Here is a 115,343-nt window from a genome sequence, read left to right as displayed (position 1 = left end):
ATATCTGCTTGCTTTCGTAAGCTTCTGTATCAAAATCGATATTTGGTTTTTGATAAACTTCAGAAGTCCCGTTGTCTGGATCGTACTTATAGATAGTTCCAGGCGTTGTGTAATTAGTAAACGAGTAGTAAAGCTCTTCAGCATCTTCTTTTCCGCCGAAACCACCAACAGAACCAGCTCCTGGAAGTTCAACTTCCCTTACGAGTTTACCATCATAATCGTATTGCTTCACCAGGGAAACAGCATCTACCATATATTCTGCAAAGAAGTAACCCGCTCCCGTAGATGGAGAAAGTACATGTTCAGTTTCAGGTATAAAATCTTCCCAGTTTTCTGGTTGAGGAGAACTAGCATCCACAGTCACTATTTTCTTGTTAGGCGCATCTTTATCGGTGACGATAAAAAGCTTGCTCTCTTCATTATCTATGACATATACATCGCTATCGTAAGTGTCGATAACGCTTACAAAGTCAGAATTCGGCTTGGTTAAGTCCTTTATCATCAAGCGATTTCCAGAAGTTGATTTTGATGCCGAAACAATTAAATAGCGGTTATCCTCAGTTACACTTCCAGACACGTATCTGTGTTTTTGTTCTTCTGTACCACCATAAACTAATTTATCCTCGCCTTGTGGAGTTCCTAATTCATGATAATAAAGTTTGTGCTGATCTGTTTTTGCAGATAGCTCACTCCCTTCTGGTTTATCATAACTAGAGTAATAAAAGCCATCATTGGCCTTCCAAGAGATCCCGCTAAACTTCACATCTACGAGCGTATCTCCTTTTTGTTCTTTTGTTTCTGCATCCAAAACAATGATTTTTCTCCAGTCGCTTCCCCCTTCAGAAATAGAATAAGCCAACAATTCGCCATCTTCTGTAAAGCTCATTCCTGCCATAGAGGTCGTTCCATCTTCACTAAAAGTATTAGGGTCTAAAAAGACTTCTGCTTGTTCTATGCTATCTCCAGTTTTGTATCGGTAATAAACATATTGGTTTTGTAGGCCATCATTTTTAGAAAAATAGGTGTAGTCTCCTCTTTTGAAGGGTGCTCCAATTTTTTCATAATTCCACACTTCAGACAAGCGCTTCTTTAATTGATCTCTGTAAGGGATCTCTTCAAGATAACCAAAAGTTAAGTCATTTTGAGCTTTCACCCATTCTTCAGTTTCGTCGCTGCGATCATTTTCGAGCCAACGATAAGGGTCTTTCACTTCAGTGTCGAAATACGAATCTACGGTATCGACCTGTTTAGTTTCTGGATATGTCAATGTTGCTTGATTTTTTTCACCATCATTACAGGAAGCCAAAAGGCAAACAGCTGCAACAGGCATGAGTATATGTTTCATTGGTTTTGATTTTAGTCGTAAATATAAGGAATCATAGCTATCTAACATAGGCTTTGTTTTATACTGAATTCAATACTGCAATGTTATTAGTTTTACGATATAAGATTAAAAAATTAGTTTAAGATAAAAAAACGTCTTACTAAGTTGAAGAACCTCTCATTCTTTTTAATAGAGATAGATTTATCAGTTGCTGAAAAACTCCTTCGAAATATAATCGTTTATCAGATTGTATTCTACAAATGATTCAATTTAAAATAAGTACAAGAGTGAGACGATCACAGCAACAAAGATTGAGTTTTGAAAGTATTGAGGAGATTCCGCACCAGGCAGGAAATTAAAAAACCGCTCTTCAAAAGTTCTGAAGAGCGGTTGAGTATTGATTAAATTTTAAAGCTTAAACCTTAAAACGAGTTGTCAAAAGAAATTCAGCTATTTGTATTGCATTAGTCGCTGCTCCTTTTCTTAGGTTGTCTGAAACAATCCACACATTAAGTGCATTGTCTCTGGTGAAATCTCTTCGAATTCTTCCTATAAAAACATCATTTTTACCTTGAGCATATATTGGCATTGGGTAAGTATTGACTTCAGGATTATCTTGAAGTGTGATCCCATCGGTATCGCTAAGAATTTTCTTTACGTCAGAAACTTCAAATGCCTTTTTAAATTCAATATTAACCGATTCAGAATGACCACCAACGACAGGAATTCTTACAGCTGTAGCTGCAACTTTCACGCTTTCATCAGATAAAATCTTTTTGGTTTCATTGGTGAGTTTCATCTCTTCCTTGGTGTAATCGTTTTCCAAAAACACATCACAATGCGGAATTGCATTTTTATGAATAGGATAAGGATAAGCCATTTCACCAGTTTTACCAGCATATTCATTCTCCAATTGCTCAACAGCTTTCACTCCTGTTCCTGTAATAGACTGATAGGTCGAAATGACCACTCGGTCAATTTGGTAAGCTTTATGCAATGGCTGTAAAGCCATAACCAATTGTATTGTAGAACAGTTAGGGTTAGCGATAATCATATCTTCCTCTGTAATTTCAGAAGCATTGATTTCTGGAACCACCAATTTCTTTTCAGGATCCATTCTCCAGGCCGATGAATTATCAATTACTGTTGTGCCTGCTTCTGCAAATTTTGGAGCCCATTCTAGGGATGTATCACCACCTGCAGAAAACAAAGCAATTTCAGGTTTTCGTTTGACTGCGTCAGCTAAGCTTACCACCTTGTAAGATTTATCCTTGTACGTGATAGATTTTCCAACAGACTTCTCCGAAGCTACAGGGATTAACTCAGTTAAAGGAAAATTTCGCTCCTCAAGAATCTGGAGCATCACTTGGCCTACCATTCCGGTAGCGCCGACAACAGCTACTTTCATTTGAATTTACTTTTAAAAGTTATGAAGCGGCAAAAATATACTTTTAAGGGCAAGCCTGAACTGGTTTTAGAAATATTTATTGGCTGTTTGAAATCCTATAAGATTTAGGATTAGCTATTTCAAGCTTACTTAAGTACTTTTGCAAAAAATATAACATTGAATTATTTATCAGTTGAAGAAGTTTCAAAATCATTCGGCACACTCGAACTCTTTGAGAACTTATCATTTGGCATAAGCCAAGGTCAGAAAATTGCACTTATTGCCAAAAATGGCACAGGCAAAACCACTTTACTCGATATTATATCTGGTAAGGAAGCTCCAGATAGTGGTCAAGTCGTATACAGAAAAGGAGTGAAGGTTGGTTTTTTACCTCAAGAGCCTGACTTAGAACCTACATTGAGTGTTGAGGAAACTATCCTTTCTTCAGATAATGAAATTCTTAGTATCATCAATGCATACGAAAAAGCATTACAAAATACAGATGATGCCGAAGCTTATCAAAAAGCTTTTGATCAAATGGAAGCCAAGCAGGCCTGGGATTTTGAAACCACCTACCGTCAAATTCTCTCCAAACTGAAACTAGATGATTTGTCTAAAAAAGTTAATGATCTCTCTGGAGGTCAAAAGAAGAGGTTAGCGCTAGCAAATCTACTTCTAGGTAAACCAGACTTGTTGATTCTCGATGAACCAACTAACCATTTGGACCTTGAAATGATTGAGTGGCTTGAGGAATTCTTAAAAAGTGAAAATCTTACACTTTTCATGGTAACTCACGACAGGTATTTTCTGGATAGAGTTTGTAACCACATCATTGAGTTGGAAGACAAAACTTTGTACAATTACAAGGGAAACTATAGCTATTACGTTGAAAAGCGAGCAGAACGGATTGAAGTAGAACAAACCACAACTGCGAAAGCAAAACAACTTTATAAAAAAGAGCTGGACTGGATGAGACGTCAGCCTAAGGCGAGAACAACCAAGTCCAAATCCAGAATTGAAAGTTTCGGTGATATAAAAGACAGGGCCAGCAAACGTCGCAATGATCATAAAGTTGAGCTTGAAATCAATATGGAGCGATTAGGATCGAAAGTTTTGGAAATGCATCATGTCTCCAAAGGGTTTGAAGATAATTACCTTTTTCAGAATTTCGATTATATCTTCAAAAAGAACGAACGTATAGGCATCATTGGAAAAAACGGAACAGGGAAATCTACATTCTTGAACGTTTTGACTGGCGGATTAGAACCAGATCAAGGCAAAGTAGTACATGGAGAAACTTTAAAAATTGGTTATTATACTCAAGGTGGTATTCAAGCTAAAGAAGGTCAAAAGGTTATCGAAGTTATTAAAGATTATGGCGATTATATTCCCTTAGCTAAAGGAAGACAAATATCAGCTTCGCAATTGCTGGAAAAATTCTTGTTTGACCGAAAAAAGCAATACGACTTTGTAGAAAAGCTAAGTGGTGGTGAGAAAAAACGCCTTTACTTATGTACAGTTTTGATCCAAAATCCCAATTTTTTAATTCTCGATGAACCTACCAATGATCTCGACATTGTCACGTTGAATGTTCTTGAAAATTTCCTTTTAGACTTTCCTGGGTGTCTTATAGTAGTAAGTCACGACAGGTATTTTATGGATAAAATTGTAGATCATTTATTTGTGTTTGGTGAAGGAAAGATTACAGATTTTCCAGGTAATTATTCAGATTACAGAGATTTGAAAGCTTTGGAGCTGGAAGAGAAATACGAAGAAAGCAGCCAAACTTCGTCTGAGTCTACAAGTAAACCAAAACAAAATACAGATCCTAAAAGTAAACTCAGTTTCAACGAGCAAAAGACTTATAAAAAGCTGGAAAAGGAGATCAATACTTTGGAAAAGAAAAAAGAAAAACTTGAAGCAGAATTCCTGAAAGATTTAAGCCCTGAAGACATCAAGGAAAAAACTATCGCGCTTCAAAAAATTCAAACCGAATTAGAAGAAAAAACGGAAAAATGGTTTGAGTTATCTATGAAGTTGGAATCTTAAGCCTCGTCTTTACTTTCTCTTTCTTCTCTTTCCTTCCTTTCTTTTTTACTGGCGTTAGAAATGAAAATAAGTACAGAAGCAATTAAACCTATAATCACTAAACCAAAGATAGCTGTCATAATGAAAGCACCATTAGACCAATTGACGAAAAGTGTTTGTAGAAACATATCTTTATATTTTATGCAATTTTACTGCTTGACTGAGTCAAAAAGAATGATTTTTGTCAGTTAAGCTGAATTCGAATAAAAAATGTGGTTTAAAGTTAATGCATTTCTAAAATTTTTATGGCATTCCAAGAATCAGCACGGGATCCATTCGCCGTTCGTTTATAAGTTGATTACAGAATGCTTTTATAACAAGGAGCATTATGAAGCTTATGAGGTTTGGGACAAAGCAAAAAAGAAAGTTTTAGAATCTAATGAAGTTTTGGAAGTCGAAGATTTTGGCGCTGGCTCTAAGGTTTTTAGAAGCAATTTAAGGCCTGTTTCAAAAATTGCAAAGCACGTTTCTATTTCTCGAAAGCGAGCCAGATTGATGAGTAGACTTGTAGAATATCTATCTGTTAAAAACGCATTGGAACTTGGCACTTCTATTGGTTTGGGAAGCATCAGCATTGCTGGTCATGGTCCGACTCACTTGAAAACCATTGAAGCTTGTTCTGCAACTTTGGATTTTGCTCAAAGTCTGTTTGAAGAGTTTAAGCTTACTAATATTACAAGTATAAATTCATCGTTTACTGAAAGTCTGGCAGAGTTAAATTCCGAAGAAAAATTTGAACTTGTTTTTATTGACGGTCATCACGATGGTAAAGCTACTTTACAGTATTTTAATAGTCTTTTGAAGCATAAGCACAACGATACATTGTTTATTTTTGATGATATCCACTGGTCGCCTTCTATGGAAAAGGCTTGGGGAACCATTAAAGCTCATGAGGAAGTTCAGGTGACTATTGACACGTTTCAATGGGGACTTGTATTTTTCAGAAAAGAACAGGTCAAACAAGATTTTGTGATTCGAGTTTGATTATTGAAAAACCAAAAAACTCATTATGTTTATAAAAATTTAAGTTATGCTCGAGCAATTTTCTCCAGATATACAATTCATTATTGTTATTGCAATTATCGCTGTGCTTTTTCTTTTGGTGTTCTTCAACAACAAACGCAATAAACAAAAACGCTATGATCGAAAAAATAGAAATTTCAGAAGAAATTTCTACGAGAAAAAACAAAACAAAAAGGAAGATTAAAAAGTCTTAACATCCTCTAGTCACCCTTATAGATTTGAGTTTTTCTAGTATCTTTGCGCGCGATGACAAAAGCTGATATTACAGAGAACATCTCAAAAAACCCTGCTCTTAGCGAGCTCAAAGAAGCTCTGGCTTCGCAAAGCAATCAATCCATATTTTTAAAAGGCCTTGTTGGTTCTGCTGTGTCTTTTGTTCAGGCTGAAGCCTTCCTTTCTTCTGAAAATCCTTTCCTATTAATTTTCAACGATAAGGAGGAAGCTGCCTACCACCTCAACGACTTGGAGCAGCTGGTGGATGAGAAAAATGTATTGTTCTACCCAGGAAGCTACAGAAGACCTTACCAGATTGAAGAAACCGACAATGCCAATGTATTATTGAGATCTGAGGTTCTAAACCGAATCAACTCCAGAAAAAAACCTTCAATAATTGTTACTTACCCTGAAGCTCTTTTTGAAAAAGTGGTGACTAAAAAGGAACTGGATCGTACGATTTTAAAAATAAAATTGAAAGACGAACTCTCCCTTGATTTTGTTAACGAGGTCCTTTTTGAATACAGATTTAAGCGAGTAGATTTTGTGACCGAACCTGGTGAATTTTCGGTGAGAGGTGGGATTATAGATGTGTTTTCTTTCAGTAATGATGAGCCTTACAGAATTGAATTTTTTGGTGACGAAGTCGATAGTATTCGGGCGTTTGATGTAGAAACTCAATTATCTACAAAGCAAAAAAAGCGCATCGACATTATGCCGAATGTCGAAAAGAAACAACTCGATGAAGTAAGAGAGACTTTTCTAGATTACATCAGTAACTCCACAACCGTATTTGTCAAAAATATGGATGTGCTTTCAAACACTATTGACGATCTTTTTTCAAAAGCTGAAAAAGCCTTTTCTGAACTTTCCTCCGAAATCAAACACAGTAAACCCAACGAGCTTTTTTGTGATGGTAAGCTCTTGAAAAAACAACTACTCGACCTAAAAGTTGTTGAATTTGGAACTCAGGCTTTTTTAAATCCAAAGCAAACTATAGTTTACCCAACTAGCCCTCAACCTTCCTTCAATAAGAAATTTGATCTACTAATCGAAGATTTGAACTCCAAGCACGAAAAAGGCTACGAGAACTGTATTCTATGCACAAGTGATCAACAGGCCAAACGCTTTAAAGATATTTTTGAAGACCAAGATGAAGAAGTCCATTACCAAACCCTTGTACTTTCGATGCATGAAGGCTTTATTGATGAAGTCAATAAGTTAGTTTGCTATACCGATCATCAAATTTTTGATCGCTATCATAAGTTTCATTTGAAAAATGGCTATGCCAAAAAACAGGCTATTACTTTAAAGGAATTAACCAGCCTGGAAATAGGTGATTATGTCACTCACATCGACCACGGTATTGGAAAGTTTGGCGGACTTCAAAAGATTGATGTGGAAGGTAAAATGCAGGAAGCCGTAAAATTGATTTATGGTGACCGAGATATTCTGTACCTGAGTATTCATTCTTTGCATAAAATTTCAAAATTTAATGGCAAGGATGGAAAACCACCTCAAGTTTATAAACTAGGCAGTAAAGCCTGGAAAAGTCTTAAGAAAAAAACCAAAGCCAGAGTTAAAAAGGTGGCTTTTGATTTGATTAAACTTTACGCCAAACGAAAATTAGAAAAAGGCTTTCAATACGGTCAAGACTCCTATTTGCAACATGAGTTGGAAGCTTCTTTTATCTATGAAGACACGCCAGACCAAAGCACCGCCACACAGGATGTAAAAAGCGACATGGAAAAAGAACAACCCATGGACCGTTTGGTTTGTGGGGATGTGGGTTTTGGCAAAACAGAGGTAGCCATTCGTGCCGCTTTTAAAGCTGTAGATAATGGCAAGCAGGTTGCCGTTTTGGTACCGACAACCATACTCGCCTTTCAGCACCACAAGACGTTTTCTGAGCGTCTGGAAGAATTTCCAGTAACCGTGGATTACCTCAACAGATTCCGAACAGCCAAAGAGCGAAGAGGTGTTTTGGAAGGTTTAGAAAACGGAAGTGTGGACATCGTCATTGGCACTCACCAACTGGTGAATAAAGCGGTAAAATTTAAAGATCTTGGTCTTTTGATTATCGATGAAGAGCAAAAATTTGGTGTTGCAGTAAAAGATAAGCTGAAGACTATTAAAGCTAATGTAGATACATTAACACTAACTGCCACACCAATCCCTAGAACGCTTCAGTTTAGCCTGATGGCAGCAAGAGATTTATCGACCATCAAAACACCACCACCCAACCGTTATCCTATAGAAACACATGTCATTCGATTTTCTGAAGACCAGATTCGGGATGCGGTATCTTATGAAATCCAAAGAGGCGGACAGGTGTTCTTTATTAACAACAGAATTGAAAATATTCAGGAAGTTGCAGGTTTAATTCAACGTTTGGTGCCTGATGCAAAAATAGGCATTGGCCACGGCCAAATGGAAGGGAAAAAGCTGGAACAGTTGATGCTAAAATTCATGAACAATGAGTTTGATGTTTTAGTCTCAACAACCATCATAGAAAGCGGGCTTGATGTGACCAATGCCAACACGATTTTAATCAACGACGCCAATAATTTCGGCATGTCCGATCTTCACCAAATGCGTGGTCGAGTTGGGCGAAGCAATAAAAAAGCCTTTTGCTACTTGATTACTCCTCCTTTAACAATGATGACCGATGATGCCAGAAAGCGATTAACCGCTTTAGAACAATTTTCAGACTTGGGAAGTGGTATCAACATCGCCATGAAAGATCTTGAAATTCGTGGTGCTGGAGATTTACTTGGCGGTGAACAAAGTGGGTTCATTAGTGATATTGGATTTGATACCTATCAAAAAATTCTGAATGAAGCTATACAGGAATTAAAAGAAAACGAGTTCAAATCCGTGTACGAAGATGAAGTCAGCGAAGAAGATAAAGTCTTTGTAAAAGATGCTCAAATAGATACTGACTTTGAAATTTTGTTCCCAGATGACTACATCAATAGCATTAAAGAACGCTTGAGTCTATACACTAAACTAAATACGATTGACGACGAGGAAGGACTTCAAAACTTTGAAAAAGAGTTGAAAGACAGGTTTGGTGATTTGCCAAAAGAGGCTCAGGATTTGGTCAATAGTGTTCGTTTAAAATGGATTGCAGCTAGTGCAGGTTTGGAGAAATTGGTTTTGAAAAAAGATAAAATGATTGGTTATTTTCTATCCAATCAAGAATCTGGTTTTTACAATTCTAATCGATTTAAGGAAATTTTGCAGTATGTCCAAATGCATCCAAGGCAATGCCAGATAAAGGAAAAAGAAACCAGAAATGGATTGCGCTTGCTCTTGACGTTTGATAATGTGAAATCGGTGGATAAAGCTTTGCAACTATTGCAACCACTAGAGCAAAAAGAAACGATGGCCAACAACGAATAATGAATACCCAAATATCGAATATTGATTTGTAGTTTCCATAAGCTAATAAAGTCTGCGAACTCTGCTGTGAATAGAAATATCGAATATAGAACACCGGATTTTGAATATTCTTCACTCTCAGTTCAAAAACTCACAAACTAAATAACTACTCCACTTTCTTCAGCAAACCGACCAAACTTTCTCTCCAATGTGGAACTTTAATTTTGAAGGTGTTTTCGATTTTCGATTTATCTAAGACACTAAATTTTGGTCGTTTGGCTTTGGTAGGGTAGGAAAATGTAGCCTTCAGGTTAACTTGATATTCAAGTTGTTTTTCTTCCAAAATCAGTCTGGCGAAGTCATACCACGAGGCTTCCCCTTGGTTGCTATAATGGTATAAACCAAAAGCATCAGACTTAACGTTTATCAAATTCAGAATAAAAATGGCTAAGTCGTTTGCATTGGTAGGTGTACCGATTTGCTCGGTGGTGATATTGAGGTCTGCACGATCTTCAGCTTTTTTCAAGATGGTATTGAAGAAATTGTGACCAAATTCAGAATACAGCCAGCTTGTTCTAAAGATAAAAAATCGATCCATATGTTCAGAAATCATCGCTTCGCCTTGGAGCTTGGATGCCCCATAAATATTGATTGGATTTACTGCATCGGATTCTACATATGGACTGAACTTCAACCCATCAAACACATAATCCGTAGAGATGTGAATCAATTTGGTACCTAGAGTTTTACACTGCTCTGCAAGGGATTTCACCGCTTCAGAATTCACTTGAAAGGCAAGTCCTTTTTTACTTTCAGCTGCTTCCACATTGGTATAGGCAGCACAGTTCACGCAGAAATCAAATTGATATTGGTTGAAAAAATTAGCTAAAGCTTCTTCTGAAGTAATATTCAACGTCTGAGAAGTTTCAAATAAAAACTCAATTTCAGGAAAGTTTCCAGAATGCTTTTGAAGACATTTCCCTAGTTGACCATTCGCTCCAGTGACTAAAACTCTCATGAGTTCAGGTATGATTTAAGTGTTGGTAAATTTTGATCTTTTTCTGAAATGATCTGTTCATCCTTCGGAATTTGCCAATCGATATTTAGCGTTTCATCATTAAATAAGATACCACTTTCTGAAGCTTTATGGTAGTAATTATCACATTTATAAATGAAAATAACATCCTCTGATAGACAGGCAAAACCATGTGCAAATCCTCTAGGGACAAACAGTTGGTGGTTGTTTTCTCCTGTTAGAACATAGCCAAATTGCTTGAGGTAAGTTTCAGAATCTGGTCGCATGTCCACCACCACATCCAAAACTTTTCCTTTGGCAACTCTAATCAATTTGGCTTGTGCAGATTCTCCAGTTTGAAAGTGAAGACCACGAATAGTTCCGTACTTAGAAATAGACTGATTATCCTGAACAAATTCAATATCTAAACCCGTGTTTTCTTTAAAAGCATTGTGGTTAAAACTTTCAAAGAAGCTTCCTCGTTCATCTTTGAAAACATTGGGTTCTATAACAAAACAGTCCTTAAGTGGTGTTTGTTTTACTATCATTTACTTTGGATTTATATTTTTAGCATAGCCGCTTTTTAAAAAGGGTTCTGTAATTTTTTTGAGTTGCTCTTTTGAAATAAAGCCCATCTTAAAAGCCGTTTCTTCTATAGAGCCAATTTTGAGACCCTGACGTTCTTCAATGACCTCAACAAATTGTGAGGCTTGCATCAAAGAATTAAACGTCCCTGTATCCAGCCAGGCAGTGCCTTTATCAAGTATACTCACATTTAGTTTCCCTTTTTTGAGGTAGGCATTGTTCACATCGGTGATTTCAAGTTCGCCTCTATCGCTGGGTTTTATAGACTTGGCGATGCTTACCACCTCATTATCGTAGAAATAAATTCCAGGCACAGCGTAATTGGATTTGGGTTGTTCCGGCTTTTCTTCAATAGAAATCACCTGTCCGTTGTCATCAAAATCTACGACACCATAACGTTCCGGATCGTGTACATGATAGGCATAAATAATACCGCCATCTGGATTGGTATTGTCTTGAAGTAACTGATCTAATCCTGTTCCGTAGAAGATATTGTCGCCTAGAATCAAGGCTACCTTGTCGTCTCCTATGAAATCTTCTCCTATGACGAAAGCCTCGGCAAGTCCATTAGGTTCAGCCTGAACAGCATATTCAAAGTTGCACCCTAAATCTGAACCATTTCCTAAGAGCTTTTCAAAAAGTGGCAGGTCATTGGGAGTAGAAATAATTAAAATTTCTTTGATTCCTGCAGACATCAATGTAGACAATGGATAATAAATCATTGGCTTATCGTAAATAGGCATCAGTTGTTTACTTACAGCCAGGGTCAGTGGGTGAAGACGTGTTCCAGAGCCGCCTGCTAGAATAATTCCTTTCATACTTATGAATTTACGAGTTGGTTATACTTGTCAAGATACCATTTTATAGTTTTTTTTATCCCCGTTTCAAAAGTTTCATCAGCTTTCCAGCCCAGTTCACTTTCAATTTTAGAGGCATCAATCGCATAACGGAAATCATGTCCTGGTCTATCTGTCACATAGTCTATCAACTCTTTATGAGGAGCCTGTTCTGGTCTTAATTCATCTAAGATATCGCAGATTTTAGTAGCTATATAAATATTTTGTCTCTCGTTTTTACCTCCAATATTATAGGTTTCACCAAACTCCCCTTTGTGAATAGCTATGTTTATTCCTTTGCAATGGTCATCTACATAAAGCCAGTCTCGCACATTTTTGCCATCACCATAAATTGGAATAGCTTTTTTTTGAATTGCTTTTCGAATAATAGTAGGTATTAACTTTTCATCATGTTGATGAGGTCCATAGTTATTGGAACAATTGGTAGTAATCACAGGAAAACCATAAGTATGAAAATAACTTCTGGCGATCATGTCGGATGAAGCCTTTGAAGCACTATAAGGACTATTTGGTGCATAAGGAGTTTCCTCAGTAAATAGGCTTTCATCATCTTCCAACGTGCCGTAAACTTCATCTGTAGACACGTGTAAAAATCTCGTGTTTTCAAACCCTTTTCTAAATTTAAAAGGCGATTCCATCCAGAGTGAGTAAGCCTGATGAAGTAAATTGAATGTTCCGGTGATGTTTGTTTTTATAAAAGCATCTGGATTGGTAATCGAATTATCAACGTGAGATTCTGCCGCAAAATGTATTACTTTTTCAAATTTATATTTTGAGAATAGATCTTCTAAAAGCTTCACATCACAGATATCTCCTTCAATAAACGTGTAGTTATCATGATCTGATATTTCAAGATTATTTAAATCTCCAGCATAAGTCAATTTATCAAGATTGACAAAGTGGTATTCTTTTTTAGGAACAAAAAGATTCAAGAAGTTTGAACCAATGAATCCAGCTCCTCCTGTGACTAGTACAGTCTTCATAATTTAGGATTTAGTATGTTGAACAGCATCATTAAAGATCTGTTCTAAAATTTTTTCAGTAATCAAATAGGTTGGTTTTACTCCAGCGGTTCCCAATCCTCCCGAAGCCAATGTGCTTCCTGTTTCTAAAGGATTATCACTGGCGTAATAGGCATATCTCAATTTGACCTTTTCAGAAATATTCCCTCTTAGTTTAGCGGCTGCCTGTATGGCTTTCTGGTAATGTGCCCCTTCCATTTCAAGACCAATAACGTTCCAGGTTGAATCATGGAAAAACTTCAGCAGATCTCTATTTTGTAGAGAAGTTCCCAAAACCGTCACCATGGATCCATCATACACACGTAAGCCTTGATCTTCTAGATCTGATTTTTTCAACTCATTATGAAAGGGATAATTATCTGCTGTCCCTTCAAATAAATGAGCATCTGGAATCATCAAATCTCCTTTTCCTCCTTCCAAAATCCCTGCTTTACCCATAATAGATATGGACTCTACGTTCATAGCTTTTTGTTCTTCTCCATCTTTGAATGGTTTGAGAAGTTCATCCATAGTTTCATAGGCTTGTTCCCCAAATGCGTAGTCCATCACAATGATGACTGGCGCATCTTCATTACCGTAAAGTTTGTCACTCCCTTTATAATGACTCAACTTCGCAAGATCAAATATTTGAACATCTATATTTGTTCCGCTTTTATCATCTAGAGAAATCATGCCTTGCTCCTTAGCTTTTTTGGTAACCGTTTGCCTCAATTCTTCATTTTTAGCATTACTCAACTGCTCGTAAACCTGAAAGTTAGACTTTTCATTAAGTAGTTCCTCCAAAGCTATTGGAGAAAAAAGAGTGTTCATCACACTATGCATATTTGCACTTATAATATGTAATTTTCTATCTAGCAAACCATGCTCGTTTAAAGTTTTCTTGATGGTGTTTGCCCAAACTTCTCCATGAATATGATGTCCGAGTCTTTCACGTACAATCGGACTAAAAGTGATGACACGCTTATCTCCGTGGATAACTTCACGGATTGCAAGTTTACCTAAGCTGTGGATAAGGTGTAAAAATTTATGAGGGTTTTCTGGTGTTGCAAATCGATCATATACTTGATTGATTTCAGCAAATGTTCTTCCTAGAATATTCGCAGTATGCGTGATGGCAATCTCTTTTTCTTTTTGACTTAAATCACCTTCTTTCAAAACGGCTACTTTCAGTTTTTCCCAGTCTCTAGAAGTATGACCAGCTTCATTTATCACAACATTCTGCATGATTTTATGAGACTCAATAAACATGAAGGTCAGGTGAGTCAAAATATCGTAAATCTCTGATCGGCCACGAGTGATCTCAATGTTCATTTGTTCATCATCAATCCTATAGCAGTTTCTTCTTCGCTTTGGAGGAATAATAGGTTTGAAATGAGAATTGGAGTAACCTTCATCGCTTGTGAGGTTTATGAAACTACACTCTTCAATACCTTCTGGAAGTCTTTCAATAATATACTGAAGCCCGCTAAGTTCAACCTTAGATTCTCCAATAGTACCATAAATTTCTGGTCGAAGCGTGAGTAATGCTTCTCGTAAGGTTTCACCGGAAACTCCCATAGGTTTATAAAACCCCCTTATAAAAAGGTGTCTCATGGTGATGTACATGCGCTCTATGGCATTTGTACTTTCCTGCGCTCTATTTCTTCCAATATTTAAAGGTTCTGTCATATGTTTTCTAATTGTCTTATTAATCTAAATTTGTTTCTCTAATTCCTGTGCTATTTTTCTATCATTGGATAGTCTTGGTACTTTATTTTGACCTCCAAGCTTTCCAACAGATTTCATATACTCCTGAAATCCATCTTTGGGAACTTTTGTTATCACTAAAGTCCTCAGCATATTTCCTTTTATTAAATCTTTATAGTAAGAGTTTTGCTCCTGAAGTAATATATCTATCTTTTTCGCAAATGCTTCAAAGTCACCCGGTTCTTTCTCAAATTCAATAAACCACTCATGATAAGGCAGACCTTCTCCCGGAGTAATCTGTGGAGCAACAGTAAACTCATTGATCTGCACATCAAACTCTTCTGAAGCTTTTATTATAGATTTTTCTACTTCTTGTGCAATCACATGTTCTCCAAAAGCTGAAGTGAAATGCTTTATCCTTCCCGATACTTTTAAACGATATGGTTTTATGTCTGTAAACATAACTGTATCCCCTACGTTGTATCTCCATAAACCAGCATTGGTAGAAATCACCATCACATAATTTACACCAACCTCAACATCTCCTATGGTGAGAATTTCAGGGTTTTCATCAAAAAACTCATCTGCTTTTATAAACTCGTAAAACATTCCGGAGTCAAGTTGCAAAAGCATTCCGTCCTCTTTCTGAGAATCTTGAAATGCAAAAAAACCTTCAGAAGCTGGATAAAGCTCTATACTGTCTACAGATCTACCGATTAAATTTTCAAATTTGGATCGGTATGGCTCATAATTTACTCCTCCATAAATGAAAAGCTGTAAGTTAGGAAACAACTCACCTATAGTCTTACCTGTTTTCTGGTGAAGCTTCTCAAAATAAGTTTGTACCCAAGAAGGAATCCCACTTATGATGGTCATGTCTTGATCGTAAGTTTCCTCAACTATAGCGTCAATTTTTTCATTCCAATCGTCTATAGAATTAGCTTTCCAACTAGGAAGGCGATTTTTCTGCAGGTAATTAGGGACAAAATGAGCTACAATACCAGAAAGCCGCCCAAAGTGTATTCCGTTTTTTTCTTCCAGTTCTGGACTGCCTTGTAAAAAAATCATTTTACCATCTACGAAACTGGAATTTCCTGTCTCTGCTATATAACTTAGTATAGCGTTTCTGGCAGCATTGGTATGATTGGGTATTGATTCTTTGGTGAGTGGAATATATTTTGCTCCGCTGGTTGTTCCAGATGTTTTTGCAAAATATAATGGCTTTCCAGGCCATAGAACATCTTCTTCTCCATTTACTACCCTATCTACATAAGGTTTCAACTCCTCATAATCTTGAATGGGAACATTATCAAAAAGGTCTTGGAAAGTTTCAATCTTTTCAAAGTGATGATCCTGACCAAACTTAGTTTTTCGTCCTTCTTGAATAAGGGTTTTGAACACCTTTAACTGAGTTTCCTCTGGTCGTGAGGACCAGTTTTTAATTTGAGATGAAATGTATTTGGCAAATAACTTTGCTCCAAAGGACTTTATCGACATATATAAATTCTATTCAAAATTGATGTAATCTGAAGGATTTACGGGATATCCATCTACCCAAAGTTCAAAATGCAAATGAGGACCGTAGGAATATTCTCCAGTATCGCCAACAACTGCAATGGCTTCACCTGCCGTAACAAGGTCTCCCTGACTTTTTAATATAGAGTCATTATGTTTATAGACGGAAATCAAACCGAAGCTATGCTCAATAATAATAACATAACCTGTTTCCACAGTCCATTCAGCAAAAATAACAGTTCCATCTAGTGTCGCTTTCACCGGTTCATTCTTTTCTGTAACAATGTCAACTGCATAATGTTTTTCTTCAGCATTATAAACCTCAGAAACACTACCAGTAACTGGTGGAAATAAGGTGAAGTTTGTATTAAAAGTTGCCTTTTCTAATAAACTATACTTGTCTTCTTGCTCTACTTTCTCTCGCAGAATAGAATCTTGCTGGGAAGCAGATAAACTTACAGTTCCTGGATCTATAGACTTTGTATCTTCAACTGAATAAACCTGACCCATATCAAGTGAATCCACTTTCCCTATAAGCATATTACGGATGGACCTAAAGTAAGTTGAGTTTTTATTGACTACCGTCGTCAGAGAATCCACAGTAAATGTAAGACGGGTTGCTTTATTCTTTAAGGCTGTAGAAGAATAGCCTGGAATATATTCCCTAATCGGAGTAAACGCAATTAAAAGCGCAGTTCCCGAAACTAATAGTAATGCTGAGATCGCCGATAATATAATAACGTTAAGTTTTGATAACTGAAATGACAATCTTTCCTCGAATGTATCTTCATTCAGAATCACCAAACGGTACTTATGAAGCAGTTTTTGCTTAATTTTTCGCTTATCTTTTTTTGATGACTCCATAGAATTAAAACTCTTACAAAGATAGAATAAAGTTAATTTATGTAGGTTTTAGATTCATAAACCTTTGATTTAGATTTTTATCACTAATTTTGTAGCAAATTTTAAAGTTATGAACGCACTAAATGTAATAATGGGAATGGTAGGTCCATGGCAATGGGTTATCATTGGTGTTGCAATTCTTCTATTATTCGGTGGAAAGAAAATACCAGAATTGATGAGAGGTTTGGGTAGTGGTATCAAAGAATTTAAAGATGCCTCCAAAGAAGATGAAACTGGCGAGACTAAAAACGAATCGAAGTCTATAAAATAGGCTTTGACATATTTTGATAATTGGAAACCTGTTTACTTCGTAATCAGGTTTTTTTATTGAGTTTTTTTAAATAGAACTTGTCACCGTCAAACATTCCATAAGTATAATGTGCAATCCAATCTCCTAGATTTATGTATTTGGATTGTTCCCCTACTTGGATTTCCATTGGCAAATGCCTGTGGCCAAAAACAAAATAATCATAATGCTCGGTCTCCAGTTTTCGCCTGGCATATTGAGCAAGCCATTCGTTTTCTTCCCCTAAAAACTTTGCATCTTCATCTCCAGAAATAAGTTTGTTTTTTACTGAAAGGTACCTGGCTAATCTAACGCCTAGGTCTGGATGCAACCATTTAAACAACCATTTGGAAACCGGATGAACAAAAACTTTTTTCATACGTTTATAGCCTTTGTCTCCAGGACCTAGTCCGTCGCCGTGACCTAAAAAAAACTTTTTTGAATTAAACTCAAAGACTTGTGGTTTATGAAATACAGGAATATTGAGTTCTTCTTCAAAATACCCTTTCATCCATAAATCATGATTCCCTACAAAGTAGAAAATATCAATTCCAGAATCTCTTAGTTCTGCTAGTTTTCCAAGAGTTCTTACAAAGCCTTTTGGCACAACTTCTCGATACTCAAACCAAAAATCAAACAAATCTCCAAGTAGGAAAATAGAATGCGCATCTGCTTTGATATCATCTAGCCAAGAAATAAATATTTTTTCACGCTCTAAACTTTCAGAATGCGTTGGAGCTCCCAAATGATTATCACTAGAGAAATAAATTTTTTTGCCTTCAGGAAGTTTCATGCCATATAAATCTGGTCCAAATATACTGAAACCATAAAAATACCTGTTATCAAGTTTTGGGTAAAATTTAATGTAGCTTCAAAAGATATTCCTGTATTTTTGAGATTAACGAAAAACAAAAAAAATGAAATTCAAAATCAATATTATAACCTGCTTATTTTTAATAGCATCCACTTCTGTCTTTGCTCAAGTAAAATCTGTTATGCCTGGTAAAGATTATACTAGTATAAGAGTCTCCACGGGACTTTTTGTAGAGATCGTAACAAATTCAGAAGAAGAAAAAATTGAAGTCAAAGGTCCTCAACGTGACAAAGTTAATATTGAAGTAGATAAAGGTGAACTCCAAATCAGTTTGCCAGTTGGTCAAATCTTTTCTGAAGCGGAAATTCTTGTCACAGTTTACATTAAAGAAGTTGAAGAACTTAAAGCAAGGAGTGGATCTGAAGTTGAATTTATTTCAACAGTAAATCAAAATGAAATAAGTTTAATTGCTTCCGAAGGCAGTTATATAGGAGGTGAATTAAATGTAGAAAGTTTAGCTGTAAAGTCTGTAACTGGAGCTAGTGTGAGTCTTATTGGTACTGCAAATACTTCTAGTATTGAAGTGAAAACCGGAGGTTCTTTTGATGGTGAGGAATTAAAAACTGAAACTACAAGCGTTAATTTAAGTTATGGTGGTGAAGCTACAGTTTACGCTACTGAAACTTGTGATGCAAGTGTAACTGCTGGTGGAAATATTGTGGTTTATGGTAATCCTGAAACTATTAACCAAAGTGTAAAATTGGGTGGTAAAATAAATTTTGTAGAATAAAAGAGATCTCGACACTTATGAAGGAACCTTTATTAGCGTTCAATCAAAATGGAATTTATTGCGCTGCTGCAGATGTCTATCTGGACCCCTGGCGAAAGGTGGACAAAGCGATTATCTCTCACGGTCACGCCGATCACTCGCGCTGGGGAAACAAAAAATACATCACACATCATAACAATATTCCCATTATGAAGCACAGGTTGGGAGAGATTGATGTGGAAGGCAAAGCTTACGGCGAATCGTTTACAATAAATAATGTAAAATTCAGTTTACATCCTGCCGGACATGTAATAGGAAGCTCGCAAATACGGGTGGAACACAAAGGTGAGGTTTGGGTATTTACAGGGGACTACAAAGATGAGGATGATGGAGTTTCAACTCCTTTTGAACCTGTAAAATGCGATACCTTTATTACAGAATGTACCTTTGGCTTACCTGCCTTCAAGTGGAAACCTCAAGCGGAAGTGATGAGCGACATCAATCAATGGTGGGCAGAGAATCAAAGAGAAGGACGAACTTCTGTTTTATTTGGTTATTCGCTTGGTAAAGCTCAGCGTCTGCTGAAGCACCTCAACCCGGACATTGGAAAAATCTACACTCACGGTGCTATCGAAAATATGACTGATGTCCTTAGAGAGATGGTTAATTTTCCTGAAACCATCCGAGTCACAAGGGATACCACCAAAAAAGAATTAAGTGGAAATTTAGTTCTGGCCCCGCCCAGTGCTCATGGCGGAACCTGGATTCGGAAAATGGTCCCTTATGTCACAGCTTCGGCCAGTGGCTGGATGACTTTCCGTGGAGCGCGACGCCGAAGAGCCATAGACAAAGGCTTTGTAATGAGCGATCACTGCGACTGGGACGGTTTGCTCAATAGCATAAAAGCAACAGGCTGTGAAAAAGTCATCTGCACACACGGCTATACCGATATCTTTTCAAAATACTTGCGCGAAATAGGCTACGATGCCAGAACCGAAGGTACACAATACGAAGGTGAAGCCGACGATTCTGACTTATAGTGTTTTTCAGTTTTTCGTTAGAATTTAAAATAGTTTTGTAACATTTAGTCTAAATTATGACCAATAGGTATAATTTTCTTAAACCAAAATCTATTCTGATGAATAAACTTCGATTGCTCAATGTTTCCAAAACTTATAAGAATGGTGTAAAGGCTCTGGATGATGTTTCGATAGAAATTAACTCTGGTATGTTCGGACTACTTGGACCTAACGGTGCTGGAAAGTCTTCACTAATGCGTACTATTTCTACCTTACAACAACCAGATAGTGGGGAAATCTACCTGGATGATATAGATGTGCTCAATCAAAAAATGGAATTGAGAAAGGTTTTGGGTTATCTCCCTCAGTCCTTTGGTGTTTATCCAAAACTTTCAGCAGAAAAACTCCTTCATTATTTCGCTGAATTGAAAGGGCTCTCCAGCAAAGAGGAGCGAAAAAAGATTGTAGATTATGCTCTTGAAGTCACCAACCTTTATGATGTGAGAACCAAGCATGTTGCTGGTTACTCTGGTGGTATGAAGCAAAGGTTTGGGATTGCACAATTACTACTTAACAATCCAAAACTTATCATCGTTGATGAGCCGACAGCTGGACTTGATCCTGCCGAACGTCACCGTTTCCTTAATGTTTTGAGAGAAATTGGCACCAATCATATTGTGATTCTTTCTACTCACATTGTGGATGACGTCAAAGAATTATGTACAGATATGGCTATCCTTAATGGCGGAAAATTACTTTGCCATAAAAAACCTTTAGATGCAGTTCTGGATCTGGAAGATAAAATCTGGGGACTCACCATAGATCGGGAAGATTTAGAAAAATATGAAACTGGTTTCAACCTTATCTCCACCAATTACAATCAGGATAACTCCCTGAATATCCGCGTATATGGCGATACTCAGCCCGGTGAAGAATTTATGAAAGTACAGCCTGACTTGAGCGATGTGTATTTTGTTCACTTAAAAGCAGACGAAACTGAAGCCATTAACTCTCAATCTTAATTCGCATGTTTTCAAGTATCTTCAGGTTTGAGTTAAAATCTTGGTTAAGAACTCCTATTACTTACATCTACACCGTTATCATGTTCTTTTTTGCCATGATAATGATGGCAAGTGCTGGTGGACTTTTTGATAATTTTACAGTCACTACTACCTCACCGACTTATCAAAATACGGCATTGGCTCTCAACAGCTTGATTAACACCTTGTCCGTATTTTTATACTTTTTGCTACCGTCTATTATTGGTGCGTCAATAAGTAAAGATTTTAAATACGAGATGCATCAGGTCCTGTATTCATATCCTATTTCAAAATTTGGTTATTTATTTGCCAAATTTCTGAGCGCTTTGAGTATCGTTCTTATCATAATTCTGTTCATCTGTTTCGGTATTTATCTGGGAAGTATTTTCCCTGGAACCAATCCTGATCTTTTTACAGATTTTGATATTTGGAATTATGTACAGCCACTCTTACTTTTCGTCATACCAAATATCATTTTCTTTGGAGCAGTAGTTTTTGCTGTTGTGACCTTTTCAAGAAATATTTTTATAGGTTTTATAAGCATATTGGCATTGATTATCATTCAGGGTTTTGCTCAAAGTTTAACTGCAGATATCGATAATAAAACTCTGGCTGCACTTATAGACCCACTCGGGGCTCAGGCTTTAGCTTTTGAAACTGAATACTGGACTGTTTTTGACAGAAACAATAATTATTTACCCTTTCAGGGTTACATTATCTATAACAGGATTTTATGGGCTGCAATAAGTATATTGATTTTTGCCTTTGTATTTTTCAAATTCAAATTCAATCAGCAGGCTATCCAGTTCAGGTTATTTAAACGCAAAGCAGAACGCGTTATTAAAAGGAATTTTGGAAGTCTTATTCGTATCAAATTACCTGAAGCCAGTAAAGCTTACAATTTCAAACACTGGCTGATGATGGCTTTAAAGCACAGCCGTTTTGAAGCTCAGTATATTTTCAAAAACTGGGTCTTTATTTCTTTCGCACTTGTGACTTTACTGATTACGCTTTCTACACTATCTATTCGGAATCCAGTATATGGTACATCCACCTATCCTGTTACTCGCGAAATGATGCAAACAGCTTCTGGTGTCGTGAGTGGTTTTATGATCATCATCACCTTTTTGATTGTAGGTATGCTTGTCAATAGAGCTAAAAATGCCAACATGAATCAATTAGTAGATGTTACTCCTTTTCCTAACTGGTCGTTTCTGCTAGCTAAGTTCATCGCTATTTTCAAAATGCAGGCATCGTTTTATATTTTGGCGTTAATTTTAGCTGTTGGAGTTCAGATTTATAATGATTATTACAAGTTTGAACTCGATTTATACCTGTTTCAGTTTTTTGCTATTGATTACTTAAGGGTTCTCGCCTGGACAGTCATGGCATTTTTATTTCATACGCTCATAAAGAATCATATTGTAGGATTCATATCCTTACTTGCTTTTCTTATTTTACTGTCTTTTTTTCCACAATTTGGTATCGAGCAAAGTGTATTTAGATTCAACTCTGGAGGAGGCGCCACCTATTCTGATATGGCAGGATATGGTCCCGGGCTAAAAGTGTTTTATGTCTATAGACTCTATTGGTTCGCTCTGGCAATTATTTTATACATCTTAGCTATTTTATTTTACCGAAGAGGTGTATCCTATTCTGCGAAGCAAAGAATAGAACTCGCCCAAGAAAAAATGAATCCAATGTACAAATCAGTTATAGCGGTTTGTTTAGTGGTTTTTATAGGTATAGGTTCATGGGTATACTACAATGATAATGTAATTAACGAACGATTTTCTGGTAACGAGCGAGAACAGCTTCAGGTTGATTATGAAAAACAATTTGCTCATCTTGATGAGCTAGATCAGCCAAGAATTACAGGAGTGACTATTGATTTAGATCTATTTCCTGAAACGCGCGACATGAAAGCTAAAGGGATTTTTGTTCTGAAAAATAAGACTTCAAACCCTATTGATTCTGTTTTGATTTCATTGAATGATTATAGAAGTTATAAACAAACTTATGCTTTTGGTAAAAAAGGAGAAACTGTTTTGAAAGACAGTCTTTATGATTTTGACATATTCAAATTTGATGAAAGCCTACTTCCCGGTGAAGAAGTGAAATTCACTTTTGAGATGCAAAATGAACCGAATACTCTTCTGAATCAAAAGTCCATGGTGCGAACCAATGGAACATTCATCAACAATCGAATTTTTCCAAGTTTTGGTTACAGAAGCAACTATGAAATTCAAAATAACAAGACCCGAAAAAAATACGGCTTAGTACCAAAAGAACGGATGAAATCTCCACTAGACTCTACTGCTTTGGGTAATACTTACATTTCTGATGATGCCGACTGGATAGATTTTGAAACCACCATTTCGACATCAAAAGACCAAATTGCCATTGCTCCAGGTTATCTGCAGAAAGAATGGGTAGAAGAAGATAGAGCATATTTCCATTATAAAATGGATAAGAAAATACTGAACTTTTACGCATTCAATTCTGCAGAATATGAAGTCTATGAAGACAAGTGGAATGATGTCAACATTCAGGTTTTTTATCATAAGCCACACGATTACAATATTGAACGGATGGTTAGTGCAGCGAAGAAATCCTTGGCCTATTATTCTGAAAATTTCAGTCCTTACCAGTTTAGTCAGCTTCGAATTTTGGAATTTCCATTAACATCAGGAACTTTTGCTCAGTCTTTTGCCAACACAGTTCCTTATTCTGAAGCAATTGGTTTTATTGCTAAAGTCGATGAAGAAGATAAAGAAAGTGTGGATTATCCCTTCAGCGTCACCGCTCACGAAGTGGCTCACCAGTGGTGGGCGCATCAAGTGATTGGAGCAAATGTGCGAGGAGCAACTTTGCTTTCTGAAAGCATGTCAGAATACAGTTCACTTAAAGTATTAGAAAAAGAATATGGTGCAGAACAAATGCGTGTGTTTTTAAAAGATGCATTAGATAAATATTTAAGAAGCCGCCGTTTTGAAAGTCAGAAAGAACTACCACTGATGCTTAATGAAAATCAGCAATACATTCATTATAACAAAGGATCGCTGGTACTTTATGCGATGAGTGATTACTTAGGCGAAGAAAAAATGAATTCTATTTTGAAATCTTTTATTGATAAAGTCGCTTTCCAGGAACCACCTTACACCACTTCTGTCGAATTTGTCAACCTTTTAAAGGAGAACACACCAGATTCACTTCAGTATTTGGTAAAGGATATGTTCGAGACCATTACTTTGTATGATAACAAAGTTACTGACGCTAGTTATAAAGTACTTGAAAATGGTAAATATGAAGTGACTATAAATGCTAATGTTCTGAAATACAGATCGTCTGAAAAAGGAGAGAAAGAGTTTACAAACAGTTCTGGCGAAAGTTTGAGTGTGGAAACTGAAGAAGAAAAGGAATTAAAATCTCTACCTCTTAAAGATTACATTGAAGTTGGAGTTTTTGGAGAAACCGATGAAACGATTGATGGCATCAAAAAAGAAAACGTTCTTTATCTCAAAAAGCATTTGATTTCTGAAATTCAAAATGAATTTACAATTATTGTCAATGAATTGCCCGTTGAGGCAGGAATCGATCCGTATAATAAATTGATTGACACCAATTCTGGGGATAACAGACTGGAGGTGAAAACAAACTAAAGAGTCATAAATCAACAAAAAAGGCTTGAGATGAAATTTCATCTCAAGCCTTTTTAAATTTTTAAATAGTTTGAAAAGTATGTTTTACTCTTCGTACTTCTGTTTTAGCTTTCTGGATAATTGAAGGATAAAAAGCAAAACGATGATACACAGGCAGACCAATATTCCTAGAACTCCTGTGAAACTCTTTTTATCTCCTACCAAATCATCAGGATTCACAAGAGTCCCGCTGAAAATCATAAGTCCAACTGCAGAAAGCATTAGGAAATAAATAAAATACTTCATAAAATTTTAATTGAATAAACTCTGAATGTTTGCAACAAATAATTTGACTGCAATGGCTAACAAAACTACACCAAATATCTTCCTTATTACAGAAATTCCCTGTTTTCCGAAAAGTTTTTCAATCTTTTTAGAAGATTTTAAGACAGCATAAACCACAGCAACATTCAAAATTATAGCAACAATAATGTTGGGAGTATCAAATTCTGATTTGAGAGATAGTATGGAAGTCATTGTTCCTGCGCCGGCAATCAGTGGAAAAGCAAGAGGAACAATCGCAGCTGTTTCTGGTGCATCATCTTTGTAGAGCTGTACGCCAAGAATCATTTCTATAGCCAGAAAGAAGATGATAAAAGCCCCGGCCACTGCAAAGGAATTCACATCTATACCAATAAGATTAAGGATAGTTTCCCCGACAAAGAGAAACGCAATCATTAAAACGCATGCCACAATAGAAGCTTTTTCACTTTGAATGTGGCCGACTTTTTTTCTTAAGTCAACAATTATTGGAATGCTTCCAATAATATCAATCACCGCAAAGAGAATCATTCCTGCGGTAAAAATTTGTTTAAAATCAAACATAATTTAAATCTAAAAATTTTTGCAAAAGTAATTCTGCTCTATCGATTTACAATCGAAAAAAATCCATGCCATATGAAATTTGTGTTAAATTAATCCCACGAAGTTTAGGAGATTGAATTGTCCCTCATTTTCATAATCTCAATTAATATTTCGCTAGCTTTGCTGCCATGATTAAAATTGATAAAACCCTTATTTCTGAATCGATTATAGACACTGAATTTGCCTGTAATCTTTCGGCCTGCAAAGGGGAATGTTGTGTGGCTGGCGATGCCGGAGCTCCCCTGGATGACCACGAACTAGAGGTCTTGAAAACAATTTACCCTAAAGTAAAGCCCTATCTAAGAGCTGAAGGAATAAAGGCTATCGAAGAACAGGGTACGCATATCCTCTCAGATTTTGATGAACCAGAAACGCCTCTTGTAGAAGGTAAAGAATGTGCTTACGTCAATTTTACTGAAAATGGCACCGCTCTATGCGGTATTGAATCTGCCTATCGTGCTGGCGATATCGATTTTAAAAAACCCGTATCCTGCGAACTTTATCCTGTACGTGTTCAAAAACTTTCAGAATTACAGGCTGTGAATTACGATCGCTGGGATATTTGCAGCGATGCTTGTGATCTTGGGAAAACTCTAAAAATGCCTGTTTATAAATTTACCAAAAATGCTCTTATCAGAAAATTTGGTGAGGATTGGTATTCAGAATTGGAGCAAAGAGTTGAAGAAATAAATCTTTAAGAAAACGAATTTAGTTTTACATTAAGCTCATACAACTCAACAATTCATAAAATTTAAAATTTCCAAATCTCTAAAGGCTTAACTGGTCGGCTTTAAGAGCAATTGTGGAAAACTATGTGGATAACTTTCAGCCGAATCAAGGTTTTAATATGTGATTTATTTTCATATTTGTTAGTCACAATTAGTATTAGTAATCCTCTCAAAATCATAACCCTATGGCGCAGAAAGAACCTATCTTAGAAGAAAACGAAAACAGATTTGTACTCTTCCCTATCAAACATCACGACATATGGGAATGGTATAAAAAATGTGAGGCGAGTTTCTGGACCGCAGAAGAAATTGATTTACACCAAGATCTTTCCGATTGGAAAAATAAACTAAATGAAGATGAGCAGTATTTCATCAAACACATCCTTGCATTTTTTGCAGCATCCGATGGAATCGTCAACGAAAATCTTGCCGAAAACTTCGTGAACGAAGTTCAATATACAGAAGCTAAATTTTTCTACGGCTTCCAAATCATGATGGAAAATATTCATTCTGAAACTTATTCGTTATTAATCGATACTTATGTCGATGATGATAAAGAAAAGGACTTGCTTTTTAAAGCTATTGAGAATTTCCCAGCCATCAAGAAAAAAGCAGACTGGGCCTTGAAATGGATAGAATCTGATTCCTTTGCCGAAAGATTAATCGCATTTGCTGCAGTGGAAGGAATTTTCTTTTCTGGAGCATTTTGTTCTATTTTCTGGTTGAAAAAACGTGGTTTAATGCCAGGCCTTACCTTCTCAAACGAACTCATTTCCAGAGACGAAGGTGTTCATTGCGACTTTGCAGTTCACTTACATAATGAACATTTGGTCAACCAGGTTCCGAAAAAACGTATTAGAGAAATCCTTGTGGATGCACTTGATATTGAAAGAGAATTCGTGACTGAATCTCTTCCTGTAAGTCTGATTGGCATGAATTCCAACTTGATGACTCAATATTTAGAATTTGTCACAGACAGACTACTTTTCGAATTGGGCTGTGAAAAAGAATATGGCACTGCCAATCCTTTTGACTTTATGGATATGATTTCACTTCAAGGGAAAACCAACTTCTTCGAGAAGCGTGTTGGAGAATACCAAAAAGCAGGAGTGATGAACAAGAATAAAGAAGAAGACAGCAAAATTAGCTTCGACGCCGATTTCTAGTTTTCTGCGACTCTAGCCTTTTAAAATTACGATTATTAATTACCAAGAGTCCTTACGGGCTCTATACATTAAACACTATCTACTATGCACGTCATTAAAAGAAATGGACAAAAAGAGCCTGTAATGTTCGACAAAATTACAGCACGAATCAGAAAACTTTGCTATGGACTTAATCCTCTTGTGGAACCTCCAAAAGTAGCAATGCGTGTGATAGAAGGTCTTTATGATGGTGTAACCACAAGTGAACTTGATAATTTGGCGGCAGAGATCGCAGCGACCATGACCGTAAGTCATCCGGACTATGCTCACTTGGCTGCAAGAATTTCGGTATCCAATCTTCATAAAAACACTAAGAAAACCTTTAGTGAGGTCATGACTGACCTCTATGAATACGTTAATCCACGTAATAATAAAAAGTCACCACTTATTGACGATGGTGTTTATAAAATCATCAACGATAACAAAGATGAGATTGATTCAAGAATTATATATAGCAGAGATTTCAATTATGATTATTTCGGTTTTAAGACACTAGAGCGTTCTTATCTGTTAAAACTTAATGGTATGATAGCAGAACGCCCTCAACATATGCTGATGAGGGTTTCTATTGGTATTCACGGCGAAGATTTAGAATCGGCCCTGGAGACTTATGAGTTGATGTCCAAAAAATACTTTACTCATGCCACGCCAACGTTATTTAATGCTGGCACACCAAAACCACAAATGTCTTCCTGCTTCTTACTCACGATGAAAGACGACAGTATTGATGGGATATACGACACTCTTAAGCAGACGGCAAAAATTTCTCAATCTGCTGGCGGTATAGGTCTATCAATTCATAACATAAGGGCTACAGGCTCGTACATCGCTGGAACTAATGGAACTTCCAACGGGATTGTTCCGATGCTGAAAGTCTTCAATGACACTGCAAGATACGTTGATCAAGGCGGTGGAAAACGAAAAGGGTCTTTTGCCATGTATGTTGAACCATGGCATGCTGATATTTTTAGCTTCCTGGATTTGAAGAAAAATCATGGCGCTGAAGAAATGAGAGCCCGTGATCTGTTCTACGCCATGTGGATTCCAGATCTATTTATGAAACGTGTTGAAGAAAATTCTACGTGGACACTAATGTGTCCAAACGAATGTCCAAATCTTTATAATGTTCATGGAGATGAGTTTGAAGAATTATACCTAAAATACGAAAGCGAAAACAAAGGCCGTAAAACCATCAAAGCAAGAGAACTTTGGGAGAAAATCCTGGAATCTCAAATTGAAACGGGAACGCCTTATATGTTGTATAAAGATTCAGCTAACCGCAAATCGAATCAGAAGAACCTGGGAACTATCCGCTCTTCCAACTTGTGTACTGAAATCATGGAATACACTAGTCCAGATGAAGTGGCGGTTTGTAACTTAGCGTCTATTGCTCTACCTATGTTCATTAAAAACGGTGAATTTGATCACAAGGAGCTTTATAAAATCACCAAACAGGTCATCAGAAACCTCAACAAGGTCATCGATAGAAATTACTATCCTGTGAGAGAAGCAGAAAATTCCAACATGCGTCACAGACCAGTTGGTCTTGGTATCCAAGGCTTGGCAGATGCTTTTATCATGTTGAGACTGCCGTTTACTTCTGATAAAGCTAAAAAGTTGAATCAGGATATATTTGAAACTTTATATTTTGCCGCTGTAGAATCCTCTATGGAAATGGCAAAAATCGAAGGTCCGTATTCTTCTTACGAAGGTTCGCCAATAAGCAAAGGAGAATTCCAATACAACCTCTGGGGATTAAAAGACAAGGACTTAAGTGGTCGCTGGGACTGGAGCAAACTGAGAGAAAAAGTTATGGAGCACGGTGTGCGTAACTCTTTATTAATGGCGCCAATGCCAACTGCTTCTACTTCTCAAATTCTTGGTAACAATGAAGCTTTTGAGCCTTACACGTCTAACATCTACACCAGACGTGTACTTTCTGGAGAGTTCATTGTCGTGAACAAGCACTTATTGAAAGATCTTGTAGCTCTTGGTTTATGGAACGATGATGTTAAGGATGCCATCATGAGAGCCAACGGGTCTGTTCAAGGCATCGACATCATTCCAGATGATATTAAAGAATTGTACAAAACTGTTTGGGAATTATCTATGAAAGACATTATCGACATGTCTAGACATAGAGGTTACTTTATCGACCAATCTCAGTCACTCAACTTGTTTATGGAGGGTGCAACCTTTGCTAAGTTGACCTCTATGCACTTCTATGCCTGGAAAAGCGGACTTAAGACAGGCATGTACTACTTAAGAACCAAATCTGCTGTCGATGCAATTAAGTTTACATTGAAAAACGAAAAGAAAGAAAAACAAGTACCAAGTCAGGTAGCAGAAAAAGCTGCACAAACTTATCAGGAAGCCCAAAACCAGCAGGTAAAAGTCTCTGATGATTCATCACTAAGTCCTGAAGAATTAAAGGCTTTGATTAAGCAATCCAAAGAATCTGAAGGCGACGATTGCCTCATGTGCGGATCTTAAACTAGAACTACAATTATTTAAAACCCCCAGCAAATTTATTTTACTGGGGGTTTTTAAATTAAATTATGATTGTTCACAATAAGCCTGCAAAAAAGGAAGCCTATGTCTTCAGGAATTAGAGTTATTGCGATTTTATCACTAAAATGAAATCCCAGGCTCAAAAGGCAAGTATTGAGTTAATCATAGAGTAATGATCTAAACGTAGAGTGCTTGTACACCCATAGGTTGAGGCTGAAAACTAACACTCACTAAATGCATCAAAGCATATACAACTCGTGGATTCTCTAACTTTAAATGGAAAGGCCTAATTTACAGAGTAGTCTTATTCATTTAGTTAGTAGTTTATGCTGTACGAAGCATAGAAATCCGTCTCTCAAATGATTAGACGGATTAGCTTGTGATTTAATTTTAACAAGCTTTACATTTTATACTTTTCATCGTAAAGCTTCATTATTATCGCTAAAATGTACGGTTTAACCGTAATTCTGTTACGGTTAAACCGTACATTTTGCCTTTTGATTACACATTTAACATTTATATGCTTTGAAGTTATGTTTTTAATTCTATGTTCGATGACGTAATTAAATCATCCTTCCAATTTTTATGATTTAGTTACCAGGTGTTGCAACTCTAGCAGTACTGTTTTTATTTGACAGCTTATAAAATAAATTGGATTTATGAGTTGTCAAATTGATTTAAAACAAATGTTTAATCGAACCCTGTTATAAGAGTTCACAAAATTTAAAATTATGAAATTATTAAAAAATTCCTTTTTGGGAACAGTGTTTTTTTTTGCTATAGGTTCAGCATCAATTGCAGGTACCTCTAGTAAAATTGAATCTGAAGCATATACACGTTGTGGCACTGTTCATACTATATGTCATTATGCTAACCCAGATGATCACGGGGATTTCGATAATTGCATGACTAGAAATGGATGTGGCGGTGGATCACAAGAAATACAAAATCTATCACAATAATTAGTTAGTTTAACAAGCTGTCATGTATTCATGACAGCTTTAAATTTTAAAACCATGAAATTTTTAATAATTTTTATTATAACATTCTCATTAACAACTCAAGCTCAAATAGGAAATAGTATTATCAAATACACGGCTCAGATGAATATCAAGCACAAGAAAGAGTTCATAGAAGACATTAAGGAAAAAGATATTGACATGAATACCAAACAGAGTGTTATTCAAATGTATGAAAACGCAGAACCCGATTATTATGAATTACATTTTACAGAAGATAACTCTTATTATTTTAAGGATAAGTCTCTAGAAAATGAGCAGTATAATATAGGAAGTAAAGCAGGCTTATCGCCATATTACTACAATTTAACTGCTAAACAACTTATTGAAGATAGCAGAAGTTTTGGATTTGTTGCTCACAAACCGCTAGATTGGGAGATTGCTAACGAAACCAAGATGATTGGTGATGTGAAATGCTATAAAGCAACTGCTATTGAAACACTTTATAGCAGACAAGGGCATTATTACGACAGAAATATCATAGCTTGGTTTACACCAGATATCCCAGTGAAGTATGGTCCAAAAAATTATGTTGGTTTACCAGGCTTGGTGCTAGAAGTTGAACGAAAAGAATTCACGATTACAGCGAACAAAATAAATCTTAACGTCGATAAAAATAAATTGAAAATCAAACGGGTTGGAGAGGATGAAAATGTAATCTCACAAAAAGAAATGGACGAAAGGATTGCAGAGATGATGGAGGATTATAATAAGAGATAGATTTTTAATGAAAATATGTTTCAATTTACTTGTCTGTTTTGCCCTTTTTTCATTTAACAATTCTTATACCCAAAACTCATTAAAAGGTACAGTTAAAGACAGCGTCAATCAACCACTTGCCAATGTCAATATCCTCGCCGAGCCCAAAGATTCGTTACAGCAAATTAAATTTGCGATTACCGATGACAAAGGGCGGTATCGTCTAAGCCTAAAAAGCATACCTTATACCGTTACCGCTAATTATCTAGGCTATGCTAAGCAAAATTTTGAGATAAATCTTAAAGAGGATCAGGTCAAAGATATTGTCTTAAAGCAAAGTACAGAAGATCTGGAGGAAGTGGTTTTAGACATGCCTATGGTGGTCAAAAAAGACACCATTACTTACAATGTCAATCAATTGACCAGCGGAGAAGAACGTAAGCTGAAAGATATTCTTAAAAAACTACCAGGGGTAGAAGTAGATAGAAATGGAGGCATCACCGTCAATGGTAAAAAGGTGACGCACATGCTTGTAGAAAACAAAAAGTTTTTTGGCGGTGGTACTAAGCTAGCGGTAGATAATATTCCTGCAGATGCTGTAAAACAGGTAGAAGTGCTCGATAATTACAATGAAATAGCTATGCTTAAAGATTTCCAGGAAAGCGAAGACATGGCTATGAACATCAAACTGGAAGAGGATAAAAAAGATTTTGTCTTCGGCGATATAGAAGCTGGATTAGGGAACGATGAGTTTTACAATGCTCAAAGTAATTTGTTTTATTATAGCCCTAAAACCACCTTTAATGTCATCGGCAACCTCAATAATGTAAGAAACCGTGTGTTTACTTACGACCAGTTTTTTAGTTTCCAGGAAGGTATGAATTCTATTTTTGATAAGGGAAGTACCTCCTTTGGAGATTCCTATGAGGATTTTTCAGATTTTTTAGAAAAAGAAGATGTCGTCGAGAGTGATCGTAAATTTGGAGCGGTGAACTTTACTCAGGAAGTCAACAACAAATTAAACATTTCAGGCTATGGTATTTTTTCTAAAACCAAAGAAAGCACTTTGGTAGAATCTACCAATGAATACAACACCTTTTCAGAAGACAGATCTATAGCCACAGCTACCAATAATCAACTGACCATGGGGAGTTTCAATGCTATTTTTACGCCCAATTATAAAGACCAGTGGCATTTTAAGTCTCAGTTCAAAAGTGCAGATGACCAGTACAGCAATACCATCTCTTCTGAAGTAGATACCGTTTCAAATCTATTTTTGAACGATCGATTTGGAGAGCAAACTTTTTTCAATCAAACGGTAGAGTGGCATAGAAAAGAGTCCAGAACACATTCCTTTTCGGGAGTAGTCGATTATACCTACGATAAATTAACGCCCAGAACGCTTTGGCAAACCAATGATGATATTTTGGCTGGGCTTATTCCAATTGTGGATGAGCCGAGCATAAGCATTAACCAATTCAAGCAAACCGAGAAAAATCAAGTCAAATCTATTTTGAAGCATTACTGGGTGCTTGATCGAAATAATCACATCTATTCTACCATAGGAAATGTCAATTTGAATCAGACCTTTTTTACCGAAGATACACAAGAACTCAACGATGGTAGTATCAATAATTTCGGGGAAGCAGGATTCAATAATGATTTCCATTTCAGGTTGAACGATGCTTTTGCGGGTATGTTCTATAAATTTAGAACAGGAATTTTTACTTTCGATCAGGGGGTATTTGTTCATTATTACCGCTGGAATCCAGACCAGGAAGCCACATCCGTTAGAGACAAATTTGTGGTTTTACCCAACCTGACAGCCAAAGCAGAAATCACTAGAAGCAAAACTTTACAACTTAATTATGAACTGAAATCATCTTTTTCAGATGCTTCACAATTTGCCAATCGGTTTTATTTGCAGAGTTATAACAATATCTTTAGTGGCAATACTGGCTTAGAAAATACGCTAAAGCATGATTTGAATTTGCGTTTTACTAAATCTAAAGGCTATCGAGGTTTTGGGATTTATGCCACGGCCAATTATTCTAAGCAAGTCGATGGAATAGTCGATAATGTCAATTATGAAGGGATCAATCAGGTGGTGACTCCTCTTTTTATAGATAATGCTTCAGAAACCTGGGGAGTAGGTGGTCGTGTGAGTAAAAAGGTAAGTCAAATTAATCTGCAAACTGGATTGCGTTACACCAATACCACCTATTTGCAGTTTGTCAACGCTATTGAAGTAGAAAATCAAAACAGCAATACCTCCTATAATTTCTCAGCCAAGACGCTCTACAACGACTTTCCAATTTTGGAAGTGGGATGGAGGCAAAATTTTGGAAATTTCACATTAGGTAATAACACGACCAATTTTGTAACCACCCAGCCCTTTGTCAATTTGGATTACGATTTCTTAAGCGGATTTATCCTTTCCGCAGACTTCACCTCCTATACTTATCAAAACAAAACACTAGACCAGCGAAACAGTTATGAAATTGCCAATGCTTCTTTACTTTACCAAAAAGAAAGTAGTGCCTGGAGTTTTAAAATCGAAGCTCAGAATGTATTTGATGTCCAATTCAAAAACCAGAATTCCTTTAGTTCTTTCATCATATCAGATTCCAGAACTTTTATTTTACCACGAATAGTATTATTTAGTATAGGATACAACTTATGAATACATACTTCATTTAAAGATTCCCAGTTCATCTGTGATGATTGGGGGTTTTTAAATGGTTGAAGTTTTCAATTTACTCTTTACTCTTTGGTAGTAATTTCCACAAGCCCTTTGACTTTCTCGGTATCGTAGCCTTTTTCTTTAATCAGTGCTACTGATTTTTTGACGTTCATCGAGGCTATCTGTTCTGGTTTAATCGTGTTCAGTTGGTCTTTATCGATTTCCTTACCATCGACCAAATAAACGGTGTTTTCGTCATCTAATTTTGTGTTGTTGTTATCAGATTGAGAGGCAGTTTCTGCACCATCTTCGTATTGATGATCATTTATTTTCACAGCAGAAATCTTATCATCAGATGTCAGTTGGAAATAGGTAAAACCTTTTAAAAAATTATCATCATCCCGTTTTTTAAGTTCCTCTGGAAATTTTGATAAATCGGAATAGTAAAGTTCAGGAAATTCAGTTGGTGTCGAAATAGAAAGCGTCTTTGACTGCTCGTCGTATTGAAAGTCGCCTACTAAAATATAATTCTCGACAAGTTCATTTTTAGCTACCTTCTTCCCATTAATGATAATGCTTTCAGCATCATTAATGCCTTCGAGTTCTTTTTCAAAATTGGAAGCTTCAGTAGTTGTATTAGATTCCCTTACTTGTGCTTTGGTCTCCACTTGGGAAAGTAGAAAACTCACAATCAATAAAGGAAAAAAGATAAAAGTTTTACAAAAAGATTGGAGGTGTTTGTTTGTGTTAATCATAGCAATCTGGTTTTAAATTAAGTTGAGTTAGTCCGATTAGTTAGTTTTGATTTTGTTGGTTTGTTCAGAATCTTTGCTTTTAGTCGTGACTTTAATTATCCCATCAACCTTATTTGGGTCATAACCCGCCTCTTTAAGATCGTAAGGTGATTTGACGACTTCCATCGATTGAATTTGCTCAGGGTTTAAATCAGAAAACTTTTTATAATCAACTTCTTCTCCGTCAACTTTATAAATTATAGTATTGTTATTTCGGCTCAGAGCTGACTTATATTGCTCATTTGAGTTAGAGTACTGAGAAGCGTTAATATCGTTGTCTTTTTTTGTTGTGATTTTTATCAGCCTATCCACCTTTTTTGGATCGTAGCCCGCATTTTTAATTTCTTTAGCTGATTTTACAACATCTACAGACTTAATATCTTTAGGCATTACCTTATTTATTTTTTTTATGTCTATTACTTTCCCGTCTAGCATATAAATGGCTGATTCAGAATTTTTTAGAGCGAGTTTATTGACTTCTATAGAACCTTTATTTTTGGATGCGTTTGAGGCGTTACCTTTTTTGGTGGTGATTTTAATAACCCCTTTAACAAAATTTGAGTTATAGCCTTCGGCTTTAAGCTCTTCTGGGGATTTGAGGATTTCTACAGATTCTATCTGGTCTGTATCAATATTGGCGGTTTTACCTTTTTCAACCTTAACCCCATCCACAAACATCACCATATCCTGATTTTGGTATTTGCTGTTGAAATCTAAGAATTTCCTTTCTGTTTTTCCCGCTCCATTCGAAAGGGAAATGTTATTATTAATTAAAGCATCATTCGGTGTTTTAGAAGTTTCAACATCAGTGACTTGCATTGTAACCAGTTTATAGTCTGAAGTCAATTTAAAGTAGGTTAATCCTTTTAAAAAGTTATCAGCATCATTGCCTTTAATGTCTTTCATCAAATCCAAAAATTGTGGATAATAAGGCTCTGAAAATGCTGATGAATTTTTGATTGATAAGGTTTTAGAGCTTTCATCGTAGCTATAATCTTCTACAGGAATAAAGTATTCAACAAGCTTTTCTTTGTCTATACTTTTGCCATTTATGATAAAGTTTTCAGCATTCTTATAATCTCTTTTTGAATCTTCAGGTTTTTCTTTTGCCTCATCATCTTCAAAAGGAATTTCTTTATTTTTTGAAATTTTAAACTTATCTAGTGTTATTAAAATAGGTTCATAATCTGATGATACATTAATAAAAGTCATCTTCTCTGTGATGTTTTTTCCAAACTTATCAACAAGCTCTTCAGTAATAGCAGAAATTTTGGAAAAATAAGGCTTTGAAAATTCTGGTCTAGTAGTTACAGATAAAGTTTTAGTCTTTTTATCATAACTGAAAATTTCCACAGGGATATAAGTTTTTGCAAGCTCTTCTTTATCGATCTGGTTCCCGTTGATGATGAAGTTTTCAGCATCTTTGATGGTATTATAATCAGATTTAGAATCTACTTCAAGTTTGTCTTTTGCCTGTTTGACTTCAACAGGTGTTTCTTTACTTTCTGAAATTTCAAAATTATCAATCGTCATTACAAAAACTTCATCATCTTCTACTTTAAAATAAATAACGCCTTCAGGTTCGCCGTTTTTAAATAATTTATTAAGCTCTTCCTTAGCTTCAAACATTCCAGAATAGTAAGGCTTAGAAAATTCAGACCGTGTGGTGATATATAAAGTCTTGGAGCTTTTCATATGTGTAAAGCGTTTCACTGGAATATATTTGTTGAGCAACTCCGCTTTATCCATTTTCTTTTCGTTTATAATAAAGGTCTCAACGTCTTTCATCGCTTCATAATCTGGTGTAGGATTAATTTCAGGTTCAGTCCTAATTCCCACTCCAAATGGTGATTCCACTCCTTCCGTATAATCTCTGTAAAAATAAACAGGCATTGAAGCCACATCGGGAGAAGCTACTGATCCTTTAAAACCATCATTAGAATCGACTTCCAGAGCAAGACTTTTGAGTTTGTTGTTTTTATCAAATTTTAAGTTTGAATACTTCATATCAATATTGAAGTCCTCTTTTAGAAAATCCACACTAGATTCTAAGTCTTTTTTAGTCGTGTTTTCATCAAAGGTCATTTCAATTCTATTGATTTTACTTTCCGTAGTTGTAATTGAATTTTTGATTTGCGCTTTAGTCTCCACTTGAAACAGCAGAAAGAAGACCACTAATAATGGAGAAACTATAAACAGTTTCCAAAAAGATCGATTGTGTTTGTTTTTGTTAAGCATAGCGATTCGTTTTTTGATAGGAGATTGGTGAAATGAATGTTGCAACTGCGATTTAAATTGTTGTTGAGTGATGCTGTATAAGGTGAGCTGGTAGTCTCTTTTGGTGGTTTTTGCGACCACTTTAGCATCGGCTTCGTACTCAAGGTTGAGGACTAAACTTTTTTGGTACAACCAGGCAAATGGATTGAACCAAAACGCACACTTATAAAGGTGAGCAAAGAGAATGTCCAAACTGTGTTTGTGAGCTACATGGGCTTTTTCGTGAGCCAGAATGATTTTCAATTCGGCTTTAGAATACAATTGGGGATCGTAAATGATGTAATTCAAAAATGAAAAAGCACCTTCAGAAATGGGTCGTTCTATGTGAAAAATTCCTTCGGTTTTAAAGGCTTTAGAACCTTTCAGAAATTTGAGTAACCTAAAGAATTTCACCATTAAATGAAAAAGGAACAGCAATGAAATACTGATGTATATAAGTTCAATCACAGCATATTCAGTGATAAATGACCAAACTAGTTCAAAAGTGGTTGGTGTAATTTCAGTAGGAACAAATTCCGAAGAACTTGGCGCTAGATAAGAAGCTGGACTGAACGTGATTTCTTCAATTTTGGTATACGTAAAGAGTGGCAACATCAAACTTAACAGGTAGCCCACATGAAGATAGATTCTTTTAAACCTATGGTAAGTTTCTGCTTCCAGAAGTACTTTATAAACTGACCAAAAAGTAGCTAGAAGTAGAGAAGCTTTTCCGAGATAGATCAGTAATTCCATCAGCTTTTGTTTTTAATGAGTTCCAGAATTTCTTCCAGTTCCTGTTCTGAAATTTTATCCTGCTGAGCAAAAAAGGATACCATATTCTTATATGATCCGTCAAAAAATCTGGTAGAGGTTTGTTCCATAACTTTTTCGCTATAGGCTTTTTTATCCACCACAGGAAAGTACTGATGGCTTTTACCAAAAGCTTGATGGGCAACAAAGCCTTTATCTTCAAGTAACCTCACCAAGGTGGAAACTGTGTTGTAGTGCTGCTCTCCTTCCAGTTCTTGTTGAATTTCTTTGACGAAAGCTTTTTTAAGCTTCCACAATACAGCCATAACTTCTTCTTCTTTGGCCGTTAATTTTTCTGAATGTTTCATGTGAATTTCTGAATATAAAGCTAATGTAAACTAAAATTACAGTTATATAACTACAAATCCAGTTTTTAACAGTTTATCTTTTTTTGAATTTAATAAACCATTTCAAACAAAATTCTTAATTTACAGGGCATATTATAAGATTCTTTCAAAAAAGTCTGGTCATGAAAAAAATTGCTGTCGTAGGTCCAATTCCTAGAGATACGATCATCACCCATCATAAAGAACGTATTCAAAAATACGGTTGCATCACGCATCCCTGTATTGCATTGGCAAAATTGAAGCAGGACTCTGGAAGTGTTTTCCCGATTGCCCACGTGCATAAAAAGGACGTGACCCCAATTGCTGAGCTTTTTTCTAAATTTCCAGCTATCGATATGCGAGGTGTCGATGATTCTAAAGATATGGGCACAGTCATCGCTTTAGAATTCCTGGATCAAAATAATCGCGTGGAAAAGCAAACCGCCTTTATGAATCCTATTTTACCTAAAGATGTGGAAGCTTTTTTGGAGGTGGACGCCTTTGTGATGGTGCCAATTACAGATTTTGAAATTTCACTAGAGACCTTGAAATACATCAAAGCCAATTCAAAAGCTAAAATCATTTTTGATGCGCATGGCGCTACGACTTGTCTCACTATAAATGGCGATCGCTTGCGTCGATTCTGAGCCGAACGCGACGAATGGCTGCCTTATATCGATGTGCTTAAAATGAATCTTGAAGAGTCGCAATGCTGCTGGTTTCAAAATGAATACAGACTGGAAGACATAACTTCTTATGACGATTCCAAAACCGACCACCTCGATGAGTTTGCAGAACATGTGCTCAACCAGGGAACGCAGTCTTTATTTGTCACTTTGGATGCACATGGCTGTGTAGGCTACCACAGAGAACATGGAACAACGCATAAGCACTTTACCAAATCTATAGATGTACAGGAAGTAATCGACACTACTGGCTGTGGCGATTCTTTTGCTGGCGGACTGGCTTATGGCCTGGTGTACCACAACAGCCTGAAAAAAGCAGCTGAATTTGCCAACATTCTCGGTGGATTACGAACTCAGGGTAAAACCTATGAGGTGTTTAAAAATCAGAAAGAAACGGAAGGAATTCGAGAAAAGTTTTATTCTGAATAGGGTACAACTCAAGTTTCTAAGTAAAATATTTAATCTTTAATATTTCAATTCTAATCATCCAAAGGTGTTGTAGCATTGGTAGTTTCCAAGAAAAAGAGACTGTCAAACATTTTTAAAATAGGCAACTTGTAATAGTCTTTTTTAGTTTCCTTATTAAATGTGATTAATTTTAATTTGGTATATACATCACCTGATTTAATCTTTTTCACATTGAAATAATATGAATTTTCATCTGCTTCATTGAATAAAGTCTCCCAGGATTCTGAAGGTTGAAAACGAATTTTCGATTGTATAAGTTCATCATCAAAATCATGATCTCCATTAACAAACCTATTTTCAAAAAAGGAATAACTACCTTTTGATGAACTCATTCCAATAGAAAGGTAATTATTACCGAATTCATTTTTTAATTTTTCTCCCATTATTCCTATTTCATCATTAATAATTACTATGTTAGAAATATGAGCATTGTGAGCCCAGACAATCAATTTTGAATCTGGATCTTTAGCTAAATAAGCAATTCGTTCGGCCATAATTTCATCACGGCTTTGGGTAGGCTTTTTATTCTTCAGATTAAAGTAGTTGATATACGTGTTTTTAATGTTAAATAAATACTCTTCAAGCTGTTTGGTTAATAAGCCTTTAGACTCTAAAGTGTCATTTAAATCGATTGCTATCTGATAGGTGAAAGCGCCTAATTCGTTTTCATCTCTAGCCTTTTTGCCTGACTTTTTATATTTTCTGTTGTATTTTCTCACGGATAAAGTAGCTGCATCTTTGAGTCTCTCAATAAGTTGCGTAATCTCATTATCTTGAATTTCAGAAAGTTTATCTTTTAATAATTCATGCGAAACCCAGAAAGAATCATCCATTCCTTTGAATGCTACATTAGAACGGATGCTGTCGATTTTATACCAGTCTAAAAATGATTTCATTTCTTCCGTTTGGTAAATGGAAAAGAGGTGTTTCTTCATCAATTTAGAGATTTCTTCTTCCTTGATATGATTATTCAATACTTCTATGTCATCATATGGGTTTTCTAAAACAACAATATTAAATCCTTTTTCTGTAATCAATCGCTTTGTAATTGCTTCTCTTAGTTTGTAATACTCTGAAGTTCCATGAGTATCCTCTCCAATCGCCACGATTTTTTTATTACCGATAGATTCAATTAAAGGGGTTAAAGTTGCTTCTAATTTTTCTTCACTGGAGATATCCAAGCTATTTTTTTGTTGTTGTATCTGTTTTATAAGTGATTGTTTAATTTCAGCTGTTAATTCTACTTTTTTCTTTACATTCTTTAGTTCTTTTCCGTCAATAGTTACTTTAAGGTCATCTATCCATATTTTACCTTTACCAGCAAGAAGAACTCCAATTTCAATAGATTCAGCTTCAACATCTTTATAATCAAGTTCGATTTCGTACTCATTCCATTCGTTGGTTCCTTTAATTTCTTTATCCATCATATTGTAAAAACCAAGATTAGGATTGATTTTCATCCATAATCCAGCCGCATAAGATACGTTCTCAGTTTTCATATAGCCAGTCAATTTTATCTTATCGCCAATAAAACCTGCAGGGATGTAATAAGATAAAGCCCCAAAGGTTTTTGCATCCTTTTTGGATTCTATGTATCCCGAATTCTTTCCACTAAAGGCTATAAGTGTGTCTAAACCTTTTTCATAACCTGGATTTTCGAAATCAGACCAACCTTTAGCGCTATTGCCTTTCATGATTTCAAAGTCCAAATTAAGTTTATCCAAATCAGTAGTTTGGGAAAGCGTAGTGAAAGAAATTAGGGAGAAAAAAATAAGATGAACTATGGTCAATTTTGTATTCATAAGTAATTGGAGTTAGTTAGTGAGTAAACTTAATTTATTTGAAGTCGTGTGTAAAATAAATCAAATAAGTTTAAGAAAATACAAACAGTTTCGAAAGCCATAGAATTCCTTACATTTGACGCAAAACTAAAGGCATGCCAACATGGGAATCTCTTTTATCACTGAAACGCCAGGGCGATAAAAACAAACGCATTCGAAAGGAACAAGACGACACCCGACTAGGGTTTGAAGTGGATTACGATCGCGTGATTTTCTCTTCAGAATTTAGAAGTTTGCAGGACAAAACTCAGGTTATTCCTCTCTCCAAGACCGATTTTGTGCACACGCGCTTAACTCATAGTTTGGAAGTTTCAGTCGTTGGAAGATCTTTAGGACGATTGGTCGGCAAAAAAGTCTTGGAAAAACATCCGCAATTGAAAGGAACTCATGGACATCATTTCAATGATTTTGGTGCTATTGTAGCTGCAGCGGCTTTGGCTCATGATATAGGTAATCCTCCATTTGGGCACAGTGGAGAACGTGCTATTGGCGATTATTTTAAATTTGGGAACGGAAAACGCTTTGAGCCTGAGCTTCCAAAAGTCGTTTATCAAGACCTTTCTATGTTTGAAGGGAATGCCAATGGCTTCAAACTCCTCACCAACGATAATTACGGTTCCCCAGGCGGTTTAAGATTGTCTTATGCTACTTTGGGTGCTTTCACTAAATATCCAAAAGCCTCACTTCCACACAAACCGACCAAGCAGGTCGCTGATAAAAAATTTGGATTCTTCTATCAGCAGCAGGAAAAGTTTCAAGATGTGGCCGAGGAACTTGGTCTCGAAAGGAATTCTGATGGAAATGAGGTTCGTTACAAAAGACATCCGCTTGCATTTCTTGTCGAAGCTGCCGATGATATTTGTTACACCATCATCGATTTTGAAGATGGCATTAATCTGGGCTTAATCCAGGAAGAATACGCTTTGGAATATTTGTCCAAAATCGTTTCCAAAAGCATCAATACTGAAAAATATTCCAAGTTATCTACCACCAAAAACCGAATAAGTTATCTGAGGTCATTAGCGATTGGCGCCTTGATTGAAGATGCAGTTTCCCTGTTTATGGAGAATGAAGACGCCATTTTGAATGGTGATTATCATCAGGCTTTACTCGATAAATCGTCGTATAAAGTTCAGATTGAAGATATCATCAAAATTAGTATTAAAAATATTTATCAAAGTCAGGAAGTGCTTGACAAAGAAATCGCTGGTTATAAAATTTTGACAAAAATTCTAGATGATTTCACCACAGCTGTAGAACATCAGCATGCCGGGAACGCTTCCAATTTTGATAAACTCATTTTGAAAAACTTCCTTAAAGATTTTGATTTTTCTGAAAGTAAACTTGAAGACTGGCTTATAGATGTATGTTCGTTTGTTGCTTCACTCACTGATAGTAATGCCTTGAGAACGTACAGAAAATTAACGGGGAGCGATCTTTGAAAGGATAATGAATATCGTATGTCGAATACTGAATAAAGAAATTCAGATTTCAAATTGTTATTTCACGTTATGTGTCACTAAATATCAAAATTTTGAGGAGCTTCATCAGTTACTAAACAATTCTCTGCGAACTCTGCGGTTTGTATAAATATTGATAGAAGACCAAATGTTGAGTATTTACACAACCTACTTCCTTCGACCTTATCCCTAAGAACTAACTCAAAAACTCCTGAACAGTCTTAAAAAGCAACTCAGGATGCTCAATATAAGACATGTGACCGCCAGGTAAAATTTCCAATTCAATACCAGCTTCTTGTGCTATGATTTTAGTCTTTTCGAAGTTGATAACTTTATCTTGATCTCCCAAAATCATAAGACTTCTATCACTAAAGTTTTTTAAAACTTCGGTTCTATCTTTTCGATCTCGCATACCCTTCAGCGTATTGATAATTCCTTGTTGAGAACATTTGTTTGCTTCAAGAATAGCAGTATTAATTTCAGCAGACAAACGTTTTTGATCTTTGGGTAGGAATAAATGCTTCACCGCCATGCGTATAAAAGCATCGGGGTACTTCTGAATCATGGTGATGGCTCGATTTCTTTCTTTTTGTTTGACTTCAGAATCTGCTAAAGAGCTTGAATTTAAAAGAATGAGCTTTTTAATTTTTTCTGATTTTAATTCAGCTAAAGCTAAGGCCACATAGCCTCCCATAGAATGTCCTAACAAACTAAAGTTTTTCAGCTTTTGATGTTCTGCAAAGGCCAAAACTAGAGCTGCATAATCTTCCATTGTATGGATGTACCCAATGGCTTCTGTTTTGCCATGACCAGGTAAATCTAAAACGTAAACGTTATAAGTTTTAGAAAGCTCTTTTTGAAGTGTTTCCCACATTAAAGAGTTTTCCAAAAATCCATGCAAAAGAATAATAGGTTCACCTTCGCCTGAAAATGTATAGTGAACTTTGGCCTGCTTGTATCTAAAGGTCATGTGTCTAAATAAAACTAGCCAACTGTTAGTTTAGTAAACAGTTGACTAGAGAAAAATCTTTTTAGGTTAGTAATAACTTAAAAAAGTTAGCTATTCATTAAGTCTTCAATCTCTTCGATTTCGATAGGAATATTGGCCATTAGGTTTTTTGGCGCTCCCTGTTCCTGGATAACCACATCATCCTCGAGTCGAATGCCCATATTTTCATCGGGCAGATAAATGCCTGGTTCTACTGTAAATACCTGATTGGCTTTCATAGGTTCGTGCAACAAACCGTAATCGTGTGTGTCCAGGCCGATATTATGAGATGTGCCATGCATAAAATACTTTTTGTAAGCTGGCCATTCTGGATTTTCATTTTGAACATCCGCTTTATCCAGAATTTTCAAATCCAATAATTCTGAAGTCATCAATTTACCAACCTCAACATGATAATCTTTCCAAATAGTTCCAGGAACTAGCATATCCGTTGCTAAGTTTTTGACTTTATTTACTGCAGTATATATTTGCTTTTGTCTATCTGTATATTTTCCAGAGACAGGAATCGTACGAGACATATCACTTGTATAATTGGCGTATTCAGCACCTACGTCAATTAAAATCAAGTCTCCGTCTTTCAATTGATTTTTATTTTCGATGTAGTGAAGCACAGTTGCATTTTTCCCTCCTGCTATAATTGGAGTATATGAAAATCCACGAGATTTATTGATTAGGAATTCGTGCATAAACTCTGCTTCCAGCTCATATTCCCATTTACCAGGTTTTGTGAATTCTAAAATTCTTCTGAAACCTTTTTCAGTTATGTTGCAAGCTTTTTGCATCACGTCCAATTCAAGCGGATGCTTAACAGATCTTAATCTTTGTAAAATAGGATTGCTTTTTGAAACCTGGTGAGCAGGATAATTTTCTTTTAACCACTTATTAAAACGATCTTCACGAGTTTGAGTAGCATGTGCAGCTCTGTAGTGCTCGTTGGTATTCATATAAACCATCCCTGTTTGGGCCATTAGTTCATTAAAAACTTTTTGAAAATCTTGAATCCAATACACAGTTTCGATTCCTGAAGTTTTTAACGCTCTTTCTTTGTTGAGTTTTTCACCTTCCCAAACAGCTATATGAGGATTGGTTTCAGTCAAAAATAAAATTTCACGATGCTTTGGATCTGGGGCATCAGGAAATAAAACCAAAATGCTTTCCTCTTGATCTACTCCACTTAAGTAATAGATATTTCGGTCTTGTTGAAAAGGAATCGTACTATCCGCTCCTATTGGATAAGTATCATTTGAGTTGAACACTGCCAAACTTCCTGGCAACATCTGACTCATAAAGTTTTTTCTATTCTGAATAAATAATTCGCTGGAAATAGGCTCGTATCTCATTTTTTTTCAATTTTCATCAAAGGTATAAAATGGACTTTAAAAAATCTGTAAAGGAATAATTAAGAGGTAAAATAAATTTTAGTTGCTCTAATTTTACGACAAGGTTTTCGTGAATTTGATTCAATAGGCTTTAAAATTATTCTAAATTAAGCGTAAATACTTGACTTCATTTGTTTCAGAGCGCTATGTAGCGTATTTTTGCACAAAATCAAATACAGAATAATGGCTGGAATAAGCAAAACATCAATAGCAAGGAAAGTTGCTATGGCTCTTTCAGGACTTTTTTTAGTCCTTTTTTTACTTCAACATTTTACGATTAATTTTACCTCGGTCGTCAGTCCTTCTACCTTCAACGAGATTTCTCATTTTATGGGAACTAATTTTGTGGTACAGGCCTTACTTCAACCCGTATTAATTGCCGGCGTCGTTTTTCACTTTATCATGGGGTTTGTACTTGAAATTCGAAACAGAAATGCGCGAAGTGTTAAATACGCTAAATTTAATGGCGGAGCTAATTCAACATGGATGTCCAGGAATATGATTATATCCGGAATTGTGGTTTTGGCTTTTCTAGGACTTCACTTTTACGATTTTTGGATACCTGAGCTCGTTCATAAATATGTAGAAAGCCATCCCGACGATCCTTACAGATACTACGATGAAACCATTGCTAAATTTGCAGGAGACCCAATTAGAACTGGTCTTTACGTATTGTCTTTTGTGTTCCTGATGTTACACTTACTTCACGGTTTCGCGTCTTCCTTTCAATCTCTGGGAGCAAAGAACAAATATCAGGAAGGTTTATCCGGATATAAAAGTGGCACATCCAAGTTCATTCGTAAATTCACTACAGCCTTTGCGATTGTAATTCCAATGGGCTTTGTATTTATAGCACTATATCATTATTTTAATAATTTATAAGCGAAAGGATTATGTCAGTTTTAGAATCAAAAATACCTGAAGGTCCCATTGAGAAAAAATGGACTAAACATAAAAACGAAATTAACCTCGTCAACCCGGCGAACAAAAGAAACATCGACATTATTGTCGTTGGGACTGGACTCGCAGGTGGAAGTGCTGCAGCAACTTTTGCAGAACTTGGCTACAATGTCAAAACATTTTGCTATCAAGATTCTCCTCGTCGTGCGCACTCAATTGCAGCGCAAGGAGGAATTAATGCTTCGAAGAATTACCAAGGTGATGGGGACTCCGACTACAGATTGTTTTACGACACTGTAAAAGGGGGCGACTACAGATCCAGAGAAGCTAATGTTTACAGACTTGCGGAAGTTTCTGGAAATATTATCGATCAATGTGTCGCTCAGGGTGTTCCTTTTGCCAGAGAATACGGTGGTCTTTTGGATAACAGATCTTTTGGTGGTGTATTGGTGTCAAGAACATTCTATGCTAAAGGACAAACAGGTCAACAATTGCTACTAGGAGCCTATTCAGCAATGAACAGACAAATCAACAGAGGAAAAATCCAAGCTTTCAACAGACATGAAATGATGGATTTGGTACTTGTAGATGGAAAAGCCAGAGGAATTATCGCTCGTGATCTTGTCTCTGGAAATATTGAAAGACATTCTGCTCATGCGGTTGTCTTAGCTTCTGGCGGTTACGGAAATGTTTTTTACCTATCAACTAATGCGATGGGTAGTAATGTGATGGCAGCCTGGAGAGCTCATAAAAAAGGCGCTTTCTTTGCGAACCCTTGTTTTACACAAATTCACCCAACATGTATCCCTGTTTCTGGAGACTTACAATCCAAATTGACTTTAATGTCGGAATCATTGAGAAACGACGGTCGTATTTGGGTACCAAAGCATGAAAAAGATGCGAAAGCTATTCGTGAAGGAAATTTAAAACCTACGGAACTAGCTGAAGAAGATAGAGATTATTATTTAGAACGTAGATATCCTGCTTTTGGTAATTTGGTTCCACGTGATGTGGCTTCCAGAGCTGCTAAAGAGCGTTGTGATGCTGGTTATGGTGTAAATAAAACAGGACAAGCAGTATATCTTGACTTTAAAGCAGCTATAGAGCGTTATGGAAAAGAAAAGGCATTTACCTCTGGACATAAAAACCCAAGTAAAGAAGAAATTATAAAATTAGGCGAAGAAGTTGTTGAGTCTAAGTATGGTAACTTATTTGAAATGTATGAGAAAATTACAGATCAAAATCCATACAAAACCCCAATGATGATTTTCCCGGCCGTTCATTATACAATGGGAGGTCTTTGGGTAGATTACAACTTGATGACAACAGTCCCAGGCTGTTTTGCAGCTGGTGAAGCTAACTTCTCTGATCACGGGGCCAACAGACTTGGAGCTTCTGCTTTGATGCAAGGTCTTGCAGATGGATATTTCGTACTTCCTTACACGATTGGAGATTATCTAGCTGATGATATTAGAACTGGACCAATTTCAACAGAAACTGAAGAGTTTGAAACTGCTGAAAGTGATGTAAAAGACAGAATTCAAAAGCTATTTAATGCAAATGGCAAAAACCCTGTTGATTATTACCATAAGAAATTAGGTAAAATCATGTGGAATAAATGTGGGATGTCTCGTAACGAGAAAGAGCTAAAAGAAGCCATGGAAGAAATCAAAGAATTGAGAGAAGATTTCTGGGCTAATGTGAAACTGACTGGTAAGGCAGAAGCTAAAAATCAGGAACTTGAAAAAGCAGGAAGAGTAGCAGATTTTCTTGAACTTGGTGAACTTTTTGCTAAAGATGCTTTAGAAAGAAATGAATCCTGTGGTGGCCACTTTAGAGAAGAGTACCAAACTGAAGATGGAGAAGCCTTAAGAGACGACGAGAATTTTAAATTTGTATCTGCTTGGGAATATGTTGGTAATCCTAGAGATGCAAAGCTTCACAAAGAGCAGCTAGAATTTGAAAATATTGAATTAAAAACAAGAAGCTATAAATAATTGACTTATGAAGCTTAAACTTAAAATATGGCGTCAGGAAGACGCTGAAGCTAAAGGAGGATTTCAAAACTACGAAGTAGATGGTATTGATGGAGATATGTCATTTTTGGAAATGCTCGACGTTTTAAATAATAATCTGGTCAATGATGGTAAAGAGCCTGTTGAATTTGATCATGACTGTAGAGAAGGCATTTGCGGATCCTGTTCCTTACAAATTAATGGAGAGCCTCACGGTCCAGACAGACTGATAACTACCTGTCAACTCCACATGAGAAAGTTCAATGATGGAGATGAAATTGTTATTGAACCTTTTAGAGCTACCGCTTTCCCCGTTGTAAAAGACTTGGTTATCGATAGATCTGCTTTTGACAGAATCCAACATGCAGGGGGTTATATTTCTGTAAACACCTCAGGAAATACACAGGATGCCAACTCAATTCCGATTGAAAAGCAAAATGCAGATGACGCGTTTTATGCTGCAACTTGTATTGGTTGTGGTGCTTGCGTTGCCGCTTGTAAAAATGCAAGTGCTATGCTATTTACCTCAGCAAAAGTCTCTCAGTTTGCTTTGTTGCCTCAAGGTGAAATTGAAGCCCACGAACGTGTCTTAAATATGGTGCATCAAATGGATAAAGAAGGCTTTGGTAACTGTACAAACACAGGAGCCTGCGAAATAGAATGTCCAAAAGGCATTTCTTTAGAAAACATTGCTAGAATGAATAGAGAATACATGAGCGCCAGCGTAGCTGGATAAGCTTTAGACAGATAGATATTAATTAAAAGGCGTTTTAGGGTTCATCTAAAGCGCTTTTTTTATTTATAAATTTGCTTAAATTTATAAGTGCTTTAATATTAAGCAATTTTTTTGGTAGTGATAATTAGCGCGTTAACATTAAAAAAATGCTTTGAGAAAAACTACGCAAAGAAAGTATGTTAGGACCAATATTAATTCTAAGAACATGATAACTAAGAGGTTTAAGGTGTTAGTTGCTATCCCGTCAGTTATTCTTATATCTGTGATTGTAGCTGTATTTGTAGATGAAGAGGCTAGTTTTCAGAATTTTTACAAAAAACCTAGTTATATTTTTACAATAATCCAAGTTATAGCTTTTGCACTAGTAGCACAGCAACAATATGTCAATGACAAAAAAAAGCAGAATAAAAAGCTATAAACACGATCTAAAATTTAATTTGATGATTAATAAAAAAACTATCGTCACAGTTATAGATTTTATAATCGGGGTTGTAATTGGATTTAATGTGATTTATTTTATTATAGATCAAAAAGCCTTATTTGAGGGGTCTAACAAAGGCGTACTGATCGTTTTTATAGCATCTTTAGCGACTTTGCTATTATGTAGATTTTCGCTGTTAAGATCGATTTCAAAAGAAAAAAAACTACTATGAGTACTGAAAAGCTTTTAAGAATAATAGCATTTACATTAGCTTTTATTGGTTTAGCAGGTTTAATTTTAGTGCTTGAGGGTATATTAAACATAAGGTACAGGATTCTATTTTATGGAATTGGGATTTTACTTATATTTTATCATATTTCTCGTAAATACAATTCATTTAGATAAAATGAAGTTGAAAAAATGACTAAAATAGCAGACTTAAGCACAATAATTTCTCTTTTGTTAATCAATATATTTTTAATTCTAGATTTTATTGACCTAGTGCCTTTATCTAAATATTTCAGGTCCGTTCTTTTTCTAATGTATAGCTTGACCTTTATCAGGCTTTATTTTATAAGTAAGAAAAAAACTAAACAATGAAAACACACAGTATGCTATTGTTGCTCTCCTCATTAATGATAATAGTTTTGGGACTAAATCAAATCTATGTGTTCTATGTAACTAATACATGGTTGAATCTGAGTTTGATCGTAATAATTCTTTCGATTTTGACCTATTTAATCTTTAGATTGAAAATGTAATGACAAACAATCAAAAAACATTGTCAGGAGTGTTAGGTGTTATTTCTATGCTTTTTTTCTATTTCCTTTTGAGAATAGACTTTTCAAAGATGCAATCTTGGTTATGATTGAATGAGATCTGCATACTTTATTCTCTTCACTTTATATTTTACATAACTTATAAAAGGCTTAAGACGAAAATGAAGAGTTTTAATTATTAAATATATTTCTATATACAAAAGGTGTTTCTCCTTCATGAGTTAATCGGCACTCTAAGAGTGTTTTCTCATACATTGATTTTAATTTTAGCGGTTTTAAAATCTTGACATTATACATCCATAAAAATATCCAGCCAATAAGCTCTCTGTTAATTCCACATCGCAATTTGAGCACATAGTTTCCTTTAGATTTTAAAATCTTCTGAGAGTGATGCCAGTGATGATCTTCTATAAAACGGCCAGTAACAGACGTGAATTCAATCTCAATATCATAAACCTGTTCATCAATATTTTTGGTAACTCCAAAACGCATACTCATCTCCTTATCAAGTAAGGATTTGTACTTTTTATAACCTGTAAAGCCTTTACTTAACTCAATCTGTTCGAGTTGTCTTATGCCAAAAATCTCGATAATTTTTTTCTTCAAATTATAACACGCTAAAAAATAAGATGCTCTGTGATGAATTAATTCAATAGGACAAACAACAAATTGAAAAGAATCCAAATCCAAATTCTCTCCTGTTTCGTCATCTTTCACTAGTTGAATCTGTAATGTTTTCTTTTCGTGAATAGCCCTTTCTATGATTTCTAACGCCTTCAATTTTTCTACAGATAGATTTTGATAATAGAATCTTGTATTCGATGTATAGATGGATTTAAAGCGTTCTGGATTATGGTTTGGTTTAACTAGGGCCTTTATATAAAAGTATTTTTTTCCTTCATAGAAATAATTATTCAAACTCTCGTTTTGGTCTATAATGTATTTCAAGGATTTAAGATCCCTTTGGATTTGGCGTTGAGAAACAATAAAACTTTCTTTATTAAGCAAATCAAGTAATTGACGGGAGGTGTAAGCATTATCTCTTAACAAAGTGGATAAGTAAGATAATCGTTTTAAAAAATCACTCATGTATGGACGTTTTATGTCGTTTCACGGTATAAATGTATAATAAAACAACAATTAAATTAAATTTAATTTTGAACAAAAAAAGAGACATTTACTGGAGCTTCATCCTGAACTCTGTAAATAAAGACACCTGCTAATAAGCAGGTGTCTTTGTAATATAAAAAAACGAAATTGATAAATTGATTTTAGAAAAGAGGTGTTAATTAACTTTTTTCAAAGACTTCACGCCTTCTAGCATTTCTTTTACAATCATTTTGAGATCAAAATCGTGTTTCCACCCCCAGTCTGATCTGGCTTCAGAATCATCAATACTATCAGGCCAAGAATCGGCAATATCTTGTCTAAAGTCTGACTCATAACTCATATTGAAATCCGGAATATGGTTTTTGATTTCAGAGTAAAGTTCTTCTGGAGTAAAACTCACACTTGAAAGATTATAGGATGATCTTATTTTAACAGATTCAGCAGGTGCATCCATAATAGATATAGTAGCATTTATAGCATCATCCATATACATCATTGGCAAAACAGTGTCTTTTGATAAGAAGGAAGTGTAGTTTGAAGATTTTAAAGCTTCATGAAATATTTCTATAGCATAATCTGTAGTACCACCTCCTGGAGGTGTTTTATAACTGATTAAACCAGGGTAACGAATGCTTCTTACATCTACGCCATAACGTTTGTTATAATAAGCACACCAGCGTTCTCCAGCTTGCTTACTAATCCCGTAAACGGTCGTCGGCTCCATGATAGTTTGCTGTGGAGTGTCTATTTTAGGCGTTGTAGGGCCAAAAACAGCAATGCTGGATGGCCAAAAGATCTTACTAACTAATTTTTCCTTACCGAGATTCAAAACATTGAATAAAGAAGTCATATTGAGATCCCACCCTTTTTCTGGAAATTTTTCTGCAGTTCCACTTAACATTGCGGCCATCATATAAACAGTGTCAATATTGTGATTGGAAACAATGGTTTTAAAATTTTCAAAGTCGGTAGCATCTAGTATCTCGAAAAGTCCATCAATTAGATCTGGAGAAGTCGGTGATTTAATATCACTTGCTACCACAGCATCATCACCATGAATATCTCTTAGTGCAAGGGTGAGTTCTGAACCAATCTGACCACAAGCTCCAACTATTAATATTTTTGAAGGCATAATTTTAAATTTTGTTCAAATTTAAACTTTGATATACATATAAGAATAAAAATTTCGTAATTATGAAAAACTTAATCATCAAGCATATAAATTTGAACTCATAAAAATTCAGTATGAAAATTAAACCCATAATTCCAATAGTATCAGTTTTAATCTTTTTGGCTTTAGCTACGTCTTGCTCAGACCAAAAAAAAGAAGATAAAGCAGGTAACTTAAAAGGTGAAATTACCAATAAACTTCAGGAGAAGATCAATCTGGACACTATAAAAACTGTAGAATTGTCCGAAAAATCAAAAAAGGTTACAGAAGAATGGATCAAGTACATTGCCTTAAATTCAGAAATGGAGCGACTTGAAAATTATATAGTTTTAGACGTTATCAATAATGCGAGTACAATAGAAAATGTTATAGATTCATTACCAATAGTAATTCCTAAGGTTTTTGATACCAAAGCAATAAAAGCTAGAATTATCACTTTGAAAACACACTCAAAATTGCTTGAAGAAAACTCTGAAAGAGTTGAACCTAATCCTTCTGAAATTAAAGAGTTGAGCGCAAAACTAAAGCTGGACTTCAATAACCTCAACATACAATTGAATGAAGTTTTTATCATAGAAGACAATACTTTTCAGACTAATTAAAATACTAAATGAGACATTTCAAAAATTCACTATTCATTATATTTTTTTCAGTTTATAGTTATGCTCAGACAGAGCAAATAAGCTCAACTATGAATAGTTGGCATAAAGCTGCTGAGGAGGCTGATTTTGATACTTACTTTGGCTTAATGACTTCAGATGCTGTTTTTGTAGGCTCAGATGCTACTGAAGTATGGAGTTTTTCTGAATTCAAAGCTTTTTCAAAACCTTATTTTGATGCTGGTAAAGCATGGACTTTTAAACCAGTGAACCGAAATATTTATATTAGTAAAGATCAAAAAATAGCTTGGTTTGATGAAGTTCTAAGTTCTGATCACATGGGGTTGTGTAGAGGTTCCGGAGTGCTTATTCAGAAAGAAGGAGAGTGGAAAATCAAACATTTCGTGCTTTCACTTACCGTTCCAAACTCTTTGGTTGATCATCTCGTTAAGCAAAAATCAAAATTAGACAACGAATATCTAGAATCTCAGCCTTAAATTCTATTTCAGCAAAAAAGCCGTATTTTTAACCCAAATTAAAATAATACATTATGAATAAAGTTAAATTGATCTTTATAGCCATAGGTGCTTCATCATTACTTTTTTCGTGTCAAGATTCCGATAAGGGAACTGCAGACGAAAGTAAAGGCATTGCCTTACAATACATGGATACCACAGTAAATCCACAAGACGATTTTTACACCTATGTAAATGGTGGCTGGATGAAAGAAAGTGAGATTCCAGACGACAGAACCTCTTGGGGAGGGTTTCAAATTTTGAGAAAATCTACAGACAATGATGTTTTAGAAATCTTAAAAACCGCTGAAGAGTCTGGTAAATACTCATCAACTTCAGATCAAGGAAAAGCAATTTCAGTATTTAATTCTATTATGGACACTACGTCTAGGGATGTAGCTGGTGTAGATCCTATCATGGACAAGCTGGACCTTATTGAAGAAGTTAAAACCAAAAAAGAAATTCAAAAGCTCTTGGCAGAACACCCAACAGCAATTTCTTCTCCGTTTTTTGGTGTTTCTGCATATTCAGACCCAAATGATAGTAATACGAATGTAGCTTACGTAGGAACAGGAAGTCTTGGACTGCCAGATAGAGATTACTATCTAGATCAAGACGATAAGTCCAAAGAGATTAGAGAGCAATACAAAGACCATATCGTAAAAATGATGGCTTATTTTGGAGGCGCTAAAGACGATGCTAAATTTAAAGCAGAGACTATTCTAAAACTTGAAACTCAACTTGCTGAACCAAGGTTGGACAAAGTAGCTAGACGAGATTTTAGAAATTTCAATAACCGGTATGCTGTTGAAGATCTTAGTGGTGTTACGAAAAATATAGATCTGAAAGCTTACATGACAGATTTAGGAATTGAAAAATTACCTGATACAGTTTTGGTTATGGAGCCAAAGTATATGAAAGCTCTTGATGAAATGATTGCCGAAACACCATTAGAAGAGCTTAAAATCTTAATGACTTGGTCAACAATCAATGACGCAGCGAATCAACTTTCTACTGAGATTGCTACTACCAACTGGGAGTTTTATAGCAAAACTTTAAGTGGAGCGAAAGCTCAAAGACCTCTAGACGAAAGAGCTCTTGCTGTAGTCAATGGAAGTATCGGTGAAGCTGTTGGTAAGCTTTACGTAGATCAAAAATTCCCACCTGAGGCTAAAGAAAAAGCTGAAGATATGGTTGGTAATGTAATTACTGCTTTCAAAAATAGAATTGAAAATCTAGAATGGATGCAGGATTCAACCAAAACTAAAGCCATAGAAAAACTGAATAAATTCACCGTGAAAATTGGATACCCTGATGAGTTTGAAGATTATAGTGATCTTGAGGTCACTCCAGAAAAAACATTTTACGAAAACATGCAGGCGGTTTCTATGTGGAATTATAAAGACAACCTGAGTAAAATAGGTGAGCCTGTTGATAAAACTGAATGGGGAATGTCTCCACAAACGGTTAATGCTTACTTTAATCCATTATTCAATGAAATAGTTTTCCCAGCGGCAATTTTACAACCTCCTTTTTACGATTACAAAGCAGATGCTGCTGTGAATTATGGTGGTATTGGTGCTGTGATTGGTCATGAAATTTCACATGCTTTTGACGATAGTGGAGCAAGATTTGATGCCAACGGAAACTTAAAAAACTGGTGGACAGATGAAGATTTAGAGCAGTTTACAAAACGTGGAAACGATTTGGCTGAGCTTTACAGTAGTATCGAAGTTTTAGATAGTGTTTACATCAATGGTAAATTTACCCTAGGTGAAAATATAGGTGATCTTGGTGGTGTTTTAGGTGCTTACGACGGATTGATGTTGCATTATGAAAATGAAGAAAAGCCAGGGAAAATTGATGGATTCACTCCAGAACAACGTTTCTTTATGTCCTGGGCAACCGTTTGGAGAACCAAAGTGAGAGACGAAGCCTTGAGAACACAAGTCAAAACAGATCCACACTCTCCTGGACAATACAGAGCTTATGTGCCTTTACAAAACGTGGATGCTTTCTATGAAGCCTTCGACGTAAAAGAAGGAGATGACCTTTATATCGCTCCGGAGGAAAGAGTCAGAATTTGGTAAATCAAGGTTATATAACCTGATATCATAACTAAAAAAGCGGTTACAAATTAAATTTGTAACCGCTTTTTTATTGATCGTTTTCAAAAAAATACATCAAACACTTCTGAAATATTAGATACAAAACACTAGTTAAAAATTATTTATATTAGAAGATTGACTATTCATTTTCAAACTTAAAATTTAAAAAATGAGCGACAATTCTTCTAATTCTGAGGCTACCAAGCGCATTGCCGCCATAGATCTGGGTACCAATTCTTTTCATGCCGTTCTGGTAGACATTTATCCCGATGGTAGTTTCCGTACAGTAAATAAGCTTAAAGAAATGGTTATCCTCGCTGAAAAAGGACTGGAAGACAGGTTGAGCCGAGACGCTATGGATCGTGGATTAGAAGCGCTGAAAAGAATAAAGTTTTTGTGCGACAGCCATCATGTCGAAACCATTCTGGCTTATGCCACGAGTGCTATTCGGGAAGCTGAAAATGGAGGGGATTTTATTAAAGAGGCTGAAGAAGAAACAGGGATCAGGATTCGGGCTATTTCTGGAAAGATGGAGGCCGAATTGATTGGTATAGCCATTAGATACAGTATTGATTTAAAAGACGAAATGGTACTTATGGCCGATATCGGCGGTGGAAGTGTTGAATTTATCATTGGCAATCATAAGAAGTTTATCTATCATAATAGTTTAAAACTTGGAGTCGCTCGTATGGCTGCTGCCTTTGTAAATTCAGACCCAATTGAAGACAAGGATATTGATCACTTACAAAAGCACTATAGAGAGGAACTTGCCGAAGTCCTAAAGCTGGCCAAAGAACATCATGTAAAAACCATCATTGGCTCTTCTGGAACTATGGAAAATATAGCCGAAATGGTTGCCCATAAAAACTCCCTCCCAACCAAGATGAGTCTAAATGAACTTGAATTTAGCAGCGTTGATTTTAAGGACTTATACACCAACTTTATCAAACTGGATAAAAAGCAACGACTTGATCAAAAAGGCTTAGAAGAGAAAAGAGTTGATATCATTAATCCTGGGATGGTTTTAGTGAATTTTCTTGTGGATGAGCTGAAACTTGAAGCAATTAAAATATCAGAAGCGGCCCTCAGGGAAGGGATGATCATGAATTTTATCACTAACAAAAAAGAACAACTTAACCTGGACCTCGTAGCCAATTTCAAAGACCCGCGCCGACGAAGTGTTTTTGAATTACTTCGTAAATGCAACTGGGCGGAAGCACATTCCCAGCATGTTGCTCGTTTTGCGCTTCAACTTTTTGATGAATTTAAGCAAGAATTAAAATTAGAGGAATCAGACAGGGAGTTGTTGGAATTTGCGGCTTTACTGCATGATATCGGTTATTATATCTCTTACCGAAAGCACCATAAGCATGCGCTTTATCTCATACGATATTCAGATTTGCTTGGGTTTAAAGAGGATGAAATCAATATAATGGCCAATGTAGCCCGGTATCATAGAAAATCTGCACCGCATAAACGCCATAAGCGGTATAGAAAATTAAACAAAGCCAACCGAAAACGAGTTAAAAAATTGTCAGCAATCCTAAGGATTGCCGATGGTTTGGATAGAAGTCATTATCAAAATGTGCAAAAACTAGAAATCGAGCATAAAGATGAAACCGTCCACCTGCGTATCACGACCCAGGCAGACCCTGAACTTGAGATCTGGGGAACTCTCCGCAAAGCCGATCTCCTTGAAAAACTGATCGGAAAAACAATAAAAGTTTTTCAGGTGAAAGAAAAACCAACACCATAGGCTGAGACCAATGTCATCCTAGCTTAGCATTCACTTAAAATATGTTTTAATGTCCAGAATTTTACTTAAACGCCTCCAACCAAGACAGTTTTTCTTTTTCTAAAGTCAACTCCAAGCCTAATTTTAAATCTTGCTTGGTATTAACTTAATATTTATGTTTATGAAAAATTTAGAATTAACTCAGATGGAAAATGTAAATGGAGGGCTTGATGGTGGTGACATTATGTGTGGTTTCGCAATTGCTAGTTTTGGCGTATCAGCAGCTGCCTTATTCAGTACTGGAGTTGGAGCGCCTGTTGCTTATGCAGCTATAGGTTATGCACTTGCTACTCCTGCTTTAACTGGCTGTTTTCTATAATTAAAATTTTAAATATGAGAAAAGTGCTTTTATTTTTATCATTAACAATTTTAGGATCTGTTATTGGAGTTTATCTATTTTTTGAGTTGAATAAAACAGAAACATTAATGGCTATTTTAATAGGTACTTCAATGATAATGACTCCAATTGGTTTAATATTAGAATTAAATAAAAGATCTGATAGAGCCTAATTTTAAAATTTATTATTTAAACCGCCTCCCAAAAGGCGGTTTTTCTTTTTCTAAAGTCAACGCCAATCCCTAGATGTATAAAAGTGATTTGGATAGAAAAATTGATTTTGCATTTTTTAAAAACATACTCCTCAGTCCTCCCTCAAGGGAGGAAGCTAAATTACCGATATATTAGTCTGGGTTTTCCCTTGAGGGAAATGCCGATAGGCAAAGGGTGTTATACGTTGTGTAATTCCTAACCAATGTAACGCCAAGCCCAATTTTAAAACTCTAAGACTTGTACTAAAAACATAGAAACTGTCCCGCTAGGAACTATCTTATAGGTAAAAACTTAAAGCATCAACTGAGCCAGCGTGCCGTTAGGTACGCCATATGCTTTCAGGAGTGCCTTTTAGATTATACATATTTAGTACCTAACGCCACAAGGTTTCAAAAGCCGCTTTAAAGTTACCGATATAAAGTCTCTAACGAGACAATTCCAACGTAAGGTTTTGTATAAAGGTTCGTTTGTAAAGTCTTGAAGCTATAAAGCTAAGCCTAACTCTAAAACTTGGACTAAAAACATAGAGCCTGTCCCGCTAGAGACTATCCTATAGGTAAAACCTAAAACGTCAACTAAGCCGGCGTGCCTTTAAGTACGCTATATGGTTTGTGAGGTTTGTGTTGTCCTGTTTCCTGTTTCTTGTTTCCTCTTTTACGTCTATTGTCTAAAATCTTATGTCCTAAATCTTACTTCTTATCTCTATCTCCCAATCGTCTCTTCAAAAAGCTTCAAAATTCGTCTATACTCATCTGTCCAGCTACTAGGCTGGGTAAAGCCATGACCTTCGATGGGATAGACAGCTAGTTCCCAATTCTCTTTTTCCAGCTCAATAAGGCGTTGTGAGAGTCTAACGACATCCTGAAAATGCACATTGGTATCAATAATGCCGTGAGCTATCAATAAATAGCCCTCTAATCCCTCAGCAAAGTAAATCGGTGAAGATTGTCTGTAAGCAATAGGATCCAGGTGGGGCTCGTTTAAAATATTAGACGTGTAACCATGGTTATAATGCGCCCAGTCGGTCACAGACCTTAAGGCAGCACCAGCGGCAAAGGTGTCCGGTTCATTAAACATTCCCATCAAGGTGATAAACCCACCATAACTCCCACCATAGATGCCAATTTTATCTGGATTGACACCGTGATTTTCAACAAGGTAGTTGGCACCGTCGACCTGATCTGATAAATCTTTACCTCCCATATGGCGGTAGATGCCAGTTCGCCAGTCTCTGCCATAGCCAGCACTTCCTCTATAATCGATATCCAAAACGGTATAACCCAAATCGGTTAACAAATTATGGAACATATATTCTCTAAAGTAACTCGACCACCATTTGTGGGCATTTTGCAAATAACCCGCACCGTGCACAAAGATGACAGCAGCACCTTTATCTACACTTTCTTCGGGTTTGTAAAGCCTGGCGTAAGGTTGAGCGCCATCTTCAGCTTCAAATTGAATCAGCTCTGGCGTTCTCCAGTTGTAGGCTTCGAAAGCTTCAGACTGACCGTCTGTGAGTTGCTTGGCCTCCGCATTGGCTTTGGTTTTCTTTAGATATAATTCTTCTGGTGAATTGGAATTGGAATACACAATCGCCATTTGCTTTTCATCTGGAGATAAGATCACGCTGTTTTTACCTTCCATAGACGTCAACTGCGTAGCTTTTCCTCCCATAACCGGCATTTTATAAAAATGACGTTCACCAGGGTGCACTTCAGAAGAGGTGAAATACCAGGATTTTTTATCATTGGACAGTTGCGGACTAAAAACTTCATAATCGCCTTTAGTCAGTTGCTTTTGAGTATTGTTTTCTACATTATGAAGATATAGATGCGAATAACCTGTAGCTTCCGACTGGTAGTACACATGCTGATCGTCGGCCAGCCAGCCTAAAGTTCCGCCACCGTAATAACTGCCTATGCCTGGTCCTGCAATCCAAGCCTCATCATGTTGTCGGTCTAAAACTTCTAAACTTCCATCGTTCAAATTCAGAAGAGCAATCCAGCGATCTTTGTTATCCTGAGCTCTAATGGATACGACGGCGTGCTGGTCGTTAGATGAAAATTCAACATCAGAAAAGCTCACTGCTCTCTGTTTTTCTTCCCATTCTCTGTCGGGGTAATCTTCAGTATATCCTGGCAAATCGGTGATGCCCGGAAGGGAAGACACATCAATTTTAAATACGGTATCCTTCTGAATATGATACAGGTATAAATCTCTTTGAGCAGTTTGATCGCCGACTTTACTTCTTGTATTCAATGGCTCGGTATAACCTGAAGCATCGACATAGTTGGGAACGATTGTATTTTCTGGTGAATCGGGTGTATAAGTTTGGAAAGTCAAAAAATTTCCAGTTTCACTGATGTTGAAGTTGAAAGCGTGTTGTTTATCAAGGTAAAACGTGTACTCATCATCGGTCAATAATTCTCGATTTTTGTCTCTTAATTCACTGGTCTCTTTTTGAGTTCTGACTTCTTCAAGTAAACTCAAGTTTTCATCCTCTATCCATTGGTTTTTTTCAGATTTTTTGGATTCCTTATCATTGGAGCTTCCAGATTCTATGTTGGTTTTCTTATGAATTTGTCCTAGATCAACATTATAAACATAGAGATCATTATTACTGATAAATGCATATTCAAAATCGGAAATGAACTTAGGACTTTGAATGTTTTCACCCAAATCTAAAACAAGTTCCGTTTTATTCTTTTTGACATCATGAAGATACAAATCACCGGATTTTGTAAGCAGCTTCTGGGTTCGCTTATCGTTATAATCCCCGTACGGAGAAACCATCGCTTTTTTCTCCAAACTTACTTTTTTGATGGCTGAAGTATTGTTCAATCTGACTTTGTAAAGTGAATCTGATACGTTTTTTTCTGGATTGTAATCAAAATAAATCACATTGGATTGTTCACTCCATTCAACAGCAGAAGGAAAAGTACCCATCCAGTTGGGGTCCCGCATGATTTTTTGAACAGATAAATCGGATTGTGCAAATCCTGTAAGACTTGCTAAAAGCGTAAGAATAAGAAATCGTAATGATAGAGCCATGAAATATTTAATTTTGAGAATTATTCAAATATAGCAGGTTTTCAGTTAAAGGTAAGAGTTCAAATCTTACTAACTTTAAACCTTAATAATGATGCTATGACCAGAAATTTCAAAAAAAGTTTAATGCTTTTAATAGTATTCAGTTTTGCAAGTGGTTTTTCTCAAGACAAAAAAGCCTTTGCTCTTTTTAGTCAGAAAGGTGAATCAATGAGTTATCAAAGGATTTTGGATAGCATTTCTAAAACGGATATTGTACTTTTTGGAGAATTTCATAACAATCCGATTTCGCACTGGCTTCAGTTTGAACTGATTTCAGATTTAAAAAACAACAACATCAACCTTGTTATCGGTGCCGAAATGTTTGAAACCGACACGCAGAATTCAATAAACCTTTATCTCAGTGATAGTTTAGCAGAAAATGAATTCAGAAAAAAGGCGAGAGTGTGGAGAAATTATTCAACAGACTATAAACCAGTTGTGGAGTTTGCAAAATCAACCTCAACGCCGTTTATAGCTACTAATATTCCAAGACCTTATGCCACTAAAGTTTATAAAAACGGAGGCTTTTCAGCTTTAGATTCGCTTTCTCAGGGTGAATATGATTTTATGGCTCCATTACCCATTCCTTTTAGTATTAAATTGAGTTCTTACCAGAATATGCTGGACATGATGGGTGGTCACGGCGGCGAGGACCTTGTAAAAGCTCAGGCCATCAAAGATGCAACCATGGCACATTTTATTCTGAAAAACTTACAGCCCAATCAAGTATTTTTTCACCTCAACGGCAGCTACCATTCCAATGATTTTGAAGGCATTTACTGGTATCTTAAAACCTACAGAGAAAACCTCAATATTCTAACATTTTCAACTGTTGAACAGACGGAATTAAATGTTCTTGAAAAAGAACATCTCAACAAAGCAAATTTTATTATTGTTGTTGACGAAAACATGACAAAAACCTATTGAATTATGAGCGAATCACTTAAAGTCACGTACATACAAACCGAACTCACCTGGGAAAACCCAAAGGCTAATAAAGCTCATTTTGAACAAAAGCTTACTGAGTGTCCTCAGGATACAGATTTAATCATTCTTCCAGAAATGTTTACCACCGGATTTTCCATGAATGCTGAAGCCAACGCTGAAGAAGTAGAGGAGATTCTGGGATGGATGAAAGCTCAATCCAAAAAGTTTCAAGTTGCCATCACTGGAAGTGCTATGATAAAAGAAAACGGAAACTATTTCAACAGAATGTTTTTTGTAGAACCGGACGGAGAGGTTTCTAAATATGATAAAAAACACTTGTTTACCCTGGCTAAAGAACATGAAACCTATACGCCTGGCAAAGAAAGATGTGTCGTAGATTATAAAGGATGGAAAATATGTTTACAGGTTTGTTATGATCTTCGTTTTCCAGTTTGGGCAAGAAATAAAGATGATTATGATGCTTTGATTTATGTGGCCAACTGGCCAGAAAAACGTGTTTCTGCCTGGGATATTCTATTGCAGGCCAGAGCTGTTGAGAACATGAGTTATTGCATTGGGCTAAACATTATTGGCACCGACGGAAATGATTTTCCATACGTGGGCCATTCTTCAGCCTATGATGCATTAGGAAATTGCTTAAGTGAACATGACCCAGAAGAGGAAGCTATACAAACAGTGACTCTGGAAAAATCCCATCTGTACAGACTAAGAGATAAATTAGGATTCTTAAGAGATAAAGACAGTTTTAGTATAAAGTAATAGTCAAAATTTCATCAAAATACGCCCTTATTTTTACTGGTTGATTCTCATAAAGCACCGGTTCTGGTTTTAACCCTTCAAGAAAATCGCCAGTATCCCATCTACCATTGGCATTGAGGTCATAAATCAATCTTATATAATAAGAACCAGGTTCTATCAACCTAAAATCAACTGTATTTTTTTCTGTTTCATAAACGGAAGATATTACTTTTCCTTTATCATCGACGAGTTCTACAATGATAGGAAATTCTTCTACATTTGTAATTGTCAGTTGTAAATTTCCAAAATCTTCAATAGCTCTCGTATTATAAGAATAGTTCAAGCTATCATTTGTAGTTTCAAAAAAGTCTGTAACAGCTCCTGGAAAAAGATCGATTTTATAAGAGGTTTTTTCTTGCTTTTCAAACTTAAATATCAAATGATTATACAACGTATCTATCATCAGGTCAAATTCTACTGGAATAGAATCTTGTGTCATCATCCGGATTGAATCTTTTTCAAAAGTTGAGAAAGGCGTGTTGGCTTTTAATTTAAAATCGGCCAAAAGTTTATTTTTATTAATTTTTACTTCTGAAATTTTTAAAGAATCCTCTTCGATTTGTTTCGGTCTTATTTCTAAAGTATCTGTTCTTCCTTGATTTCTAAATGTGAAAAGTAAACTATCTTTTTCTAAATAAGGTTTGTACCAATAATGAATCGTATCAGTTTCCTCATCCTTAAAATATTTGGCTTGAAATGGCTCGGAAGTTTCAGAAAGCAGATCGATTTGATAATCTTCTAACCTCCCTTGAAAACCAAATTCAAAATGTTGTTTTGAGATTTGCTTTGGACGAAATCCTTCAAAATCTAATTCTTCTTTAAAAACCAAAATATCATAAAGTTGATTGGTTGGAATCTTAACAGTGTCTTCAACAAACCCGATTTTGTCTTGCGCCGGATTAAATTTGTAGTTATTGTTTTTATCTGCAATAGCTACCATTTTATAATTGCCTGGTTTCAAATTATCAAGACTGAAAAGTGAGGTTGAATCTCTCACAAAAGAAATGTATCGAGGTATTTTATTATACACAACCGAATCTGAATAGGTAGAATCCAAAGGGTATAGCATTACAGAAATATTTTCATCAGAAACTCTGCTATAAGCATCAAAAACATTTCCTTCTACCTGAAGAGAATCCACAATATCTCCTGTTGAGAACACATATTTAAAATAAGAGAGTTTGTTTCCCTCATTATTATCTTCAATGCTGTTTCCAAAATTTACAGTATAAGTAGTATTGTCATCAAGTGAATCTCTTGGAATTTCAAGTCTTACATACCTGCTGGCTGGACCTAGTGGATAAATATTAGGTCTAGGTTCTATAGGTGGAGAAAAGATAATTTGTTGACGTGGATCTTCAAGTTTCACATATTCATTAAAGTTGATAACTACTTCTTTTTTATTATAATTGGTTGAATAATTTTCAGGATTAGAATTCACAACCTTTGGAGGGTCTTCATCTATAGGACCTCCATCTGGCCTGCCTCGTTGTGCGCAAGATGAAATGGTAATTACTAAAACAACAACAGAAAGGAATTTGAAAAAATGAATTTTCATATTTAGAATTAAGTTTATGCAAATAAACAACAAAATATAGATTTAATTATTTGCTTACCGCTATAGTTGCAATGTTTAGATTGTTAACTCCAGCATCTTTTAAGGCCAGATAACAAGCCTCTAATGTAGCGCCAGTAGTGACTAAATCATCTACCAATAATACAGACTTATCAGATAAAACTGCTTGTTTTTCAACATAAAAATGATTTTGAACGACTTCTGTTCTAGCCAATCTATTTTTGAATACTTGTGTTTTGGAATTAGACCTTCTTTTTAGCAAAGTATCATTATAAACAGCAGAGAGTTTTTTAGCTATTTCTTTTCCAAAACCTTCCACTTGGTTGTAGCCTCTTTGCCTAAAACGTTGATTATGTAATGGAACAGGCAAGACAACGTCTATTTTATTTTTCCATCCACTATCTACTAATAATTCCCCAAGCCATTCGCCAAGATGATAGCTCAATTCTTCATTTCCTTTGTATTTTAAATCGTGGATTAGGTTTTGAATAATTCCTTTTTTTTCAAAATAAAATAAACTCACAGCCTGATCCAGTAGAACTCGACCGTAAAGAATTTTATGCAAATCGTGATCACCGTCAAAAAAATTGGAATAGAGCGGAAGTTCATTCCTGCAAAATGTACAAATTGAGGTTTCATCCTTCAATAATGCAGTTTCACAACAAGCACAGAGTTTTGGAAACAAAAAGTTTTTGAAATCCTGAAGCATCTGATAATAAATTGGTTGCTTTAAAGTTAGCAAAAAATCAGACTAGTTGAATTAAAATATAAATTGAGCACTTAAAGCTGATATTGGAGCAATAATTTATCGACTAACTCTTAAAATAAAGCCTTGTTTTTTTACTTTTGTCTCATGGCAAAAGAACAAGACAAATTCAAACACGTAATATCCCACGCCAAAGAGTATGGGTATATTTTTTCTTCCAGCGAAATCTATGACGGCTTAAGTGCGGTTTACGATTACGGACAAAACGGTGTAGAACTGAAAAACAACATCAAAGCGTATTGGTGGAAAAGCATGGTGCAACTCCATGAGGAGATTGTAGGCTTAGATGCAGCTATCCTTATGCACCCCAACACCTGGAAAGCTTCTGGTCATGTGGATGCATTCAATGATCCTATGATAGATAATAAGGATTCCAAGAAAAGATACCGTGCAGATGTTTTGGTAGAAGATTACGTAGAAAAAATAGAACAAAAAGCTCAAAAAGAAATTGCTAAAGCTAGGAAACGCTTTGGAGATAAGTTTGATGAACAAGAATTCGTCAGTACGCATCCACGAGTGGTCAAATACAGAGCGCAGTCAAAAGAAATTCTTTCGCGTTTGGCAAAATCCCTTACCGATGAAGATCTTGCAGATGTAAAAGCGCTTATCGAAGAACTCGAAATTGCCTGTCCTGTTAGCGGTTCTAGAGATTGGACCAACGTCAAACAATTCAACTTGATGTTTGGAACCAAACTTGGTGCTTCAGCAGAATCTGCTTCAGATTTATACTTGAGACCAGAAACAGCTCAGGGTATTTTTGTAAATTTTTCGAACGTCCAGAAAACCGGCCGTATGAAGATTCCTTTTGGCATTGCCCAAATAGGAAAAGCCTTTAGAAATGAAATTGTAGCCAGGCAGTTTATTTTCCGTCAGCGTGAGTTCGAACAAATGGAAATGCAATATTTTGTACGCCCTGGAGATGAGCTTAAATGGTTTGAGCATTGGAAGGAAGTTAGAACAAAATGGCATCAATCTTTAGGCCTTGGCGAAGAAAATTACAGGTTCCACGATCACGAGAAAATGGCTCATTATGCCAATGCGGCAACTGATATTGAATTCAATTTTCCTTTTGGTTTTAAAGAATTGGAAGGCATTCATTCCAGAACAGACTTCGATCTGAAAGCTCACGAAAACCTCTCTGGTAAGAAATTACAATTTTATGATCCAGAGCTAGGTAAAAACTATGTGCCTTACGTTATTGAGACTTCTATAGGATTGGACAGAATGTTCTTGGCTGTGTTTTCCAGCGCTTTGAAAGAGGAAACTTTAGAAGATGGAAGCTCTAGGACTGTATTGAAAATACCATCTGTTCTTGCGCCAGTAAAAGCTGCAATTTTCCCACTTATCAAAAAAGATGGGTTACCTGAAATTGCACAGGAGATCCTGAAAGATTTGCAATGGGATTTCAATGTTGTTTACGATGAAAAAGATGCTGTAGGAAGACGTTACAGAAGACAAGATGCAGCAGGCACGCCATTTTGTATTACTGTAGACCATGATACTAAAGAAGATAATTGTGTAACTATACGACACAGAGATACAATGGTGCAAAAACGTGTTCCTATCTCTGAAGTTAAATCGATTATCAAAAAAGATATTGATTTTAAAACCTGGTTAAATATTTAAAAAATTAAATTATTTTCAAATAAATACATTGTCAACTAAGTATTAACCGAGCTTTAACAGCAAAACCGATGATTTAATCTTAGATTTGTGTTAAACAAAAAAAATAATTAAAATGGCAAATAACACAGGAAATACAATCTTAGCATTGTTAACAGGAACAGCAGTTGGCGTAGGATTGGGATTATTATACGCTCCTCAAAGTGGTGAAAAGACCAGAAAACAACTTAGAGATGAGTCAGATCATCTACAAGATAGTTTGAATAAAAAATATAAGGAAACTTCATCTCATCTCAGTGATTATGCCGCTGAAGCTAAAAAAAATATTGAAGAAAAATTAGAGAAAACATTTTCTTCAGTAAATAACAAGGCTGATAGCATGTTATCAAAACTTGAAGGTGAACTTGATGAGCTTAAGAAGAAAAATGCTGAGCTTCAGAAAGAATTGAAAAAGAAATAATTCACTTTAAATCTCTTCATGAAGAATTCTATTGGAAATCATTTTGAAAATTTAACTCAAGATACCAAAGAAGCTATAAATCATACCGTTGATTATTACAAATTAGATCTCTTTAAGAAAACTGCTTTAAGCTTAATATCTGGAGGCCAGTTTGTAATAAAAATCGGTATACTGATCTTGATCTTATTTTTTATTTCTTTGGGTTTATCTTTCCTTATTGGAAATCATTTGGGTTCAGTTTCCTATGGTTTTTTTATAGTTGGAGGAGCTTATATTGTTCTTCTCATTATTATTAGCCTTTTTGGAAAAAAACTTTTAGAAAAACCAATTTTAAAATTTTTAAATAAGATTTTAAATTCAGGTGATAAATTAGAAGAGGAAATTAAAAAAGAGCTAAGTCAAACTGAATCCTCAGATTTATGAAAAAATATAAGTCAATAAAAGAAATAGATTTAGATTTAAAAGTCTTAAAATTTGAAGCTGAAATTAGTAAGCAAAAAGCTAATATAGATTTGATTTATATTAAAAGATCGCTCTCATTTTCGAATGTTGTAGCTGAGCTAATTTCATTTTTTGGACAAAAAGCAATCTATGCTAGGATTGGAACTCAAATCTTACGAAAATTTGGATTGTAATTCACCATGCTAATTGAATTTAAAAAGGGCTGTAATAAATATTACAGCCCTTTTTAATTGTAATAATTTTTTGATCTTACTCCTTATTTTCTTTTCTCAGTTTTACCTTCTTCAGCGGCTTTGCGTTCTTTTCGCTCGTTTTGTTTTTTCATCTCTTCACCAATTTGACTAGAAGCGGTAAATGAAGCTATCATATCATTCAGCATATTACTACCTGCTTCTGGAGCATTGGGTAGTAAAATTAAGTTGGAGTTGGTTTGGCTACCAACGGATTGAAGTGTATCATAATGTTGTGTCACAACAATTAAAGCGGAAGCTTCCTGAGAATTTATACCTACGTTATTTAGTACCTCAACACTTTCTTCAAGACCTCTAGCAATTTCTCTACGCTGGTCGGCAATACCTTGCCCTTGTAATCTTTTACTTTCGGCTTCTGCTCTGGCAACAGCTACTATTTTAATACGCTCAGCTTCTCCTTCGAACTCAGCAGCTACTTTTTCCCGCTCTGAGGCATTAATTCGGTTCATGGAATCTTTTACCTTATCATCTGGGTCTATATCGGTAACAAGCGTTCTAATGATGTCATAACCGTAATCTAGCATTGCATCATTTAGTTCTGTTTTTACGGCATTAGCAATATCATCTTTACGCTCAAACACATCATCCAATTTCATTTTAGGGACTTCAGCTCTTACTACGTCAAACACATAAGAGGTGATCTGAGCACTAGGACTTTCTAGTTTATAAAAGGCATCATAAATCTTAGCTCTTGTCACTTGATATTGGACTGAAACTTTAAGATGAACAAATACATCATCTTTAGTTTTTGTTTCAACATTCACATCTAACTGTTGAATTTTCAAATTTATACGACCGGCAATCTTATCTATAAGTGGTATTTTGAAATGTAAACCAGAGTTTCTGATGCTTAGAAATTTACCAAATCGTTCCACAATCGCCGCTGTTTGCTGCTTAACTGTAAAAATTCCACTTATAATGATAAAAAAAGCAATTACCACTATAAAAATACTCACGAATGAACCCATAATTTTTTGTTTGATTAGTTACTAAAAGTAGAACTTTTGACTTAGTATTTCAGGTAATTATTTTAAAAAATTATGACAATTCTTCAATAGCAAAATTAAGCCTTGAAATAGTTTGATCTTTACCTATAGACGCAGCAATATGAAATACATCCGGACCTCGCATTGCACCAACAAGTGATAGTCGAAGCGGTTGCATAATCTTTCCGAAACCAAGTTCTTGAGTGTTGATCCAGTCTTTCACTTCAGCTTGTACATTAGTTTGAGAAAAATCTTCCAACCCCTTAAGTTTAGCAATCAAAGCTCGCATCCATACTTGAGAATCTTTTTTCCAGGCTTTTTTGGCTGATTTTTCATCAAATTCTTTTGGAGCTTCAAAATAGAAAAAAGACAAATCCCAAAATTCTGATACAAAGGTCGCTCGCTCTCTTATCGTTTTCACAACCTCTTCAACATAGTCTTTTTCAGGATAGATTTCTTTTTGAGCAAGAATAGGCAAAAACTGGTTAACCAGTTCTTCAACTGGTCTTTCTTGTAGATAATGATGTTGAAACCATTCTGTTTTCTCAGGGTCAAATTTAGCTCCAGATTTATGAACCCGTGTCAATTCGAATTTTTGAGTCATTTCTTCAATAGAGAAAAATTCTTGGTCTGTTCCATCATTCCAGCCAAGAAGAGCTAGCATGTTTGTCAAAGTTTCTGGAAGATAACCTTCTTCTCTATAACCCGCTGAAACATTGCCAGTTTCTGGATCTTTCCATTCAATTGGGAAGACTGGGAATCCAAGCTGATCACCATCACGCTTACTCAATTTTCCTTTTCCGCTTGGTTTAAGAATTAAAGGTAAATGCGCAAATTTTGGTACATCCCAACCGAAAGCTTCGTATAAGGATACATGAAGCGGAAGAGAAGGCAACCATTCTTCACCACGTATCACGTGGGTAATTCGCATCAAATGGTCATCTACAATATTAGCCAGATGATAGGTGGGCATGCCATCGCTTTTGAAAAGTATTTTGTCATCAAGAACTTCAGTATCTACTTCAATATAGCCTCTTATCTCATCATGAAGTTCCAAAGTTTTATGCGCTTCGGTTTTGAAACGAATTACATAATCTTCTTTCTTTTCTAATTTTTCTTTTAGCTCTTCAGAAGAAAGGTGAAGAGAATTATTCAAGGAGTCTCTATTTTTTGGACCATAGCTAAATTTTGTTCCCTCTTTTTCTGCTTCTTTTCGCTTTGCGTCTAGTTCATCTTCAGTATCAAAAGCGTAATAGGCACGGCCATTATCAATGAGTTTATCAACGTATTCTTCATAAATAGCTTTACGCTCACTTTGCCTATATGGACCGCAGTCACCAGGTTTTTCTGGACCTTCGTCGTAAGAAATCCCACACCAGTCCAGACTTTCTTTGATGTACTGCTCGGCACCCTCTACAAATCTGTTTTGATCTGTATCTTCAATTCTCAAAAGAAAATCGCCGCCGTGTTTTTTGGCGAATAAATAATTATATAAAGCAGTTCTTACACCACCAATATGTAAAGGTCCAGTTGGACTTGGGGCAAATCTTACTCTTACGTTCGTATCCATTTGTCTGTTTTTTCACAAATATAAAATATATTGATGTTCACAAAACCAAATTCAACTTTTAAGAAAGATAAACAGCATTTTAAAAACTTTTTCTGTTGAATTTTTTTACGTCAACTTAATACCTTTCGATTCATTTCTTAAAGCTTTATCTAAATCTAAACTTCCTAAGCGATAGAGATCATACTAAAGCTGATTTAAGGATGGGATAAGTAACTTGAAGAGTTTGTGAGATTTTTTTAAAAAAAACTACTCGGATAGAAACAAAATGTTTGTAGCAGAAATGGTTTTCTATTCCATAGTGTTCTGTTAAGTGCTACATATAAATCTTCGAGCTAAATATAAATCCTTAAAATTCATTGATGAATATGATCTTCCTTGGTTTTCTTATTTTCTCTATATTCAACGATAATAAGAATAAGGTTGACTATGATGAGATAGCCAAAGGCTAGCTTGTCAATTATAAAAAACAACACAAGACTTGAAGAAAGTAAAAGCAGCCTTCTTTTGGTTTTAAAAGTCATAGGATAGTACTTGAAGCCAAGGTTTTAACTTGATGTCTGCTAATTTAAGAATTGAAATTATCTTTTTAAGTTTAATGATGGAAAAATTTACACGTTTCAATCCTCTCACACAAAGCTTTCCAGACCGTTAAAAATTCACAAGTCTTTAGAAATAAGCAGGTTAATTAATACCTTAGCGAGTTATATTAAAGTCATTGGAAAAGAGTATGCAGAATTATAAAATCATAGAAAACAAACTAGAGCGTTTTATCCAAAAGTTCTATACCAATCTTTTGATCAAAGGGGCGTTGTTGTTTTTGGGGTTCAGCCTGTTGCTTTTTATTTTTGGGGCGGCTCTGGAATATTTCCTCTGGTTCGATTCTGGGGTGAGGACGCTTTTGTTCTGGACGATAATAACGGCGGAAGCTGTCTTGTTTTTCAAGTTGATTTTAATGCCGATAGGTCAGTTGTTCAAGCTCTCCAAAGGCATTGATTTTAATGAAGCTTCGTCTCAAATTGGCAATCATTTTCCTGAAGTCAGCGATAAACTAAAAAACATTCTGCAACTGAAGTCTCAGGGGGCGGACGACGAACTGGTCCTTGCCAGCATTGAGCAAAAGGCCAAAGCCCTTAAAGGTATTCCGTTTCAGTTGGCGATTGATTTTAAACAGAATGTCAAGTATCTGCGGTTTTTGGTGATTCTCGTTTTGGTTCTGCTGGCCATTTGGGTGTCTGGCTTTGGCGATTCCTTTTCTTACAGTTACAAGCGTATTGTAAATTACAATACGGCTTATGAGGCGCCAGCGCCTTTTCAATTTTCTATTCTGAATAAAAATCTCGATGCTAAAAAAGGACAATCCTTTCAACTGAATGTACAAACACTGGGCGAGGTAAAACCAGAAGATGTTTTTATTTCGGTGGATGGGGAAGAAGTCAGGCTTCAAGAGTCCAACGGCATTTACAGCTACACTTTCAAAAATGTGTCTGAGGCTAAACCGTTTCAGTTGAAAGCCAACAAGGTGACTTCCCCAACCTATGAACTCCATGCTTTGGATATTCCTGTAGTGAAGGACATGAAAATGAACCTGAATTATCCTGACTACATCAACCAAAGCAACAAATCAATATCGGGAACGGGTAACGTTTCAGTCCCGGAAGGAACACAAATTGAATGGATCATCTCTACGGAAACGACAGACCAGGTCGATTTTTTGAGTGACGCAGATACGCTCAGATTTGCTGTGGAAAACTCTGAATTTACCTTGAGACAAATTCAGAAGAGAAGCAAAAACTACTCCATAGCTACCTCCAACTCTAACTTCAAAAACTACGATGTCCTCAACTATTCCATAGAAGTCGTTAAGGATGAATTTCCTAAGCTGAAACTGCAGCAAAAGAAAGATACCTTGCTTACGGAACAGTCTTATTTCTTCGGAAAATTGACAGATGATTACGGATTAACCAAGCTACAAATTGTTTATTACACTATTGATAATCAGGAAGATAAAACCAAAAAGCCGCTTGACTTATCAAAAGCAAATTACTCTGAATTTTCTTATGCCTTTCCTAATGAGGGTCTGGAACTAAAGCCTGGAACAGAATACCAATACTACTTTGAAGTCTTTGATAACGACGCGGTGAACGGTAGAAAATCCAGCAAATCTGAAGTATTTTCTTACCGTAAAAAAACAGATTTTGAAGAGTCTTCTGAAAATTTGAAAAGACAAAATACCTCGGTTGAAAAACTCTCTGAAGAATTGCAGCAGCGCAAGGAAAATTCTAAGGAAATAAAAGACCTTCAAAATAAGCAAAAGAAAGAAAGAAATCTGGATTACACCGAAAAGCAAAAGCTCGATAATTTCATTCAACGGCAAAAGCAGCAGATGGAAATGATGAAAAATTACAGCGAGCGCCTGAAGGAAGATTTCAAAAAACTGGATGCGGAAGAGCAGAATCAGGAGAAAGAAAATCTGGAAAATAGACTGGAAAAAAACCAGGAGCAAATTGAAAAAAATCAAAAAATGCTCGAGGAACTGGAGAAGCTAAAAGATGAAATCAATCAGGAAGATTTGAATGAAAAGTTGGAGGCTTACGATCGAGAATCTGAAAAGCAGGAGAAAAACTTGGAGCAGCTTTTAGAATTGACCAAGCGGTTTTATGTTGAAAAAAAGGCGGAGAAGCTAGCCGAGGAAATAGAAAATCTGGCCAGAGAGCAAGATGACTTATCGGAGTCTGAGGAAAATTCTTCTGAAGCTCAGGAAGACATCAATAAGAAATTTGATGAGATCAAAGAAGAATTGCAGAAGCTCGATGAGAAAAATGAAGGCTTAAAGGCGCCTATGGAACTTGGTAGCGATGAAGAATTGAGCGAAGAAATTGACCAGGACCAGGAGGAGGCTAAGGAAAAACTAGAATCTTCAGAATCTGAAAATGGAGATGCTGAGGAAAAAGAATCCAACAAAAATGACGGGAAGCAAAAGCAAAAAGACGCTTCCGAAAAGATGAAATCGCTTTCTCAAAAAATGAAAGATTCTATGTCATCCTCCAGCATGGAACAGGCTTCTGAAGATGCCGAAATGCTAAGGCAGATTTTGGATAATCTTATTATATTTTCTGTTGAGCAAGAAGGTTTAATGGAAGAATTCAAAGGTATCTCTAATTCTAATCCTGCTTATGCATCGAAACTAAAAAGGCAATCTGAATTGAGAGAGAACTTCAAGCATGTCGATGATAGTTTGTATGCACTCGCCATGAGAACACCAATGATTCAAGAAAGTATTAATGATAAAATTTCTGATATCAATTTCAATATAGAAAAATCGTTGGAGCGTCTTGCAGAAAATGAAGTGCGACTGGGAACTAGTAGTCAACAATACACGATGATGTATGCCAATGAATTATCAAACATGCTGGACGATGCTTTAGACCAGATGCAAAATCAAATGAGTGGAGTTGGTCAACCAAAGCCAGGTAGTGGAAAACCTGGGGAACAACTATCGGACATCATCAAGTCTCATGAGGAGCTAAAAGAACAAATGCAGAAAGGAGACGGTGAAGATGGTAAACAACCTGAACAAGGAGAATCTGGTGAAGAGGGAGAAGGTAAAGAAGGAGAACAAGGTCAGCAAGGAGAAGATGGTAGCAATGGAAGTGATGGAGAAAAAGAAGGGGGAAAACAAGAAGGAAGTAGAGGACAGCAAGAACAAATGAGTGGCGAGATTTATCAAATCTACAAACAACAGCAAAAGTTGAGAAACCAATTGGAAGATAGAATTAGAGAGCTCGGCTTGGAAGATAATGCCAACGAACTCAATAAAAGTTTGGATAAGCTGGAACAGGAATTGTTGATGAAAGGCTTTAGTAGTGATTTATTGAAGCAAATGGAAAATGTAAATCATCAATTGCTTAAACTAGATAAAGCGGCAAATCAGCAAGGTCAGGATGAAGAACGCGAAGCAGAAACTCGAAAAAAAGACTTAAAATCCAAATCTACGAACTGGAATGAAAAGGCTAAAGAATATTTTAACACAACTGAGATTTTAAACCGACAACAATTACCTTTGCAGCCTGAATATAAAAAGCTGATTAATATTTACTTCGATGGAAAATCCGATTAATTTTTACAGTAAAACTGATTTTGAATTAACTCAAAAGAAGAAGCATTCAAGATGGTTGGAATCTGTGATCAAAAGCGAAGGCCAAAAAGCAGGAGAAGTCAACTATATTTTTTGCAGTGATGAGGATTTATTATTCATGAATCAAAGGTATTTAGATCACGATACCTTTACAGATATTATCACTTTTGATTATTCTGAAGAGGATTTAATTTCAGCTGAAATTTATATCAGCATAGATCGTGTGAAGGAAAACGCTAAAGACTTTAAAGTAAAATTTAAAGATGAATTGAGAAGAGTTTTAGTTCATGGCGTTTTACATTGTTGCGGCTATGGTGATTCCTCAAAAGAATTAAAAGCTGAAATGAGAGCTTTAGAAACTAAAAAAATGGAATTGTTCCACGTGGAACAAAAATAGAAGTTATGTTTAAAGATAGGTATGATGTTATTGTAGTAGGAGCTGGTCACGCAGGAAGCGAGGCAGCAGCGGCAGCAGCAAATATGGGAAGCAGCACTCTGCTTGTGACCATGAATTTGCAGAACATCGCGCAAATGTCATGTAATCCGGCTATGGGCGGCATTGCAAAAGGACAAATTTTAAGAGAGATAGATGCACTAGGAGGATATAGCGGTTTGGTATCTGATACGAGCGCTATACAGTTTAAGATGCTTAACAAGTCAAAAGGACCTGCGATGTGGAGTCCAAGAGTGCAAAGTGACAGAATGCTGTTTTCTCAGCATTGGAGAGAGCGGCTTGAGCAAACCGAGAACTTAGATTTTTATCAGGAAATGGTTTCGGGTCTAATCGTAGAAAATAATGAAATCAAAGGAGTAAAAACTTCTTTGGGTTTAGAGATAAAAGCGAAGACTGTTATTCTTACCAACGGAACATTTCTAAACGGCTTAATACATATTGGAGATAAAAATTTTGGGGGTGGTAGAGCAGGAGAAAGAGCTTCATTTGGAATAACGAAAGAGCTTGAAGACATCGGTTTTGAAGCTGGACGTATGAAAACTGGAACGCCGCCAAGAGTTGACGGAAGATCTCTTGACTTTTCTAAAATGGAGGAACAACCGGGAGATGAAGAACCTTGGAAATTTTCATATTCAAACGAAACCGAACCACTTAAAAAACAAAGAAGCTGTTGGATGAGTTATACTTCTCCAGAAGTGCATAATATTCTAAAAGAAGGATTTGATCGATCTCCAATGTTTAACGGCGCTATTCAAAGTACAGGACCAAGATACTGCCCAAGTATTGAAGATAAGATACACCGGTTTGCAGATAAGGACAGGCATCAAATGTTTGTTGAGCCTGAAGGCTGGAATACCGTAGAATATTACGTCAACGGATTTTCAACTTCTTTACCAGAAGACATTCAATATAAAGCATTGAGGCAGTGTGCTGGATTTGAAAATGTCAAATTCTTTAGACCAGGTTACGCCATTGAATACGATTATTTTCCACCAACACAACTAAGACATACACTTGAAACCAAACTGGTAGACGGTTTATATTTTGCAGGACAAATCAATGGAACCACAGGTTATGAGGAAGCCGCTTCTCAAGGTTTAATGGCAGGAATTAATGCCGCACTGAAAGTTAAGGAAAAAGAGGAATTTACCCTTTCCAGAAGCGAAGCCTATATCGGCGTTTTAATAGATGATCTCATTACAAAAGGAACCGAGGAACCTTACAGAATGTTTACCTCCAGAGCAGAATACCGAACTTTATTAAGACAAGACAACGCTGATTTCAGACTAACCGCTAAATCATTTGATATTGGTTTAGCGAGTCCTCAACGCATGAAGTTGATGGAAGACAAACAGAAAAAATCTGATGCTTTTGTGGAGTTTTTCAAAAATCAGAGTGTCACTACCGATGAAATTAATCCCATCCTGGAAGAAAAAAATTCTTCTAAAGTCGATCAACAGGGAAAGCTATTTAAAATATTTGCCAGACCAAATATCACGATGCAAGACATGCGAAAATTAGAGAGTGTTGAATCGTTTGTAAAAGAACACGATCTTGACAATGAAGTTTTGGAGCAGGTAGAAGTTCAGGTCAAATATGCCGGTTATATAGAGAAAGAAAAACTGAATGCAGATAAACTCAACAGATTGGAAAACATCAAAATACCCGAGCATTTTGATTATTCTCTTTTAAAATCGATGTCGTTTGAAGCCAGAGAAAAACTCACTAAAATAAAACCACGAACTGTTTCTCAAGCTTCACGAGTCAGTGGGGTAAATCCTAGTGATGTATCTGTGCTTTTAGTACATATGGGAAGATAATGTTCCACGTGGAACAATGCGTATGGATTATTCAAAATTGATTATTAAAGACGAAGCTTTTTCAAAAAAAGAGTTTAGTTTAACTACTGATAAAAATGAGGTTCTACAAACAATTCCTAGACCTGAGAATCTATCTGACTATTATAATTTTGGAGGGTATATTTCTCATCAATCAAATAAAAAAACTGTAGTCCACGGCATTTATAACTTGGTAAGAAAGCAAATGTTTAACACCAAATATAAGCTGCTCAGAAGAGGAAGTCAAAATCTAAATTCAGCATTAGACTTTGGTTGCGGTACAGGCGAGTTTGTGGAGTTTCTAAAAGATAAAAATATTGAAGCAGAAGGAGTAGAACCAACATCCAATGCATATCAAAAAACTAAAGAAAAAAATATTGAGGTTTATAAAAACCTAAATAATGTGACGAAATCATATGATGCAATAACTCTGTTCCATGTATTGGAACATGTTGGTAATTATGATCAAACTATGAAACAACTGGTTTCAAAATTAAATTCAAAAGGATTGCTACTCATCGCCGTACCTAATTATAAATCTCATGATGCCAATTATTATAAAGAGAAATGGGCCGCTTGGGATGTACCTAGACACCTCTGGCACTTCGATAGAAAAAATATAAAAGATTTAGCTAATCGGCATAATTTAGAATTAATCAAAATAAGTCCAATGCCATTCGATGCCCTTTATATTTCAATGATTTCAGAATCTTATAGAGGAAATTCTAAAGTCTTTGGTCTTTGGCAAGGAATGATTTCAAATTTGAAAGCTCTGAAAACCAAAGAATACTCTTCGAACCTGTTTTTAATGCAAAAGAAGCTTTAAAATAGATTATTTATCCTTCTAACATACATTTGCATAAGTGAAAAGAAATCTACTCTTAGGATTAAAATAAAAAGCTGAAATTGAATAGCTAAAACTTATTAAAATAAAATAGTCAATCGGTTTTTATGATGTAAATAAAAACTTTGTGCTTAGGCATCTTTTTTTACATTTGTCAAAATTAAATATATCATGAAAAGAATAATTTTAAGCTTAGCTGTAGTTGTAACATTAATGTCTTGTAATCAGGAAAAAACTGCATATGTGGATAACACAGTTTTAATTCAAGACTATTATAAAATGAAATCTACAGAAGCTAGATTTGAGAAAAAAAGTCAGGCATTATCTGATGAATTAGATTCGGTTGCTGGGGAGTTTCAAAAAGAGGTTCAAGAATTTCAGCAAGGAATGGATAGAATGTCTACAGCTAATAGAGAAAAAAGACAAAATGAGCTGATGCAAAAGCAACAAATGCTTCAACAACGCCAGCAACAAAAAAGTCAAATGCTAAGACAAGAAAGTGATCAAGCGATTGATTCTTTAATTAGTGAAGTAAAAGATTTGGTAGCTAAATATGGAGAAGAAAGAGGTTATGCGTATATTTTTGGATCTAATGAATCCGCAAACATCATGTATGCTAAAGAAGGTTTAGACATTACTGAAGATGTTCTAGAGGAGTTGAACAAGACTCAGGACAAAAAAAATGAAACGGAAGAAACTACTGAAAAATAAATTAGTTAATTCCTATAGTTTGTAAATAAAAGCCAACTTAAGAGTTGGCTTTTATTTTTTATGTAAAAACCGAGTTAGTTGGAAGGAGAGATCAGAAAAAATCATTTTAGCATTTCCATTTCTTTCTATATGGAAAATGGCTTCCTCGAGCACATCAAATATCTCAGTTATATTAGAGCCTGAAATAAATTCAGAAAACTTTTCAAACTTAAAGTTGCTATCGTAAGGTGACAAATAAACAAGTTGTTTGGTGCTGTAATTATTTAAAAGAGCCTGGCGAAAAAATAAAATACAGTAATTGAGAAATCGCTTCTGTGTTTCTCTAGTTTCCTTAGCCAAATCTTCTGACCAATCTAAAAGATCGATGACTACATGTTTATTTCCTTTGGCCCGGAAAGCACTTCTAACCCAGGTAATAAACCATTTTTCAAACATCTCATCGTCGGGATTGTGTTCTGCAAGATGCATAGCTTTAGAAAAACTACCATCAGACTGTTGTGATATTTTAAGCGCCTCTTTCTCTGAAATATCAAATTTGGATAATAAACCATCAACCAAATCGGCTTCACCAAGAGGAGGAAAATCAAGTCTCTGACATCTAGATTTTATAGTTTGCAATATATCTTCAGGAGATTCTGTAATTAAAATAAGATAGGTATTGTTTGGTGGTTCTTCAATCAACTTTAACAGCTTATTGGATGCAGCAGTATTCATCTTATCAGCACACCAGAGAATCATAATTTTAGGTCCACCTTCATAAGATTTTAAAGACAATGATTTAACAATATCAGCAGCCTCATCAACATTTATCGAACCTTGTTTTTTTTCAATTCCTATACTTGTATACCAATCATAAAGGGTTTGGTAGGGATTTTCAAGTAAAAAAGTCCTCCAATCGGATATAAAATCCTTTGAAACGGGTTTTTTGGAAGAATTAGTTGTTTTATTGATGGGATAGACAAAATGCAGATCGGGATGAGTGAGTTGATCCATAAGATTATTTATAGAACTTGATCTGCCTTTTGTAGTATGATAAAGCAATAACTCTCTAGCAAAAGCAACGGCCATTGGTAAAGTTCCGGAACCGGTAGATCCCACAAAAAGTTGAGCGTGAGGTACTCTATTATTATGAATACTATTTCGTAAGTGATTTTTAAGGTGACTTAGACCTAAGATGCTATCAAATATCATTTGGCTAAAATAACAAAGCTTAAAGCCTTTTAAAAAATTAATTCATTAATTTTGGAGTTAATTCAGAAAAAAAAGTGATGAAAACAATAAATGATTTCAACTTCAAAAATAAAAAAGCACTAATACGAGTAGACTTTAATGTCCCAATCAATAAAGAATTTGAGGTAGCCGATAAAAGTAGAATTGAAGGAGCAAAACCAACAATTATTAAAATTCTAGAAGACGGTGGAAGCGCCATATTGATGTCTCACTTAGGAAGACCAGAAGGCGAAGAAGAAAAGTATTCCTTAAAACATGTGCAGTCTGCAGTATCTGACGTGCTAGGAGTTAAAGTAAAATTTGTTGAGGATTGCATAGGCAAGAAGGCAGAGGAGGCAGCTGAAGCTTTGAAACCAGGTGAAATTTTATTACTTGAAAACCTAAGATTTTATTCTGAGGAGAAGAAAGGGAATAGTGAATTTGCAGAAAAGCTTTCAAAACTTGGAGATATCTATGTAAACGATGCTTTTGGAACAGCTCACAGAGCTCACGCTTCTACAACAGTAGTTGCTAAGTTTTTTGAAGACAAAGCTATGGGATATTTGCTTCAGAAAGAAATAGAAAGTTTGGACAAAGTATTAAATTCAAGTGAGAAGCCAGTTACTGCAGTACTTGGTGGAGCAAAAGTATCTTCCAAAATAACTGTGATAGAAAACATTTTACCTAAAGTAGATCATCTTATTATTGGTGGTGGAATGGCATTTACCTTTATAAAAGCACAAGGAGGTGAAATAGGAGAGTCTCTTGTAGAAGATGATTTGCAAGAAATGGCACTAGACATTTTAAAAAAAGCAAAAGATCAAAATGTTCAAATACATCTACCAGTTGATAGTGTTGTGACCCAAGAATTTGACAACGATTCTGAAACCAAAATAGAAGATATCAAAAACATTTCTGAGGGTTGGATGGGACTAGATGCTGGCCCACAGTCCAGAGAAAATTTTGCCAAAGTTATCCAAGATTCAAAAATCATTCTATGGAATGGACCATTAGGAGTTTTTGAAATGGACACGTTTTCTAAAGGAACCATTGCACTTGCAGAAGCTATTGCAAAAGCAACGGAAAAAGGAGCTTTTTCGCTAGTTGGAGGTGGTGACAGTGTTTCAGCTGCAAAGAAATTCGGTTTCGATACTAAAGTAAGTTATGTCTCTACTGGAGGTGGGGCAATGCTAGAGATGCTAGAAGGAAAAAGCCTTCCAGGTATTGAGGCTTTAAAATAAAAACACAAGTTTTTTAATTTCAAAAGCAATACCTTTAAGAAGAGGTATTGCTTTTTATTTTTTACAAATGAATTTAAAGTCGTTTACTTATCCCAAGAAAAATAAACTAAAATCTAGAAAACTGATTAAAAAGGTTTTCGAAGAAGGGATTACAATAAAATCCTACCCTGTCTTGATTCGTTATATAGAAATTGATGATGAAAGTAACAAGGTGGGTGTAAGTGTTTCTAAACGAAATTTTAAAAAGGCGGTAGATCGAATACGCATCAAAAGACAGTTGCGTGAAGCTTATCGGTTGAATAAAGGTGAATTAACAAATTCTGGAAGCAAATTTGCAGTCATGATTCTTTTTATAGGTAAGAAGGAAATATCTACTGAAAAACTTCTTGATACTATAAAAAAGCTTTTAAAAGAGATAAAATGAAAAAAGTGAAACTATTAGTGCTAACAATCATTGTGGCTTTAACTAGCTTTGGATTTACAACCTATAAAAATGATTTTTTTGAAATCGCTAAGCAGATTGAAATCTTCACCAACTTATATAAAGAAATCAACATGAATTATGTGGATGAAGTGAATCCAGCAGAACTCATGAATACGGCAATTGAAGCCATGATAAATGATTTAGATCCTTACACCGTCTATTGGGATGAGCAGCAAATTCAAAATGCGAGAATCAGAAATTCTGGTAGTTACACAGGTATAGGTGCTCAGATAACATCTAATCCAGAGTCTATTGTGATCAAAAATTTGATCAAAAATTCACCTGCAGATAAAGCAGGGCTAAAAATTGGAGATAAAATCATACAAATCGGTGATATTCAAGTAAAAGATTATAATGAAGATGCGGGAGAATTGCTAAAGGGAGCTCCAGATACTGAAGTTAATCTAAAACTGAGAAGAAATAATTCAGAAGAAAATATAACTTTAAAGAGAGGTGTTATAAAGGAGAAAGCTGTTCCATATTCAAAGATTATGGAAGGGAATATTGGCTATATCGTATTATCTCAGTTTACAAGAACAGCATCTTCAGAAGTGATTGAAACTTTTCAGAAGCTGAAGAAAGAGGGTGCGACTCAAATCATTTTAGACTTAAGAAATAATCCAGGTGGTTTGCTTTCTGAAGCGGTTAATGTAAGTAATATTTTTATTGAGAAAGGGACTTTAATCACGTTTACAAAATCAGCAATAGAAAAGTACAATCGATCATATACAACTCAAAATAAAGCAATTGATACAGAGATTCCAGTTGCAGTTTTGATCAATGAAAATTCCGCTTCGGCAAGTGAAATTGTATCAGGAAGTATACAAGATTTGGATAGAGGTATTGTAATTGGGAGCAGAAGTTACGGAAAAGGATTGGTGCAACGTCCAAAAAAACTCAACTACGGCACACAGGCTAAAATCACCATTTCCAGATATTTCACACCAAGTGGAAGATGCATACAGGCACTAGATTATCTGGATGGAGAAAGCATCAGAAAAGAGGAAAGTGAATATACAGAGTTCAAGACAAAAAACGGAAGAAGTGTTTATGATGGAGGTGGTATAAAACCAGATCTTGAAGTGGATGTCGAAAAGGAAAGTAAATTGATAAAAGCCTTGATTGAAGAGAATTTAATCTTTGATTTTTCTGTGAATTATGTCAATCAACATAAAGAACTAAGCACTGAAAATTTCAAATTAAACCAAACACTGATTGATGATTTTAAAAAGTTTATCACTAAAAAGGGATTCAAATTTAAATCTGAAACCGATAAAAAAATTAAAGAATTAAAAGCTATTGCTTCTTCTGAAGATTATCTGAGTTCCATTCAAACTTCACTGAATGATCTTCAGAAACAATTAGATAAAGAGAAAGAAAAAGCTTTTGAAAACGAAACGGAGACTTTACAAAAATTGATTACTGAACATGTATTGAGAAAACTTGGTTATGATGCTGCTGTCTATAATTATTACACCGAAGAAGGCGAGGTGATTAAACAAGCTATTGCTATACTAAATAATGAAAGTGATTACAGAGATATTTTAGGATATGAATAAAGTAGAACTAAAAGGTCATATTGCCAAAGAAATTGAAAGACTAAAAAAGAATGCCTCAATATATAGAGAACTTACTTGGCCTATTTTGCTTTAAAATGTTATTAGAAAAGTAGACAGAATGTATGCCGTAAACACTAAAAGTGTACTGGGAAATGCCTTGAGAAAAGCATAAAAAGATATAAACTCATGGAAATGACCGATAAAAATTGATGATAAAACTTCGGAATATGCAGAAAATAGCATTCTCTACAACTTATTGTTTATAAGACCAGAAAGTGGACTTGATGTAAATTTTGCGAGTTAATGTCTTTCTAACCTCATTCCAATATGAGGAATACCGTCTTCTAGATAACCTTCACCAGAAATCACGAATCCATGGCTTTCGTAAAACTTAATTAAATACTGCTGAGCAGAAATTTTAATCATCGATTTAGGGTAAGTTTTTAAAGAAAATGAAATGCTAGCTTTCATTAATTCATGACCCAATTTCTGACTTCTATACGTTTCTTTAACAATCACTCTACCTATGCTTAGTTCATCAAAATAAGCGCCTGGAGGTAAAATTCTGGAATAAGCAACTAAGATGTCTTTATCATAAAACAGAACATGAAAAGCTTTATCATCATGACCATCGATATCTTGATACACACAATCTTGTTCTACAACAAAGACTTCAGATCTTAATTGAAGTATATCGTACATCTGTTGAGTAGAAAGTTCAGAAAAAGGTAAAATTTGTGGAGCCATTAGTCTTGTACTATAATGTTTTTATTATCAGATTTATTGAATTCTGGTTGAATAGTGATATGGTTGATTCCGTAATCTTTAAGTAAAATGCCTTCAATTTCAACAAGAAGTTTATCAAACTTTGATAAAGTAATATCTTCTTCAAAATCGATTTCTGCTTCAAGATGAAGTTCAAATTCATTCAATTGCCAAATATGTACATGATGCATGTTTTTAACAAGCGGTAAGGAGTTTATTTTAGTAACGATAGACTCTATATCAATATCACTTGGAGTATAAAGCATTAATACTTGAAAGGAATTTTTAAAAAGCTTGATACCAACAAAAATAAGATACACAGCAATTGCAAAAGTTAAAACACTATCTATCCAATAAACGCTGTAAAACTTCATCAGTAAACCGCCAGCAAGTACAGCAACGGAAGCCATCATATCTGTCAGCAAATGAAAATAAGCAGAAGCTAAATTCATATTACTTTTTCTGTCTTTTAAAAGAAGTAAAACACTTAAACCATTACCTACGATAGCAAGAGCCGAAAGCCAAATGACTAAGTCAGAATTTATGGTTCTCGGGTTCAGAAAATGAACAATAGATTCTTTTATAAGAATAATCGCTATAATTATTAAACTAGCCGAATTCACAAATGCAGCCATAATTTCGGCACGCTTGTAACCGAATGTCTTATCGGAGGTTGCACTTTTAGCTGAAAATTTTGAAGCTACATAACTTATAATAAGTGAAACTACATCTGTAAAATTGTGAAGTGCATCAGAAAGTAAAGCTAAACTTCCGCTCACAAAGCCTCCAATTACCTGAGAGACTGTAATGACTATATTAAGTATTATAGAAAAAAATAAATTCTTCTGTGAGTTATCGTGTGATTGAGAGGGACGCAAAATAAACTATTTTTGAGCTATTTTTTCTACTCTTCTTTCATGACGACCACCTTCAAAAGGTGTATCTAAGAAAACTTTTACAAATTCTAAAGCATCTTCTACACTTACAAATCTTGCAGGTATGCTTAAAACATTAGCATTGTTATGTTGTTTGGCTAGCGCAACAAGTTCTGTATTCCAACATAAAGCAGATCTTACGCCCTGGTGCTTATTTGCAGTCATATTGGCACCGTTTCCACTTCCACAAATTATAATTCCTAAATCAGATTTGCCATTTTCAATATCATCTGCTACTGGGTGAACAAAATCTGGATAATCTACACTTTCATCTGAATCTGTTCCATGATTGATTATCTCAATAGATTGAGATTTTAGGTAGTTTTGTATTGCAAATTTATAGTCAGTTCCAGCGTGATCATTTCCAATCGAAATCGTCATTATATATAATTTAAAGGTTGAAAAAACAAAGTTAAGATTTAATTCACTATTAATATAGTGTGCATGGTATTTATATTAAAATACTGATTTTCAATCTGTTGAATTGTTACATTATTTAATAATCCACAATTGTGGATAACTTTGATTTAAAGCTGACTTTAGAGACTTAAATTTTGTAAAAAGTGTGGATAACTTGAGTAAAAAAAGAAGCTGAATAATTTTGTATTTCAAACTAAAAATGGAGATAGATAAGAAGTTGAATGAACAAAATTTTTAGGGTATGAATTTCAAAAAAGTTTTGCGCTTACTTTTGAAAGTTTTCAACAAGGAATTGAAAAAAAGTTATTCTAAAAACATTGTGTAAACCAGAATTGTAATTGTGGATAACTTAATTAATGATAATTGATAATCAGACTTTTAAATTAAAAAAAAATGTAACAAGAATTGTGGATAAACTGAGTTAATTATAAATCAAAGTGAAAATCAAAAAAGTTATCCAGTTATACACGAGCAATAATAGTCATCATGTTTAATTTAAATTTTTATAAAAAAAGAATAATAATATTATAGAGTGTGGATAAGTGGAAAAGGATAAAATTTTGAACCTGAATTTTAATGATTGATATTTATTTTAAAAGTACACTTTGAAGGTATAAATGAAATGAATCTAGTTATACAAGAGATTAAGATTTAAATAAATAATTACTTCAATAAACTTTAAACAATATGAAGATGATTTTCAAAATTATAATCTTCTAGAACAGCTTTAGCATCTTTCAGATCCTCTGGATGTACTTTTAAAAAAATTCCCCCTAAAGCATTGGAGTAAAAAGGAATTACACCTATTACAGTTTCATTTTGAAAAAAGAAACGGATATTTTCTTTTTCTAGCAGGAGTTTAAGAACAGTATATTCGTGAGGATAAGTAAATACTGCCAACTTGATGAAGTTGTTCATTTTTTTATTTTAAAAATAAGAAATATAAACAGCTTTGGAACAACTTTATAGTAGTTTTAAAGAATCTTAAAGTAAAATTGATAGATATGATACTGGTTCTTTCAATTCAGTATCAATAGCATAGGTTTGCTGGTTCAGGAAAATATTTATATATAAGTATACAGCAAGAAATCCTATCAAAAAGATAAGTATAAAGACAATAAATATTCTGTTAGGTTTTGACATTGTAATAGATTGATAGACAAATTTATTAAATATTTAACAAAATATATTAATTGCCTCTTAAATAATATAAAATTTAACATCACTAAATTGTTAAAAGACTAGTATAAAGGACTTAACAAAGATTTAGTGTTGCAACTTCGCTTTCCAATTATAATATATTACTTTTAGCGAAGATTATTTTAACAACTTATGAGTAAAAAGAAAAAAGACAAAAAGTCTTTCCAAGCTTCACCCGATCGGGATGGAGGTTTATCAAAAAAAATTCTGGATATATTTAAAAAGCAGCCTGAAAAGAGTGTTGATTTTCATTATGTTCTGGAAAAGCTGAAAATTGAAGATACCAAAACTAGAAATAAAGTCATTCGTCTTTTAGGGCAGTTAACAGCTAAAGGCCAATTGAAAAAAGTAGATGATAAAAAATTTCAGTTTGATGCTGTAGAGGATTTTCACACTGGAATCATTGACATGACCTCTCGCGGAGATGCCTATGTGATGGTAGAAGACATGGAGCAGGACATTTATGTGTCCAACAAGAATTTAAATCATGCGCTGGATGGAGATGAGGTAAAAGTTTATGTCTTCAAAAAACGCGAAAAATCAAAATCTGAAGGTGAAGTCGTTTCCGTGCTTACCAGAAACAAAACAGATTTTGTAGGCGTTTTACACAAGCAGGAGAAGTTTGGATTTGTGGTGGTTGCCAGTTCCAAAATGTACACCGATATTTTTGTCCCTAACGACAAAATGCATGATGCCAAAGATGGCTTGCTGGTAAAAGTAAGACTGCTGCAGTGGAAAGATAAAGACGATTCTCCTAAAGGTGAAATCACAGAAGTTCTTGGTGTGCCCGGAGAACATGAAACCGAGATGCATGCTATTTTAGCTGGTTACGGATTACCCGAGCAATTTCCGCCTGAAGTAGAAGAATTTGCAAATGGCATTGATACCAAAATTCACCAGTCTGAAATCAAGAACAGAAGAGATCTTAGAGATACGCTCACTTTTACGATAGATCCCGCAGATGCCAAAGATTTTGATGATGCCTTAAGCTTCAAAAAAATGGAAAATGGCAATTTCGAAATAGGAATTCATATTGCCGATGTGGCTCACTACGTTCAGCCAGGAACTATTCTGGATGAAGAAGCGTATAATCGGGCCACTTCTATTTATCTAGTCGATAGAGTGGTTCCTATGCTACCAGAAGTGTTATCTAATGGCGCCTGTTCGCTTCGTCCAAACGAAGAGAAGTATACCTTTTCTGCCTTGTTTGAAGTCACTAAAGAAGGAAAAGTAAAAAGCGAATGGTTTGGAAGAACAGTCACTTATTCTGATGCGCGTTTTGCTTACGAAGAAGCCCAGTATATTATCGATTCTGAAGACAAGCACATTCCTGCAGAGGTCTCATTATCCAAAAAAGCTTACGACGTACAGCCAGAACTTGTGGAAGCTGTAACGACTTTGAATACTTTAGCCAAAACCATGCGTAAAAAACGTATGCAGCAGGGGGCAATTTCATTTGATAAAGTGGAAGTCAAATTCCACCTCGATGAGGATAACAACCCACAGGGCGTTTACGTCAAAACCAGTCAGGATGCCAATAAATTGATAGAAGAATTTATGCTTCTGGCCAATAGAAAAGTGTCAGAATTTATAGGAAAAAGAAAGCCACCCAAAACATTTGTCTACCGTTGTCACGACGAGCCACAGGAAGATCGACTGGAAGCCTTAAACACTGTCGTTTCCAAGTTTGGTTACAATCTTAACTTCCAAAACAGAAAAGACGTTGCCAAAACGCTAAACACTCTTTTGGAAGATGTCAAAGGTAAAAAGGAACAAAATCTTGTGGATACATTAACGATTCGTACCATGAGCAAGGCCTATTATTCTACCGAAAATATTGGCCATTATGGTTTAGCCTTCGACTATTACTCGCATTTCACCTCACCAATTAGACGGTACCCCGATGTCATGGCCCATCGTTTATTACAACGTTATCTTGATGAAAAGCCAAGTGCCAGCGAAAGCGAATACGAAGAAAAATGCAAGCATTCCAGCGAGATGGAAAAACTGGCGACCAACGCCGAGCGGGATTCCATCAAGTACATGCAGGTGAAATATATTCAGGACCAGGAAGAAACCGAATACAAAGGGGTTATTTCCGGTGTGACCGACTTTGGTATTTTTATAGAAATTATAGAAAACAAATGCGAAGGTATGGTGAGATTGAAGGATATTTCTGACGATCACTACGACTTTAACGAAGAGCATTATGCCATCATAGGCCGAAAAACCAAGAAGATGTATCAGCTTGGTGACGAAGTCTATGTACGCGTGAAAAAAGCGGATTTAGTCAAAAGAACCATCGATTTTGAACTGCTGGGTTCTGTTGAAGAGGTCGCGATAGAAAGCGAATAAACATAATAAACAGGATTTTAAAGAATCCGTATTTATAAAAAGGCGATTTAATAAAGTTCAAACTTCATTTAATCGCCTTTTTTAGGTTTTTATAACGAATAAAGCGGGTATTGTCACCCTGAACCCGTCTAACTGCGTTTTGCAGGCAGGTTTATTTCAGAATCTATCATTTCTGATTTTGCCTTGGTTAACGTTCATACTTCGCGATACATCTCCTAAAGCCAGAAGTTAGCTTTACGATTCAGTCGGGTGAGTATGAGATCTGAAGCTGAAGTGCTGGCTTAATATGAAACGTATTTACGAGATAAACTTTATAAAAACCTGAGGTTATCCAGTCACGGTTTCAGATAAACATGTATTTTTAGGCAGCCATAACTAGTTAGGCGCAATAAAAAAGAAGAATTAGATAGAATGAGAAATAGCAACGCTTTTCAAATAAAAGAAGAATTAATGGCTTCTTTAGACGCTCTTGATGAAGTACATTCATCAAACGAGCAAAGAGCGTTATTTAAAATAATTGAATATTTTTTTTATAGAGAAAAAATATCTTTTCCTAACAATCTAGAATTTATTGATTCCTATAAAATTGAGTTCAACCCTGAAGTGGAAAAATATTTCCAAAACAAAATTTCTCAAATAGACTTATCTAATCTTTATCTCCCCGAATTTTTTTGTGAGTATTTTAATGCCAAACAGAAGAAGAAATCTCACGGAGAAGTTTTCACTCCAAAAGAAATCATTGACTTAATGATCTGTAGGACTAAGAGCTTTTTCTCTTTAAATGGAGCTGAAATATGTGATTATGCTTCTGGAAATGGTGCAATACTCTACAATCTAATCAATCAACTGAATTCCCCAAAATCTTTAACAGGAATAGACGTTCAGCCGTTCTCTTGTGTCCTAAGTTATGCGAATACAATACTCTCAAAGAACAATAGTGAAATAATTGTCGAAAACTTTGACACAATAATTGATAGAAATCGATTCAACAAAAAATATGATGTTGTTATTAGTAACCCACCCTATATGGGGCAGAAGAATAATCAAAAATTATTTGAGCCTCTAAAAAAGCATCCCTTCTGGTCTCAATTTTACGAATCGAAATCAGATTATCAGTATTTCTTTATAATTCAAGCACTTGAAATCTTAAAACCAACAGGTGTTGCATGCTTAATTACAACTCAGTATTGGTTAGCTGCTACGAAAGGAAATAAATTACGAAAATATATTGTTGACAATGCAGAGATTCTAGAAGTACATGATTTTGGCACGATGAAACTCTTTCCTAATGCGGGTGGTCAAGAAAACATAATCATCTTACTTAAGAAGAAATCTAAACCTAGTAGTAAACAAAAAGAGTTTCCGAGAATACTTTATAATAAAGATTGGATATACGACAATCTTGATTTTTGGTCGAATAAAGACCTTGTCTGTGAAGAAGTTTCTAAAAAAATATTTTCAAGAGATAAATCCAATACAAGATTAGCAACTGTCAATATTGTAAAGTTTACATCTGACGAAATTGGTGGTTCTCCTTGGTATTTGGATAAAACAAGCGAGGATACTAAAACTAAAAATACCAATTCCAAACTCAAAGATTTCTTCAATGTGCAACCCGGCATTCAAACCGGTTCAGATAAAGTGAACAGAAAAAATAAGTTTGTTAAGACCAATTTATCAGAAATAAAGTCTCTTGGGTTCGATATTGGTGATGGTATCTATGTCTTAACAAAGAATGAAGTTGACAGACTTGATTTAACTCAAAAGGAGAAGAAACTTGTAAAACCGTTCTACAAAGTTGGCGAATTGACCTCATTTGGTATTAGCCCAACTAATAAACAGTACCTTCTTGATGCTGAAAGTATAGATGATCTGGATTCTTTCCCAAATATCAATAAACACTTATCTAAGTTCAGAAAGTTACTAGATGTTCGATTTAAAACGTATGCTCTAATTAATAATGAAAAAGAAGGCAAATGGTGGAAGTTTGTAGGAGCTAGACCACATATACCTTATACAGGAGAAAAACTAATTAACCCTTCTCGTTCAAAAGAATCATACTTCTTATACTCTAATTCCAAGTTTTATTCATCTATGGACATATTTTATACATATCCATTAAACGGAGACTCGGGATTTTCGCTGAAATTTCTTTGTGCTTATTTAAACTCTGATATCATTAAAGGTTATTTGAAAAGAAATTGTAAAAAGAAAGGTATCAAATATGAATTGTATAAAGATCCTATTTCTAACATTCCACTACCTGACCCAAAGAAAATGGATCTAAAAAGTCAAAAAATTATAAAGCTGATTGGCGGAGAGTATTCTACGAATAAGAAAAAAAGTTATGACTTTGATAAGGCTTCAAACACGTGGATAAAGGATAGAGGATTATTCGACTACATTTTATCTCTAAATTCAGATCAAATCAATAATAATCGACAAAATACTGATTCTGATAAGATTGAGCAATCTGATATACAATACCTAGATGAGTGTATTTATAAATTGGAATTTCCTAAGAAAAAATATTTGGAAAATACCTTAGCAATTAATTACATCATAAACAAGTTAATAGAAGAACTATTAAGTCTGAACAAAACTGAAAACCATAAATGACCAAAGAAATTCTAAAACAAGCGAGCGATGACTTAATTAAGCTTTTTAGCCGTGCACTGAAAGGCAAGGAGCTCAAAATAACATTTAATTGGGGGGTGTCAGAAAAGACTGTATCGGAAATTGGAGGTAGGTTAATTGAGGACTTCATTCTTGCTTCTTTACCCACTGAACTTGAAATCGAATTAGAACCTTTCTCAGGCACCTTCATAAATTGCAACATACCAAAATCTCAAAGAGCGATGGAAGACATCGGGTTTACTTGGTTAGCCCCTGATGGAAATACTAGTATCGAACTTCTAATTGACGTAAAAGGGCACAACGAAACTAAAACTGGTTCAAGACCAAATTTGGCTTCAATAAGAAAATGTAAAGAGTTTTATAGTAGGCCTGAAAATGAAGAGTTATGGATATTTTATTGTAGATATACTCCGACTGTCGAGAAGGAATCAACTGATACAAATATCTCTTATAAAATTGAAGATGGTTCATTCACTGATAAAGGAATGTTCCTTCTAAAAAGTCTAAGCGACAGAAACATGGATCCTGCAAATATTGGAAGTGGAGGGCAAATTCTGTTTGCTAGAGAGAATAACATTACACTTATTGACCGCGATAGAAAAGGAATGTTAGATTTTTTAGATAGTTTAAGTGATCACCTCGGAAAGCTCAAGGAAGCAAAAAAGAAAAAGAAATAAAGCGCCTAACAATGTGTATAGTGCATAGCACCCTGCGGGATGCTACGACACCATACACAAACCGTTATGTATTTTGCATCTTCATTTAATCAGCCATAACGCCAATGCTCAATGACCAATACGTTGAGGAGTCTCCAGAATTGGAAAGTCAAAGATTAATTCTAAGGGAGTTAAACTTGAAAGACGCTGCAAAGGTCCAAACCATTCTTTCTGATGAACGCGTGATGGTTTATATGGATCAGGAAAGGCACAAGACAGTTCACAGTCTGAAGAGTCTATTTCCGAGAGAATTATTTTTATAACGGAGCGTATTTGGATAGTGAAATTTATTCATTACTCAAATCTGATTTTATAAGTGACTTAAAAAAATAAAGCAAAGATGAGCTAATATAGTAAACTGATAAAGTTAGTTTTCTACTCTGCAAACTTAAGTTAGCTGAAACCGGTCAACATTAAAGCAAACCTATGCACATCAGAGTAAAACTTTTTCTAACAATCACGTGTTTGCTTTTGGTAAGTTAGGCTTTGGACAGGCCAAGGATTCAAAAAACAAGGATATATAAAATGCTTAAAACCATTTTAATTTTTTAATTCATTTCATAGCCCACGATTTAAATCGTGGGCTATGAAAAAGGATATTATTAATTTTAAAACACATAACCCACGGTTTCAACCCTGGGAGAAAAATATAAACAATGCAACTCACCTTCACACCCATAACAAAAAAAGACCAGGAAGAAGTTATCCACATGTTTCAGGCAGCTGCCGATAAAATCAATCGGATGAATATTGATCACTGGCAATACTGGAAGAATCCACCATCAGAAAAAATAAAATGGGTGGAAGAAGGGATTGAAAATAATGAATACTTTTTTGTTCAAAATGCTGATCAGGAAATTATAGGAATGCTTCGTATTCTAGATGAAGACCTGACGTACTGGGGAGAACAAAACGAAAAAGCCAAATACATACATTCGCTGGTGGTGAAGGAGAAATTTAACGGCAAAGGCTTTGGAGCACAGATTTTGGAGAAAGTAGGCAAACAAGCAAAAAAAGAAAATTGCAAGTACTTAAGACTGGATGCCGATTCTAAAAACCCAAAGCTTTGCAACTATTACGAAAAACAAGGATTTAAACAAGTGGGAGCAAAGAAATTAACTATATCTACTTATAACCTTTATCAAAAGGAACTGTTCTAAAATTTACAGATAAAAACTACATTAAAAGAAGTTTTTTATAATTGTAATTTTATTTCATCCAATAATATTTGACTTTACAAAAGACAAAAACATTTATTCAAATTAGAGTACTTCAGGTAAAATTTAATTTGCTTCAGCTAACATTATTCAGAAAAAACAAAATCGATATAATCATCGGTGACCATGTATTGATGATTTTTTAGTAAATTGATATACATTTTTTTAAAAAAGTAGCCAATCAGGATTAAATTCAAATCAGGACTTCTATGGAAAAATTATATGTACTAGTTATTTTTATGTTTTCATTTTTCCTGGGTTTCTCACAAGAAAATGACAGTATTAGCAAACCTATTTTTTCTATAAATGATTCTAAGCTTTTTGAAAATATAACTATCGGATTCGATATGCGTACTGAGTTTCAGGCTTACACCTTCAGAGGTGGTGATCAATATTACAACGGTGTTCAGTTCGAAAATGGATTTACAGCCCTAAGGATTTCAGGAAAATTACATGAAAGAGTTGATTTTACATTCAGAAATCGTTTTAATAGTACTTCAGAAGTTCAATCTCTAGATCGTCTCAGTAATGATATCCAGTTTGCTTATTTGAAAGTAAAAGCTACTGAAAAGCTTGATCTTTATATTGGAAAAATGTTTGCGTTTTATGGAGGTTATGAATATGAGTTCAGTCCGTTATATATTTTAGAATTCAACGATATTTATAGCAATGCTTTAGCTTTTGTGACAGGAGCTGGGCTTTCTTATCAAGCTTATGACAATCATCAATTGCGGTTTCAGGTTTTAAATTCGCGTACACTACTTTACGAAGATCTTTATGGTGATGTCGTTGCAGAAAATATCGAAGAACCTATTTGGCCAGTCAATGTGGTTGCCAATTGGCGAGGAAAATTCTTTGATGGTAAATTTGAAACCAATTATAGCGCAAGCTATAGTAATGAAGTCAAAAATAGAGGAACCTATTTTTTCACCTTAGGTCATAAATATCAAACTAAAGATTTCACTTTGATGTATGACTTTCAATACAGTTACGAAGAGATTGATACAAAGGGAATTGTCAACAGCTTACTTGTAGAAAATTAGATTGCAGAAAATGTGTTGTATATAGAAAATTGGCTAAGAGCAGAATACAATTTCAGTCCAAAATTTAAAGGATTACTCACACTTATGACGAGCACGGCTTACAACAATTTCACAACCAGTAGTGATCACGTAAGAACCAGTTATGGTGCGATACCAACTTTAGCATACAGTCCGTTTAAAGATTTAGATCTCCAGTTTTTCTTAGCCTATGTCGGCAGATATTACGATTATTCAAATTACGCTAAAAACAATTTTAACGTAGGCAGCTATAATAGAAACGAACTAAAAATTGGTATTATCGCTCCGCTAAATTTATTGTAATATGCCTGAGTGCTAGAACAAATTGTTGAGGTCAAAAAAAGTTAAGAATTTCATCACAATTTTTTATTACCTGAAAACCAAATCTATTTCCCTCAAACCAACTTCTCAATTACAAAGGCATTCCCATTAAAAGATATTTCATCACCTACCTGTTTGCCCATCAACAATCGCCCTACTGGCGTACCTGGAGAAATGGCATACACCGTTTTGTCGTCAGCTTTTAGCGCCCCAAGGCTTACACTTATAAAATAATGCGCTTTGGATGTCAACACCAGGCTCCCCAATCCCACTTTGCCAGGTCTTTCTTCGGTATTGATTTTAGAAAGAATGTTTTTTAATTTTTCGATTTCAGCCAATTGGTGTCCGGCTTTTTCCCGTTCCAGCTGAAGCATCGCCCTGCCGGTTTCATGCTTATCGCCAGCACTGCTTTTGGTCTCCGAAAGCAGACTGTTTTGGATATCGGCGATATGGTTTTGAATACTCGACCACCGCTTATCTACAAGTTTTACACACTGCTGATGTAAGTCTTTTTTGAGGCTCATGATTAGGTTTTAGCTTTATGCAAGAAGAGGATAAATATAAGCTAGTCTTTAGAACATTGGAATTAAGTTGTAAGAAGAAATAATATAAATCTTCATTGCAGTTAAAGTGAGTCATGCTTCAAATTTTAAACGGATGTAGTTGGGGCTTTTTAACATTATTTCATTTTTTAAAAATTTATAATTAAATTATAGACTCATTAAAACACAAAAACCATGAAAAATTTACTAACTAAAAACGTATTTATGTTCTTCTGGAGTCTAATGGCTTTTCTTGTTATCGCCTGTAACAGCAATCCCGTAGACAGCGAAGAGTATAAGGCAATGGTGACAGAACATGAGGAAATGAAGGGAACGCATGAGTTCATGAAGGAAACCTATGAAAAAATGGATGACTTGCGTGAAGAAATGAAAGAGGAGTCCGACCAATTATCAGATAGGCCAGAGATGGATAGCCTCCATTCAGCCATGCGTGAAAAACATATAAATATCCAGGAGGAGCATTATCAGATCATCCAAACTCATGAAGGTCTGCTTCAGAAGCATGAAGAAATGATAGAGAAACATGCCAGTGGAGATGTGGATAGCGAAACCTTAGAATTTGAAGTTGAGACCATGAAAAAAGAACATGAACAAATGAATAAGGACCACGAAAAAATGAAAAAAGAACATGAAATGTTACGAAATGAACATGATCAGATGATGGAGATGCATTCTTCAGCTATGGAAGAAATGTAAATACTTCTTAGAATCGATTTATAAAAAGGCATGTTGACGCATGTCTTTTTTAGTTTACAGGATTTTAAAAATTATTTATTCTGAATTTGCCACTGCTCAATTTAAACCTCCTCGATACATTGCTTAAAGCTTTATAGTTGGCCTGAACCACCAAAACGATAGAGATACATAGGTAGAGGTAGAATAAAGCTGTGATGAGCAGTTTAAAAGAATTTGAATAATATGTTGAATTCTTTCAATTCAAAAGTTTATAGTATAGCTTTTAATCAATTAGATAGCTAACTAAAATTATATTTTAAGACTCTACCAAATTATTGAGAGCATCGATTTTAAATGATTAATATATAATGTGAATTCTCTGTTTAAATAAGAATTATCGTAGTTTTATAGAAACTTAATCCTAAAAATTTGACGCATTATTTAGCTAATATTTTTAATTTCTAAATAATACTCATCACTAACCAAAATCTAAACCATAACCTATTATGAAACTAGAGAAAATCTTAGATAGACTTAATTCTATCGATAAGAACAATTTCATTAAAGTGATAGATAATATCATATCACAAAATCCAAAAAATGCAAAAGCAATAGATAAGATTTTAAGCTCAGCAGATAGAGGGCTAAAATCAGTTGACAACCAAAATGTGTCTAAGGTTTTTTCATTAACGGAAGATGAATTTTATGAATACTTAAAGTCTGAATTTCAAGACACTTCAAACCAGTTAGATATTTTAATTGACATTTTAATTCGTGATGGTAATTGCATAATAAAACAAGACTGGTTTTCCAGACTTTATTAAGCAGAATTAAAAAATATTAAAACAAATATTAAAAAAAACAATGAAGAGCTCAGAAAAGAGAAATCAGAAATTTCTGAAGAGAGAAAAAGAGATTATAAAATTTATAAAGCTTGCCTAACAACTGCATATGAGAATGATTTAGAAAATAATAGAGAAGCTAAAATCACCTCAGACGAATTATCAATAATACTTACTCTTTCTGACGAATTAGACCTTTCACAAGAAGAAATTAAGTTGATAAATTATTCAATCCTCCCTGTCAAAAAGTTAGATATTATAGAAGTAATTAATAATCTTAAAAATATTGGGGTTGTATTTTATTCAAAAAAAGAGAATACAATTTTTGTTGCTGATGAGATGGTTCGTCTAATTAGAAAGCTTAGAAAAAAAGAAGTAGCGGATAAGTTTCTAAGAAGGACTTTAAGACTATTACGTGAACCAGTAATCAATCAAATTGCTAGAAAACATAATATTGATAGAAATCTAAGTTACTTAGATAAGATTGAGGAAATTATAAATGAAGGGGTTTCTTTTAGAGGACTTTTAATGAATGATATTCATAAGAAGGATTCAAATTTAACTGAGAAGAAAAGAGCTCTAAACGAATTATGTGAAAAGAAATTAAACATAGATAATTTAAAAGGGAGTACGCTAGGCGAGAAAATAGAAAGTTTAATCACATATTTCGATAATGTTGAAAAAGATGAAAATATAAACATTTCTCTCGACGGCTTTGAGAAAATGCTTAACGAGTTGAACGAATCGCTTCCAAACTTAAATAAAGAAATAAAATCAAAATTTGAAATACAAGATGAATTTGTATTAAAAGCAGATTTGCTGTTAGATTATAATATAAAACCAAGAGATATCTTGGACTTGGTTCCTAAGGAAGATTTCAAAAAGTTTATTTTGGAGAATGGTATTAAGCAAAGAGGAGATAATATTTTAAACACTTTAGAACATTATAAAGATGCAGAAAATCTTTATTTAGAAAATTATGAAAAAGTAGCCTACAGGAATTTAAATACACTAAAAGAAAATGGGATTTCAGTTAAGGAAAGCGAACTTGGAATTAAATTCGAAGAGCTGACTAAAAAGATTTTTATAGAATTAGGATTTAATGTTGATGAGGAATTAAGAAAGAAACTAAACACTAGAAAAGATCTAATAGATATACTGCTTCACTTAGAAAACGGAGACGTAATTATTGTAGAATGCAAAACAAGTAAAGAAAAAGGATACAATAAATTTAGTTCAGTTTCTAGACAATTAAAATCCTACAAAAGTGTCACAGAAAAGAATGATATCCGCGTATCAAAAATCTTATTAATTGCTCCAGAATTCAGTGATGACTTCATCACAGATTGTGAGATGAATACTGAATTAAATCTTTCTTTGATTACAGCATCAGCACTTTCCAAAATATTTGATGCGTTTAAAACCTCAAAATACAAGCAATTTCCTCACGTGTTATTCAGGGATGTATTAATCAATGAAGATAGAATTATTAAAGCCTTAACGAAGTAAATTTTTTTACTTCTTATAAAATTTAAATCAATAATCTATCAATAATTCTTGTTCTATAAAAAGAGTTTGGATGAATAGCATTAAAAATGGTTATAAAAATAACTTTTTTCAAAACCACAATGACAAACTAAATGCCGTATAAAAGTCGATCAAAAGTCGTTATTAATTTTAAGCTAGCTGACTACATTTGGAGTAAACTTTAAAGCTTTTAAAATGAATTTAATTGGAAAAAAAATTAGTGAAACTCGAAAACTAAAAGGGCTTACTCAAGAAGAATTAGCCGAACAATCCAACATCAACTTAAGGACTATCCAGCGGATTGAGAATAGCGAAAGTGAACCAAGAGGAAAAACCTTACAGCTCATCTGTAATACACTTCAAATAGACCTGGAAGAATTAATAAGCATAGATCCAGCATTAAAAGGAAATAGCATAACAACTAAGATCATAAATGGACTTTTTCTTCTAATCCTAAATTTGATACTTGTAGCAATTATAGGCTTTATGACTTTAGACACTAATGCTAACACTAACAGTGTTTTTGGAGGAGTTTTGCTAAGCTTATTTATCCCATTTTTTATTGTTGTTTTTACTCGCGAAATGCCTGGCGCAGAACGTGTCCTCAAATTTGGTTTTGGGTATATCAGTTATTTAGTCTTAGTTACCATCTTTCACGGCTTCCCAACAGGCTTTTCAACAGGTTTATTTCCCTGTTTATTGATAAGCTTGTCGATTTTATATTTTGGTTCAGAATTTATTAAAATTCCGCAGCAAACTGATTGAATAGATTTATTTTTAAAACTTTGACCGATCATAAATTATGAAAACCTTTTCCATCACCTTACTCCTCATCTTAAGCTGTTTTATCAGTTTTAGCCAACACATCGATGAACCGATGTCCACCAAAAAGATGAAAAAAGACCTGGAGGTGTTTCTCAACTAAGACTTTTTCTTCCAAATGCTCACCTCAGACTTTTGCACTTCAAAGCTTCTGCTCGATTTTCTGATGGGATACGTCAACCCCAAAGGCTCAGACTCCAGTCTAAAGTGTTCGTTCAAGATATGACTTATGCCATCGATTGACCTCACAGGTTCTCCGTCTTTTTTGAAGCCTCCGGGCCAGTTTTCCAACTGGCTTTTGCTGGTATCCCAATCGTAGGTAGACCCTAAAATCAAAGTTCCGCCGGCGCACAGTCGCTCGTGGATCATACTCAAAAATGCTTTAGGTTGACGAATGTCTTCCAGCAGATTCATAGCTACAATCACATCATAACCGGTGTATTGTTCTTTGAGCTTCATCACATCATCCTGCATAAATTGAAGGTGATCCAAGGTGTTGTCCAGTTTCAAATCTTTCAGAAGGATATCCTTAAATACAGATAATTCGCCTTCATCTGTGATGACATACCTCAGCAAGCCATTCTTCTGTAATTCAATAGCCGGACGGATAAACCGCGCCGATGCATCTATGGCCATCACTTCTTTGAAAAGCTGAGAAGCTTCAAAAGCCAAACGGCCTGTGTTGCAGTTGAGGTCCAGTAGTCTTTTATCAGTTGGATTTTCAATATGGTTTTTCAAAACTTCCAGCACCTGTAGAGGCAGTTTGGTCATGCCCAAATAGTCCTCGCCATAATTCTGCTCGCAGGAAATGGTGACTTCTTCATCGGTTTCATAACTATCCACTCGAATTTCAGGTTCAAATTCAGATTCGACATAGCGAAAGCCTGCATGCTGATAGAAATGCCGTCTAAAAGCATAACGAGCATTCAAGGTCGCTTCATTTCCAGTAGAGATCCAGGAACCACCTTTGATGAGGTTATGCTTCCCATCGAAGGTAGGCGTGGAGAAATCATCGTACAAGGGATGTACTTTAAAGCCAGGATAACCCGTTATTGGTGTTTCTGTCCATTGCCAAACATTTCCTATGACATCGTAAAAGTCTCCGAAAGGAAATTTGTTGACAGGACAAGATGAGCTGTAGTGTTCCAGGTTGACGTTTCCGGGCGCTACCTCCCAATCTATTGCATCCTGTACTTTAGTCACTTCCACCAGCTTATACCATTCGGCTTCTGAAGGGAGGCGAAGCTTTTTACCGGTCTTAGCAGATTTCCAGTTGCAAAAAGCTTTTGCTTCCAAATAGTTGATTTCTGCAGGGAAGCTCCATTTCATAGGAACAATCTGCGTCATTAAGCGTAACTTGTAGCTGTTGTTTTCCTTGATCCAGAATTGAGGATGCTCTGCTTGTTTATAGGTGCACCAGGACCAGCCTTCCTCGGTCCACCATTGCTTATTTTGGTAGCCTTTAGCTTCAATAAATTCTAAAAATTCAGAGTTGGAAACCAAATATTTTGAGGCTTTAAAATCTTCTACCTGTTCTTCAAAACTACCGTACTCTAAGTCCCAGCCGTAAAGTGGATGATTTTCGGTTTTACCTAATTGTATTTTTGAACCTTCAACGTCGATCAATTCATTAGCGACAATTACCTGATCCTCATCACAGATGTTGGAGAAAATCCCTGTTTGCAGTTTATCAACCGGGAGCTGCCTGATGAGTACCGAAGACGTTTCGATATGAATGTTCTGGTGTTCAATTCCCATGATGATAGGCCAGAAGGGGTTTTCCCAATTGATAGGCAGCGCCAGAGGCAATTCTTTAATAAGTTTGGTAATCTCAGCTTTAACCGTTCTTCGGTATTCCCGTACTTCGGTTACTGTAGGCCAGTCGTAATTTTCTTGGTTAAGGTCGTCCCAGGACATTTCGTCGACGCCTATGGCAAAAATCGACTCAAAATGAGGGTTGATATGCGAAGGTAAAAGTCCGGCCAATACCAGTTTGTTTACAAAAAACACACTGGTGTGGCCGTAATAAAATATGATAGGATGACGAAGTGGATCTGCTCTCATGTAGAAGGCCTCTTCGTCTTTTAATGTGTTGTAAAGTTGAGTGTCCAGCTCAAAAGTTCTGTTGAAATAATCAAGAATTTCCTGACGTTTCTCTTCTGGATTTCCTTTAACTAAATGAGGTGTTTTAATATTGAATTCTTTCATAATCTGCATTAATACGACTTAACCATATAGTGTTTTTCCATTTCGAAAGGCGCTTTAGTAATCGGTTTAAATTTTTGTTGAATGATGCTTCCACAGTCTTTAAATCCTGAAGATTTATATAGATTGTAGGCTATTTCATTTTTGCTCCATACCCTGAGCAAAACATGGGTTATACCAGGGCTTAATGTAGCTTCAAATTCTTCAAATAAACCTTTACCAAGTCCCCTACCACGAAACTTCTCATCGACCAGAACTTCGGCAATGTATAGGGTTTCAGTATCTGTATATTTTTCTTTGATGTGAGAAGGGCGTTCCTCGTCAAAACTCGGCGGAGTCGCAATTAAGGCGGCTACAACCTGATCCTCTGAAAAGCCTAAAATTGCGTAGCCTTTTTCAAACAGTTCATGAAGATATGATTCTGCATCTTTAGTAGTTATATGCTGTGCAGAAAGCCCTTTGGTAAAAGCATCCAGATAAAGACCTCTAAGTTGTAAACTCAGATTGGGATAAGTCGCTTTGGTGATTTTTTTGTAAATTATCATTAGCTGTAAAATTATGTTTAAAGATTTTCAAACAAGTTTCTATTTTTATTAAAAATTCATTAATTAAATTTACAAGGTCTTTCTTTAAATTAAAGTGAAAATGGTGCGATTAAAAGTCTATAAATTCTCTGCTACACTATCGAAATTCGGTATTGGCTTTGGGGTAGTAATTTTATTGCTTGGAATTGTAACTACTGTTAAATCATTTTCTAATGAATTCAACACAGAGTTTCCTTCCGGAGACTGGAATGCAGTCTTAAACATAATTCAAGGCATAGTTTTTATAACTTTAGGAACAGTTAATCTTACAAAAGGTAAATACTTTATTGAATGGGATGACAATCAGCTTAGATTCTTACTTCCAGACACCAAAAAACTCGAAATAATAGACTTCGACGATATAGAGTCGGTCAACATAAAACTATTTGAAATCGAACTGCAACTCGACAATCGAAAACGAACACTGGATTTGAATACCCTTAAAGACGATGATTTAAAGAAGATAAAAGCTAAATTTGACACTCTCCAGAAAACTTAAGTCTGGCTTCGGGACAAAAAAAAATCACCATTATGAAAATCAATAAAACAGGATTTTACGCTTTAAATGCCATTTTGATTTTGACAATAATCTTTGGCCACTATGAACTTGTAAGTATCAATACTCTGGTTGCTGTCTTTGTTACTCCTGCTTTTATAGTGGCTGTATCTTTAGCTTATAAAAGCAGAAAAGAAAAGTCTAAAAATCAATAAATACCTTTTCAATGAGCATTTTACAGAATAGAATTTTAGGGATAGCAGTTTTTTTTATTGGTCTAATCATGACTTCTTCAAGTCTAGAATTTAAAGGATCTGGTTTTATAGCTGGAGCTTTAATGGGTATTGGTATAGGTTTTATATTCTTCATTAAAATTGCACCAAAGAAGAAATAAATCAGCTTTAAATTCAAAACGGAGATAATTTTTTAATCTCAGCGGTTAGTCTTTCACCTCATTTAATATCTTCACTTTGTGAAAGTTTCAAAGCCTATTCTTCCTATTATTGTTTTTGCACAGTTTTGTTGTACATCACTGTGGTTTGCCGGTAATGGAGTCATGAACGAGCTGGTTGCCAATTTTGAGCTTTTGCCAAGCGCTTTAGGTCATTTAACTTCCGCAGTTCAGGTAGGGTTTATAACTGGAACTTTAATTTTTGCAGTTTTAAGCATTGCAGATCGATTTTCGCCGTCTCGTGTGTTTTTTATGTCTGCTATAATAGGCGCCTTGTTTAATTTGGCTATCATTTGGGAAGAACATACTCTGTCAACTTTGCTTATCTGTCGGTTTATGACGGGTTTCTTTTTAGCCGGAATTTACCCTGTAGGTATGAAAATCGCTTCAGACTATTACCAAAAAGGTTTAGGTAAATCGCTGAGTTTTTTGGTGGGAGCTTTAGTAATTGGCACAGCATTTCCTCATCTTCTTAAAGATATGACGGAAGCTTTTCTTTGGAAATCAGTTCTGATTGTAACTTCTATACTTGCCGTTGTGGGGGGTGTATTGATTTTGCTAGTTGTTCCCGATGGACCTTATCGCCAGGCGAGTCGAAGTATAAGGCTTTCAGCATTTTTTAGGGTTTTCCACAACCGTAATTTTAGATCTGTAGCTCTTGGTTATTTTGGACATATGTGGGAATTATATGCTTTTTGGGCTTTTGTCCCCATCATTTTACAAACCTACCAGTTGTCCCATCCCGAAGTTACATTCAATGTCTCATTACTATCATTTCTTATTATTGCTGTTGGAGGTATATCCTGTGTTTTTGGAGGTTATTTGTCACAAAGGATCGGTACCAAATTCACGGCGGCTTTAGCTTTGCTTTTGTCATGTGCTTGTTGTTTGATTTCTCCATGGATGCTTGGCACAGAAAGTGAAATTTTATTTATAGGATTTTTACTGGTATGGGGCATGTTTGTTATAGCAGATTCTCCACTTTTATCTACACTTGTTGCTCAAAATGCTCCAGTTGAGCTTAAGGGAACGGCACTTACTATAGTCAACAGTATTGGTTTTGCTATTACAATTGTGAGCATTCAACTTCTTAATGCTCTAAATGTATGGACAAACAGTACTTTTATTTACACCGTTTTAGCTTTCGGTCCAATTTTGGGTTTAATTGCTTTAAGAAAAAAGATATAAACAAGTTCTGAATCTAGTACTTTCACACCTTATTTTATACGGTCATTTTCTTATTCAATTTTACCAAAGTTTTAAAGTCTATTTTACACGATAAGAGCTTTAAAAGAATTTAATTTGGAGCTGTTTTATTTCAGTATGCTAAAAATTGCTTTTCATCCCATTTACAAACATCCTTTACCAGAAGGTCATCGGTTTCCTATGGAAAAATACGATCTCTTGCCAAAGCAGCTTTTACACGAGGGGACTTGTGAGCAGGAGAATTTCTTTCGGCCAGAGATTCGCGAAGAAAACGAAACCTATATTCAATCTGTCCATACTTCAGAATATTTGGAGGAGTTGTACAGTATCAGTATTGAACCACGAAAGGCAAGAAAAATAGGATTTCCTCTATCTTCAGCATTGGTAGAGCAATTGTAAAAAATCATTGCCCCCCGCTGCCCCTATGCTTCTAAAGCTCTTGAAGCTCAAGAAAAAAACTTTTGTCACCCTGTCCCGACGTTTCGGGACGTTTCAGGGTCTTTTTTTATGCTGATTTTGCCAGCGTCAACTTAATAGGTTTCGATATATTTCCTAAAGCCGCATCTTAATTTTAGACTTTCAGGGCTATACAGATGAGTAGACAAAGTTAGTTTGATTTTGTGATGAGCAGCCTCAAGCATTAGAGTTTGATGACAACATATAGCTATTTTTCTTAATAGCCATTTTTAATTTTAAGTCAGTAGTTTGTGAAAGCTTTATAAAAACAAAGTTTAATAATTACTTAAATTAGGGTTTAAACTTAAAATTTGATAAAAATGAAAGATTTACAAACCACCGATGCAAAAGCACATTCAGAAAATATACGTTCTGGCCTAAAGGAATTGATCGATCACTTGAAAAAAGATATTTCTATAGTAGATGACCCAAAAGCAAAAGCTCTTTTTGAAACTTCAGCCGAGGTGCTAGCGGGTTTAAGTACAGCTTTCTCACATTATGAAGAAGGAAAAGAAGAAGCCTGGAAATAGATTCTGCATCATTTAAAACAGTTTAATATCGCTACAGGAATGGGCATTCGCCTATTCCTAGCATTCTTCACAATTCAATTTGGACTTTTTACATTTGAGTTTTATAGAATAAACCCAGACTCTTTTAATTTTCATCAGCTTACAGATGTTATCAAAAAGAGAAAAAATATTACTTTATTATATTAAATAGATAACCATGAAAGAAGCCATCAGATTCACCGCTGTTTTCATTTTAATTTTTGCCTTATTGATAAGTGCATTCATATGGCCTGTTCCAGGTTTTATAGTGCTTGCTGTATCATTATTGACAATTGGGTTATATGATTTATTTCAAAAAAAGCACACCGTACTCAGGAACTATCCTGTTTTAGGACACATTCGATATTTACTGGAAATGATAGGTCCTGAATTTCGTCAATACTTTGTTGAATCCGGCACGGATGCAAAACCAATCGATAGAAACCATCGGACATATGTTTATGAACGCGCCAAAGAGCAAACCCAGACGCATCCTTTTGGTACCGAACTGGATTTGTCCAATGACGAATATAGATGGATGCAGCACAGCATGTATCCTGCAAAACGATTGGATTCTCCACCGCGAGTTAAAATTGGTGGGAAAGAGTGTAAGCAACCTTACGAGGCCAGCATTTTCAATATTTCTGCGATGAGTTATGGTTCATTGAGCAAACACGCCATAGAAGCCTTGAATATAGGAGCAAGAGAAGGCGGCTTTTTTCATAACACTGGTGAAGGTGGAATCTCTGACCACCATTTGAAAGGTGGAGATCTGGTTTGGGAAATAGGCACAGGATATTTTGGCTGTCGAGATGAGGAAGGGGGTTTTAATTCGGAAGCATTTAAAAAAAATGCGAACAGGGATGAGGTGAAAATGATTGAACTTAAGATTTCCCAGGGGGCGAAACCTGGTCACGGAGGAGTGCTGCCCGCAGTTAAAAATGACAAGGAAATAGCAAAAATAAGAGGGCTGGAGCCTCATACCACCATCGTTTCACCGCCAGGTCACGCTGAGTTTGATGATGCTGAAGGTCTACTTAATTTTATCAAGAAGTTGCGGGATTTATCCAAGGGGAAACCTGTAGGATTTAAACTTGCCCTGGGAAGTAAGGAAGAATTCTTCGAAATTTGTAATCAAATGAAAGAAACAGGGATTAAGCCCGATTTCATTACAGTAGATGGCGCAGAGGGAGGAACAGGAGCAGCACCGATAGATTTCTCAAACTACGTGGGGATGCCCTGGGAAGATGCGCTTATTTTTGTTGTGGACACCCTTAGAGAATACAATTTAAAAGAAGAAGTAAAGGTTATTACAGCTACAAAACTATTTACGGCTTTTGATATTTTTAAAGCCTTATGTATTGGCGCAGATGTTTGTAACTCTGCACGAGGAATGATGCTGGCTTTGGGTTGTATCCAGGCCATGAAATGCAATACAAATGAGTGTCCAACAGGTGTGGCCACCAACGATAAAAGACTTGTCCGCGGTCTGGTCGTTTCCAAAAAATGGAAACGCGTACGGAATTATCAAAAAAATATTATTGAGGATTTTTTAGATCTATTGGCTGCTTCGGGTTGCAGTTCAATCGATCAACTGAAGCGAGCATTTATTTATAAAAAAATCGAACACGGGTGGTCCGCTTATGATAAAATTTCAGAAAAGATCAAAGTGTAAACCATGTGGTGAAATTCTGTTTTATGAGTTAGTAGAATTACCTTTAATGACTATTAAAAAAAACCACAGCTAATTTTTTTTCCAATTTTACCAAAGATTTAAAAGGCATTAGAGCAGAGATGCGCTTTAAAAGCATTTATTTTGGGGCTGTTTTATGTCAATATGCTAAAAATTGCTTTTCATCCTATTTATAAGCATCCTTTGCCAGAAGGCCATCGTTTTCCTATGGAAAAGTACGATCTCCTGCCTAAGCAATTGTTGCACGAAGGAACTTGCGAACCTGAGAATTTTTTTCAGCCAGAAATTCATGAAGACATTGAAAAGTACATCAGGTCGGTTCATACTTCAGACTACTTAGAAGAACTCTACAACATTAGCATAGAACCTCGCCTAGCGAGGAAAATCGGCTTTCCGTTATCATCTGTTTTAGTAGAGCGTGAACGCATCATTACCAACGGAACCATTCAAGCTTGTGATTATGCTTTAGAATACGGAGTTGCTATGAATATTGCGGGAGGTACTCATCATGCTTATACAGATCACGGCGAAGCCTTTTGTATGTTGAACGATCAGGCCATTGGCGCGCAGTATTTACTTCAGAATAAACTGGCCAAACAAATTCTTATAGTCGATCTGGATGTGCATCAAGGCAACGGCACGGCAGAGATTTTTCAAAATGAGGATAAAGTCTTTACTTTTTCCATGCATGGGAAAAGCAATTATCCCTTCAAAAAAGAAACCTCCGACCTGGACTTACCAATGGAAAATGACTGTGGTGATGAAGAATATTTGAAAGCGCTAAAATCCACATTACCCCAGATAATTGATCGCGTCAAACCCGATTTTATATTTTTCTTATCTGGAGTGGACATTTTGAGCACCGACAAATTAGGCAAACTAGGCTGTAGTGTGGAAGGCTGTAAACGCAGAGATGAGTTTGTGTTTGAACAATGCTTAAAACACGACATCCCAGTTGAAGTGAGTATGGGTGGAGGCTATTCTAAAGACATCAAAACCATTATCGATGCCCACGCTAATACCTATCGCACCGCTCAGTATATGTATTTTTAACAGTGGTTAGGTAGTCAAAAATGATTAATTAGTAATTTTAAATTCAAAATTATTAATTAGCCGAGTTAGTAGCCGATGCCAATAATTTTGAAACTATAAATATGAAATAGAAAATTTGAAATAGAAAATTTGAAATTATTTGTGCTTCCAGCTAAACCCTTTAAGCATCAAGGCTGTTCTAAGAATATCTTTTTGGCTTACTATACCTACAATCTTTCCATCTTCTACCACTGGAAAGCGACGTCTTTTAGATTTTAAAAACAATTGCGCAGCGTCAAATAAATTTACGTCTGGTGAAATGACATCCACTTCTCTTGACATGTATTTTTCAACACTTGTGTCTTCCATGGGCATATTATAATACCGACTTTCAGAAATTTGTTTGACGCAATCTCCTTCTGAGATTATACCAATCACGCATTTTCGATCGTCTACAACTGGACCGCCAGAAACTCTGAATTTAATAAGCGTTTCTACAACTTCTATAATACTTTGGTCTTTTGTAAATAAAATCATGCTTTTAGACATGCAATCTCTCACAGTAATTTTTTCTGCTTTTACATTTGTTTCGCCTACCTGGTTTCCTTGAAAATTCTTTATACCCATAACTGATTATTTTGCATTAATTTACTTATAAAAATAATGATATAGCAATAATATAAGTTAAATATAGAAATAAAATTAATTATTTATACTGAGCTTGCATTACTTCATTCCAGGTTGCTTTATTTTATAATCCGTCTTTTCTTTATTTTCTTTTACCATTGCTTTTACGTTTTCCAGTAGCTGCTTCGCATCATAAATAATTCCGTCTTTAATGGTGTATTTCACTCCACCCACTCTAGTCACTTCATTATCTTCGGTCAGTTTTATGGCGCCTGTACCGTAAAGAACTTTCAGGTTTTCCAATGGATTTTCTTCTACAATGACAAAATCGGCGAGTTTTCCTACTTCAACAGATCCAATTCTATCTTCCATGCCCAATGCTTCAGCACCATTAAGGGTGGCTGACATCATAATTTCCAGAGGATGAAAACCAGCTTCTCTCAGCAATTCAAGTTCACGAACGTAAGCAAATCCATAAAGCTGAAAAATAAACCCGGAATCCGATCCTGCAGTAACGCGGCCGCCTCGATTTTTATACTCGTTGACGAAGGTCATCCATAAGTCGTAGTTTTTCCTCCAGGTCGTTTCTTCTTCCGTTCCCCAGTAATGCCAGTAAGAGCCATGCGATATTTTACTAGGTTGGTAGAACTCCCATAGTGACGGCATTGTATATTCATCATGCCATTCAGCTCTACTTGTTCTCATCAAATCCCGATTTGCTTCATAGATATTGAAAGTAGGATCTATTGTAAAATCGAGTTCTATCAACTCATTCATCACTTCGTTCCACTTTTCAGAATAAGGCGGTGCCGCTTGTTCCCATAATTTCCCTGCTTCAGAAAAACGATCCTGCTCATTATTGTAATTATAATCCAGTTTGTAATGTTGAACTGTCCTGTCTGTAAACAAGGCTTCCGGTAAACCATACCAATGTTCCATACTTGTAAGACCAGCTCTGGCAGAATTTAGAACGTTCCATCGAGCAACATTCATTTGCGCGTGGTGCATTGCAGAACGTAATCCTAATCTTTTATTTTCCTCAAGTGCAGCCTGCATGATTTCTGGCCTAGCTCCAAAAAACTTAATACCGTCCGCTCCTTTTTTAGCATTATCTCTCACCCATTTTCTTGCCATTTCTGGAGAACTTATCTCAGACTTACTTCCTTGTCCAAAAGCAGTGTAAGCCAAAATCCTTGGAGCGGTGATTTCGTTTTTAGCAGACTTTTTCTTGTGTTCCAGCACCCAATCCAGTCCATTTCCTGCTGAAGGGTCACGAATTGTAGTAATTCCGTGAGCCATCCAAAGCTTAAAGACATATTCTGCGGGAGTACCTTGAGCTTCTCCTCCAATATGCCCATGCATATCAACAAACCCAGGCATTAAATACATTCCTGAAGCATCGAGTTCCTTACCTCCGGATTTAAGCTGAGGTCTTTTACTTTCATCGATTTCCACACCAGGATAACCTACGGTTTTGATTTTCACAATTTTATTTTGTTCTACAACAATGTCTACCGGTCCAGTGGGTGGAGCTCCATTTCCGTTGATTAATGTTGCTCCTCGAATAATCAGTTGTGCCCAAGGCCCTTCTCCTTCTGTTCTTTCTGGAGCACTTTCAATTTGTGACCAAACAGGAATTTGAATCAACAAAACACATAGCGATAGTAATAACTTTCTCATAAATTTATCTTTTCAAAAAAAATAAAGGTAAGAAAGTTTAGGAGGACAAAAACTAGCTTTTGGACTAGTAATAATTTCAGGTGTTTAATCCAGTTAAAGACTAAGATCATAAGTAACTACTCTCTCTCTTTTTCTGAATTTAATATTGCTAGTTTAAATTTTTGAGATAATTTTTAAGACATTTAAGTTAAGTTGATAGCTTTCTAGAGAGCTTTAAAGTTAACTTTGTAAATTATCAAAGAATATATTTTTTAGAATGGCTAAAAGAAAAAAGGAATCTGATCTTCCCAAGGTAAAACTCAACAAACAGAATCTAAAGGAGTCCTTACGTCTTTTCTCATATATTGGTCCTCACAAATGGAAGCTCATCTTAGGGATGATTTTCTTAGGGTTCACTGGTCTTACGGCCTTACTTTTTCCCAAGTTGATGGGAGATCTCATAGAAACGGCAGATTTTACCTCAGAAGAGATCAATAGAATGGGACTCATTCTGTTGGTATTGTTCACTGCGCAGGCAATTTTCTCTTTCTTCAGAGTGGTTTTATTTGTGAATGTGACAGAAAATATGCTTTCTGCAATAAGACAAGACACTTACAATACTTTGATAAAAATGCCAATGCAGTTTTTTTCTTCACGACGAGTAAGTGAATTGAACAGCCGCGTAGCCGCAGATATTTCTCAAATTCAAGATACGTTTACTACCGGTATAGCTGAATTTTTAAGACAAATGATTATTGTTATTGGTGGAATTACAGCTTTATTTTTTACATCAGTAAAGCTGTCTTTATTGATGCTCGCAACAATTCCTATTTTTGCTATTGTGGCAGTGTTTTTCGGAAAGTTCATCAAGAAATTATCGAAAGAAGCTCAAGACAAAGTCGCCGATTCCAATACCATCGTTGGCGAAAGTTTGCAAGGTATTGCCAATGTAAAAGCCTTTACCAATGAAGCATTTGAAATGCTGAGGTATAAATTTGCGGTCAACGATATTAAGAAAATTGCCATAAAAGGAGGACTTGCTCGTGGAGCTTTTTCTTCATTCATCATTTTCTGTATTTTCGGAGCTATTGTACTATTGGTTTGGTATGCTGTAAAACTTCAAAACGTTGGCGAGTTGAGTCAGTCTGAATTGATTACCTTTATTCTTTATACCATCTTTGTAGGTGCATCCATTGGCGGTCTGCCTATTCAATACGCGCAAATCCAAAAAGCGATTGGGGCAACAGAACGTGTTTTTGATTTGATTGACGAAGAGCCTGAAATTATTGAAGAGGAATCTTCACCACAACCTATTCACGGAAAACTGAATTTTAAAAATTTAAAATTCGCCTATCCTACCCGACCAGAACTGACAGTGTTGAAGAACATAAGTTTTGAAGCTAGTGAAGGCGAAACTGTTGCTATAGTTGGTCCTAGTGGCGCAGGAAAATCGACTATTGCCTCATTGATTTTAAGATTCTACGAACCACAGGAGGGCCAAATGCTGCTGGACGATATACCCGCTTCCGAGTTTACACTGCATGACTTAAGAAGCCAGATGGCGATTGTACCACAAGACATTTTACTTTTTGGGGGCACCATAAAAGAAAATATCGCTTACGGTAAACCAGAAGCTACCAACGAAGAAATCCTGGAAGCGGCCAAAAAAGCCAATGCTCACGATTTTATCATGTCGTTTCCGGAGCAATATGAAACCATTGTAGGAGAAAGAGGCGTTCAGCTTTCCGGAGGCCAACGCCAGCGTGTAGCTATTGCCAGAGCTGTGCTCAAAAACCCAAAGATTTTAATCCTTGATGAAGCGACAAGTTCACTGGATTCAGAATCAGAAAAACTGGTTCAGGAAGCTTTGGATCATTTGATGAAAGGCAGAACTTCTTTTGTGATTGCTCACCGGTTATCGACTATCAAAAATGCAGACCAGATTTTGGTTTTGGAAAATGGAGAGATTATTGAAAAAGGGACTCACGCCGATCTTTTGGAAAAAGAAAATGGACTTTATCACAAATTGATTCAGTTGCAAATGGAGCTTAATTAGCTCTAATTTTTACTAAATCATAAGTTGAAATTCTATTCAAAAATATAACTAGATTAAATTCAGAAGAAAATCACTTTTGTTAAGTATTGCTTATCCGTAATTTTATACTTTAGAATCTTTCAAATCTTAACACAGAATCACTATGTCACCACTCAAAACGTCTTTTCCCAAGAGTAAAATGAAAATTGTTCTCTTAGAAAGTATAAGTCAATCTGCAGTTGAATCTTTTAAAAAAGCTGGTTATACCCAAATTGAGCAGTATTCTGGTGCTTTATCTGGTGAAGAATTGGATGAAGTGTTGAAAGATGCTAAAGTGGTATGTGTGAGGTCCAAAACACAACTGACAGAGGATGTTATTAAAAAAGCAAAAAAATTGGTTGCGATTGGTTGTTTCTGTATTGGAACCAATCAAGTAGATCTAGACGCGGCCAATAAGGCTGGAGTTTGTGTCTTCAATGCGCCATTTAGTAATACGCGGTCTGTAGCGGAGCTAGTCATCGCTTCTGCCATTATGTTGATAAGACGTATTCCAGATAAAGATAAGGCGGCTCATGCTGGAGAATGGGATAAAGATTCTACAAATGCTCACGAAATTCGTGGGAAGAAACTAGGCGTTGTTGGTTACGGACACATTGGCTCTCAGGTTTCTATTTTGGCTGAGGCTATAGGACTGAAGGTATTTTATTATGATGTTGAAAATAAATTGCCGCTTGGCAATGCAGAAGAAGTTGAGGATTTAAAAACTCTGGTTGAAGATTGTGATATTATCACGCTTCATGTTCCAGGAAATAATGGAACTAAGCGTTTATTTGACGAGAAGAAATTAAATTGGTTTCAAAAAGGTCAATTATTGATAAATATGAGTCGGGGAGATGTGGTGGATATTGAAGCTTTGAAAAAAGCTTTGAAAGATGGACGAATAGGCGGAGCTGCAGTGGACGTTTTTCCTGAGGAACCGAAAAATAAAACTGAAAAATTCACCTCACCACTTCAGAATGTTTCTAATGTGATTTTGACACCACATATTGGCGGTTCTACAGAAGAAGCACAATGGAATATTGGTCTTGATGTTTCTGGTAAACTTATTAAATACATTGAAAGCGGGGCAAGTATTGGAAGTCATTCTATTCCAGAATTGTCATTACCAAAAATGGAAGACACACACAGAATTCTTCATATTCACAAAAATGTATCTGGTGTGCTTTCTGAAATCAACTCCAAAATATCTAAGTTGGATGTCAATATCCTGGGGCAATACCTAAGCACCAATATTGATGTGGGCTATGTTGTACTTGATATAGCGAAGAATGACTCTCTGGACACCTTAAAAGAGCTTAAAAAGATAGACAATACTATAAGTGTTAGAATCCTTTATTAGGATTTCTTTTCATCTTTGGTTTTTATATCTTCATTAGGTTGATGTTTTGGCGGCCATATAAATACGCTAGGCGTGTTTGAAAAATAGGTTAATACAGAAAGTGTAATGGCTGAAAATTCTGTAAAGGGAATTCGTCTAGACCTAAAAGCCAAGGCTATTGACAGGCCAAAACTTACACTAAAGTTCATCAGTCCGATAAGGAAAATTCCAAGAAGTGACCAGATAATCATTTCTGTAGTGAGAGAGAAACCAGAGCCATACATTCCTAAGGCGAAATTTCCACTAGAAAAAGCAATATGGCGAATGTCTAGGTTAAGGCCGAAAAACACACCTATAGAAGCGGTACTTCCCATAAACACACCAAACCAAAAGTTGGACATAATACCCGCCCATTTGTTTTCAACAAATTTGGCTAGCTTTAAAGCAAATTTTTTGCTGAATTTTCTCTTGAGGTAAGGGTGCCTCCCTATTCTGGAATATACATTATTGAATTTGTTTCTATTCGAAATTCCACCGGCAATTATACCAGAAATAAATAAAAATACACCAGCTATCGCAGCGTGAAGAATGGCAAGAGAGGTCACTGGATTTAATTTATGAATTAGCTTATCCCATTTGGCTTCGGGAATATTGTAATCCAAATTGATGTCAACTAAATAAACAACCAACATAGCCACAGGAAAGGCCATAATGATATTGCCTATAAAAGCCACAAATTGAGAGCGAAACACTTCAGAAAATAGCTTGGCAAAGACCTGGTGCTTGGTTCGTCTTGAGCCACCTTTTTTCATGCCACTTTCTAAAGCAGACACAAGTGTAGAAGCTGTCATTGCTGGCTGTTTGGTAGCCAAAGTAAACCCAAGAAGGTAAAGAATGACAAAACCTATAGAGTAGTTCATACTGTAAAAGAAGGCTTCACCAAAACTGCTCAATTCCAGTTTTGATATTAAGACTTTTGAAACACACAAAAGCCCCACAATAAGACCACCTCCTCCAGAGGTCAAAAGCATTTTGAAATAGCCTTTTTTATTATTGGTGATATAATGCTGTCCAGTTTTGGCTGTCTGCTCAGTAATTTCATAAGACAGAAGACGAGTACCTTCGTCAAAAAACTTACTTAAATTATTTTTATAGCAGTTATGCTTGATAAGACACTTCCCGAGATTTATAGTATTCTCCCGCAGGTCATTTTTATCCTTACCCGATAAAAAAGGCAGGCTCACTTCTATTCTTAAAAGTTGCCTTTTGATACGCATCAAGTCTTGATTGACCCTAAGTGAAATACCAAACTTTCTACTGTTTTTAAAAGCTATACTGACGTAATCTTTGCACTGTTGCAATAAGACATTAAGATGTTTGAAATCTTCATCCTCGGGATCTATAAAATGAGAATCATCGTTTAATATTCGTTCCTCAATCTGACTTAATTCTTTTTGAAAGGCGAGAAATGGACTATCTAGATTGTTGTATTCAGGAGTCATTCTCATCACTTTAGTCTCTAGTACGTTACCGCAAATTCTAGAAGCCATGATTTCTAAAGCAAATAAAACTTCAGACAATGGAGAACCTATTTCTACTGAAGCCTGAATGGGCTTAAATTCTAAAAGTTCAAAAAGAATTCTAAATTCGTTAGGGTCGATTAGTTCTACCCAATCGGTATCATCTGCTTTGTAAAACACCTGATTCAAAATGTATTCTAACCTGTCTTCTTCAGGTTGTTTTGGTAATATTTTAGCAAAGAGTTTTTCTTTTATTTCAAAGAAAAAATCAGATTCTTCAGGGATTCCTGCATCACTTATAAGGGAATAAAAACTTTTCTTTTT

The 115,343-nt window shown here is 35.5% G+C and carries 102 protein-coding genes and 1 pseudogene (2 of these 103 cut by a window edge); 65 read left to right on the top strand and 38 right to left on the bottom strand.

Going from position 1 to position 115,343, the window contains the following annotated elements:
- Both ACFQ0R_RS04795 and ACFQ0R_RS04790 read right to left on the bottom strand, forming a co-directional pair.
- A protein-coding gene (locus ACFQ0R_RS04795; RefSeq protein ID WP_379657240.1) for a prolyl oligopeptidase family serine peptidase crosses the window boundary here: on the bottom strand, positions 1 to 1,345 show its 5' portion. Its footprint begins 785 nt before the window's first position; the window shows 1,345 of its 2,130 coding nt (coding positions 1-1,345); the start codon lies at positions 1,343 to 1,345; the stop codon falls past the left edge of the window.
- Between the two features lie 394 nt (positions 1,346 to 1,739).
- Positions 1,740 to 2,732: an aspartate-semialdehyde dehydrogenase gene (locus ACFQ0R_RS04790; RefSeq protein WP_379657239.1), complete on the bottom strand. Its 993-nt coding sequence runs from the start codon at positions 2,730 to 2,732 to the stop codon at positions 1,740 to 1,742.
- A 156-nt stretch (positions 2,733 to 2,888) separates the two neighbouring features.
- On the opposite strand from ACFQ0R_RS04790, the gene ACFQ0R_RS04785 reads away from it, so the two are divergent.
- Entirely contained in the window at positions 2,889 to 4,760 is a 1,872-nt protein-coding gene (locus ACFQ0R_RS04785) for an ABC-F family ATP-binding cassette domain-containing protein (RefSeq protein ID WP_379657238.1), read from the top strand.
- Here the strand turns inward: ACFQ0R_RS04785 and ACFQ0R_RS04780 are convergent.
- Positions 4,757 to 4,927: a hypothetical protein gene (locus tag ACFQ0R_RS04780; protein ID WP_379657237.1), complete on the bottom strand. Its 171-nt coding sequence runs from the start codon at positions 4,925 to 4,927 to the stop codon at positions 4,757 to 4,759. The genes ACFQ0R_RS04785 and ACFQ0R_RS04780 overlap by 4 nt on opposite strands.
- An 82-nt stretch (positions 4,928 to 5,009) precedes the next feature.
- Between ACFQ0R_RS04780 and ACFQ0R_RS04775 the strand changes: the two genes are divergently transcribed.
- The 3 genes from ACFQ0R_RS04775 to mfd all read left to right on the top strand — a co-directional run bounded on the left by ACFQ0R_RS04775 (position 5,010) and on the right by mfd (position 9,440).
- Positions 5,010 to 5,783, top strand: coding sequence for an O-methyltransferase (locus tag ACFQ0R_RS04775; RefSeq protein WP_379657236.1), 774 nt, complete (start codon positions 5,010 to 5,012; stop codon positions 5,781 to 5,783).
- A 46-nt stretch (positions 5,784 to 5,829) separates the two neighbouring features.
- Positions 5,830 to 6,006: a hypothetical protein gene (locus ACFQ0R_RS04770; RefSeq protein WP_379657235.1), complete on the top strand. Its 177-nt coding sequence runs from the start codon at positions 5,830 to 5,832 to the stop codon at positions 6,004 to 6,006.
- A 62-nt stretch (positions 6,007 to 6,068) separates the two neighbouring features.
- Complete coding sequence (gene mfd / locus ACFQ0R_RS04765; protein ID WP_379657234.1) at positions 6,069 to 9,440, top strand: transcription-repair coupling factor; 3,372 nt, start codon at positions 6,069 to 6,071, stop codon at positions 9,438 to 9,440.
- Between the two features lie 145 nt (positions 9,441 to 9,585).
- Here the strand turns inward: mfd and rfbD are convergent, their stop codons facing one another.
- The 7 genes from rfbD to ACFQ0R_RS04730 are packed head-to-tail and all read right to left on the bottom strand — an operon-like array spanning position 9,586 to position 16,963.
- A complete protein-coding gene (rfbD, locus tag ACFQ0R_RS04760; protein ID WP_379657233.1) occupies positions 9,586 to 10,437 on the bottom strand; it encodes a dTDP-4-dehydrorhamnose reductase in 852 nt (283 codons plus the stop codon).
- Positions 10,434 to 10,982: a dTDP-4-dehydrorhamnose 3,5-epimerase gene (gene rfbC, locus ACFQ0R_RS04755; RefSeq protein WP_379657232.1), complete on the bottom strand. Its 549-nt coding sequence runs from the start codon at positions 10,980 to 10,982 to the stop codon at positions 10,434 to 10,436. The genes rfbD and rfbC overlap by 4 nt, the downstream gene beginning before the upstream one ends.
- The gene (gene rfbA, locus ACFQ0R_RS04750) at positions 10,983 to 11,837 is read right to left on the bottom strand and encodes a glucose-1-phosphate thymidylyltransferase RfbA (RefSeq protein WP_379657231.1); all 855 of its coding nucleotides are present in this window, start codon (positions 11,835 to 11,837) and stop codon (positions 10,983 to 10,985) included.
- 2 nt (positions 11,838 to 11,839) lie between these two features.
- Positions 11,840 to 12,859: a dTDP-glucose 4,6-dehydratase gene (gene rfbB / locus ACFQ0R_RS04745; RefSeq protein ID WP_379657230.1), complete on the bottom strand. Its 1,020-nt coding sequence runs from the start codon at positions 12,857 to 12,859 to the stop codon at positions 11,840 to 11,842.
- Positions 12,860 to 12,862: 3 nt separating this feature from the next.
- Positions 12,863 to 14,566, bottom strand: a complete 1,704-nt coding sequence (locus tag ACFQ0R_RS04740; RefSeq protein WP_379657229.1) for a DUF6909 family protein — start codon at positions 14,564 to 14,566, stop codon at positions 12,863 to 12,865.
- Positions 14,567 to 14,590: 24 nt separating this feature from the next.
- Positions 14,591 to 16,081 carry a GH3 auxin-responsive promoter family protein gene (locus ACFQ0R_RS04735; RefSeq protein WP_379657228.1) on the bottom strand — a complete coding sequence of 497 codons (1,491 nt, stop codon included), beginning with the start codon at positions 16,079 to 16,081 and terminating at the stop codon, positions 14,591 to 14,593.
- A 9-nt stretch (positions 16,082 to 16,090) separates the two neighbouring features.
- The gene (locus ACFQ0R_RS04730) at positions 16,091 to 16,963 is read right to left on the bottom strand and encodes a M23 family metallopeptidase (RefSeq protein ID WP_379657227.1); all 873 of its coding nucleotides are present in this window, start codon (positions 16,961 to 16,963) and stop codon (positions 16,091 to 16,093) included.
- Between the two features lie 109 nt (positions 16,964 to 17,072).
- On the opposite strand from ACFQ0R_RS04730, the gene ACFQ0R_RS04725 reads away from it, so the two are divergent.
- Entirely contained in the window at positions 17,073 to 17,273 is a 201-nt protein-coding gene (locus tag ACFQ0R_RS04725) for a twin-arginine translocase TatA/TatE family subunit (RefSeq protein ID WP_379657226.1), read from the top strand.
- Between the two features lie 43 nt (positions 17,274 to 17,316).
- Here ACFQ0R_RS04725 and ACFQ0R_RS04720 read toward each other — a convergent pair whose 3' ends face one another.
- On the bottom strand, positions 17,317 to 18,081 hold the full coding sequence (locus tag ACFQ0R_RS04720; protein ID WP_379657225.1) for a UDP-2,3-diacylglucosamine diphosphatase: 765 nt from the start codon (positions 18,079 to 18,081) through the stop codon (positions 17,317 to 17,319).
- Positions 18,082 to 18,205: 124 nt separating this feature from the next.
- Between ACFQ0R_RS04720 and ACFQ0R_RS04715 the strand changes: the two genes are divergently transcribed.
- From ACFQ0R_RS04715 to ACFQ0R_RS04700, 4 genes are all read left to right on the top strand, one after another.
- Complete coding sequence (locus ACFQ0R_RS04715) at positions 18,206 to 18,892, top strand: head GIN domain-containing protein (RefSeq protein ID WP_379657224.1); 687 nt, start codon at positions 18,206 to 18,208, stop codon at positions 18,890 to 18,892.
- A gap of 17 nt (positions 18,893 to 18,909) precedes the next feature.
- A complete protein-coding gene (locus ACFQ0R_RS04710) occupies positions 18,910 to 19,911 on the top strand; it encodes a ligase-associated DNA damage response exonuclease (RefSeq protein ID WP_379657223.1) in 1,002 nt (333 codons plus the stop codon).
- A 98-nt stretch (positions 19,912 to 20,009) separates the two neighbouring features.
- Positions 20,010 to 20,912: an ABC transporter ATP-binding protein gene (locus ACFQ0R_RS04705; protein WP_379657222.1), complete on the top strand. Its 903-nt coding sequence runs from the start codon at positions 20,010 to 20,012 to the stop codon at positions 20,910 to 20,912.
- 5 nt (positions 20,913 to 20,917) lie between these two features.
- Positions 20,918 to 24,592, top strand: coding sequence for a M1 family aminopeptidase (locus ACFQ0R_RS04700; RefSeq protein WP_379657221.1), 3,675 nt, complete (start codon positions 20,918 to 20,920; stop codon positions 24,590 to 24,592).
- Positions 24,593 to 24,676: 84 nt separating this feature from the next.
- Here the strand turns inward: ACFQ0R_RS04700 and ACFQ0R_RS04695 are convergent, their stop codons facing one another.
- Positions 24,677 to 24,877: a hypothetical protein gene (locus tag ACFQ0R_RS04695; RefSeq protein WP_379657220.1), complete on the bottom strand. Its 201-nt coding sequence runs from the start codon at positions 24,875 to 24,877 to the stop codon at positions 24,677 to 24,679.
- Between the two features lie 6 nt (positions 24,878 to 24,883).
- The gene (locus tag ACFQ0R_RS04690) at positions 24,884 to 25,456 is read right to left on the bottom strand and encodes a MarC family protein (RefSeq protein ID WP_379657219.1); all 573 of its coding nucleotides are present in this window, start codon (positions 25,454 to 25,456) and stop codon (positions 24,884 to 24,886) included.
- A gap of 167 nt (positions 25,457 to 25,623) precedes the next feature.
- On the opposite strand from ACFQ0R_RS04690, the gene ACFQ0R_RS04685 reads away from it, so the two are divergent.
- The 6 genes from ACFQ0R_RS04685 (at position 25,624) to ACFQ0R_RS04660 (ending at position 34,340) form a co-directional block, all read left to right on the top strand.
- Positions 25,624 to 26,193, top strand: a complete 570-nt coding sequence (locus ACFQ0R_RS04685; RefSeq protein WP_379657218.1) for a DUF3109 family protein — start codon at positions 25,624 to 25,626, stop codon at positions 26,191 to 26,193.
- A gap of 215 nt (positions 26,194 to 26,408) precedes the next feature.
- Positions 26,409 to 27,389: a ribonucleotide-diphosphate reductase subunit beta gene (locus tag ACFQ0R_RS04680; protein WP_379657217.1), complete on the top strand. Its 981-nt coding sequence runs from the start codon at positions 26,409 to 26,411 to the stop codon at positions 27,387 to 27,389.
- A gap of 84 nt (positions 27,390 to 27,473) precedes the next feature.
- On the top strand, positions 27,474 to 29,921 hold the full coding sequence (locus tag ACFQ0R_RS04675) for a ribonucleoside-diphosphate reductase subunit alpha (RefSeq protein ID WP_379657216.1): 2,448 nt from the start codon (positions 27,474 to 27,476) through the stop codon (positions 29,919 to 29,921).
- A 773-nt stretch (positions 29,922 to 30,694) separates the two neighbouring features.
- The gene (locus tag ACFQ0R_RS04670; RefSeq protein WP_379657215.1) at positions 30,695 to 30,901 is read left to right on the top strand and encodes a hypothetical protein; all 207 of its coding nucleotides are present in this window, start codon (positions 30,695 to 30,697) and stop codon (positions 30,899 to 30,901) included.
- A gap of 54 nt (positions 30,902 to 30,955) precedes the next feature.
- Positions 30,956 to 31,678 (top strand): GLPGLI family protein, encoded by a 723-nt coding sequence (locus tag ACFQ0R_RS04665; RefSeq protein ID WP_379657214.1) that lies wholly within the window; start codon positions 30,956 to 30,958, stop codon positions 31,676 to 31,678.
- A 7-nt stretch (positions 31,679 to 31,685) separates the two neighbouring features.
- Complete coding sequence (locus ACFQ0R_RS04660) at positions 31,686 to 34,340, top strand: carboxypeptidase-like regulatory domain-containing protein (protein ID WP_379657213.1); 2,655 nt, start codon at positions 31,686 to 31,688, stop codon at positions 34,338 to 34,340.
- Between the two features lie 80 nt (positions 34,341 to 34,420).
- Here the strand turns inward: ACFQ0R_RS04660 and ACFQ0R_RS04655 are convergent, their stop codons facing one another.
- Genes ACFQ0R_RS04655 through ACFQ0R_RS04645 form a run of 3 tightly spaced genes read right to left on the bottom strand, consistent with a single transcriptional unit; the run spans position 34,421 to position 38,508 of the window.
- Positions 34,421 to 35,095 (bottom strand): hypothetical protein, encoded by a 675-nt coding sequence (locus ACFQ0R_RS04655; protein ID WP_379657212.1) that lies wholly within the window; start codon positions 35,093 to 35,095, stop codon positions 34,421 to 34,423.
- Positions 35,096 to 35,131: 36 nt separating this feature from the next.
- Positions 35,132 to 38,143, bottom strand: coding sequence for a M56 family metallopeptidase (locus ACFQ0R_RS04650; protein WP_379657211.1), 3,012 nt, complete (start codon positions 38,141 to 38,143; stop codon positions 35,132 to 35,134).
- The gene (locus tag ACFQ0R_RS04645) at positions 38,143 to 38,508 is read right to left on the bottom strand and encodes a BlaI/MecI/CopY family transcriptional regulator (protein ID WP_379657210.1); all 366 of its coding nucleotides are present in this window, start codon (positions 38,506 to 38,508) and stop codon (positions 38,143 to 38,145) included. Before ACFQ0R_RS04645 ends, ACFQ0R_RS04650 begins: the two co-directional genes overlap by 1 nt.
- 161 nt (positions 38,509 to 38,669) lie before the next feature.
- Here ACFQ0R_RS04645 and ACFQ0R_RS04640 point away from each other — a divergent pair, with 161 nt between their 5' ends.
- Both ACFQ0R_RS04640 and ACFQ0R_RS04635 read left to right on the top strand, forming a co-directional pair.
- Positions 38,670 to 39,173 (top strand): hypothetical protein, encoded by a 504-nt coding sequence (locus ACFQ0R_RS04640; RefSeq protein ID WP_379657209.1) that lies wholly within the window; start codon positions 38,670 to 38,672, stop codon positions 39,171 to 39,173.
- 18 nt (positions 39,174 to 39,191) lie between these two features.
- Positions 39,192 to 39,641, top strand: a complete 450-nt coding sequence (locus tag ACFQ0R_RS04635; protein ID WP_379657444.1) for a carbohydrate kinase family protein — start codon at positions 39,192 to 39,194, stop codon at positions 39,639 to 39,641.
- Positions 39,642 to 39,691: 50 nt separating this feature from the next.
- Here the strand turns inward: ACFQ0R_RS04635 and ACFQ0R_RS04630 are convergent, their stop codons facing one another.
- The gene (locus ACFQ0R_RS04630) at positions 39,692 to 41,482 is read right to left on the bottom strand and encodes an erythromycin esterase family protein (protein WP_379657208.1); all 1,791 of its coding nucleotides are present in this window, start codon (positions 41,480 to 41,482) and stop codon (positions 39,692 to 39,694) included.
- A 134-nt stretch (positions 41,483 to 41,616) separates the two neighbouring features.
- On the opposite strand from ACFQ0R_RS04630, the gene dgt reads away from it, so the two are divergent.
- A complete protein-coding gene (dgt, locus tag ACFQ0R_RS04625; protein ID WP_379657207.1) occupies positions 41,617 to 42,963 on the top strand; it encodes a dGTP triphosphohydrolase in 1,347 nt (448 codons plus the stop codon).
- A 214-nt stretch (positions 42,964 to 43,177) separates the two neighbouring features.
- Here the strand turns inward: dgt and ACFQ0R_RS04620 are convergent, their stop codons facing one another.
- Both ACFQ0R_RS04620 and ACFQ0R_RS04615 read right to left on the bottom strand, forming a co-directional pair.
- Complete coding sequence (locus ACFQ0R_RS04620) at positions 43,178 to 43,951, bottom strand: alpha/beta fold hydrolase (protein ID WP_379657206.1); 774 nt, start codon at positions 43,949 to 43,951, stop codon at positions 43,178 to 43,180.
- Positions 43,952 to 44,037: 86 nt separating this feature from the next.
- Positions 44,038 to 45,330: an aminopeptidase P family protein gene (locus ACFQ0R_RS04615; RefSeq protein WP_379657205.1), complete on the bottom strand. Its 1,293-nt coding sequence runs from the start codon at positions 45,328 to 45,330 to the stop codon at positions 44,038 to 44,040.
- 222 nt (positions 45,331 to 45,552) lie between these two features.
- On the opposite strand from ACFQ0R_RS04615, the gene ACFQ0R_RS04610 reads away from it, so the two are divergent.
- The 5 genes from ACFQ0R_RS04610 to ACFQ0R_RS04590 all read left to right on the top strand — a co-directional run bounded on the left by ACFQ0R_RS04610 (position 45,553) and on the right by ACFQ0R_RS04590 (position 49,846).
- Positions 45,553 to 46,251, top strand: a complete 699-nt coding sequence (locus ACFQ0R_RS04610) for a succinate dehydrogenase cytochrome b subunit (RefSeq protein WP_379657204.1) — start codon at positions 45,553 to 45,555, stop codon at positions 46,249 to 46,251.
- 11 nt (positions 46,252 to 46,262) lie between these two features.
- Entirely contained in the window at positions 46,263 to 48,266 is a 2,004-nt protein-coding gene (locus tag ACFQ0R_RS04605) for a fumarate reductase/succinate dehydrogenase flavoprotein subunit (protein WP_379657203.1), read from the top strand.
- Positions 48,267 to 48,273: 7 nt separating this feature from the next.
- Positions 48,274 to 49,020 carry a succinate dehydrogenase/fumarate reductase iron-sulfur subunit gene (locus ACFQ0R_RS04600; RefSeq protein ID WP_379657202.1) on the top strand — a complete coding sequence of 249 codons (747 nt, stop codon included), beginning with the start codon at positions 48,274 to 48,276 and terminating at the stop codon, positions 49,018 to 49,020.
- A 205-nt stretch (positions 49,021 to 49,225) separates the two neighbouring features.
- Entirely contained in the window at positions 49,226 to 49,438 is a 213-nt protein-coding gene (locus ACFQ0R_RS04595; protein WP_379657201.1) for a hypothetical protein, read from the top strand.
- 231 nt (positions 49,439 to 49,669) lie between these two features.
- Positions 49,670 to 49,846: a hypothetical protein gene (locus tag ACFQ0R_RS04590; RefSeq protein WP_379657200.1), complete on the top strand. Its 177-nt coding sequence runs from the start codon at positions 49,670 to 49,672 to the stop codon at positions 49,844 to 49,846.
- A gap of 545 nt (positions 49,847 to 50,391) precedes the next feature.
- Here the strand turns inward: ACFQ0R_RS04590 and ACFQ0R_RS04585 are convergent.
- Entirely contained in the window at positions 50,392 to 51,309 is a 918-nt protein-coding gene (locus tag ACFQ0R_RS04585; RefSeq protein WP_379657199.1) for a WYL domain-containing protein, read from the bottom strand.
- A 196-nt stretch (positions 51,310 to 51,505) separates the two neighbouring features.
- Positions 51,506 to 52,462 (bottom strand): NAD-dependent epimerase/dehydratase family protein, encoded by a 957-nt coding sequence (locus ACFQ0R_RS04580; protein WP_379657198.1) that lies wholly within the window; start codon positions 52,460 to 52,462, stop codon positions 51,506 to 51,508.
- 113 nt (positions 52,463 to 52,575) lie between these two features.
- Between ACFQ0R_RS04580 and ACFQ0R_RS04575 the strand changes: the two genes are divergently transcribed.
- The 6 genes from ACFQ0R_RS04575 to ACFQ0R_RS04550 all read left to right on the top strand — a co-directional run bounded on the left by ACFQ0R_RS04575 (position 52,576) and on the right by ACFQ0R_RS04550 (position 58,028).
- Positions 52,576 to 53,103: a hypothetical protein gene (locus ACFQ0R_RS04575; protein WP_379657197.1), complete on the top strand. Its 528-nt coding sequence runs from the start codon at positions 52,576 to 52,578 to the stop codon at positions 53,101 to 53,103.
- Positions 53,104 to 53,192: 89 nt separating this feature from the next.
- Positions 53,193 to 53,597, top strand: a complete 405-nt coding sequence (locus ACFQ0R_RS04570; protein WP_379657196.1) for a nuclear transport factor 2 family protein — start codon at positions 53,193 to 53,195, stop codon at positions 53,595 to 53,597.
- A gap of 53 nt (positions 53,598 to 53,650) precedes the next feature.
- A complete protein-coding gene (locus ACFQ0R_RS04565) occupies positions 53,651 to 55,705 on the top strand; it encodes a M13 family metallopeptidase (protein ID WP_379657195.1) in 2,055 nt (684 codons plus the stop codon).
- A 187-nt stretch (positions 55,706 to 55,892) separates the two neighbouring features.
- Positions 55,893 to 57,479: a Ppx/GppA phosphatase family protein gene (locus ACFQ0R_RS04560; RefSeq protein WP_379657194.1), complete on the top strand. Its 1,587-nt coding sequence runs from the start codon at positions 55,893 to 55,895 to the stop codon at positions 57,477 to 57,479.
- A gap of 160 nt (positions 57,480 to 57,639) precedes the next feature.
- Entirely contained in the window at positions 57,640 to 57,837 is a 198-nt protein-coding gene (locus ACFQ0R_RS04555; protein ID WP_379657193.1) for a hypothetical protein, read from the top strand.
- Positions 57,838 to 57,851: 14 nt separating this feature from the next.
- A complete protein-coding gene (locus ACFQ0R_RS04550) occupies positions 57,852 to 58,028 on the top strand; it encodes a hypothetical protein (RefSeq protein WP_379657192.1) in 177 nt (58 codons plus the stop codon).
- A 742-nt stretch (positions 58,029 to 58,770) separates the two neighbouring features.
- Here the strand turns inward: ACFQ0R_RS04550 and ACFQ0R_RS04545 are convergent.
- The gene (locus tag ACFQ0R_RS04545; RefSeq protein ID WP_379657191.1) at positions 58,771 to 61,119 is read right to left on the bottom strand and encodes a S9 family peptidase; all 2,349 of its coding nucleotides are present in this window, start codon (positions 61,117 to 61,119) and stop codon (positions 58,771 to 58,773) included.
- Between the two features lie 123 nt (positions 61,120 to 61,242).
- On the opposite strand from ACFQ0R_RS04545, the gene ACFQ0R_RS04540 reads away from it, so the two are divergent.
- Both ACFQ0R_RS04540 and ACFQ0R_RS04535 read left to right on the top strand, forming a co-directional pair.
- Positions 61,243 to 62,085, top strand: a complete 843-nt coding sequence (locus ACFQ0R_RS04540; protein WP_379657190.1) for a ChaN family lipoprotein — start codon at positions 61,243 to 61,245, stop codon at positions 62,083 to 62,085.
- A gap of 3 nt (positions 62,086 to 62,088) precedes the next feature.
- Positions 62,089 to 62,865 carry an amidohydrolase gene (locus tag ACFQ0R_RS04535; protein ID WP_379657189.1) on the top strand — a complete coding sequence of 259 codons (777 nt, stop codon included), beginning with the start codon at positions 62,089 to 62,091 and terminating at the stop codon, positions 62,863 to 62,865.
- Here the strand turns inward: ACFQ0R_RS04535 and ACFQ0R_RS04530 are convergent.
- Together ACFQ0R_RS04530 and ACFQ0R_RS04525 are read right to left on the bottom strand one after the other, a co-directional pair.
- Positions 62,852 to 64,462 carry an Ig-like domain-containing protein gene (locus ACFQ0R_RS04530; protein WP_379657188.1) on the bottom strand — a complete coding sequence of 537 codons (1,611 nt, stop codon included), beginning with the start codon at positions 64,460 to 64,462 and terminating at the stop codon, positions 62,852 to 62,854. The genes ACFQ0R_RS04535 and ACFQ0R_RS04530 overlap by 14 nt on opposite strands.
- A gap of 46 nt (positions 64,463 to 64,508) precedes the next feature.
- Complete coding sequence (locus tag ACFQ0R_RS04525; RefSeq protein ID WP_379657187.1) at positions 64,509 to 65,165, bottom strand: ComF family protein; 657 nt, start codon at positions 65,163 to 65,165, stop codon at positions 64,509 to 64,511.
- 168 nt (positions 65,166 to 65,333) lie between these two features.
- Between ACFQ0R_RS04525 and ACFQ0R_RS04520 the strand changes: the two genes are divergently transcribed.
- The 4 genes from ACFQ0R_RS04520 (at position 65,334) to ACFQ0R_RS04505 (ending at position 67,964) form a co-directional block, all read left to right on the top strand.
- Positions 65,334 to 66,872, top strand: coding sequence for a glycine--tRNA ligase (locus tag ACFQ0R_RS04520; protein ID WP_379657186.1), 1,539 nt, complete (start codon positions 65,334 to 65,336; stop codon positions 66,870 to 66,872).
- 112 nt (positions 66,873 to 66,984) lie between these two features.
- Entirely contained in the window at positions 66,985 to 67,329 is a 345-nt protein-coding gene (locus tag ACFQ0R_RS04515) for a YtxH domain-containing protein (RefSeq protein ID WP_379657185.1), read from the top strand.
- A gap of 18 nt (positions 67,330 to 67,347) precedes the next feature.
- A complete protein-coding gene (locus tag ACFQ0R_RS04510; RefSeq protein ID WP_379657184.1) occupies positions 67,348 to 67,752 on the top strand; it encodes a phage holin family protein in 405 nt (134 codons plus the stop codon).
- Positions 67,749 to 67,964 carry a DUF6327 family protein gene (locus ACFQ0R_RS04505; RefSeq protein WP_379657183.1) on the top strand — a complete coding sequence of 72 codons (216 nt, stop codon included), beginning with the start codon at positions 67,749 to 67,751 and terminating at the stop codon, positions 67,962 to 67,964. Before ACFQ0R_RS04510 ends, ACFQ0R_RS04505 begins: the two co-directional genes overlap by 4 nt.
- 83 nt (positions 67,965 to 68,047) lie before the next feature.
- Here the strand turns inward: ACFQ0R_RS04505 and ACFQ0R_RS04500 are convergent, their stop codons facing one another.
- The 3 genes from ACFQ0R_RS04500 to ACFQ0R_RS04490 form a co-directional block, all read right to left on the bottom strand.
- Positions 68,048 to 69,010 carry an SPFH domain-containing protein gene (locus ACFQ0R_RS04500; protein ID WP_379657182.1) on the bottom strand — a complete coding sequence of 321 codons (963 nt, stop codon included), beginning with the start codon at positions 69,008 to 69,010 and terminating at the stop codon, positions 68,048 to 68,050.
- Positions 69,011 to 69,080: 70 nt separating this feature from the next.
- Positions 69,081 to 70,598, bottom strand: coding sequence for a glutamate--tRNA ligase (gltX, locus tag ACFQ0R_RS04495; protein ID WP_379657181.1), 1,518 nt, complete (start codon positions 70,596 to 70,598; stop codon positions 69,081 to 69,083).
- A gap of 353 nt (positions 70,599 to 70,951) precedes the next feature.
- The gene (locus ACFQ0R_RS04490; protein ID WP_379657180.1) at positions 70,952 to 71,119 is read right to left on the bottom strand and encodes a hypothetical protein; all 168 of its coding nucleotides are present in this window, start codon (positions 71,117 to 71,119) and stop codon (positions 70,952 to 70,954) included.
- Positions 71,120 to 71,325: 206 nt separating this feature from the next.
- On the opposite strand from ACFQ0R_RS04490, the gene ACFQ0R_RS04485 reads away from it, so the two are divergent.
- The 5 genes from ACFQ0R_RS04485 to ACFQ0R_RS04465 all read left to right on the top strand — a co-directional run bounded on the left by ACFQ0R_RS04485 (position 71,326) and on the right by ACFQ0R_RS04465 (position 78,580).
- Positions 71,326 to 74,715, top strand: coding sequence for a hypothetical protein (locus ACFQ0R_RS04485; RefSeq protein WP_379657179.1), 3,390 nt, complete (start codon positions 71,326 to 71,328; stop codon positions 74,713 to 74,715).
- Positions 74,699 to 75,130 carry an rRNA maturation RNase YbeY gene (gene ybeY / locus ACFQ0R_RS04480; protein ID WP_379657178.1) on the top strand — a complete coding sequence of 144 codons (432 nt, stop codon included), beginning with the start codon at positions 74,699 to 74,701 and terminating at the stop codon, positions 75,128 to 75,130. The genes ACFQ0R_RS04485 and ybeY overlap by 17 nt, the downstream gene beginning before the upstream one ends.
- A 5-nt stretch (positions 75,131 to 75,135) precedes the next feature.
- Positions 75,136 to 77,007 carry a tRNA uridine-5-carboxymethylaminomethyl(34) synthesis enzyme MnmG gene (gene mnmG, locus ACFQ0R_RS04475; RefSeq protein WP_379657177.1) on the top strand — a complete coding sequence of 624 codons (1,872 nt, stop codon included), beginning with the start codon at positions 75,136 to 75,138 and terminating at the stop codon, positions 77,005 to 77,007.
- 22 nt (positions 77,008 to 77,029) lie between these two features.
- The gene (locus tag ACFQ0R_RS04470) at positions 77,030 to 77,851 is read left to right on the top strand and encodes a class I SAM-dependent methyltransferase (protein ID WP_379657176.1); all 822 of its coding nucleotides are present in this window, start codon (positions 77,030 to 77,032) and stop codon (positions 77,849 to 77,851) included.
- 189 nt (positions 77,852 to 78,040) lie between these two features.
- Positions 78,041 to 78,580, top strand: a complete 540-nt coding sequence (locus tag ACFQ0R_RS04465; RefSeq protein WP_379657175.1) for an OmpH family outer membrane protein — start codon at positions 78,041 to 78,043, stop codon at positions 78,578 to 78,580.
- A gap of 51 nt (positions 78,581 to 78,631) precedes the next feature.
- Here the strand turns inward: ACFQ0R_RS04465 and ACFQ0R_RS04460 are convergent, their stop codons facing one another.
- Positions 78,632 to 79,771, bottom strand: coding sequence for a DNA polymerase III subunit (locus ACFQ0R_RS04460; protein WP_379657174.1), 1,140 nt, complete (start codon positions 79,769 to 79,771; stop codon positions 78,632 to 78,634).
- Between the two features lie 77 nt (positions 79,772 to 79,848).
- Between ACFQ0R_RS04460 and ACFQ0R_RS04455 the strand changes: the two genes are divergently transcribed.
- The 3 genes from ACFQ0R_RS04455 (at position 79,849) to ACFQ0R_RS04445 (ending at position 83,073) form a co-directional block, all read left to right on the top strand.
- On the top strand, positions 79,849 to 81,030 hold the full coding sequence (locus ACFQ0R_RS04455; RefSeq protein WP_379657173.1) for a phosphoglycerate kinase: 1,182 nt from the start codon (positions 79,849 to 79,851) through the stop codon (positions 81,028 to 81,030).
- 67 nt (positions 81,031 to 81,097) lie between these two features.
- Positions 81,098 to 81,454 carry a ribonuclease P protein component gene (gene rnpA, locus ACFQ0R_RS04450; protein ID WP_379657172.1) on the top strand — a complete coding sequence of 119 codons (357 nt, stop codon included), beginning with the start codon at positions 81,098 to 81,100 and terminating at the stop codon, positions 81,452 to 81,454.
- Positions 81,451 to 83,073 carry a S41 family peptidase gene (locus ACFQ0R_RS04445; protein ID WP_379657171.1) on the top strand — a complete coding sequence of 541 codons (1,623 nt, stop codon included), beginning with the start codon at positions 81,451 to 81,453 and terminating at the stop codon, positions 83,071 to 83,073. The genes rnpA and ACFQ0R_RS04445 overlap by 4 nt, the downstream gene beginning before the upstream one ends.
- Positions 83,074 to 83,373: 300 nt before the next feature.
- Here the strand turns inward: ACFQ0R_RS04445 and ACFQ0R_RS04440 are convergent, their stop codons facing one another.
- The 4 genes from ACFQ0R_RS04440 to ACFQ0R_RS04425 form a co-directional block, all read right to left on the bottom strand.
- Complete coding sequence (locus ACFQ0R_RS04440) at positions 83,374 to 83,820, bottom strand: GNAT family N-acetyltransferase (RefSeq protein WP_379657170.1); 447 nt, start codon at positions 83,818 to 83,820, stop codon at positions 83,374 to 83,376.
- Entirely contained in the window at positions 83,820 to 84,716 is an 897-nt protein-coding gene (locus tag ACFQ0R_RS04435) for a cation diffusion facilitator family transporter (protein WP_379657169.1), read from the bottom strand. The genes ACFQ0R_RS04440 and ACFQ0R_RS04435 overlap by 1 nt, the downstream gene beginning before the upstream one ends.
- A gap of 6 nt (positions 84,717 to 84,722) precedes the next feature.
- Positions 84,723 to 85,154, bottom strand: coding sequence for a ribose 5-phosphate isomerase B (gene rpiB, locus ACFQ0R_RS04430; RefSeq protein ID WP_379657168.1), 432 nt, complete (start codon positions 85,152 to 85,154; stop codon positions 84,723 to 84,725).
- 717 nt (positions 85,155 to 85,871) lie between these two features.
- Positions 85,872 to 86,111, bottom strand: a complete 240-nt coding sequence (locus ACFQ0R_RS04425) for a DUF2007 domain-containing protein (RefSeq protein WP_379657167.1) — start codon at positions 86,109 to 86,111, stop codon at positions 85,872 to 85,874.
- 414 nt (positions 86,112 to 86,525) lie between these two features.
- Between ACFQ0R_RS04425 and rnr the strand changes: the two genes are divergently transcribed.
- The 7 genes from rnr (at position 86,526) to ACFQ0R_RS04390 (ending at position 94,682) form a co-directional block, all read left to right on the top strand.
- Entirely contained in the window at positions 86,526 to 88,748 is a 2,223-nt protein-coding gene (rnr, locus tag ACFQ0R_RS04420) for a ribonuclease R (protein ID WP_379657166.1), read from the top strand.
- A 411-nt stretch (positions 88,749 to 89,159) separates the two neighbouring features.
- Positions 89,160 to 91,367 carry an N-6 DNA methylase gene (locus ACFQ0R_RS04415; RefSeq protein WP_379657165.1) on the top strand — a complete coding sequence of 736 codons (2,208 nt, stop codon included), beginning with the start codon at positions 89,160 to 89,162 and terminating at the stop codon, positions 91,365 to 91,367.
- Positions 91,364 to 92,062, top strand: a complete 699-nt coding sequence (locus ACFQ0R_RS04410) for a hypothetical protein (protein ID WP_379657164.1) — start codon at positions 91,364 to 91,366, stop codon at positions 92,060 to 92,062. Before ACFQ0R_RS04415 ends, ACFQ0R_RS04410 begins: the two co-directional genes overlap by 4 nt.
- A 104-nt stretch (positions 92,063 to 92,166) precedes the next feature.
- Entirely contained in the window at positions 92,167 to 92,364 is a 198-nt protein-coding gene (locus tag ACFQ0R_RS04405) for a hypothetical protein (protein WP_379657163.1), read from the top strand.
- Between the two features lie 393 nt (positions 92,365 to 92,757).
- The gene (locus ACFQ0R_RS04400) at positions 92,758 to 93,261 is read left to right on the top strand and encodes a GNAT family N-acetyltransferase (protein ID WP_379657162.1); all 504 of its coding nucleotides are present in this window, start codon (positions 92,758 to 92,760) and stop codon (positions 93,259 to 93,261) included.
- Positions 93,262 to 93,527: 266 nt separating this feature from the next.
- Complete coding sequence (locus tag ACFQ0R_RS04395) at positions 93,528 to 94,361, top strand: porin (RefSeq protein ID WP_379657161.1); 834 nt, start codon at positions 93,528 to 93,530, stop codon at positions 94,359 to 94,361.
- A gap of 12 nt (positions 94,362 to 94,373) precedes the next feature.
- The gene (locus ACFQ0R_RS04390) at positions 94,374 to 94,682 is read left to right on the top strand and encodes a hypothetical protein (protein WP_379657160.1); all 309 of its coding nucleotides are present in this window, start codon (positions 94,374 to 94,376) and stop codon (positions 94,680 to 94,682) included.
- Positions 94,683 to 94,774: 92 nt separating this feature from the next.
- On the opposite strand, the gene ACFQ0R_RS04385 is transcribed toward ACFQ0R_RS04390, so the two are convergent.
- Entirely contained in the window at positions 94,775 to 95,224 is a 450-nt protein-coding gene (locus tag ACFQ0R_RS04385) for a hypothetical protein (RefSeq protein ID WP_379657159.1), read from the bottom strand.
- 243 nt (positions 95,225 to 95,467) lie between these two features.
- Between ACFQ0R_RS04385 and ACFQ0R_RS04380 the strand changes: the two genes are divergently transcribed.
- The 5 genes from ACFQ0R_RS04380 (at position 95,468) to ACFQ0R_RS04360 (ending at position 99,232) form a co-directional block, all read left to right on the top strand.
- Positions 95,468 to 95,959, top strand: a complete 492-nt coding sequence (locus ACFQ0R_RS04380; RefSeq protein ID WP_379657158.1) for a hypothetical protein — start codon at positions 95,468 to 95,470, stop codon at positions 95,957 to 95,959.
- Positions 95,960 to 96,444: 485 nt separating this feature from the next.
- The gene (locus tag ACFQ0R_RS04375) at positions 96,445 to 96,762 is read left to right on the top strand and encodes a hypothetical protein (protein WP_379657157.1); all 318 of its coding nucleotides are present in this window, start codon (positions 96,445 to 96,447) and stop codon (positions 96,760 to 96,762) included.
- A 234-nt stretch (positions 96,763 to 96,996) separates the two neighbouring features.
- On the top strand, positions 96,997 to 98,289 hold the full coding sequence (locus ACFQ0R_RS04370; RefSeq protein WP_379657156.1) for a hypothetical protein: 1,293 nt from the start codon (positions 96,997 to 96,999) through the stop codon (positions 98,287 to 98,289).
- Between the two features lie 213 nt (positions 98,290 to 98,502).
- Positions 98,503 to 99,072 (top strand): helix-turn-helix domain-containing protein, encoded by a 570-nt coding sequence (locus ACFQ0R_RS04365; protein WP_379657155.1) that lies wholly within the window; start codon positions 98,503 to 98,505, stop codon positions 99,070 to 99,072.
- Positions 99,073 to 99,109: 37 nt separating this feature from the next.
- Entirely contained in the window at positions 99,110 to 99,232 is a 123-nt protein-coding gene (locus ACFQ0R_RS04360) for a hypothetical protein (protein WP_379657154.1), read from the top strand.
- On the opposite strand, the gene ovoA is transcribed toward ACFQ0R_RS04360, so the two are convergent.
- Positions 99,229 to 101,337: a 5-histidylcysteine sulfoxide synthase gene (ovoA, locus tag ACFQ0R_RS04355; RefSeq protein WP_379657153.1), complete on the bottom strand. Its 2,109-nt coding sequence runs from the start codon at positions 101,335 to 101,337 to the stop codon at positions 99,229 to 99,231. The genes ACFQ0R_RS04360 and ovoA overlap by 4 nt on opposite strands.
- 8 nt (positions 101,338 to 101,345) lie before the next feature.
- Positions 101,346 to 101,879: a GNAT family N-acetyltransferase gene (locus tag ACFQ0R_RS04350; protein ID WP_379657152.1), complete on the bottom strand. Its 534-nt coding sequence runs from the start codon at positions 101,877 to 101,879 to the stop codon at positions 101,346 to 101,348.
- A gap of 100 nt (positions 101,880 to 101,979) precedes the next feature.
- Here ACFQ0R_RS04350 and ACFQ0R_RS04345 point away from each other — a divergent pair, with 100 nt between their 5' ends.
- The 8 genes and pseudogenes from ACFQ0R_RS04345 (at position 101,980) to ACFQ0R_RS04310 (ending at position 107,821) form a co-directional block, all read left to right on the top strand.
- Complete coding sequence (locus ACFQ0R_RS04345; protein ID WP_379657151.1) at positions 101,980 to 102,417, top strand: hypothetical protein; 438 nt, start codon at positions 101,980 to 101,982, stop codon at positions 102,415 to 102,417.
- 32 nt (positions 102,418 to 102,449) lie between these two features.
- The gene (locus ACFQ0R_RS04340; protein ID WP_379657150.1) at positions 102,450 to 102,629 is read left to right on the top strand and encodes a hypothetical protein; all 180 of its coding nucleotides are present in this window, start codon (positions 102,450 to 102,452) and stop codon (positions 102,627 to 102,629) included.
- Positions 102,630 to 102,640: 11 nt separating this feature from the next.
- Positions 102,641 to 102,808 carry a hypothetical protein gene (locus ACFQ0R_RS04335; protein ID WP_379657149.1) on the top strand — a complete coding sequence of 56 codons (168 nt, stop codon included), beginning with the start codon at positions 102,641 to 102,643 and terminating at the stop codon, positions 102,806 to 102,808.
- Between the two features lie 78 nt (positions 102,809 to 102,886).
- A complete protein-coding gene (locus ACFQ0R_RS04330; protein ID WP_379657148.1) occupies positions 102,887 to 104,053 on the top strand; it encodes an MFS transporter in 1,167 nt (388 codons plus the stop codon).
- 135 nt (positions 104,054 to 104,188) lie between these two features.
- A pseudogene (locus tag ACFQ0R_RS04325) lies at positions 104,189 to 104,464 on the top strand (histone deacetylase); the annotation flags it as partial.
- A gap of 383 nt (positions 104,465 to 104,847) precedes the next feature.
- A complete protein-coding gene (locus tag ACFQ0R_RS04320; protein ID WP_379657147.1) occupies positions 104,848 to 105,057 on the top strand; it encodes a hypothetical protein in 210 nt (69 codons plus the stop codon).
- A 196-nt stretch (positions 105,058 to 105,253) separates the two neighbouring features.
- Positions 105,254 to 106,750, top strand: coding sequence for an FMN-binding glutamate synthase family protein (locus ACFQ0R_RS04315; protein WP_379657146.1), 1,497 nt, complete (start codon positions 105,254 to 105,256; stop codon positions 106,748 to 106,750).
- A 162-nt stretch (positions 106,751 to 106,912) separates the two neighbouring features.
- Entirely contained in the window at positions 106,913 to 107,821 is a 909-nt protein-coding gene (locus tag ACFQ0R_RS04310) for a histone deacetylase family protein (protein WP_379657443.1), read from the top strand.
- A gap of 135 nt (positions 107,822 to 107,956) precedes the next feature.
- On the opposite strand, the gene ACFQ0R_RS04305 is transcribed toward ACFQ0R_RS04310, so the two are convergent.
- Together ACFQ0R_RS04305 and ACFQ0R_RS04300 are read right to left on the bottom strand one after the other, a co-directional pair.
- A complete protein-coding gene (locus ACFQ0R_RS04305) occupies positions 107,957 to 108,427 on the bottom strand; it encodes a CBS domain-containing protein (RefSeq protein ID WP_379657145.1) in 471 nt (156 codons plus the stop codon).
- A 99-nt stretch (positions 108,428 to 108,526) separates the two neighbouring features.
- Positions 108,527 to 110,107, bottom strand: coding sequence for an amidohydrolase family protein (locus ACFQ0R_RS04300; RefSeq protein WP_379657144.1), 1,581 nt, complete (start codon positions 110,105 to 110,107; stop codon positions 108,527 to 108,529).
- Between the two features lie 256 nt (positions 110,108 to 110,363).
- Between ACFQ0R_RS04300 and ACFQ0R_RS04295 the strand changes: the two genes are divergently transcribed.
- Positions 110,364 to 112,142, top strand: a complete 1,779-nt coding sequence (locus ACFQ0R_RS04295; RefSeq protein WP_379657143.1) for an ABC transporter ATP-binding protein — start codon at positions 110,364 to 110,366, stop codon at positions 112,140 to 112,142.
- Positions 112,143 to 112,284: 142 nt separating this feature from the next.
- Complete coding sequence (serA, locus tag ACFQ0R_RS04290; protein ID WP_379657142.1) at positions 112,285 to 113,520, top strand: phosphoglycerate dehydrogenase; 1,236 nt, start codon at positions 112,285 to 112,287, stop codon at positions 113,518 to 113,520.
- Here the strand turns inward: serA and ACFQ0R_RS04285 are convergent.
- On the bottom strand, positions 113,517 to 115,343 hold the 3' portion of the coding sequence (locus tag ACFQ0R_RS04285) for a recombinase (RefSeq protein ID WP_379657442.1). 75 nt of this gene lie beyond the right edge of the window; 1,827 of the gene's 1,902 nt are visible here — the last part of the coding sequence; its start codon lies beyond the right edge, outside the window — the gene reads right to left on this strand; the stop codon is at positions 113,517 to 113,519. The genes serA and ACFQ0R_RS04285 overlap by 4 nt on opposite strands.

This window comes from Psychroflexus salinarum, assembly GCF_042677225.1.
In the GTDB taxonomy this organism is placed as follows: domain Bacteria; phylum Bacteroidota; class Bacteroidia; order Flavobacteriales; family Flavobacteriaceae; genus Psychroflexus; species Psychroflexus salinarum.
The sequence above is the reverse complement of the archived record's forward strand: the minus strand, read 5'-3'. Positions and strand labels throughout refer to the sequence as shown.

Coding starts and splice junctions, on each gene's coding strand:
- ACFQ0R_RS04690 (WP_379657219.1), bottom strand. CDS start 25,456: ATGTTTGATTTTAAACAAATTTTTACCGCAGGAATGATTCTCTTTGCG.
- ACFQ0R_RS04425 (WP_379657167.1), bottom strand. CDS start 86,111: ATGAACAACTTCATCAAGTTGGCAGTATTTACTTATCCTCACGAATAT.
- ACFQ0R_RS04595 (WP_379657201.1), top strand. CDS start 49,226: ATGATAACTAAGAGGTTTAAGGTGTTAGTTGCTATCCCGTCAGTTATT.
- ACFQ0R_RS04680 (WP_379657217.1), top strand. CDS start 26,409: ATGGCGCAGAAAGAACCTATCTTAGAAGAAAACGAAAACAGATTTGTA.
- ACFQ0R_RS04650 (WP_379657211.1), bottom strand. CDS start 38,143: ATGGAATTACTGATCTATCTCGGAAAAGCTTCTCTACTTCTAGCTACT.
- ACFQ0R_RS04530 (WP_379657188.1), bottom strand. CDS start 64,462: ATGAAAATTCATTTTTTCAAATTCCTTTCTGTTGTTGTTTTAGTAATT.
- ACFQ0R_RS04740 (WP_379657229.1), bottom strand. CDS start 14,566: ATGACAGAACCTTTAAATATTGGAAGAAATAGAGCGCAGGAAAGTACA.
- ACFQ0R_RS04560 (WP_379657194.1), top strand. CDS start 55,893: ATGAGCGACAATTCTTCTAATTCTGAGGCTACCAAGCGCATTGCCGCC.
- ACFQ0R_RS04575 (WP_379657197.1), top strand. CDS start 52,576: ATGAAAATTAAACCCATAATTCCAATAGTATCAGTTTTAATCTTTTTG.
- rfbC (WP_379657232.1), bottom strand. CDS start 10,982: ATGATAGTAAAACAAACACCACTTAAGGACTGTTTTGTTATAGAACCC.
- ACFQ0R_RS04500 (WP_379657182.1), bottom strand. CDS start 69,010: ATGGGTTCATTCGTGAGTATTTTTATAGTGGTAATTGCTTTTTTTATC.
- ACFQ0R_RS04640 (WP_379657209.1), top strand. CDS start 38,670: ATGAAAAAAATTGCTGTCGTAGGTCCAATTCCTAGAGATACGATCATC.
- ACFQ0R_RS04365 (WP_379657155.1), top strand. CDS start 98,503: ATGAATTTAATTGGAAAAAAAATTAGTGAAACTCGAAAACTAAAAGGG.
- ACFQ0R_RS04360 (WP_379657154.1), top strand. CDS start 99,110: ATGAAAACCTTTTCCATCACCTTACTCCTCATCTTAAGCTGTTTTATC.
- rnpA (WP_379657172.1), top strand. CDS start 81,098: ATGAATTTAAAGTCGTTTACTTATCCCAAGAAAAATAAACTAAAATCT.
- ACFQ0R_RS04395 (WP_379657161.1), top strand. CDS start 93,528: ATGGAAAAATTATATGTACTAGTTATTTTTATGTTTTCATTTTTCCTG.
- ACFQ0R_RS04735 (WP_379657228.1), bottom strand. CDS start 16,081: ATGTCGATAAAGTCCTTTGGAGCAAAGTTATTTGCCAAATACATTTCA.
- ACFQ0R_RS04685 (WP_379657218.1), top strand. CDS start 25,624: ATGATTAAAATTGATAAAACCCTTATTTCTGAATCGATTATAGACACT.
- ACFQ0R_RS04565 (WP_379657195.1), top strand. CDS start 53,651: ATGAATAAAGTTAAATTGATCTTTATAGCCATAGGTGCTTCATCATTA.
- rfbD (WP_379657233.1), bottom strand. CDS start 10,437: ATGAGAGTTTTAGTCACTGGAGCGAATGGTCAACTAGGGAAATGTCTT.
- ACFQ0R_RS04315 (WP_379657146.1), top strand. CDS start 105,254: ATGAAAGAAGCCATCAGATTCACCGCTGTTTTCATTTTAATTTTTGCC.
- ACFQ0R_RS04505 (WP_379657183.1), top strand. CDS start 67,749: ATGAAAAAATATAAGTCAATAAAAGAAATAGATTTAGATTTAAAAGTC.
- ACFQ0R_RS04660 (WP_379657213.1), top strand. CDS start 31,686: ATGAAAATATGTTTCAATTTACTTGTCTGTTTTGCCCTTTTTTCATTT.
- ACFQ0R_RS04700 (WP_379657221.1), top strand. CDS start 20,918: ATGTTTTCAAGTATCTTCAGGTTTGAGTTAAAATCTTGGTTAAGAACT.
- ACFQ0R_RS04460 (WP_379657174.1), bottom strand. CDS start 79,771: ATGATATTTGATAGCATCTTAGGTCTAAGTCACCTTAAAAATCACTTA.
- ACFQ0R_RS04695 (WP_379657220.1), bottom strand. CDS start 24,877: ATGAAGTATTTTATTTATTTCCTAATGCTTTCTGCAGTTGGACTTATG.
- ACFQ0R_RS04780 (WP_379657237.1), bottom strand. CDS start 4,927: ATGTTTCTACAAACACTTTTCGTCAATTGGTCTAATGGTGCTTTCATT.
- mfd (WP_379657234.1), top strand. CDS start 6,069: ATGACAAAAGCTGATATTACAGAGAACATCTCAAAAAACCCTGCTCTT.
- ACFQ0R_RS04605 (WP_379657203.1), top strand. CDS start 46,263: ATGTCAGTTTTAGAATCAAAAATACCTGAAGGTCCCATTGAGAAAAAA.
- ACFQ0R_RS04600 (WP_379657202.1), top strand. CDS start 48,274: ATGAAGCTTAAACTTAAAATATGGCGTCAGGAAGACGCTGAAGCTAAA.
- ACFQ0R_RS04665 (WP_379657214.1), top strand. CDS start 30,956: ATGAAATTTTTAATAATTTTTATTATAACATTCTCATTAACAACTCAA.
- ACFQ0R_RS04385 (WP_379657159.1), bottom strand. CDS start 95,224: ATGAGCCTCAAAAAAGACTTACATCAGCAGTGTGTAAAACTTGTAGAT.
- ACFQ0R_RS04470 (WP_379657176.1), top strand. CDS start 77,030: ATGGATTATTCAAAATTGATTATTAAAGACGAAGCTTTTTCAAAAAAA.
- ACFQ0R_RS04710 (WP_379657223.1), top strand. CDS start 18,910: ATGAAGGAACCTTTATTAGCGTTCAATCAAAATGGAATTTATTGCGCT.
- ACFQ0R_RS04345 (WP_379657151.1), top strand. CDS start 101,980: ATGGTGCGATTAAAAGTCTATAAATTCTCTGCTACACTATCGAAATTC.
- ACFQ0R_RS04320 (WP_379657147.1), top strand. CDS start 104,848: ATGAAAGATTTACAAACCACCGATGCAAAAGCACATTCAGAAAATATA.
- dgt (WP_379657207.1), top strand. CDS start 41,617: ATGCCAACATGGGAATCTCTTTTATCACTGAAACGCCAGGGCGATAAA.
- ACFQ0R_RS04350 (WP_379657152.1), bottom strand. CDS start 101,879: ATGATAATTTACAAAAAAATCACCAAAGCGACTTATCCCAATCTGAGT.
- ACFQ0R_RS04580 (WP_379657198.1), bottom strand. CDS start 52,462: ATGCCTTCAAAAATATTAATAGTTGGAGCTTGTGGTCAGATTGGTTCA.
- ACFQ0R_RS04545 (WP_379657191.1), bottom strand. CDS start 61,119: ATGGCTCTATCATTACGATTTCTTATTCTTACGCTTTTAGCAAGTCTT.
- ACFQ0R_RS04335 (WP_379657149.1), top strand. CDS start 102,641: ATGAGCATTTTACAGAATAGAATTTTAGGGATAGCAGTTTTTTTTATT.
- ACFQ0R_RS04590 (WP_379657200.1), top strand. CDS start 49,670: ATGAGTACTGAAAAGCTTTTAAGAATAATAGCATTTACATTAGCTTTT.
- ACFQ0R_RS04415 (WP_379657165.1), top strand. CDS start 89,160: ATGAGAAATAGCAACGCTTTTCAAATAAAAGAAGAATTAATGGCTTCT.
- ACFQ0R_RS04790 (WP_379657239.1), bottom strand. CDS start 2,732: ATGAAAGTAGCTGTTGTCGGCGCTACCGGAATGGTAGGCCAAGTGATG.
- ACFQ0R_RS04615 (WP_379657205.1), bottom strand. CDS start 45,330: ATGAGATACGAGCCTATTTCCAGCGAATTATTTATTCAGAATAGAAAA.
- ACFQ0R_RS04305 (WP_379657145.1), bottom strand. CDS start 108,427: ATGGGTATAAAGAATTTTCAAGGAAACCAGGTAGGCGAAACAAATGTA.
- ACFQ0R_RS04375 (WP_379657157.1), top strand. CDS start 96,445: ATGAAACTAGAGAAAATCTTAGATAGACTTAATTCTATCGATAAGAAC.
- ACFQ0R_RS04630 (WP_379657208.1), bottom strand. CDS start 41,482: ATGAATACAAAATTGACCATAGTTCATCTTATTTTTTTCTCCCTAATT.
- gltX (WP_379657181.1), bottom strand. CDS start 70,598: ATGGATACGAACGTAAGAGTAAGATTTGCCCCAAGTCCAACTGGACCT.
- ACFQ0R_RS04725 (WP_379657226.1), top strand. CDS start 17,073: ATGAACGCACTAAATGTAATAATGGGAATGGTAGGTCCATGGCAATGG.
- ACFQ0R_RS04300 (WP_379657144.1), bottom strand. CDS start 110,107: ATGAGAAAGTTATTACTATCGCTATGTGTTTTGTTGATTCAAATTCCT.
- ACFQ0R_RS04490 (WP_379657180.1), bottom strand. CDS start 71,119: ATGACTTTTAAAACCAAAAGAAGGCTGCTTTTACTTTCTTCAAGTCTT.
- rnr (WP_379657166.1), top strand. CDS start 86,526: ATGAGTAAAAAGAAAAAAGACAAAAAGTCTTTCCAAGCTTCACCCGAT.
- ACFQ0R_RS04295 (WP_379657143.1), top strand. CDS start 110,364: ATGGCTAAAAGAAAAAAGGAATCTGATCTTCCCAAGGTAAAACTCAAC.
- ACFQ0R_RS04775 (WP_379657236.1), top strand. CDS start 5,010: ATGTGGTTTAAAGTTAATGCATTTCTAAAATTTTTATGGCATTCCAAG.
- ACFQ0R_RS04410 (WP_379657164.1), top strand. CDS start 91,364: ATGACCAAAGAAATTCTAAAACAAGCGAGCGATGACTTAATTAAGCTT.
- ACFQ0R_RS04655 (WP_379657212.1), bottom strand. CDS start 35,095: ATGATTAACACAAACAAACACCTCCAATCTTTTTGTAAAACTTTTATC.
- ACFQ0R_RS04610 (WP_379657204.1), top strand. CDS start 45,553: ATGGCTGGAATAAGCAAAACATCAATAGCAAGGAAAGTTGCTATGGCT.
- ACFQ0R_RS04570 (WP_379657196.1), top strand. CDS start 53,193: ATGAATAGTTGGCATAAAGCTGCTGAGGAGGCTGATTTTGATACTTAC.
- ovoA (WP_379657153.1), bottom strand. CDS start 101,337: ATGAAAGAATTCAATATTAAAACACCTCATTTAGTTAAAGGAAATCCA.
- mnmG (WP_379657177.1), top strand. CDS start 75,136: ATGTTTAAAGATAGGTATGATGTTATTGTAGTAGGAGCTGGTCACGCA.
- ACFQ0R_RS04445 (WP_379657171.1), top strand. CDS start 81,451: ATGAAAAAAGTGAAACTATTAGTGCTAACAATCATTGTGGCTTTAACT.
- ybeY (WP_379657178.1), top strand. CDS start 74,699: ATGGAAAATCCGATTAATTTTTACAGTAAAACTGATTTTGAATTAACT.
- ACFQ0R_RS04645 (WP_379657210.1), bottom strand. CDS start 38,508: ATGAAACATTCAGAAAAATTAACGGCCAAAGAAGAAGAAGTTATGGCT.
- rfbA (WP_379657231.1), bottom strand. CDS start 11,837: ATGAAAGGAATTATTCTAGCAGGCGGCTCTGGAACACGTCTTCACCCA.
- ACFQ0R_RS04465 (WP_379657175.1), top strand. CDS start 78,041: ATGAAAAGAATAATTTTAAGCTTAGCTGTAGTTGTAACATTAATGTCT.
- ACFQ0R_RS04510 (WP_379657184.1), top strand. CDS start 67,348: ATGAAGAATTCTATTGGAAATCATTTTGAAAATTTAACTCAAGATACC.
- ACFQ0R_RS04535 (WP_379657189.1), top strand. CDS start 62,089: ATGAGCGAATCACTTAAAGTCACGTACATACAAACCGAACTCACCTGG.
- ACFQ0R_RS04455 (WP_379657173.1), top strand. CDS start 79,849: ATGAAAACAATAAATGATTTCAACTTCAAAAATAAAAAAGCACTAATA.
- ACFQ0R_RS04380 (WP_379657158.1), top strand. CDS start 95,468: ATGTTCTTCTGGAGTCTAATGGCTTTTCTTGTTATCGCCTGTAACAGC.
- serA (WP_379657142.1), top strand. CDS start 112,285: ATGTCACCACTCAAAACGTCTTTTCCCAAGAGTAAAATGAAAATTGTT.
- ACFQ0R_RS04550 (WP_379657192.1), top strand. CDS start 57,852: ATGAGAAAAGTGCTTTTATTTTTATCATTAACAATTTTAGGATCTGTT.
- ACFQ0R_RS04405 (WP_379657163.1), top strand. CDS start 92,167: ATGCTCAATGACCAATACGTTGAGGAGTCTCCAGAATTGGAAAGTCAA.
- ACFQ0R_RS04515 (WP_379657185.1), top strand. CDS start 66,985: ATGGCAAATAACACAGGAAATACAATCTTAGCATTGTTAACAGGAACA.
- ACFQ0R_RS04705 (WP_379657222.1), top strand. CDS start 20,010: ATGAATAAACTTCGATTGCTCAATGTTTCCAAAACTTATAAGAATGGT.
- rfbB (WP_379657230.1), bottom strand. CDS start 12,859: ATGAAGACTGTACTAGTCACAGGAGGAGCTGGATTCATTGGTTCAAAC.
- ACFQ0R_RS04770 (WP_379657235.1), top strand. CDS start 5,830: ATGCTCGAGCAATTTTCTCCAGATATACAATTCATTATTGTTATTGCA.
- ACFQ0R_RS04440 (WP_379657170.1), bottom strand. CDS start 83,820: ATGGCTCCACAAATTTTACCTTTTTCTGAACTTTCTACTCAACAGATG.
- ACFQ0R_RS04340 (WP_379657150.1), top strand. CDS start 102,450: ATGAAAATCAATAAAACAGGATTTTACGCTTTAAATGCCATTTTGATT.
- ACFQ0R_RS04675 (WP_379657216.1), top strand. CDS start 27,474: ATGCACGTCATTAAAAGAAATGGACAAAAAGAGCCTGTAATGTTCGAC.
- ACFQ0R_RS04620 (WP_379657206.1), bottom strand. CDS start 43,951: ATGACCTTTAGATACAAGCAGGCCAAAGTTCACTATACATTTTCAGGC.
- ACFQ0R_RS04310 (WP_379657443.1), top strand. CDS start 106,913: ATGCTAAAAATTGCTTTTCATCCTATTTATAAGCATCCTTTGCCAGAA.
- ACFQ0R_RS04540 (WP_379657190.1), top strand. CDS start 61,243: ATGCTTTTAATAGTATTCAGTTTTGCAAGTGGTTTTTCTCAAGACAAA.
- ACFQ0R_RS04520 (WP_379657186.1), top strand. CDS start 65,334: ATGGCAAAAGAACAAGACAAATTCAAACACGTAATATCCCACGCCAAA.
- ACFQ0R_RS04485 (WP_379657179.1), top strand. CDS start 71,326: ATGCAGAATTATAAAATCATAGAAAACAAACTAGAGCGTTTTATCCAA.
- ACFQ0R_RS04720 (WP_379657225.1), bottom strand. CDS start 18,081: ATGAAACTTCCTGAAGGCAAAAAAATTTATTTCTCTAGTGATAATCAT.
- ACFQ0R_RS04400 (WP_379657162.1), top strand. CDS start 92,758: ATGCAACTCACCTTCACACCCATAACAAAAAAAGACCAGGAAGAAGTT.
- ACFQ0R_RS04555 (WP_379657193.1), top strand. CDS start 57,640: ATGAAAAATTTAGAATTAACTCAGATGGAAAATGTAAATGGAGGGCTT.
- rpiB (WP_379657168.1), bottom strand. CDS start 85,154: ATGACGATTTCGATTGGAAATGATCACGCTGGAACTGACTATAAATTT.
- ACFQ0R_RS04585 (WP_379657199.1), bottom strand. CDS start 51,309: ATGAGTGATTTTTTAAAACGATTATCTTACTTATCCACTTTGTTAAGA.
- ACFQ0R_RS04730 (WP_379657227.1), bottom strand. CDS start 16,963: ATGGAGTCATCAAAAAAAGATAAGCGAAAAATTAAGCAAAAACTGCTT.
- ACFQ0R_RS04715 (WP_379657224.1), top strand. CDS start 18,206: ATGAAATTCAAAATCAATATTATAACCTGCTTATTTTTAATAGCATCC.